Here is a 115,343-nt window from a genome sequence, read left to right as displayed (position 1 = left end):
AAAGCAGAATAGCGGCATTGTCATCTCTAGAAGAACCGTTTCTAAATACAGGGAGCAGCTTGGAATTCCCTCCTCCGCTAAAAGACGGCGTTATTAATCCGATAACTTTGGGTATATAGAATAACTATTATTAACAATAGACAGGTGGTTTGTGATTTGAAAGTTCCTACCGTTCATTTTTATACAAAGAAAGATTGCCCCCTTTGTGAGGATGCGAAGGACCTGCTCAAGTTATTGCAGCGTGAAATGACCTTTACTCTGCTCGAATTAGACATCTACGCAGATGATCGGCTGCTTGAGCAATATGGCTTGATGATTCCGGTCGTTGAGGTTGACGGCAAAATAATTCAATATGGAAAAATCGATATTGATGATGTTCGTCATGTATTGGCATGATTCAATAAGTTCACAATTTAATCTATTGTGTTTCAAGAAAACTCCTGATAATATATAGGTACATCAGGAGTTATTTTTTTTACATAAACAGGGACACAAAATGTCTCGCTTGGACATAAAATGACCTAACGATAATAAAAGGAGTTTGAATTTATATGGATGGATCTCTCCATTTACAAAAAAAGTTAATTCCGGATATTTTCGAGGTCATGGAAAAACGATACAATATCCTGCGATCGATTCGCACCATGCAGCCAGTCGGCAGACGTAGTCTTTCCTTAACGCTGAACATTACGGAAAGAACTTTACGAAGTGAAGTGGAGTTCTTAAAGGAGCAGAAATTGATTGATATCGCAAGCTCTGGCATGACGGTTACGAATGAAGGGCAGGAGGTATTGGATAACCTTGGTGGTGTAATCAGGCAACTTTCGGGTATAGACGAAATGGAGCGCCTTTTACAGGAAAAGTTGAATATCGACAAGGTCGTTATCGTCAATGGAGACAGTGATACATCTCCATGGGTAATTGATGAATTGGGACGGGCTGGAGCAGCGCGTATGAAAAGTCTGCTTACGGGGAAAAATATCATTGCCGTAACAGGTGGAACAACGATGGCCGCTATCGGTAAGATGCTGCCGAATGTTTCGGAACTTCCAAATGTCGAGGATATTCTTTTTGTTCCTGCAAGAGGAGGACTCGGTAAAGGGGCCAGTTATCAAGCCAATACGGTTTGTGAGCAAATGGCTGAGAAAATGAATGCCCGTTATCGTGTACTGTATGTTCCAGATAATCTAGGTGAAGCGGCCTACAACACATTGACGAGTGAACCCGCAATTGGTGAGGTACTGGATTTGTTGAAATCCTCCAATATCGTCCTCCATGGGGTTGGTGAAGCCAAGGCCATGGCTGAGAGAAGGAAAGTATCTTTTAGTGAGCTTACTGAGCTGGAAGAAAATCAGGCAATAGGCGAAGCTTTTGGATATTATTACGACGAAGATGGAAACATAATTCAGAAGGTCCGCACCATCGGTCTGCAATTGGATGATCTGCCGAATGTTGAGCATGTCATTACGGTTGCCGGGGGAGCCTCAAAAGCAAAGGCAATTAAGGCCTATATTAAGATGGCACCGAAGAAACCGACCTTAATCACGGATGAAGGTGCAGCAATTCAGTTACTTAAGGGCTAACACCCTTTTGAATAAAATAATTTTTTTCAGATTCCAAAAGGAGGAACCTTCTAATGGCAGTAAAATTAGGTATTAATGGTTTTGGTAGAATTGGACGTATCGTATTCCGCGCAGCGTTGAAAAACCCTGAAGTGGAAGTTGTAGCAGTTAACGACTTAACTGATGCAAAAATGCTAGCTCACTTACTACAATATGATTCCGTACACGGAACTTTAGAAGAAAAAGTAACAGTTGACGGAGACTACCTAGTAGTTGACGGACACCGTGTTAAAGTTCTAGCTGAAAGAGATCCAGCACAACTTGGCTGGGGCGAGCTTGGCGTAGATATCGTTGTTGAATCTACTGGCCGTTTCACAAAACGTGCTGACGCAGCGAAACACCTTGAAGCTGGCGCGAAAAAAGTTATCATCTCTGCACCTGCATCTGACGAAGATATCACAATCGTTATGGGTGTTAACGAAGACAAATACGATGCAGCTAACCACGATGTTATCTCTAACGCATCTTGCACAACTAACTGCTTGGCTCCATTCGCGAAAGTATTGAATGATAAATTCGGTATCAAACGCGGTATGATGACAACAGTTCACTCTTACACAAATGACCAACAAATCCTTGACTTGCCGCACAAAGACTTCCGTCGTGCTCGTGCTGCAGCTGAAAGCATGATCCCAACAACAACTGGTGCTGCTAAAGCTGTTGCGCTTGTATTGCCAGAACTTAAAGGCAAATTGAACGGTATGGCTATGCGTGTACCAACTCCAAACGTATCTGTAGTTGACCTTGTTGCAGAACTCGAAAAAGAAGTAACAGCTGAAGAAGTAAACGCTGCTTTAAAAGCTGCTGCTGAAGGTGACTTGAAAGGTATCCTTGAGTACAGCGAGCTTCCGCTTGTATCCCGTGACTACAACGGAACTACTCAATCTTCTACTATCGATGGCCTTTCTACTATGGTTATGGATGGCAACATGGTTAAAGTACTTTCTTGGTACGATAACGAAACAGGCTACTCTAACCGCGTAGTTGACCTTGCAGCTTACATCGCTAAAAAAGGTCTTTAATTCGAATCCTTTTGGATACTGAACAATTAATATAATTGTCAACTTTAGGGGGAAGGGGAAGATTCCCCTTTCCCTTTGTTTTTATTTTGCTTGAATCTGGGGCAGAGATTCAGCGTTAGTTTGTCTTGATCAGTTTGGGGCAGAAGCTGGTTATGGGCATATTTGTTTTGATTTTTAAGGAGGTTCATACAGATGAACAAAAAATCAATTAAAGACATTGATGTAAAAGGCAAAAAGGTATTTTGCCGTGTAGATTTTAATGTTCCGATGCAAAACGGGACAATTACGGATGATACACGTATCCGCGCGGCACTTCCAACAATTCAATACCTAGTGGAACAAGGTGCGAAAGTAATCCTTGCGAGCCATATGGGCCGTCCGAAAGGTGAAGTTAAGGAAGAGCTTCGCTTAACTCCTGTTGCGGTTAAATTGAGCGAGCTTCTTGGCAAAGAAGTAGCAAAAGCAGATGAAGCCTACGGCGAAGCTGTGAAAGCTCAAATCGAGAAAATGAATGATGGCGATGTATTATTGCTTGAAAACGTTCGTTTCTATCCAGGCGAAGAGAAAAATGATCCTGAGCTTGCAAAAGAATTTGCAGCATTGGCTGATATTTTCGTTAACGACGCATTCGGTGCCGCTCACCGTGCGCATGCTTCCACAGAGGGAATCGCGAAGCATATTCCGGCTGTTTCCGGCTTCCTTATGCAAAAGGAATTGGATGTACTTGGAAAAGCGATGTCTAATCCAGAACGTCCATTCACTGCTATCATCGGCGGAGCAAAAGTTAAGGACAAGATCGGTGTAATTGAAAACCTTCTTGATAAAGTGGATAACTTGATTATCGGCGGCGGATTAGCTTACACATTCATCAAGGCTAAAGGCTACGAGATCGGTACATCCCTATTAGAGGAAGACAAAATTGACTTGGCTAAATCCTTCATGCAAAAAGCAGAAGAAAAAGGCGTTAAATTCTACATGCCAATTGATGCGGTTATCGCTCCTGAATTTGGTGAAAACGTAGAATCTAAAGTAGTCGACATCGATGCTATTCCAGCTGATTGGATGTCACTTGATATCGGACCGAAAACAGTTGAACTATATGCGGATGTTATTAAAAACTCTAAATTAGTTATCTGGAACGGACCAATGGGCGTATTTGAATTCGATAAATTCGCTAACGGCACAAAAGGCGTAGCGCAAGCACTTGCTGATTCTGATGCGTTTAGCGTTGTCGGCGGAGGAGACTCTGCAGCGGCGGCTGAGAAATTCCACCTTGCTGAGAAGATGTCCCACATCTCTACAGGCGGCGGAGCTTCCTTAGAATTCATCGAAGGAAAAGAACTTCCTGGCGTTGTAGCTTTAAACGATAAATAAGAATATTTAAGTAAATTAGCCTGGTAAGGATGTATTTTGACAAGGGCCCTGTTAAAATACAGACGAACAGGAATTTCTTAAAATGGGAAAGGATGTTTTAAATGCGTAAACCAATTATCGCTGGTAACTGGAAGATGAATAAAACCCTTTCTGAAGCCAAAAGCTTTGTGGAAGAAGTGAAAAATGTTGTTCCCTCTAATGAGGCAGTAGATACCGTTGTGTGCTCACCGGCTCCATTCCTTGGACAGCTTGTTGAAGCAGCAAAGGGAACGAATGTCGCCATTGGGGCGCAAAACATGCACTTTGAAGAGAACGGTGCTTTCACTGGGGAAGTAAGCCCTGTCGCACTTGAAGACCTAGGCGTGCAATATGTCATCCTAGGACACTCTGAGCGCAGAGAAATGTTTAATGAGACAAATGATTCTGTGAACAAAAAGACTTTGGCTGCGTTTAAGCACAACTTAACGCCAATCGTTTGCTGCGGTGAAACGCTTGAAGAGCGTGAAGCGGGCAAAACGAAAGATTTGGTCGCTGACCAAATTCAAAAAGCCTTCGCTGGTCTTACAGATGAGCAAGCGAAGCAAGCTGTCATCGCATATGAGCCAATCTGGGCTATCGGAACAGGCAAATCTTCAACTGCACAAGATGCGGATGAGGTTTGCGGACATATCCGTAAAATAGTTGCAGAAAGCTTTAATGCTGATGTTGCGGCTGCCGTACGCATACAATACGGCGGAAGTGTAAAACCTGAGAACATTAAAGAATATCTTGCAGAAGAAAACATTGATGGTGCATTAGTTGGAGGTGCAAGCCTGCAGCCAGCATCCTTCTTAGGCTTATTGGAGGCTATATCTGAATGAGCAAGAAACCTGTTGCATTAATTATCCTTGATGGTTTTGGCGCCCGTGACACGGTTCAAGGAAACGCTGTTGCGCAAGCTAAAAAACCAAATTTTGACCGCTTTTGGGCAGAATACCCGCACAATTACTTAACGGCAAGCGGAGAAGCTGTAGGTCTTCCTGAAGGCCAAATGGGCAACTCTGAAGTCGGCCATTTAAATATTGGTGCCGGCCGTATTGTGTACCAAAGCTTAACGCGGGTGAACTTGGCGATCCGTGAAGGTGAATTCGAAAAGAATGAAACCTTCCTTGGAGCGATCAACCATGCGAAAGAGAACAATACAGCCCTTCACTTAATGGGCTTATTATCTGATGGAGGCGTTCATAGCCACATCGATCATCTTTTCGCATTGCTTCGCCTTTGCGCGAAAGAAAACTTCAAAAACGTTTATGTACACGGCATCTTAGACGGCCGAGACGTCGGTCCGAAGACAGCTGAGAAATACATTAGACAAACAGAAGAAGTATTCCAGGAGACAGGCGTTGGTCAATTCGCGACCATCTCTGGCCGTTACTATTCCATGGACCGCGATAAGCGCTGGGATCGTGTAGAAAAAACCTACCGTTCCATGACCTATGGCGATGGACCTGTATACTCTTCTGCAATGGAAGTCGTAGAAGATTCCTATAAAAATGGAATCTTTGACGAATTCGTCCTTCCTTCTGTAATTACGAAGGAAGATGGACAGCCTGTGGCGAAGGTTCAAGATAACGATTCCGTTATTTTCTTCAATTTCCGCCCAGACCGTGCCATCCAAATCTCAAACGTATTTACAAACGAGGACTTCCGCTCCTTTGATCGCGGAGAAGGATTCCCGAAACACTTGTACTTCGTTTGCTTGACTCACTTTAGTGAAACCGTTCAAGGCTATGTTGCATTTAAACCAACAAACCTTGACAATACGCTTGGTGAAGTTCTATCTCAGAACCATTTGAAGCAATTGCGTATTGCTGAGACAGAGAAATACCCTCACGTAACGTTCTTCATGAGCGGAGGCCGTGAAGCGGAATTCCCTGGCGAAAAACGTATCTTGATTAATTCTCCAAAGGTTGCGACTTATGACCTTAAGCCTGAAATGAGTGCTTATGAAGTAACAGATGCACTTATGAAGGAATTGGAAGAAGACAATCACCATGCGATTATCCTGAACTTTGCCAACCCAGACATGGTAGGACACTCTGGTATGCTTGAGCCGACAATCAAAGCAGTTGAAACCGTTGATGAGTGCCTAGGCAAAATCGTGGATAAAATCTTATCCATGGGCGGAAAAGCAATCATTATAGCTGACCACGGTAATGCGGATGAAGTCATCACTCCTGATGGCCACCCAATGACCGCTCATACAACAAACCCGGTTCCTGTCATTGTTACAGACAAAGAAGTTGAACTTCGTGATGGCGGTATCCTTGGCGATTTAGCTCCAACGATGCTTGATTTACTTCACCTAGAACAGCCAAAAGAGATGACTGGAAAATCATTAATTAAGAAATAATCATTAGTGCACACTAATGAAAAAACATTCTTTGATTTAAAGGAGATTAAACAAATGCCAATTATTATTGACGTATATGCACGTGAAGTCCTTGACTCTCGCGGTAATCCAACAGTTGAAGTAGAAATCGAAACAGAATCTGGCGCATTTGGACGCGCATTAGTACCATCTGGTGCTTCTACTGGTGAATACGAAGCAGTTGAGCTTCGTGATGGCGACAAAAGCCGCTACCTTGGAAAAGGTGTTCAAAAAGCAGTTGATAATGTAAACAACATCATTGCTGAAGAAATCATCGGTATGCACGTTCTTGACCAAGCTGGCATCGACAAAGCGATGATCGACCTTGACGGAACTGAAAACAAAGGTAAATTAGGTGCGAACGCAATCCTAGGCGTTTCCATGGCTGCTGCAATCGCTGCTGCTGACTACCTAAACATTCCTTTATACCGTTACCTTGGCGGATTCAACACAAAACAGCTTCCAACTCCAATGATGAACATCATCAACGGCGGATCTCATGCTGACAACAATGTTGACTTCCAAGAATTCATGATCATGCCTGTTGGAGCTCCTACTTTCAAAGAAGCTATCCGCATGGGTGCTGAAGTATTCCACAGCTTGAAAAACGTTCTTCACAGCAAAGGCTTGAACACAGCTGTAGGTGACGAAGGCGGATTCGCTCCAAACCTTGGTTCTAACCGTGAAGCTCTTGAAGTAATCATCGAAGCAATTACAAAAGCTGGCTACGAAGCTGGTAAAGACGTATACCTTGCAATGGACGTTGCATCTTCTGAGTTCTTCAACAAAGAAACGAAGAAATATGATCTAGCAGGCGAAGGCCGCACTGGTCTTTCTTCTGAAGACATGGTTAACTTCTATGAAGAATTAATCAACGAATTCCCAATCATCTCTATCGAAGATGGTTTAGATGAAAACGACTGGGAAGGTCACAAATTGCTTACTGAGCGCATCGGCGATCGCGTACAATTAGTAGGTGATGACTTGTTCGTAACAAACACTAAAAAGCTTGCTGAAGGTATCGAGAAAGGCATTGCTAACTCTATCCTTATCAAAGTTAACCAAATCGGTACATTGACTGAAACATTCGATGCAATCGAAATGGCTAAACGTGCTGGCTACACAGCTGTTGTATCTCACCGTTCTGGTGAAACAGAAGATTCCACAATTGCGGACATCGCTGTTGCAACAAACGCTGGTCAAATCAAGACTGGTTCTATGAGCCGTACAGACCGTATCGCTAAATACAACCAACTTCTTCGCATCGAAGACGAGCTTGGCGATTTAGCTGAATACAAAGGTCTACAATCTTTCTACAACATCAAACGCTAATTAGCGGTTGAATGTAAAACGCCTCCTCCCTTATTAGAGGGAGGAGGCGTTTTTTTGGTCTTCTGCTTACTGGTAGGGGATTTTTCTACATTTCAATGATTAATGATTAATTGCCAAGTTTAACGCCCTATAGATTAAGTTTATTTATGCTAAATTGTTACGTACATAATGATGTCGAAGCTGTGGGAACATGTGTAGGTTGTGGTAAATTCATATGTGAAAATTGTAACACAGAGCTGAAAGGAAACAATTATTGTAAAAAATGTATTGATGAATTATTTGAAGAGAATCAAAGAAAAATGGAGAAACTAGAGGATAAGGGTAGTAATCAACCGATGGTGTTTATGAACGCTGGTGGAGGAGAGGAGCTGCGAGCTCTTCATCAGCAGGAAGCAATGCCTATGGTGCACCTTTAGGAGCCAGATATACAAAGAGTAAAGTAGTCGCAGGACTGCTTGGAATATTATTTAGGGGGTATTGGAGCGCATAAGTTTTACCTGGGAAGATGGGGAATGGGGCTCATTTACCTATTGTTTTTGTTGACTTATATCCCAGCCATCATAGGGTTTATTGAGGGAATTATTTATTTGTTTAGCAATGAAGAGAATTTCGCCAGAAAACATGATAAGGGATATAGAAGTTATCTCGCCTAAATTTAAGATTTTGAATCCTTTACAAATGCATCTAATATATTTGCAACGCCTCCTCCCCAATTAAAAGGGAGGAGGTTCTCTTTACTTATTTAGCATAAATTTCTCAGAAGCGGTAAACGGCAGGAGTGTATATATGAAACGAACAAAAGTATTGTATCGTATTTTATTTGTATTGGGTTTATTGTTAGCAGGCTATCTTATTTTCGGTTTCTTTCAAGATATTAAGGAAGAAAGAAAAGAAGAAGCAAAAACAAACGAATTAAAAGTAGCATCCTCTAAATATCCAGGAGTGGATCTAATAACAGAAATAACGGATAAAGAAAAATATCAAATGGCGGTGCATTATCCCAAATTTAAAAGCAAGGGATTAAATAAGGAGATAGATAATTACGTTTCTTCTGTTGAGAAGGATTTCTTAACAGCTGTCAATGAGAACGAGGAGTACCTAAAAAATCAGGTGGCTAATTTGTACTTACTGGTTGAGATTTACCACAACGCTGAAAATACCTATTCAATTGTATTTTCTGAAGAAAGTTATGTAGCAGGGGCAAATGGCGAGCAAAAATCGAGAATTTATTTGGTAGACGTAGAGGAAGGGAAATTTATTCAGCCAACAAAAATCTTAAAGGATACTGAACAAAGCAGAGAAGAGCTATATGTGCTCATTAGTGAAAAATTCAAGAATTCAAAGGAATACAGCCCATATTTTTTTGAGGAGGAATTGAAGGATTGGGCTATGAATGAGAAGAATCATTTTTCTAATTTATATTTCAAGGATAAGTCGGCTGTATTTAAATTCAATAAGTATGAAGTAACAGCTGGGGCGGCAGGTATGCCGGAAATTATCGTCCCATTAGAAGAAATACAGGATTTATTGACAGATGAATGGAAGGATAGATTACTCATTGAGTATCAAGGTCAAGAGAATCAAGAACCTGATAAACAAATCGAGAAAGAAGAGCCAAAGGATGAAGAGCCTTCAATAAGCAGTAAACGAGTGGCACTTACGTTTGATGATGGTCCTCATCCAAAAAACACCTTGAAGATTATTGAGCTCTTGAATAAGTATGAGGCGAAAGCGACATTTTTTATGCTGGGAAACAGGGTTGATTTCTATCCGGAAGTTGCTAAGATGGTTGCAGATGAAGGACATGAATTAGGGAATCACACATGGAATCATAAAGATCTTTCTACCTTAAGCAAGGAAGAAGGAATTCAAGAAATCGAAAGAACAAATGATGCTATAAAGAGTGCGACAGGTAGAGAATCTACTGTATTTCGCCCGCCATATGGGGCCATTAATAAACAAGTTCAAAGCTCTATCACCAGCCCGACAGTATTGTGGACAATCGATACATTAGACTGGAAATCACACGACCCGGCTCAAATACTAAAAATCGTTGAGGAAAATGTAAAAGACGGCTCCATCATCCTCATGCATGATATCCATGAAACAAGCGTGGAGGCAATAGAGCCGATTCTAAAATATTTAAAATCTGAAGGCTATGAATGTGTGCGGGTATCTGAGCTGAAGGATCCATCCTAAAATCTTTCGTTATATTCAGTACTCTGTACGTCAAAATCATTATTATGACGGTCATGGAAAAGAAGGCTAGAGAACTAGTCTTCTTTTTATTTTTGTGCAAATGTCTCGTCAGTTAGCTGTGTTGTTTTTCTATATGCATAGAATATGCGTTAAGATAAAATGAAGAATGAAGAAAGACAGACAGATGGGAGATGCAGGGGGATATGTATGGCACGCTCTTTAATGTAGCAATGATTATTGCAGGCAGCTTGATTGGCAGTATTTTTAAGAAAGGAATTAAGGACGAATATCATACCATTCTTATGCATGCCATGGGTTTGGCTGCGATGGGACTGGGCATAAATGCGGTTGTGCAGCATTTGCCTCTGAGTGAATATCCAGTCCTGTTTATCGTCAGCTTGGCCGTTGGAGGGGTGCTTGGACAGAAATTGGATTTAGATGGAAGATTCAATACTTTAGTTAATTGTTATTCGAACGGAAATTTAGCAGAGGGGTTATCAACTGCCATTCTGTTATTTTGTATCGGAACATTATCCATTCTCGGTCCAATCGAAGCGGCCTTGAACAATAATTATACATATTTAATGGCCAATGGGATGCTCGATGGCATTACCTCAATTGTGCTCGCATCCACCTTTGGGATCGGTATTATGATGGCGGCAATCGTTTTGTTCTTCTGGCAAGGGTCGATTTATTTGTTGACCAGTTTCATGGAGGCATCTTTAAGCACAGACTTATTGAATGAAGTGTCAATTGTAGGCGGACTGTTGATATTAGCATCAGGTTTGAGCATTTTGGGGATTAAGAAATTTAAAACTCTCAATCTTTTACCAGCGTTGGCTGTCCCGCCGGTGGTCTTTTTGATTCAGCATTTGATATAAGTAGAGGTTATGTAAAACCCCATTCCTTCAGGCAAATGTCAGTTATGGGGCAATTTTATTTTTGATTGAGTTTCTTCATAGTCTTTTTCGTTCGCCATTCTGTAAGCAGGTTGGAGATACCAATGCGGATGGCGGGCATCGGGTCATTCCATTTAAAAAGGGCGAATTCCTTTGGCCCGAAAAGCGTGTGAACCAATCTGGACCAGGTCAACTTCTTAGATTGACGTTTTTCGCGTGCGGAAAGAAAATGAGGGATAAGATGAAGCCATTGGATGCCTTCTTTTTGATCCAGGGCTGGTTCAAAGGGCTTGTTAAGCAATGTTAAGCAGTACAGATAGGGAAGATTGATACGACATCTTGTTGCCAAGGAGTGCCATAGCCATGATCTTGCCTTAATGTCGAGGATTTTCAGTTTTCCATCAGTGCAATCTCTTTTTAATTCGACTGCTGCGATGCCGGTTACTTTGAGCAACTCGAGGATACGGAGACCTTCTTTTAGGACCTCTTCTTCGACAATGCTCTCAACTAGCGTACATGAACCATACTTGGTTGGATATTGATCGAGCGTTCGCCCCATGAAGGCAGCTCGGAGCTGTCTTCCTTCATCATAAAGAGCACCGACCTGGTAGATAGCCTCATCTGGTCCTGGCACTATTTCCTGAATGAGTAATTCTCCGAATAGACTGTAATGGGCTAGGTCTTTTCGCAGCTGATTGAGATCCTCAATGACGATAACTTTCCGGTTCAGATGCCTGCGAAATTCATATCCGAAGACAGGTTTTATGACGCAGGGGAACGGAATGTCTCGCAGGATCGTCCGATAGCGTAATGGATTATTGACAACTAATGTTTTGGGTGCTGGAAGATGATGTTCCTCCATCATCTTGATGAGAAGCCGCTTATCAATAATGGAGTCAATGAATAAGGAATCAGGAAATAAAAAGCGATAATGCATAGCCAGCCTTGTCCGATATTTAGACATGAATAGCAGAAATTCATCTGAACCGGCCAATAAGATGGGATCCTCTTCAAAGAGCTGTCGTTCCTTTAGGAGGAATTGAAGGAGAAACTCATCGTGGGTAAGGGGGTCGGGACATGGCTTGCAGGTAGCAAAGCGAGTTCGACCCTTTTTGTATTTTTCCAGACAATCATAGGCGTGAACATGAACGCCCATGGAGGCAAGACTTCTGATGATGCCAATGCCGCATGGGCTTAAGTCGAGCACGATAGCACTTACAGGCATAATCGATTCCTCCTCTATTTATGTATAAGGCAAGGTTGTCCAAATAGAATGTTAAAAGAAAGGCGAGAAAAATAACGCTTCTAAGCGCAATGGCTTCCTTGCCGGATGAATGTTCTCGTTTTCTGTCACTTGCAAACATTATATACAAGCTTTTATGCAAGCGTGAAAGGTCAAAAGTGGATTTTTCCATACAGTTTCTCAATGTGGTGCCATCTGTCATGTATTGCAGGCGAATGGCTTGTTTAGACTGTCTATTTAAGGCGGTCTAGTTTTCCTGTTAAGGTGAAATATATGTCTTCGAATCTCCAAAAACTAAAGTTTGGTGTATTTTCCTATTATTTAAATATGTTAGAATGTTTATATCTTAATAGGCTAGGAGAATATAAAAAGTGAAATCATTTTTTGTGAGGATTGGGCTACTGGTTATGTTGGCCGTGGGAATGGGTTGGAGTAATGTATCGGCAGCGGAAAATGAGAATCCTAGTTTTCAGTATATCAATCGATTGCTGACTGAAGAAGCAATTAAACAAGGGATTCCTCCAGAAGTATTGAAATCCGTTGCTTGGGTGGAATCTGGATGGAAACAGTTTGTGAATGGCAAGCCTAATATCTCGAGTGATGGAGGTATTGGGATTATGCAAATCACGAATAAGGCAGACTATGACCAGACAAGTTTGAAGAATGATATTGCCTATAATATTCGAGCTGGTGCAGAGATTTTAAATGAAATGTACAATAGAGGAGATTTGCCTAAGCTTAGCGGAGGAACAGAATACGTGATTGAAAGCTGGTATTTTCCGGTGATGGCGTATAATGGAACGAAACCGATAAATAGTCCAATCTATAAGGATAGGGATCCTATTCAGACTAATTCGAATGCCTATCAGGAAAAGGTCATGGCTGCATTGAATAGATATCATCTCGAGGGTAGGACATTAGCCAGGTATCCTTTTGTAAAGAGTGACTTTGAATATGATTCAAATAGCACAAATAATATTATATTTAAAAAGAAGTTATATACGATACCAAATGTTATTACGACATCGCACGCTGCACTTGTTATGAATAGCAAGGTCATCACGACTACGGATGGCGTTAAGCTACGAAAAACTCCTGGTACATCTCAGAAAGAACTAAGGAGTCTCGTGAAGGGGACACCTTTGACGATTGCAGGAAATTTCGTTTATGACGAGACAAAAGCAAAGAATAATCAATTCGTATGGTATCCAGTTAAGACAAGCAGTGGAGAAAATGGATACGTCTCATCTGCTTATTTAGCGAAATCTATATTTACAGTTAATAAGGTTACTGACCAATCAACCAAAGTTACAGGAAATGTGGCAAAGGGCTACTCCATTACTGTTTCTGGGTCGGATAAAGTGAAAAATAGAGACATTTCCTCTGCCGATCAGACTTATTCTCTTGCTATTAGCAGTAAATTAAAACAAGGGACCAAGCTCACCTTTACGTTAAAGGATGCGAAAGGGCTTGTCCATGAGAAGAAGACCATTGCTGTAACAGATGGGACACCGCCAGGCAAACCGAAAGTCAGCGCTATCGATGACAACGACATCGTCATAAAAGGCAATGCAGAGAAGGGCTCAATGGTTTATGCGCATGTGAAAGGCAAATCCATCGGCAGTGCTAAGGCTGATAGCAAAACAGGCAACTATATTATCAAAATCAGCAAGCAAAAAGCCGGGACGAAGGTTCTTGTGAAGGTGAAGGATGCAGCAGGTAATTTTAGCTCAGGCAATACAATAACTGTAATTGATAAAACACCTCCAGGCATGCCGAAAGTCAATACTATCGATGACAATGACACTACCATCAAAGGAACCGCTGAAAAAGGATCTAGGGTTTATGCTTATGTGAGCGGTAAATCAATTGCAAATGCAAAAGCAAGCAGTTCTGGTACGTATTCAATCAAAATAACGAAGAAGAAAGCTGGAACGAAGATTATCCTAAAAGCCAAGGATGCAGCAGGCAATTTCAGTTCAGGCAGAACGATGACTGTAATCGACAAAACACCTCCAGCTGCGCCAAAGGTTAATAAAGTGACAAGCAAAACGACTAAGATGACAGGAACGGCTGAAAAGAATGGAACGGTAAAAATTTACCGTGGCAGTACTTACCTGAAGACAGCAACAGTTAATGCAAAGGGAAGCTATTCCTTAGCAATTAAAGCACAGAAAAAAGGAACGGTCTTGAGCGTTTATGCTTACGATAAAGCGAAAAATAAGAGTAAGGCAACAAAGGTCACAGTTAAATGACATAAGAACAGCCGAGAGCGACAGGTACTCTCGGCTGTTCCTATTCTAGAAAGGTGTATGGAAAATAAGGTTTAATGGTTTATAAGGGAGGGATCAACTCACGTATAATCATGACTTCATTAATTCCTTAAACTCATCAAATTGACCTTCGATATCTTCCCTTGGTTTAGCCGTCAGCAGGCTGACGAGAATAATGGCCAAAAGACTGACCACGAATCCTGGTATGATTTCATACAAGATATCGGATAAACCGAAGAATGACCAGGCAATAACAGTCACGGCCCCTCCAATGATACCGGCCAAGGCTCCCCATCTGTTCATTCGTTTCCAGAAAAGGCTTAACAGGATGAGCGGTCCGAAAGATGCACCAAAGCCTGCCCATGCATAACCGACAAGATTAAGGATGGTAGAATTCTTCTCCCAGGATAAGAATAAGGCAATGATTGCGACTATCAGAACGGATAACCGTCCGAAGAAAACGAGTTCCTTATCCGTGGCTGTTCGTTTAACGAATGATTTATATATATCTTCCGTCAATGAGCTGGAGGTGACGAGAAGCTGCGAGGAAATGGTGCTCATGATGGCGGCTAGAATGGCTGAGATCAAAAACCCGGTAATGATTGGATGGAATAAGATTTCACCTAATACAATAAAGACGGTTTCTGGATTTTTGAGCTCGGGTCCGTTTTTGGCAAAATAGGCAATCCCGGCAAATCCGGTCAGCATAGCGCCAATCAGGGAGAAAATCATCCAGCCCATCCCGATTCTGCGCGCCTTCTTAATTTCCTTCACCGACTGAATAGCCATAAAGCGGACAATAATGTGAGGCTGACCAAAATAACCAAGTCCCCACGCGACAGATGATACTATGCCGAGCACGGATGCACCTTTAAAAATATCCATGAATGCTGGGTTGATCGAGTTAACGGTATCAATGGTCTCTCCCATGCCGCCAACTTCTATTAAGGTTACGATTGGAACAAGAATGAGCGCGATAAACATGATTAGTCCTTGTACGAAGTCCGTCCAGCTGACGGCAAGGAATCCGCCAAAAAGGGTGTAGGCAATGACGACAAGGCTGACGATAATTAAGCCAGAATGATAGTCAAGGCCAAAGGTGCTTTGGAATAACACGCCGCCTGATACCATCCCTGAGGAGACATAAAAGGTAAAGAAAATCATAATAACCAAGCCTGAAATAAGACGAAGCATTTTTGAGGAGTCGCCAAAGCGATTTTCTAAATATCCTGGAATAGTGATTGAATCCTTCGCCAATTGTGTATACACACGAAGTCTCGGTGCCACATAAAGCCAGTTTGCCCAGGCTCCGATTGTCAGTCCGATTGCAATCCATGATGCACTTAAGCCAGATACATACATGGCACCCGGCAGCCCCATTAAAAGCCAGCCGCTCATGTCTGAAGCCCCAGCGCTAAGAGCCGTTACGGCAGGTCCAAGATTTCGGCCTCCGAGCATGTAATCCGTTAAATTAGAAGTCCGTCGAAATGCAAAATACCCAATGCCGAGCATTAAGGCCATGTATAGAATGACGGAAGTTAATAAAGCATAGTCCATTCAAATACCCCCCTCTTTCTTCTTACAGACTATAATAATAGGAAGGAGGATATATTACCATAATTAAAACTGAATATTCAGTAAATATATCTATTTTACCGGGAATTTATCCTTAAAGCTTGTGAGTGGAATTGACTTATTATTCGCCATTCATACAAATTTTACGTATAATTACACTAAAATAACGAAAACGGGTGAACAGGTATGAATTATCATCAAAAGCCATGTGTATATGTTGAAAATCTCGAATTAAAGATAAATGATATGGAAAAATCATTGGATTTCTATGAATCTGTTATCGGCTTCCAAGTATTAAAGCGAGAAGGAAAAAGAGCGGTTTTGACAGCGGATGGACAGACTCCGCTCCTTACCCTGGTAGAGCCAGAAGGGGTGTCTCCAAAGGAGCCCAATCGAACAGGCTTGTACCATTTTGCCTTGCTCCTCCCTCAGCGTTCAGACTTGGCTGATTTCCTAAAGTCCTTAATAGAAAACAATATTCGGATTGGCGCTTCAGACCATCATGTCAGTGAAGCCATCTATTTGCAGGACCCGGATGATAATGGTATTGAGGTATACACAGACCGCGAGGATTCAGACTGGGTGTGGAAAGATCAAGAGATTCATATGACGACAGAGCGATTAAATGCCCGTGATCTACTGCAGGCTGGAACAGAAAAAGGCTGGAGCGGCCTTCCGGCGGACACGATTATGGGACATATCCATCTTCATGTGGCTGATTTGGAAAGGGCAGAGAGGTTTTATTGTGAGGGGTTAGGCTTTGACGTCGTAACCAGTTATGGCGAGCAAGCCTTGTTCATCTCCTCGGGAGGATATCATCATCATATTGGCCTGAATGTATGGAACGGGCGGGGTATCCCTGCTGCATCTCCAACTAGCATTGGTCTCGCGCATTATACTATCGTCTATCCAGGTGATCAGGAAAGAGAAGAGGCAGTTTTGCGATTGAAGGGGCTAGGTTTTGATGTTAAGAAGTTTGATGATATATATGCAGTAAACGATCCATCGGGGTTGAACATCCGCCTCTCATCAAAATGAAAAGAGCTGCATCCGCAAGAGCGGATAGCAGCTTCTTTAATTCCTATTTACTGTTGTACTCTCGCTTAAGCTCAGTTTGAAAACGGTCAAAAAATACACCTATTAAGAAAGAGGCAATCAGCAATGGATAGAAAGAGTAAAAAGCCTGCTGGATGGAAGGGATGCTCCAATAAGTAGACAGGAAGAGTCCTTGGCCGATGACTGCCTGTATAATAATCAAGATATGTAAGCTTAACCAAAATAAGCTGAGCGCTCCTGTGCTTGTTCGCACTAAGACAGCCATGACCGCAATGGCCAAGGCTATAATCGCAATGAGGCCATATTCACTCCACAGTTGTTCAGCAGGAACAATCAACCCATAAAGAATGATGCCAATCAAAAATAAATGAACGAAATACGTTACAAGATGCATCATTAAGGTTCCGTTCATTTTAGACGTGATTAAGAGAGCACCAGCTGCCAGCAGGAGAATTCCGATGAAATATTCGGCTCTGATAAAGAGCAAAATCAGGCTTCCTGCGATGAATCCAACAAGGTTGACATAATCAATCCGTTTCATGATGTAATTAAACATTGCCGTTTCCCCCTTCTAAGGGTAATCTAAACCATTCTTTATTTTATACCCGACTATGAGTAAAATAACTCCTCTGCTGGCAGGTTTGTTATTGTGAAAAAAAGGCCGGTATGGTAAAGTGGTAATATTGAGTAGACCGTAATTAGGAGGTATTTGTTCGTGCTGCATACTGTACTGATTATTTTATTGGTTATTACGTGCATTAGTTTAATTGCCGTTGTCTTGCTTCAATCCGGCAAAAGCGCTGGATTATCAGGTGCTATCTCCGGCGGTGCTGAACAGCTTTTCGGGAAACAAAAGGCTCGCGGGCTGGATTTGATTTTACACCGTGCAACAATCGTTCTATCTGTTTTATTCTTTGTTCTTACGGTACTTGTATCCTTATTCGGCAAGTAATATCATATTGAGCAAGCAAACGTAGCCTGGCGAACTGCCGGGCTTTTTTGATGTCTAGGGGCGAATTAATAGCCTTTGCCCATTGTACATCGTAAACTTAAAGTACATACATTGTAAAAAGGGGATAGTTAGATGAAATTGACACAGCCAAAGCCATTTACTTTCGAGGGAGGAAGCAGAGCTGTCTTGCTATTGCACGGATTTACAGGCAGCAGCGCTGATGTCCGTATGCTTGGCCGTTTCCTTGAGAAGAATGGATATACAAGTCATGCACCGCAATACAAAGGCCACGGAGTTCCGCCTGAGGAGCTGGTAGATTACGGACCGATGGATTGGTGGAAGGATGTCATGAGAGGCTATGATAAACTGCGCGCAATGGGGCATAAAGAAATTGCTGTTGCAGGTCTATCATTGGGTGGGGTATTTTCCTTGAAATTAGGTTACACTGTACCTGTGAAGGGTATCGTACCCATGTGTGCACCGATGTATATAAAAAGTGAAGAAACAATGTATAAAGGGGTTCTCGAATATGCCCGTGAATACAAAAAGCGTGAGGGCAAGAGTGAAGACGTCATAACGGCCGAGATGCAGGAATTTCAGAAGCGTCCAATGGAGACATTGAAGGCTCTGCAAGGACTGATTGGGGACGTGCGTGACCATGTGAGCCAAGTGGACGTGCCCCTCTTTGTCGTACAAGGGCGCCATGACCATATGATTAATGTTGATTCCGCAAACATCATCCATGATTCTGCCCGTAGTGAGAATAAGAGCTTGAAATGGTATGAGGAATCAGGACATGTCATTACGACGGATGTCGAGCGTGATCAGCTTCATAAAGATATAATCAAATTTTTAGAAGGATTAGATTGGACTGATTGATCCTTCAATCTAAGAAGTGAAGGAAGGAGGGGTTTGAATGGATGACAATATACGTCAGCTCGTAGACAAGCTTTATTCTTATATGAAAGAAGAAGCTTACAAACCCATGACAGTACAAGAATTAGAGGAAGCGATGGGCATTGATGATTCCGAGGATTTCAAGGATTTCGTGAAGGCGCTCGTCTATATGGAGGAACGCGGAAAGGTTGTGCGCACTCGCTCCAATCGCTATGGTTTGCCACAGCGTATGAATCTCGTTAAGGGTAAGGTTTCCGGCCATGCAAAAGGGTTTGCTTTCGTAATCCCTGAAGAGAGAGACATGATGGATGACATCTTTATTCCGCCGCATGAGCTTAATAATGCGATGCATGGAGACATCGTCATGGTTCGCGTTTCTTCCGAATCCTCTGGTGCACGCCGTGAAGGCTCAATTGTTAAGATTATCGAGCGCGGCATCAAGAATGTGGTAGGAACATATACGGAAACGAGAGGAATCGGCTTCGTTATTCCGGATGACAAGAAAATGGCAAATGATATCTTCATTCCGAATGAAGCGAAGCATGGAGCCATCGAAGGCCATAAGGTGGTCGTTAAAATCACGACTTATCCAGAGGGCAGAATGTCTGCTGAAGGGGAAGTTGTGGAAATCTTAGGTCATAAGAATGATCCTGGTGTGGATATCCTGTCCATTATCCACAAATTTGAGCTACCGCAGGAATTTCCTGAGGACGTGCTTGAACAAGCGAACCGTACACCAGATATCATTGATGAGAAAGACTTGAAGGACCGCCGGGATTTACGCGATCAGACAATCGTAACGATTGATGGAGCGGATGCGAAGGACCTCGATGATGCAGTAACGGTCACAAGGCTTGAGAACGGAAACTATAAACTTGGCGTTCATATTGCAGATGTGTCCCATTACGTAACAGAAGGCTCACCAATTGATAAGGAAGCGGCAGATAGGGCGACAAGCATTTATCTCGTTGACCGCGTTATTCCGATGATTCCGCATCGATTATCAAATGGGATTTGTTCCTTGAATCCACGGGTAGACCGTCTCACCTTATCATGCGAAATGGAGATTGATTCAGAAGGCACTGTTGTGTCTCACGAAATCTTTCAAAGCGTAATCAAGACAACAGAGCGGATGACTTATTCAGATGTGAACGAAATCCTTGTGGATAAGAATGAGGAATTAATTCAGAGGTATGAGCCATTGGTGCCAATGTTTGAGGATATGGAACAGCTAGCGGCTATCCTGCGTGAAAAGCGGATGAAACGCGGCGCCATCGATTTTGATTTCAAGGAAGCGAAGATTCTTGTCGGTGAAAACGGTGAACCGACTGATGTTGTGATTCGGACGCGCTCTGTCGCAGAGAAGCTGATTGAGGAATTCATGCTTGCGGCCAACGAAACGGTTGCCGAGCATTTCCACTGGATGGATGTTCCATTCATCTACCGAATTCATGAAGAGCCAAATGAGGCGAAATTGCAGAAATTCTTTGAGTTCATCGTCAACTTCGGCTACATCGTCAGAGGCACAGCTAATTCCGTGCATCCGCGCGCGCTTCAGGAAATCATTGAAGCAGTCGAAGGGAAACCGGAAGAAATGGTTGTCTCAACCGTGATGCTTCGTTCCATGCAACAGGCGAAGTATGATCCGGAGAGCCTAGGGCATTTTGGTTTATCAACAGATTATTATACACATTTCACTTCTCCAATTCGTCGTTATCCTGACTTAATTGTCCACAGATTAATCAGAACTTACTTAATTAACGGGGATTTAAGCAGCCAGACACAGGAGAAATGGAATGAAAAGCTTGGCGAGATTGCCCAGCACAGCTCAGCCATGGAACGCCGTGCCGTTGACGCTGAACGTGAAACAGATGATTTGAAGAAAGCTGAATTCATGGAAGATAAGATTGGCGAGGAATTCGACGGCATCATCAGCTCGGTTACGAACTTCGGCATGTTCGTTGAATTGTCGAACACCATTGAGGGTCTGGTCCATGTCAGCTATATGACAGATGACTATTATCACTTCGATGACCGTCAATATGCCATGATTGGTGAACGCACGGCGAAGGTATTCCGTATCGGGGATGAGATTACGGTGCGCGTGATTAACGTCAATAAAGATGAACGCGCCATCGATTTTGAAATCGTCGGCATGAAGGATAACCGCCAGCGCGAAGGCGGCGAGAAACGCATATTCAGGACTGAGCCAGGCAAGAACAGACGCAAGGATTCAGGTCGCTCACAAAAAGGCGGAGGCAGCCGAAATGAACGCGGAGGCAAAGGTTCTGGCCAAGGTTCTGATAAAAAAGGACCAAGGAAGAAGAAAAAGTTTTATGAAAATGCGCCGACTGCGAAGCGTAAAACAGGACGGAAGAAGAAAAGATAATCAAGGAAAGGGTACCTCGCGTATAGAGTGAGGTGCTCTTTTTTATGGACTTCTCCATGCTGATGGAGCAGATTTAACGCCTAATATAAGCCAGCTGACTGTTTCTGATATATTTAACGTCTTAACGATTATTCATTTAAAAAACATATCGAGCTTTACCTCCTGTTTCTTTTAGCGGGCCATTTGAGGGGGAGGTTTTATTTAATTTTTAAGGAAAATACAGGAGATAAGAGCATATAATTTACAAAAGATGAAATAATGTATATAATTCTTATCATAATACTATGGATTTAAAGAATAGGGGGAAACGAACAAGGTGGATACTTTGTTATTGCTAGTAAATATTATTCTGTTACTTGCCTTAATTGGTCTTTTATATTTTATGCAAAAGAAGCATATCTCTTTTTCTAAGCGCGTATTCACGGCGCTTGGCCTCGGAATTATCCTCGGCTTTTATTTACAGTTTGGGTATGAGGCTGATTCAGAGGTACTGACTGGCACGAAGGATTGGTACAGCATCATCGGTACCGGGTATGTCAGTTTCCTAAAGATGATTGTGATGCCGTTGATTGTGGTGTCAATTATTTCAGCAATCATAAAAATAAAAGGGGATAATGGAGTCGGAAAGATTAGCTTCTCCATAATTGGTGTGCTTGTTGCTACGACAGCTATCGCAGCTGTGATTGGGATTGTCAGTGCCCTTGGCTTTGATTTAACCGCTGATAACCTGGAAAATGGGGAGGCTGAACAAGCCCGCTCAGCTCAATTGGAAGAGACGATGGTTCAGGTGGAAGGGCAGAGCTTCCCGCAAAGAATCCTGCAGGTCATTCCAACTAATCCCTTCTTGGACTTAACTGGTCAGCGCCCGACATCTACGATTGCAACAGTCATTTTTGCTGCTTTCGTCGGGATTGCGGCTATTGGAGTGCGCAGGAAGGCGCCGGAGGAATTTGCGACATTTGAGAAAATCGTTGATGCTCTTTATAAAATCGTCATGCGCGTCGTTACCTTAATTCTTCGGCTCACTCCATACGGCATCCTTGCCTTGATGGCGAATACAATCGCAAACACAAACATGGATGGAATCATTGAGCTTTCAAGGTTTGTTATTGCGTCCTATGTTGCCTTAATTGCGATGTTCCTTGTTCATTTAGTTATTTTGAGCCTATCAGGATTAAGCCCGCTTCAATATTTGAAGAAGATGGGACCGCTAATGACATTTGCGTTTACATCCCGCTCTAGTGCAGCTGCCATTCCAATCAATGTGGAAACGCAAACAACTCAATTCGGAAATTCAAGAGGGATTGCCAATTTCGCCGCATCACTTGGCGCATCCATTGGACAGAACGGCTGTGCCGGAATTTATCCAGCGATGCTTGCTGTGATGATTGCACCCGATCCGCTTGATCCAGTCTTCTTGATTCAGCTAGTCATCATTGTGGCCATTAGTTCATTCGGTGTAGCCGGTGTTGGCGGCGGTGCGACATTTGCGGCCTTAATCGTGTTATCAAGCATGAATTTGCCAATCGGGATTGCGGCGCTCTTGATTTCGGTTGAACCGCTCATTGATATGGGGCGGACTGCGCTGAATGTCAGCGGTTCAGTTACAGCTGGTCTTGTGACAGGACGTGTGACTGGCGAGCTTGATAAAGAAGTCTATGCAAGTGAGAAAACAAAAATGGAATCATTTGAAGCATAAGGATGTGCATCTGCACATCCTTTCTTCTTCCCAGGAGGAAAAAGATGATTCAAGTCGAATACTATATGGGTATGGAATAGTGTGAAGTGGAGGTATACTACTATGGAAAAGAAAATCATTCAAACAGCGAAGGCTCCAAGTGCGATTGGTCCTTATTCACAAGCGATTGAGGCAAACGGGTTTATCTACACATCAGGCCAGCTTGGATTAGACCCGGAAACCGGGGAATTGAGAAGCGGGATTCGTGAGCAAACCCAGCAGGCATTAAAGAATGTTCAAGCCATCTTGAGTGAGGCAGGGATAAGCCTTGATAATGTAGTAAAAACAACTGTGTACCTGCAAGACATGAACGATTTTGCCACCGTTAATGAGATTTATGCGATTTATTTTAATAGCTCTCTCCCGGCAAGGAGCGCGATTGAAGTCGCACGTCTGCCGAAAGACGGGCTTGTAGAAATAGAAGCAATTGCGGTAGTATGATAATATAAAGGGCCAATAGGGCTCTTTTTTATGACCCGTAAACAGAGAGAGGGGGTATAAATATGCCAAAAGGAACAGGAAAAGTCATCGGACAAAACAAAAAGGCCTATCATGATTATTTTATTGAAGAAACCTATGAGGCAGGAATTGTCCTTCAAGGAACAGAAATCAAGTCCATCCGAAATGGCCGAGTGAACCTGAAGGATTCATACGCGAGAATTATTAATGGCGAGGTCTTTCTAATGGGAATGCACATCAGCCCCTATGAGCAAGGAAACCGCTACAATCATGATCCGCTGCGTGTGAGAAAGCTTTTGCTCCACAACAAGGAAATTTCCAAGCTGATCGGTCAAACGAAGGAACAGGGCTATGCTCTTGTGCCATTGAAGCTATACTTAAAAAATGGCTTTGCGAAGGTATTAATTGGTCTTGGTAAGGGTAAAAAGAATTATGACAAGCGCGAGGATCTGAAGAAGAAGGAAGCAAAACGCGAAATCGAGCGTGCTTTCAAGGAACGTCAGCGTTAACCATCAAATTGGTGTTAAGCCCAAGTTCTTACAATTGAATTTCACGCTCGTTGTGATATAATAATTCATGTACCGTAATTGAATAGAAGCTAAGCAAACAAGCTTAGAGCTTCTTCATTTTCGTACGCTCCACATTCTTAATGAGGGGACGTTACGGATTCGACAGGGGTAGTTCGAGCTTATGTTGCGAGTCGAGGGGATCGGCCTCGTTAAAACGTCACAGCCTATAACTGGCAAACAAAACAACAACCTAGCTTTCGCTGCCTAATAACAGTCGATAGCTGTTCCTCCCTCCATCGTCCATGTGGTAGGGTCAGGGACTCACTTTAAGTGGACTACGCCGGATCTCGCCGTCTGAGGGAGAAGGAAGAGAACAACCAGACTAGCTGCCCGGAAGCCTGTCGATAGGCCGAAGGAACAGCGAATTGCCAATATATCGACTACACTCGTAGAAGCATAAGTGCCGTTATCTTTGGACGTGGGTTCGACTCCCACCGTCTCCACCAATACATAGTTTTGGTGGTTTTTTATTTTTGTGCAGCTATAAATGTTTTTATCGATTGGATAGTATATTTAAAGGCAGAAATGTTAGCTTAACCCTAACATTTCTGCCTTTTTCATTTCATGCAAAGTTCGTAGGACAGGGACTGAAGAGATAGCAAGTCCCTGTCCTGTTTTTTATGCCGAAAACAACACATAAATCTTATTTATAATATTTCCAACATGTTCACTTGTCTGGATTAAGAATGTGAATCCTTAAAAATCCTTATTCTATCCCTTTAATAAGCCCTTCCATCATCCCCTCATCCATCGGACCAACAATCTTCTTGGCAATAACGCCTTCTGTATCAATAACATAGCTTGTGGGAATGGTGATTGCTTGATATTGCTTGCCGATTTGACCATCTTCATCGAGCGGGACGGTGAATGTTAGCTCGTAATCTTTGATGAATTCATGGATGCCGTCTATTCCATGATCCATATTCGTAAGATTGACGGCTATGATTTCAACGCCTTCTTCTTTGTTCTCTGCATAGAATTTTTGCATATGAGGCATTTCAGCTTTGCAGGGCGGGCACCATGTTGCCCAGAAATTGAGGATAACCTTTTTCCCTTTGTAATCTGACAAATTCATCTTTTTACCATCAAGTGTGGATAGTCTAAAATCAGGTGCAGGCTTTCCTTCCTTGGCAAGAGCGGAAGTTGAATCCTCGGTTTTACTTGTTTTTACTCCGTTTGTACGATCATTGTTGTCCTTTAATGGGTTCCATAAATTGACGACTACGATGGCGACAGCCAATAGAAAGATTGCGACCGATAATCTATTTTTGTTCAAATCTTTTCACCGCCTTTGGAATTTAGGCTGCTGTGATCCCGAATAGCCAGGATAGATAGGATGATCGCATGCGCTTAATCGTTCTCAATACCCCATCTTCTTCATTCAAGCGTGTGATGTAATACCATATTCCTGCAAAGGGCCGGTGCCTCTATTAAACATAACGTTATATTTTCTGTCTAATCTCTTAAGAACATCATATCAAGTTCAGGTTTTTTCTGAGTAGAATAAATACTCATCAATCCCTTTTAAGTGTCTTAAAGGCGGTCATAATACAAAATCAAAACTCATAAAAATACTTTATGACTGTACAGGTGAATGGGGAGAGTAGATGAATCAATTGGCCTTGATTCTTAAAGAACTAAGTCAAACAGAACTGGAAAGTGTTTTGGTTACGATTATTCATGTGGAGGGTTCTGCTTATTTAGGAGAAGGCACCAATATGTTGATTAAAGAAGATGATACAGTTGTAGGAATGATTAGCCCTGGATGTTTAGAAGAAGATGTTATCCTGCAGGCAAGAACGGTATTTAAGGATAAAAATTCAGAAACTCTTGTATATGATATGGCTGATTCAGAGGGATGGGGTGTTGGGAATGGATGTAATGGCACGCTTCATCTCATTCTTCAATATATTGATGAAGAGTTGAAGCGGAATCTATTAAGTATCTTGACCAACATGAATAGAGGATTATATACAATACACCGGATGTTTTTAAATGAACGATATGAAGTGGACTATTCTACCTTCCGAAGTTCGGCTCATCAGCCTAAAATAGCTGATAATCATAAACTCCAATTTGATGGGTCTGGATACATATTTACCAATATCATTGAACCAAAAACTCGACTGATTATCTTTGGAGCAGGTGTAGATGTTAAACCATTGGTTTCGATGGCTTCCGCTTGTGGTTTTCATGTCATATTGGTTGATTCAAGACCATTATTATGTAATGAACGAAATATCCCAGGGGCGCATCAATATGTCACCATAAACCTCAAGGATGCTATTCAAGATTTGGATATCAAAAGGAATGATTTCGTTGTTCTTATGACCCATCATTTCTTAAATGACAAGAAAATCGTTCAAGAGCTACTGAGAAAAGAAATCGATTATATAGGGATAATGGGCACGAAGGAACGGTCAAAAAAGCTTTTTGGCACATCTATTCCTGACAATGTTTATACGCCAATTGGTTTATCCATCGGTGCTGAAGGTCCGAATGAAATAGCGGTTAGTATTATGGGAGAATTGATAAAAATCCGGTATGAAAAGAGACTGCCAAATTGAAAATGACTGGTATATATTTAGCTGCCGGCAATAGCTTGCGTATGGGAAGAGAAAAATTATCTTTGCCGCTTGGCAAAAAAAGATTGGGCATGTGGGCATTAGAAAAAGCCGTCCAGTCGAATCTTGATGAGATTATCGTGATTTCGAATCAAGCAAATTACCAGCATTATAAAAATATCGATAATAAGAAGCTGAAGGTAGTAGAGCTTTCAGGGAACAACAAATCGGAATCTATAAAAGCAGGATTGGATTTGGCTATTACACTACATTCGGATGCTGTGATGATTATACTCGCTGATCAGCCTTTTATTTCCTCTAAGATGCTAAATCGATTAATGGCCATCTATAAACAAGATATAACGAAGGCTTTTGTTGCTCCAACCTTTAAAGGGAATATAGGTCCGCCTATACTGATATCCAAAATACTATTTCCTGATTTATATAAACTAGAGGGAGACCAAGGTGCTAAACAAACCCTGATTGATAAAAGGCAAGGGGGAATATTAGTGCCTTTTGATGATGAAACAATATTTATGGATATCGACAGAAGAGATGAATATTTATCTTGGGAGAGAAATATAGAATCAATGAATCCTGATGAATTATACGAATAAAGGAGTGGGATATGAACATCATTGGCCAAAGCGTCATCCGTAAAGATGCTTGGAATAAGGTGACAGGGAAAGCGATGTATACCGGAGATTTAGAGACAGGGAATGTCTTATATGTTCAAAAGCTGATCAGTCCCTATGCACATGCATTAATCGTAGACATAGATATCAGCAAGGCAATGCTTATGCCGGGAGTTCACAACATTGTAACCGGAGGGAACCTGCCTCTTACTGGGGAGGAAATTAGAGATCGTTATCCTATTGCCTTTCAGAAAGTTCGTTACCATGGTGAAGTGATTGCCTTAGTTGTCGCAGATACACAGAAAATGGCCAAGGCTGCGGCTGATTTAATCAAGGTTATCTATGAACCCTTAGAAGTTGTGAACTCTCCAACCGAGGCACTTGAAGAAAATGCGCCAATCCTGCATGAACAATTAGGAGAGTATGAGAAAATCCCAGATGTTATACCAAAACCAGGGACAAATATTGCTAACCATTCAAAAATCAGAAAAGGCAAAAAGGAGAAGGGTTGGAGGGATAGTGAAGTCACTGTCGAACAGGTTTTTTCCTTCAACCCATCTGACCATGCTGCTATGGAAACAAGATGTTCCTTAGCGGAGATTACGGGGGAAGGCGAAGTAATCATTCACTCATCTTCACAGGCGCCTTTCATGATTAAACGATTGATCAGTGAGTACTTCCATGTAGATGTAGGCAAAGTGATTGTCCATACTCCATTAGTCGGAGGAGCATATGGAGGGAAGGCATCCATTCAGCTGGAATTGTTAGCGTATATTGCTTCAAAGGCAGTCGGCGGCAGAAAAGTCAAGATCATAAATAGTCGTGAAGAAGATATGCTGACCTCTCCGGGACATATAGGCCTTGAGGCCAAGGTGAAATTAGGAGCGACACGAAATGGATTGCTTAAAGTAGCTGAGATTACCTATTTATGGGACGGAGGGGCCTATTCCGACAAAGCGACAGATTTAAGCCGGGCTGGTGCAGTTGATTGTACGGGTCCGTATCATATCGAAAATATTTATTGTGACTCACTATGTATGTACACAAACCATCCATATGCAGCTCCCTTCCGAGGGTTTGCTCACTCGGAGGTTTTATTTGCATTTGAGCGAACCATGGATGCCTTAGCTCTCAAATTAGGAGCAGATCCGCTTGAGCTTCGCCAAATAAATGCCATCAAACCCGGCGATAAAACCCCTACCCAAGTTCAGCTTAACAGGAGTACAGTCGGTAATCTTCCCGGATGTATAAAAGAACTGAAGAAAATAATGAATTGGGAGGAAGGGAGCTATAAGCGAATAAGCAAAAGCCGAATAATAGCCAAGGGAATATGCTGCATATGGAAAAACTCAACCATTGATCCGAATGCAAGTTCTGGGGCGATACTGACCTTCAATCCTGATGGGAGTGTCAATGTAAATTCTGGTGTGGTGGAGATTGGTACTGGTACAAAAACGATCCTGGCACAAATGGTTTCCGATCAATTAAAAATAGATATAAACCGGGTGTACGTTCAAATGGATGTCTTAACCAACAGCACACCGGAGCATTGGAAGACCGTGGCGAGCAGGGGAACGCTTATGGCGGGCAGAGCGGTAAGCATGGCCTGTCAGGATGCAATTAACCAGCTGAAAAGGCTTGCTTCCATAGTATTAAAGGCTCCGGCAGAGGATATGGAAATCCGAAATGAAACGGTTTATTGGAGGGAAGATCCTGCTCACAGCCTATCCTATAAAGAGCTTTCCTATGGATATTCCTATGCAAATGGGAGTGCAATAGGGGGTCAAATCATTGGCCGCGGCCATTATATTATTCCGGGCATTACAACGTTGGATAAGGAAACAGGGGCTGGGAAACCAGGTCCTGAATGGACGGTTGGAGCCCAGGGAGTAGAAATAGAGTACAATCCAATCAATCATCGATATAAGATTCTTAAGGCCTTTTCGGTGATTGATGCCGGAAAAGTACTGAATCAAAGAATGGCAGAAGGACAAGTGATGGGTGCCATGAGTATGGGAATTGCATTCGCAGGCAGGGAAACTTTTCATTTTGATGTAATGGGCAGAGTACTGAATCCACAGTTAAGAACGTATAGGCCTTTGCGCTATGGAGAAAATCCGCAGTATATATGCCGCTTTTTAGAAACCCCTCATGAAGAAGCCTCCTATGGGGCCAGAGGATTGGGGGAACATGGCTTGCTTGGTATGCCAGCTGCACTTGGGAATGGTTTGTCCCTAGCTGCCAGCACCTCTTTAAACGAATTGCCTTTACTTCCTGAATTGATTTGGCGGAAAGTGACCGAGGAGGCAATGCCATGATTGCCTTTAATTTTGATTACTACGAACCGGTAAAGATAGAAGACGCCACCGGATTATATAGAAACATAAAAAAAGACGGAAAGACTCCGATATATCTTAGTGGTGGTACGGAGATTATTACTTTAGGCAGATTAAATTTAATCAAGCCAGATGCCGTCATTGATATTAAGAAGATTCCAGAATGTCATCAATTCAGGATGGATCAGCATCATTTGATAGTAGGTGCAGCAACTAGGTTAAATGAATTTGAAAATAACAACTCATTTCCGCTATTATCAAGCGTCACAAAAGAAATAGCGGATCATACCTCGAATAATTCCATTACCCTTGGCGGTAATATATGCGGACAAATCTTTTATAGGGAAGCTGTTCTTCCCTTTTTACTCGCTGATAGTATATGCATAACGGCCCGGATCTCTGGTTTGAGAAAAAGGAATATCAATGAAATGTTCAATCAGCATTTACTGCTAGAGGAGGGTGAGCTTTTAGTTAGTTTAGCCACTAAAAAAGAATATGTTGAATCCAATTCAATCAGCATCAAAATCCGACAGCAATGGAACACGGGATATCCATTAATTACAGTAGCAGCTCTAAATAAAGATGGATATATCCGGTTCGCCTTTAGCGGGCTCTGTCCGTTTCCGTTTCGTTCAGAGCCTATGGAGGAAGTCCTAAACAATCATAATCTTTCGATGCGGGAGAGAATAGGAGCGGCACTGCCATTAATCCCCGGTCCCATTTTAAATGATGTTGAGGGCTCAAGTGAATATAGATTATTTGTCCTGGAAAATACATTGACTACAATCCTAAAAAAGCTTGGTGGTGAGTAGATTGAATCCTAAACCGAAAAAGCAGAAATATCCTATAGAATTATTAGTCAATAATCAACGATATGATAGAGAAGTTGAAGCAACTGAACTATTACTGGATGTTTTGCGTCATAAAATTGGCTTAACCGGTGCTAAGCCAGGCTGCCTCAATGGAGACTGTGGCGCTTGCACCGTGATGGTTGACAAGCGGCCGATAAAGTCATGCTTAATGCTGGCTATAGAAGCAAAGGAGAAGGTCATTACAACGATAGAAGGGCTTCATCATAAGCCGATTCAAGAAGCATTTGTCACTCATTTTGCTTTCCAGTGCGGATATTGTACACCCGGTTTTATTATGAATTGTCAAGCTCTATTAGAGGACGATCCAAACCCTTCTGATGATAAAATCAAATCATGGCTCTCCTCCAATATATGCCGATGTACAGGATACGCTGAAATTGAAAAAGCGATTAAATCGGTCATCCATCCCGATTAGGTGAGTGACAATATAGCAACGGATGAATATGATGTATTCACAGGGTGTGATCATCATGCAAAATAATATGGATGATTCAAATAATGCAAACAAAAGGGGGATATATGCGTTTCAGCGCAGTATCGATATAATCACCGCCATATTATTATTGACTAATCAAATAACCATTGAAGGCATATTTATAAGACCCAGAAAGTTTTCTATATCTGTTGGAGGACCATTATTTGGCGGAACCAGGGTTGTCCCAAAAGACAATTGGGCAATAGAACAGGATATTCTAGATTTGATCCATATTTTTTTAGCCATTCTATTACTTTCCGATAAAATAACGATAACAGGTATATTTATTACATCAGCTGAATTTACCGTCACTGTATCTGGTCCCATCTTTGGCTATACTAGAACAGTGCCATCCACTCTTATGCTTGAAAATTATCAGTCATTTTATTCGGCTGTAAAAGAGCATTATATTGTACCGCCAGAATTATTATCCAATTTAATGAGGAATGATGGAAATGGACAATGTTAATAAGGAAGCCGAAAAAAGTATCATATCTGGAAGGTTTTTAATCGCTTTGCCAATTATTCTTTTTATATACTTTTTCACAAGGCAAGAATCAGAAGGTGTATAAGGGAATGGATTATTATCAGCGCATGTTAATGTGTGAAATTATATTGAATTAAGAAAATGCAGTTTGGTATATAGAAGTCAATTAATGTTAATGAGGTATTAAGCTATTCCATTATGGGGGCAATAATCCTAGAGGATTATCGCCCCTTTTTTGTGTTAAGTTTTTTTATGGAAGACAGAGGCGGTTTTAAAGAAGGAGGGACCTCGCAAAATAAAGTTAGATTCGCGCTCTTGAAATCTCATATTAGCCTATTTCTATCATCAGAATCATCATATTGACAAAATAGATAGCAAGCTATATTGTTAGTAAAGTTGACTATATAAGTGAGGGATTAACATGGCGAATTCTGGTCAAGAACCTGTTGTGCTAACACATTTAAAGATGGTGGAGCACCTTGCTAAACGGATTGGTGATGAACATTTGAAGCAAATCGGTTTAACGCAAAGTCAGGCAGATGTGATTATATTGCTTGCGCATGAATCAGATAAAGTCTTTCATCAACGTGATATTGAACGTGCATTAAATTATACAAATCCGACCGTTACGGGATTGTTAAACAGGCTGGAGCAAAAGGATTTTATCGTTCGTCAGGTAGACCCCGATGATTCAAGAGCTCGAATTATTAAGTTAACGGATGCTGCTTTAGATGTTTTGGAAGAAATTTATCGAAGTATTCGTCAAACAGAGCAAATGATACTAGAAGGGTTTTCGAAAGAAGAGATGGACATACTAATGCCATTCATGTCTCGAATGGCCAAGAATGCTTTGCGTCATGTGTAATCATGCATTTTTTCGCACTTATATAGCACGAGCTATATGATTTAGAAGGAGTTAAGTTATGCAACAAAAATATTTAAAAAATGCTGGGTTAATCGCATTGATTACCATTCTATCGATGATTCCGCCATTATCGACTGACTTATATATGCCAGCATTACCAGAGATGACGGCTTATTTTCATACAACGTCTACATTAATGAGCTTTACGATGACAGTCTTCTTTATATTCATGGCAATCGGTATTTTAATTTTAGGGCCGATGAGTGATAAATATGGCCGTAAACCTGTGTTGATTGCAAGCATCTCTATTTCGTTAATTTTCTCTGCCGCTTGTGCCTTCGCTCCAAATATTCTACTGCTAATTCTTGCCCGTGGTGCTTCTGCATTTGGTGCTGGCGGTATGGTAGCCATTTCTACTGCTCTGATCAGAGACAGTTATGAGGGCAAAGCCATGTCAAAGGTACTGTCTGTTACACAGGCATTTATGTTAATTGCCCCTATGCTGGCACCTGTATTAGGAGCCCTTATTTTAGAGGTGGCTGATTGGAAGATGACGTTTATTGTATTGGCTGCTTTAACAGGCGTTTCGCTTGCAGGAGCCTTCTTATTAGAAGAAACGTTACCAGTGAAGGAACGTACGCAAAGCAGCACGCTTCAATCAATTTTAGGATTAAGAAAAGTAGCGAAAAATCCTAATTTCACAAGCTTATTACTAGTAGGTGCAATCATTGCTGCACCATTCATGGCGTACTTAGCCCTTGCGTCTTATATCTATATAGATGGTTTTGGCGTTTCGGAAACAACATTCAGTATGTATTTCGCGCTTAACGCCGCAGCCTCAATTTTAGGTCCGGTCATGTACATGAGATTTGGCGCCGGCTCAGTGAAGAAAGCAATCAATGCTGGTATTATCGTATCCATTATTTCTGCGGTATTAATTTTAACTGTAGGAGATGTCGCTCCAATCATTTTCTTATTGTCCTACATCCTTTACTCTGTTGTAACGTCCTATTTCCGACCGTTGATTTCAGATTTATTATTATCCGCAACGAAGACAGATGTCGGAGCAGCATCTTCTGTCATGAACTTCGGATTTACAGTTATCGGAAGTATCGGTATGGTTGTCGGTTCCTTAGGATGGAGCAGTTATACAGGCGGATTAGGGATTACCATGCTAATCTTTATTTCTATAACCATCCTCGTTTGGCTCTTTGTTTTAAAAGCGAAATCTATCAAATTTGATTGGAAATAAAATCGTTCGGCATAACCTGTTATAAGGACTACTTTATTTAAAAAGCAATGGATTGTTCAGGTGCCTGAATCTTAGTAAAACGTTGTTGAGGACAAGCTCGTAAGCTTATCTTCAACAACGTTTTTTGTTTTATCGCTAAAATCCAATTCCCTTACGCCTGCAGCGATAGCATATGCTTAATCGTTCTCAATACCCCGTCTTCCTCATTAGAGCGTGTGATGTAATTCGCTGCATCTTTAACTTCTTGCACAGCATTTCTGACGGCGAAGCTGTATTCGGCACAGGCCATTAGCTCGATATCGTTGTATGTATCACCAAAGACCATTGTTTCTTCAGGTTTGACATTCAACAACTCCTGTAAATGTGTCACGGTTGTCCCTTTGTGGACATTGACATTCGTGATATCAATCCAGGAAACCTCGGAAGCAACAATATAAGCTGAATGGAAAAATGGAGATAGTTGCTCCCTTGTTTCCATACATCGTTTTTGCGGATCGTGGATGGTTATCTTGATAAAATCTTCTTTTAGCTCTCTGAAATCTGATACTTGCCTTACATGTGTATACGATTTGCGGATGATTGCGGCTTCTTCAGCTGATAATGTATTCTTGATGACAGCGCCTGTTTGTGTGCAAGCGATAATCGAGTGGTCTGGGCTTAATTCCTCTAGCTTTTGGATGATTTTCTGCCCTAATTCATTACTTAGGAGTGATTCGTAGATAAATTCCCCGTTATGCTTGATTCTAGTCGCACTATCACCAATAATCCACAGGTCCGCTGCATCCTCGCCAAATAGCTCCTCCACTCGTTCACATTGCTTACCGGTGACGGGTGCGAAGAACACATTTTTCTCTTTCATGAGCTGCTTGACTTCCTTAAATAGCTCCCGGTTGAAGTCACCGCTGTTATTTAAGAAAGTTCCGTCCATATCAGTTAACACTAATTTAATCATTTGAACCCCTCCGCTGATGATATTCTGCTTCTAAATTTTACGATAGCACGAGAAAGCAATAGGGGATAAGCATTGTTGTTATTTCCCGCCCTTTATATTATATATCATCTTAACGTGTGTATTTCTCCAAGAGTCTATTAATATCACAACTATTCTACCTCTGTATTCCCTTCTTGTTACCTGCTGTTGGTAAGTGATTCCCTTAAAGAAATTCGTGATGAATTAAGGGGGAATAATAGGTCAATTAGTTTATTTATTGTTTCACTAGCAATTTGATGCCGATCCAGTAGCTACCGTCAATGGCGGTATTTTTTGTTTATGTAATGTAAGCAGCTCTGTGATTTTCATTCTCCATATTCTTATGTGCCAAATAAATTTTAGTCATTTCTTACCCATAAGGATTATAAATTAGAAAGACAAGTTTATGGCGTACTCTACAATAGCCTATGAATTTAATTTAGGAAGATAGGAGGAATGGAAATGAAGAAGGGATTCCTATATCTAGTGATGCTTACGGTCATTGTGGTCACTGCAGCGTGCGGACTGAATAATAATAGTGATGGTGAAAAGAATGCGCTTCAAAAAATTAAAGAGCAGGGAGTTATAAATGTAGGAATTGAGGGGGCTTATCCGCCTTTCAACTTTTATAATAGCTCAAATGAACTGGAAGGTTTCGATGTAGACATCACGAATGAAATTGCAAAACGCATGGATGTTAAGGTGAATTTCGTTGCAACCCCTTGGGATTCCATTATTGGAGGTCTGCTATCCAATAAGTATGAAATCATTATTTCCAGCATGGCCATCACGGAAGAGCGGAAGGAGAAGGTAGATTTCACTGAGCCTTATTATAGAACGGGAGCTCAGCTATTTGCGCCAGCTGACACGGGGATGAAGGATGCCAAAACAGATTTAAAAGGCAAGAAAATAGGCGTGGTAACGGGGACAACCTTTACCCAAGAGGTGGAGAAGCTTGGCGGTGAACCGGTCCTTTATAAGTCAGACTTATTATCCTTTCAGGATATGGCTAATGGCCGGATTGACGGAGCCATCACCGATAAGGCGGTAGGAGGAAACATCATCGTCGAAAACGATTATGATGCAGTGGCTGTGGGCGATATTTTATACGATGAAGTCGCTGGTATTACGGTGAATAAGGATGAAAAGGAATTAGTGAAAGAGATTGATCGCCATATTAAAGAGATGGTGAAGGATGGAACGTATGCGGACATCAGCAAGAAATGGTTCGGGACAAGTATTTATGAATAGAGGGAGAGATCAATATGCTGGACTTTAGCTTAGTCGTCGATTATCTCCCCTTCATGATTGAAGCCACATGGGTCACGTTGAAAATTTCCATCCTTTCAACGGCCGTGGGACTGGTTTTGGGACTGGTTATCGCTTTGCTTAAGATATCAACGATTTCAGTCTTCGTTCATATCGCTAATTTTTATTTATGGATTATTAGAGGGACGCCAATGCTTGTGCAGCTATTTTTAATCTATTATGGTTTGCCTCAAATCGGGATTGAGCTGACACCAATGGCAGCAGCGGTAGTAGCTTTAGGAATCAATTCTGCCGCCTATATCGCTGAGATTTATCGAGGGGGCATAATGTCGATCTCTAAAGGGCAAATAGAGGCTGCAGAATCATTGGGGATGGGCTATTTGTTGAGAATGAGAAAGATTATCCTGCCGCAGGCACTGCGTGTATCCGTGCCGTCATTAGGAAACCAGGCTATTATGATGCTGAAAGATTCTTCTTTAGCCTCTTTAGTGACGGTCTCAGAATTATTGATGGTATCACAGCGTTACGCCGCGTCAAACTATGCATTTATCGAGTTTTACGTAGTGGCAGCAGCTTTTTATCTTCTATTAACAACCGTTTTCACGTTTATTTTGAACAGGGTAGAGAAGAGGATGTCAGTGGGGGAAGTGTAGAAAAGAATTATACCTTGGGGGATAAGTGGGGATGGATATTACTAATCTAAGTTCCGATGTGATGATTGAAATGGTTGACGTTCATAAGCAGTTTGGCGATTTAGAGGTGATTAAAGGAATTGATCTAACGATTCAAGCAGGAGAGGTGGTTTCCGTTATCGGTTCTAGCGGATCAGGGAAAAGTACCTTGCTGAGATGCATAAATAACCTCGAAAAAATCACGAGCGGGAAAATCATCGTGGATAAGATTCCCTTGAATGATCATAAAGCGAATATTGCCCATATAAAAAGAGAGGTTGGAATGGTCTTTCAGCAGTTTAATCTGTTTCCCCATATGACTGTATTAGAGAACATTACTGTGGCACCCATTCATGTATTAAAGCGGCCAAAAAAAGAGGTTGAAGAGGAAGCGGTGAAGCTGCTCAAAAAGGTCGGATTAGAAGAGAAGAAAAATGACTATCCGAAAAAATTATCTGGCGGCCAGCAGCAAAGGGTAGCGATTGCACGGGCACTAGCTATGCGCCCAAAAGTGATGTTATTTGATGAACCGACATCTGCTCTAGATCCTGAACTTGTAGGGGAGGTTCTGCAGGTCATAAGAAAAGTGGCAGAGGAAGGAATGACCATGGTGGTTGTCACACATGAAATGAATTTTGCCAAAGAAGTGGCTGATCGGGTTGTCTTTATGGCTAATGGACGTGTTGAAGAGCAAGGTATTGCTAAAGAAGTTTTGGTGAATCCCAAAAGTGAGAAACTAAGAGCATTTCTAGGATATAGCTCATAAGGAAAATGAATCTTCGCCGATATCCTTCCCTCTCCTTATACAATGAGGCTCTGAATAACCGCTGTTCAGAGCTCAGCTTTTTGAAAAGATTTTCCGCAGGTTTAACCCATACGCCCCTAGGAGAGCTAACCCAATTGCTATATGCGCGTCCTCGATTGCCTTCATTGAAAAGAACCAATTGCTCTCTTTCCTTCTATCTGAAAACTATATTAAAATTATTAATAGCCTAATATTCATTCGTATTTAGTAGATTGCATCGGAAAGGAACCTATATATGAAGCGTTTAAATGAAATCTATAATCATCAAAAATTTTCGTTGAGCAAGGTGTCTTATTTGGAACCTGTTTTCAACAGTCAACCAGTCCTCCTAACGGAAGCAACATTTCTTGAGAGAAAGGACAAGCTTCTCCAAGCGATGAAGGATAGGGGTATTAGTCTTGTGTTTGTTTATGCAGACCGGGAGCATGGCGGAAACTTTGAGTATTTGACAGGGTTTATACCGCGCTTTGAGGAGGCGTTATTAGCGGTGGAGTCGAATGGGGAGGCAACGTTATTCCTTGGGAATGAAAACTTGAAGATGGCTCCCTATTCTCGTATGGAGGCTAGGCTGGTACATGTTCCGTATTTTTCTTTGCCGAATCAGCCGATGGAGAATGATCGTGGATTGAAAGATATTATCGGTGATGCAATTGATTTTAGAGGGAAAACAATAGGGGTCGTCGGATGGAAGGTATTCACAAGCCGCTTTGAGGATAACCGACACTTATTTGACATCCCTTCATTTATCGTGGATGTTTTTAGAAATCTGGCGAGTGAGCAAGGTAGTGAAGTTGTGAATGCGAGTGAGTTGTTCATGGGAGAGAACGGCGGAATCAGAACAATCAATAATGCCAATGAGATTGAGCATTATGAGTATGGTTCAAGCCTTGCATCTGATTGTGTATTGGATGTCCTGGATCAAGTCGAAGTTGGCAAGACAGAGATGGAGCTGGCCTCATCCTTATCAAGATTCGGGCAGCCGCATAATGTGACAGCCATTTGCGCAACGGGAGACCGGTTTACGGATGCGGTCATTTATCCGCGGAATAAGGCAGTCGAGCTTGGGGATAAGTTCTCAGCAACAACTGGCTATAAGGGAGGATTGGCCAGCAGGTCTGGATATGTAGTGAATAATACAGCGGAGCTTCCGAAGGAGGTTCAAGATTATCTTGAAAGAGTCGCGATTCCATATTATGCGGCCATCGTAGCCTGGCTGGAGCAAATTAAAATAGGGATGACGGGCGGAGAGTTATATGAGGTGGTCGAAGAGGTGCTTCCAAAGGAAATGTATCACTGGCACTTGAACCCGGGTCATTTGACTGCTGATGAGGAATGGCTATCTTCTCCAATTTATCCGCAATCGAATACCGAATTAAAGAGCGGAATGCTCCTGCAAATCGATATCATCCCCTCTGTCCAAGGGTATTCAGGAGCGAGCGCTGAGACGGGAATTGCCTTGGCAGATGAGAGCCTGCGGACGAAAATTAAGGAAAGCTGCCCGGGATTATGGCGACGAATCTTGAAAAGAAGAGCCTATATTGAACAAGAGCTTCATATTAGTCTTCATCCGGAGGTACTGCCACTCTCCGATACGGTTGGATACTGCCGTCCATATTTGCTGAATAAGGAAAAAGCGCTATTATTTATGCCTCGTTAATGTGGAGTGGCTGAATATGTTCCCCAATCCGGATGATTGTCCAGCCCCCTATACGACCGTGCATGACTTAAGGAGGGGGCTTTGGGTCCAAATTAAAATGACGGTGCTATTATGACAGCTTCATGTTTAGTATAAATGCTTAGGATGGATAAGTCCTAGGCATTATCATTATTCTTTAACGTGAAGCTAGATTTCTAATCATAAAACCTGCTCTTCTTATTCCCTCGACTCCGACAACGCTTCCGATCATTCCTATTAGGATACTTGAAGAGCAAAATTTACATAAGTAGTACAGACCAGTCCCTGTGAGCATATCCAATAGGAAGAATTGCTTGATGGCGGAACTTTCAATTAGATAAAAAACGAATTGGCTTTGTTCGGTTTTTATTTTCACGTTGAGCACGCACCTGTCTTTTATTGTTAAGGTACGCTTGATAAGGATTGTATGATGCCATTTTTCATTTCTTTTTTGTTTTCAGTTGGAGACCATTACATCTCTGCTGGTTACATTTAACGGCTGTCCGGATTCTTTCCGTACTTTATGATAGAGAGGGAGGTAGATGTGGCGTGGAAAGAATGCAGAGAGAACGGGAAACGATTGTCGCCATGATTGAGATGTATTGCAAGCATGAGCATAAGCAGATGGAACTATGCGAGAGTTGTGCAGAATTAAAGGATTATGCGCTATTCCGGTTGAGTAAATGTCCTTTCCAGGAGAAGAAGCCGGCTTGCCAGAATTGCAAGATTCATTGCTATAAGCCAGATATGAAGGCGCAGGTAAAGGATGTCATGCGAAAAAGTGGTCCTAGAATGATTTGGTCACATCCGTATTTTGCTATTATGCATATAGTCGATACATTCCGAAAGGCACCGGATTTGCCGAAAAGGACCAAAAAGAATTCGTGATTTCGACTTGCAAATATAGTATTTAATATGCAGGAATCCTGATTAGGGCCTATTCGAATAGGTCTTTTTTCTTGTCTGAAATGCATAAAAAAACAGAAGCAAAAAGCTTCTGTTCTCCTCATTAGGCATTCAACCATTAAACCGAAAAGCTGACATTCCTTTTACCTCTGTCTTGATGCGGAAAAGTCCGCCGGCATGCGGAAATTCATTCATATCCGTGTCATCGGCCCTGGCTGTTGTGATATAAAGTTCATCCAGATCAGGGCCTCCGAAGGTGCAGGAGGTAACATGCTTGGCCGGCACGGATATGGAAGATAGCTGGCGGCCGCTGTTTGGGTCCCATCGTGATACCTTTGATCCGCTATAATGGGCAATCCAGAGCATGCCTTCCTCATCAATGGTCATTCCGTCCGGGAATCCTTCATTCTCGGGAAACTGGATAATATCACGCGGGTTCGTGATAGTTCCTGTTTCAGCGTCATAATCATAGGCACAGACTTTCAAGGTTGGGGTATCGATATAATAAAAGGTGGTTTCATCTGGTGACCAAGCGAGCCCGTTCGAGTTTGTCACCTCGCTGATTTTCTTTTCTACCTCGAGGTTCGTATCCAGGCAGTAAAGGGCACATGTATGTTCCTTCCCCTCCAGATGGATAGAGCCTGCCCAGAAGCGGCCCTTTGGATCACATTTCCCATCATTGAAGCGATTACCCGGCAAATGGCTTTCCGGGTCAGCGATTGGTTCTAGCTGCTCTGTTTCAGGATCAAGGAAGAAAAAGCCGTCCTGCAGGGCAATAACCGTGCCGCCAGATGTCCTTGGGACAATGGTTCCAGGCATTTGATCGAGTTTAATCGTTCGATTGGTTTCTTTTCTATAATCATATATATGTAATTTCTTTCCCATGATATCTAGCCAATAAAGGACCTGTCTTCTATCGTCCCATGTAGGTCCTTCCCCTAGTATGGCCTTCTCATCAACTAGCAGTTCCAATTTACCTAACAAGCCTATCCCTCCAATAATTCGTATTCCGATATTTCTCTTTACCCTAATATTGTTCTCTTTAGTATCAGAATTGTCCTTCTTATCTATTTTGCTTGATAATTGGCATTTTTTAAGGATTGATAATGCAGAATTGCGAAAAATATAATAAGTGTATAACCATCAAGAAAGCAGGGATCTGTAATGTCAAACAAAGAAAAAACTTTAGGTTATGTTCGTGTAGTCGTAGGCGAAAGCGGAAAGGTTGCACATATTTGCCCGAATACGCTTCATCATCCAGATCCGGCTGAACAAGAGCGCCTGAATAAGGTCGTGACAGTTGAAATGCTGGATAAGCTTTTAGAAAATAATAGCTATGAAGATTGCCAGGTTTTAGTGATTTTCAGTGAAGATAAAGATGGTCTTGAAATTGCTCATTCTATGATGATTCAACCAGGATTCAAGAATTTCTGGCGTGAGAGAATCACCAAGAAAATGGAGAAACACTATACAAGCTTACGTGATGAAATTCATGTTCAGAGCCGTATTGATTTATGGGAAGAGACATATAAAGAATCTTTCGTTCCTACAAGGAACATAGGCTGATGAATAAGCAGCAGGCGAGAGCCTGCTGTTTTTCTTTATTCAAGAAAAGGCAGGAGAATATTCTCCTGCCTTTAGGGTTTATCAAATGTCCTCTTTTTCTTCCCCAAGCTCTTCCTCGATTTCCTCTATGACTTCAGCTTGAGCATCAATCAATGTTTGCTTGAGAGCATTGATGTTCTCGCAGATTAAAGAGTATTGTTCAGCCACTTTTTCAGAGATTTCTGCAGTCGCCGCTTTGTATTGTTCTGTAAGCTCTTCACTTTTTTGAGCAACGCTTTGCTTTAGCTCATTGGCTTTATGGCATATGTATTGGCCGCCTTCAGTAGATGCAAGGTCGCTGCGGAGCTCTTTCCCGCTCTTTGGTGCCAATAGAAGTGCGGCAGCTGCGCCAATCATGCCGCCGATCAATCCGCCAATAAGAAAATCTTTAGAATGAGAAGAGCGTGGTTCTGCGTATTTTTCTTTGTTGTTATATGTTGATTTTCCGGTAGTCTTAGCCATCTGTTATGCCTCCTTGATAATTGCGATTAGGCTTATCACTATAATTATTTGCGACAGAATTATGGCTGTAAATAGATAGATTCTTCCTTTTTCTCTATTAATCGTTATGGAAGATGATTAGAGCGGTTTCGACTTATTTCTTGGGAAATAGAAAGCTGCCGCCTGCTAAGGTGAGTTTTGCAATCTTCTATTTATTGTCACTGCCAGTTGTGAGAGAATATTCGTAATAGAAAGAATGGAGAGGGGGAAGGGAATGTATTTACAAATTAAAGAACCAACTAAAAGGATATCTGCTGACAGTGTACGAGTATGGCGCATTAGCAATCTGCTTGGCTATGGAATTACTTTGGTTCTTGCAGGAGCAGTCCTATATGCAGCGTACTATTATGATTGGAAAACATGGATTGCAGCCATTCTTACAATTGGCTTCATGCTGCTATTGGCAGCGGCCATTTGGGCTGTAGGCATTAAACCGTATTATTTGCAGAAGACATGGCGGTATGAAATTGATGAGCAATTTGCACAGCTGAAGTATGGCCGCTTTAAAGTGAGACATATCGTGATTCCGATGGCAAAGGTAGAATACGTTTCAACAAGCCAAGGACCATTCCTGCGAAAATATGGACTTTTCAATGTCGAAATTGGCACAACTACCTCAGATCATACAATTCCAGCCATACATCGTGATGAAGCCTATGCATTAAGAGAACAGATTTCGACTTATGCAAAGGTTAAGCTTGATGGGGAGAATGGGGTTGAAGAGGCCTGATGGAAGAGAAGAAACGGTATCATCCAGCTATTATTCTTTTTGAAATTGCTTCCTTTATAAAAAATAATTTCTTTTTGATCATTATCCTGTTTGTCATCAATATTGGTTCGACCTCCAAGTGGGTTGTTTGGGGACGATATGCGCTGATTGCGTATTTCTTTGGATATATAATCTATAGCCTATTGAAATGGTATATAGAAACATATGAGATTACGGGGGAGGCCTTCATTTTTAGAGAGGGGGTCTTTATCAAAAGTCAGCGTAATATCCCATTTGAACGCATTCAGGACCACCATTCAAAAGCGAATTTCCTGCATCAGCTTTTGGGGATTACTTCTTTGAAACTTGAGACGGGAACGAGTGATAAGGATGCTAATATATCTTTTCCAGCGATTTCCTTGCAGGAAGAGGCACGTATTCTTGAGTGTCTGCTAAAGAAGGAGAGAATGATAGAAGTCGACACGAAGCATGAGGAGGAGCGGGTTGTCTATTTTGAATCGACAAATAAGGATACGATAAAGGCGGCGTTCACTTCCTTTAGCTTTCTGGCGCTTTTTCCGCTCTTGCTCACCGGCTATTTCCAGCTTGATGAATGGCTGAATATTGAAGAAACCTCTAAACAGGTGTTGAATTATTTCGAACGAAATATCTGGATTTGGATTCCTTTGGTTTTGGTGACAGTAGCTGCTGCCTTTGCCGTGGGGTACTTGCAAACCCTGTTTAAATACGGGAACTTTGTCATTTCAGCTGATTCAGATCGTATTTATATTACAAGGGGCGTTTTCACGACAAATGCCTATTCCATCCAAAAGCCGCGAGTACAGGCTATCAAAATCCAGCAGTCATTGCTGAAAAGGATTTTTGGCATGGTGGAAATCAAACTTGTTAGTGCTGGACAGGAAATAATCGGAAATGAAACAGAGGTCAATTCTCTTTATCCATTCATGGATAAAAAGAAAGCCTATCAGCTAGTGAATCAATTATTGCCTGACTATCATATCGTCGAAAATATGCATCGCTTGCCGAAGAAGGTCCTTTGGCTGAGGCTGGTTAGGCCATATTATTTTACAGTGGCTGCCGCCATTATCCTGCTCTTTGTAAAGCGAGAATGGCTCTATGCGGCAGCGATTGTTCTTTTAGTTGAGGTCATCTTTCGTGTGATTGACTATTCGTTCACGAGCTATTTGAGGGAAGAGGAATATATACAAGTTCGAGAGGGAGGATTATACACACGGACAATCCATACGAAGTGGCGGAATCTGCAACAGATTGAAGTCAGCCATTCCTGGCTGCAGAGAAAGTTCGGAGTCACAACTATTCAATTTTATAATCGGGCAAAGCCTTTTCAGCTGACGCTTTTGATGGACCTATCAAAAGAAGAGGCGGAGGCATTTTATGAGCGCTTTTGCCGCCGTTCGGCTAAGCCGCGGCTCATAAGGCAGGAGGCAGTTTCCGAGGAATAACGATTGATATCTATTAAATGCAGGACAAGGCAGAAATTTCGTATGCCTTGTCTTTTTTTGTTTCTGGGCTTATTCGAAGTTCATGAGAATGAACTTTCCATTCCCGCATAGCATTACAGTGAAGAGTTAACTTCATTCATTCAGGAGGTGATGGTGGGAGAATGGTTTGCTCTCGAGCTCTACGGGACTATAGTATGCCTGGTTTGCCGAGGGTCCCTCTAAGAGTGGGGCGGCAAGTACATGTCTAATAGCATTTATTCCATTTTATTTATTGATTGTCGACACTTACCTTCCATGGGAACAGGCATTTAGAAAAATTAGGGGGGATAATGATGCGAAAGTTTTTTCAAAGGCTAGGCAGCTCGTTGATGCTTCCGGTCGCTGTCTTGCCAGCTGCCGCCGTTTTGCTCGGGATAGGGTATTGGATTGACCCAAATGGCTGGGGTGCTGGGAGCTCTGTTGCCGCTTTTCTAATCATGGCGGGTAAATCAATCATTGACCATATTCCCATTCTTTTTGCCCTTGGTGTAGCACTCGGGATGTCAAAGGACCGGGATGGATCAGCTGCACTTAGCGGGCTTGTGGCTTACTTGGTCGTAACGACTTTACTGGGCAGTAGCTCCGTGGCCATGCTCCAAGGAGTGGATGCGGATAGTGTAAATGCTGCTTTCGGTAAAATTGAGAATGCCTTTGTCGGTATCCTATGCGGACTTGTGGCAGCCATGATGTATAACAAATTCAGTCATGTGAGGCTACCGGATGCACTTGCATTCTTTAGCGGGAAGCGTTTAGTCCCAATCATGACTTCCTTGATTATGCTGATTCTCTCACTTATTCTTTTGTTAATCTGGCCGCCGGTATACTCCGTGTTGATTCAATTCGGCGAATGGATTAGCGGGCTTGGAGCTTTAGGGGCAGGGCTTTATGGGTTCTTTAACCGCTTATTAATTCCAACAGGACTGCACCATGCCTTAAATGCGGTATTCTGGTTTGATGTGGCTGGAATCAATGATATCTCGAACTTTTGGGCAGGGACAGGGGAGAAGGGGGTTACGGGTATGTATCAAGCCGGCTTCTTTCCAATCATGATGTTCGGCCTTCCTGCTGCTGGTCTTGCGATGTACCATACAGCAAAGACAAAATACAAGAAGCAGGTCGGCTCTCTTATGCTGGCAGCTGGCTTTGCGGCGATTCTGACTGGGGTGACAGAGCCAATTGAGTTTGCCTTCATGTTCCTTGCGCCAATGCTTTATTTGGTCCATGCCGTATTGACGGGCTTATCCTTAGCTATCGCCGCTGCCTTCAACTGGACAGCCGGATTTACCTTTAGTGCAGGGTTCATTGATTATTTCTTGAGCTATAATCTTGCTCTTGCCAATAAGCCATACATGCTGCTTGTGCAAGGTCTTATATTTGCGGTCATATATTACTTCCTCTTCCGTTTTATCATTGTAAAATTTGATTTGAAAACACCGGGACGCGGAGAGGAGATTGAAGAAGGCGCAGCAATCTCTGGAAATGGATCTGCAGGGAACTCGAAGTATGCTGCACAAGCGGAGGAGATTTACGCTGCTCTAGGCGGAGATAGTAATGTGACCTCCATTGATAATTGTGCAACAAGGCTGCGGCTTGAAGTCAAGAATATGGATGCTGTCAATCAGCAAAAAATTAAGGAGACAGGGGTTGTTGGTGTTCATGTGACTGGTGCGGAAAGTATTCAAGTCATTATTGGCCCGAATGTTCAATTTGTCGCTGATGAAATGAAGAAGCTTCGTCGTAAATAATCCACAGTTTTAAAAGAAGCAACCATTTGGATGGGATAAATGGCTTGCTTCTTTTTTGATTTCTGCCTGTTCAAGGACATGTTTACGAGGTCCGCGCAAAGGGGTACCCTAATCGTAAATAGCGGGTACGGACAGATGGGAGTTGGTAGGGGTGTTAAAGGGAAAGAATATCCCGAAAGAGAGGACTATTGATCAAACATTCGCTTTGCTGGCAGAAGGGTATAATTACTTGCCTAACCGGACATATCGGGAGAATTCAAATATTGTTCAGACAAGATTGCTTGGTCAGAAGATCATCTGCATAAGCGGGGAGGAAGCCGCACGGGCCTTTTATGATGAAGGACGCTTCATACGTAAAACAGCTATTCCAAAGCGGATTCAAAAAGCGCTGTTTGGCGAGCACGGTGTTCAGGTGCTGGACGATGAGGAGCATAAGCATCGGAAGGGCATGTTCATGTCAATCATGACCCATGAGAGCTTGGAAAGGCTAGAGAAGATAACTAAAAGGGAGTGGCGTGCTGCTGCCGGAAATTGGACAAAGGAAGAGGAGATTGTCCTGCTTGAGGAGGCAAAGGTGACACTTTGCCGGATTGCCTGTGAATGGGCGGGTGTACCTCTCTATGAGGATGAGACAAGAGAGCGGGCACGGCAATTGTTTGACCTGGTGGATTCCATCGGAGGAGTAGGACCGCGATATCAACGTGGTAGAAAAGCACGGAAGCAAACCGAGAAATGGGTGGCTGACTTAATTCGCCAGGTCCGTGATGGACGTCTTTCTCCAGCTGAAGATACTGCTTTGTCCATAATAGCTAATCATGTTCAGTTAGACGGCGAGCTATTGGAACCTGATGTGGCTGCTGTTGAGGTCATCAATATTATTCGTCCGACGGTGGCCATTGCCTACTTCATCGTATTTGGCGCACTGGCCTTGCATGAGCATCCTTCTGTCAGAGAGCGGCTGAGGGAGGAAGATGGAACCTATAGTAAGATGGTTGTTCAGGAAATAAGACGGTATTACCCGTTCGCCCCCATGCTTGGAGCGAGGGTGCGAGCTGATTTCCTTTGGGAAGGGTATGCCTTCAAGAAAGGGACCCTCGTCTTGCTCGATTTGTATGGAACGAATCACCACCCAGATTTGTGGGAGAAGCCGGATGAGTTTAATCCTGACCGCTTTAAGAATTGGAAGAAGAGTCCGTTCGATTTTATCCCTCAAGGTGGCGGTGACTATGATAAAGGCCATCGCTGTGCAGGAGAATGGGCAACTGTGAAGGTAATGCAAGTCTTCATGGAGTTATTGGCCAAGGAGCTAGAATATGAGGTTTGTGATCAAGACCTCTCCTATAGCATGGTCAGAATACCGACATATCCAGAGAGCGGCTTTCGTATGAGGGTTCTAAACCTGAAGCCAAAGGCGATCAGTCAATTCGCAGAAGATATACAGAAATAACGAAAGAAGAGGTACCGACATGGAGCGGTGCCTCTTCTTTCGTTATTAACGTTAAGTATCCATTGTAATCTCTTCCCATTCCTCTCCATCAAGATTCAATAGCCACGTCAATCCATATCGTCGTTCGTAAACGACACCAGGATTAATGCTTACGGCAAGCTCTTGGTTGTGGAGGCGTGTTTCAACAAGTGCCCAATGAAGGCGGTAATATAAGTCCAATTCATCCATTAATACATGATAATCCCTAAATTGTGCTTGTTGGAGGAGCTCTTCCCGTTCGGATTGGAGGATAAGATCGTAGAGCATCTGTACATCTGATAAATCATTTGGAAATGGCAAGTCGCGGACTAAGCTGACAGCCCATAACAGGGCAGAATTGCATTCAATTCTCCAAGAATAGGTGTTTAGTTCATCCTGCTCAGGGTCTTCATTCTCGAGAAACTCTAACTCATATGGAGTGAAAAGCCCTTCTCTATAGTAGCGGTCAATTAGCTCATCAATGACTTCATCAGGCGCCCCGCTGCCTTTGGCGGAAACAATGGTATTGGCAATAGCCCGATCAATGATTGCTTCAATTGTTCTTATCTCATGTTCCTTATCTTTATGTAGTGGCGGTAAATTCTTATTCACGGGTATGCCTAGCGCCCTTACGACTTTTTCTGTCCGTATTTTCCTGCCTACTGGACTGTTCACTTTTTGTCCCCCCTTTGTGTAGATGAATCATTCCCATCGCCCCGTTTTTAAATGGATATTGATGTTAGTATCCTGATTTTAACATATGAGGTAAATTTAATGTATTTATATACCTTTGCCCTTGTTGCTATTGGGGCATCTAGGGTGTGTAGTGATAGGGCATATCCGGGAAGTTTAATATTCTATGATAAGGACGGAAGGTTTATTGCAAAATAGTCTATTCAAGTTTTGCAGCTCCAATTCTGTTTCTTTTCCATAATCTCATCCCTGCAATTTATCAGCTAACCCCACTGTTAAACTTAAGGGAAATAAGATTCCTTAGATACGGCCCTATTATGAAAGTAATGTAAGTGATAAGTAACTTAGTAAAGCGCTTACATAAATGGTTTTTATACTAAGATAAAGATATAAAAGGGAGGGATTGAACATGCAAAAGAAAAAAATAATCTCTATGATTGCAGCAATAGTTGTCTTTCTTATCATTATTCTACTACCAACTCCTGAAGGACTTCCGGTGGCAGGGCAAAGAGCTTTGGCTATCTTGGCCTTTGCAGTCATTTTATGGATCACGGAAGCTGTCACTTATCCAGTTAGCGCCGCCGCTATCATTGGATTAATTACGATCTTTATCGGACTTGCTCCAACGGTGGAGGATCCATCTGTTACCTATTCAACAAAGGGAGCTCTCCAGCTGGCTTTAGGAGGCTTTAGCAACACGGCGGTTGGTCTAGTTGCCGGTGCATCATTTCTCGCGGTTGCGATGGAGATTACCGGACTTCATAAACGGATTGCTTTATATATCATGTCAAAGGTTGGAACGAAAGCGAGCAGCCTTGTCATAGGAACCATCCTCGTCAGCATAGTGCTTGCCTTCTTTGTACCAAGCGCAACAGCACGGGCAGGAACCTTGGTGCCGATTCTGCTTGGGATTGTGGCTGCTTTGTCATTAGCGAAAAGCAGTAAGCTATCAGCCTTATTAATGATAACGGCCGTACAGTCTATTTCCATCTGGAATATCGGGATCAAAACGGCAGCTGCCCAAAACATGGTGGCTTTAGGATTTATGGGCGAGGCTTTTGGTTTTGATATTACATGGGGGAAATGGTTTATCTATGCAGCACCATGGTCCATCCTCATGTCGGTTGTATTGTACTTTGTCATGACCCGGCTGATCAAGCCTGAAATGGATGATTTGAAGGACAGTAAAGGATTGATTAAGGCGCAGTTAAACGAGCTTGGCAAAATGTCAAAAAAAGAAATGAAATTGGTCACCATCTCTGTGTTGTTATTGATTGCCTGGGCAACAGAGGGAATCCTTCATCCGTTTGATTCAACGAGCGTAACATTTATCGCAGTCGCCATCATGCTGCTGCCTGGTGTGGGTGTATACACGTGGAAAGAGGTTGAAGGTAAGATTCCTTGGGGCACGCTGATCGTGTTCGCGGTCGGGGTTTCTATGGGGTCAGTCCTCCTAAGTACGAAAGGGGCTGAGTGGTTATCCTTGAATACGCTAGAGGCGATGGGCTTATCAGATATGCCTCTTATCGGTATCATCATGGTTTTATCACTCTTTAATATCTTGATTCACTTAGGCTTTGCGAGTGCGACAAGTCTATCATCCGCATTTATACCAATCGTCATCGCGCTAGTCATTAGCATGGGTGCGACCGATTTCAGCGGGCCAGGGCTCGTGCTGATCCAGCAGTTCGTCATCAGCTTCGGATTCCTTCTTCCGGTAAGTGCGCCGCAAAACATGCTTGCTTATGGAACAGGTGCCTTCACTTCTAAAGATTTGTTGAAATCAGGGATACCGATCACGCTGATTGGATACCTGCTTATTATCTTGTTCAGTATGACATATTGGCAATGGGTCGGATTGCTGTAAGTGATGGATTAGCCATATATGGATAAACATGGGGAGGAGAAATATACATGAAATCAAGGTCAACTCAAACGCCATGGGAGGAGTTCCATGGCCCGAATCTCGGTTATTTATATGAACAATATGAACGATATCTCTCAGATAAAAACTTGGTGGATGAAAGTTTTCGAGGTTTGTTTGACCAATGGGGCTCCCCTCATCTGACTTCTGCTGAAGCGGGAAGCCCTGGCTTATCTCCTAATGAGTGGATGAAGAGGGTGAGCAAGCTTCTTGCTGTTTTAGGCATGGCGGCAAATATCCGAAAGAAAGGTCATCTTGAAGCTGATATCAATCCAATTGAACGAAGAAAACACGTAGGCATTGGAGATATGAAAACTTATGGGGTGACGGAAGAGGATGTTCGAGGCGTACCAGCAGAGTTTATTTCACCCGTATTAAAGGAGACGTGCACAGATGGGTTATCAGCCATCTCCTATCTCAAAGAATTGTACATGAATAAGATTGGTTATGAGATTGAGCATATTAATGATGAGGAGCGAAAATGGTTTGAACGGCAAATCGAACAAGGCTATGTGGATGGAGCCATCCGTTTGATCGATAAGAAGCGGCTGCTTGAGCAGTTGGCGGCTGCCGAAGGCTTTGAGCGGTTTATCCATAAAACCTATGTTGGACAAAAGCGATTCTCAGTAGAGGGGCTAGAGACATTAGTGCCGGCCGTCGAAGAGCTTGTGAGGCTATCAGCTAAAGGGGAAATTGACCATGTGGCCATCGCTATGGCTCACCGTGGTCGCTTGAATATGCTGGCCCATGTACTGGATAAACCATATGAATCCATTTTCTCTCAATTCCAGCATTCCGCCTATCCGGGTAACAAGCCGGCATTAAGCACAACGGGTGATGTGAAATACCATATGGGGTCAGTTACGGAAAAAAACTATGATGGGAAGAGGATTACCGTGACTCTGGGGAATAACCCAAGTCATCTGGAGATCGCCAACTCTGTCGTTGAAGGCTATGCTAGGGCCGCGCAGGAAGACCGGTCGAAAAACGGATTTCCTGAACAAGATTTTAACAAAGCCTTATGTATTCTCGTGCATGGGGATGCGGCCTTCCCTGGTCAAGGATGTGTGGCGGAAACCTTTAACTTTTCTCAAACGGCCGCTTATCATACAGGCGGGACAATCCATATCATCGCCAATAATAATATTGGATTTACAGCGGAAACGTCTGAATCCCGTTCCACCGAATATGCAAGTGATTTGGCGAAAGGCTTTGATGTACCAATCATTCATGTGAATGCGGATGACCCGGAGGCATGCCTGGCTATCATGGGCTTAGCATTTAGGTACCGTCAAGAATTCAATCGTGATATTGTCATTGACCTTATTGGGTATCGCCGCCTTGGCCATAATGAGATGGATGAACCGATGGCAACGAACCCGGTTATGTATAAGAAGGTAAGAAATCATCCGACAATTACGGCCGTCTATCAAAAGCAAGCAGAAGAGTCGGGTGTCCTTTCAGCTGAAGAGGCTGCGAATATTGAGGAGAGAGTCGCTGCTAATTTCCAATTAGCCTATGATCGAGTCTCAAAAGAGCAAGAAGAGATTCCTTCCATTGAAGAGATGATGAATGCTGCTCCAGCCAACCGTTTAAAGGAAGATACAGCTGTTGATCGACTGACTTTATCGCAGCTGAATGGAGAGCTTCTTGATTGGCCTGAGGATTTCCAAGCCTTCAAGAAGGTTCAAAAGATTCTTGAGCGCAGAAGAGAGGTTTTTGAGAACAAAGGCAAGGTTGATTGGGGACATGCTGAAGCGCTGGCCTTTGCCTCTATCCTTCATGATGGGATGCCAATCCGCATTACGGGTGAGGATACGGAGCGAGGCACATTCTCCCACCGTAATCTCGTCCTCTCAGATGAACGAAATGGCACAAAGTATTGCCCGTTGCATGAGATGGAATCAGCCAAGGCATCCTTTGCCATCCATAACAGCGTTCTATCGGAAGAGGCGGTACTCGGATTTGAATACGGATATAGCGTGTTTTCGAAAGAAACCCTCGTATTCTGGGAAGCGCAATTTGGTGATTTCGCCAACGGCGCACAGGTGCTATTCGACCAATTCATCTCATCAGGAGAAGCAAAATGGGGGCAAAAATCAGGCCTTGTCGTCCTATTGCCGCATGGCTTTGAAGGGCAGGGGCCGGAGCATTCCAGTGCGAGGCTGGAACGATTCCTGCAACTATGTGCAGAAAGTAATATGACCGTGGCTAATCTCTCGACAGCGGCGCAATACTTCCATCTGTTAAGAAGGCAAGCCGTTATGCTGCAAAGGGATGAGGCGAGACCGCTTATTCTCATGACACCAAAGAGCTTACTGAGGAATCAGGCGGCTGCCTGTTATATCGAGGAGTTCACGAATGGAGAGTTCCAGCCGGTGATTGAGCAGCCTGGATTAGGAACAATACCTGAAAAGGTTGAACGCATCGTGTTTTGCACAGGCCGGATTGCCGTCGAGCTTGCTGATCATGTAAATGGACAATCACCAATGGATTGGCTTGATATCATCCGGGTGGAAGAATTATATCCGTTCCCTCAAAAGGATATCATGAAGCTTTTGAATCGTTACAAGAATCTGAAGGAGGTCATCTGGGTACAGGAGGAGCCGAAGAATATGGGGGCTTACCGGTATATGGAGCCGCATCTTGCGAAAATTATTCCGTTCCATCTGTCAGTCTCCTATATTGGAAGGCCTGAGATGGCAAGCCCTGCAGAGGGAGACTCGCTTGTTCATAAGAAAGAGCAGCAGCAGATTATCAATCAAGTATTCTCGCGAAAGCAAGCAGGCTCCATGGTTCAGTAACAGGTATTAACCCAATCAACATATGAAAGGATTGATTAGAGAGATGGCCGAGGTGAAAGTTCCAGAACTGGCAGAATCGATTACAGAAGGCACAATTAGTGAATGGCTCAAAAATCCAGGCGATTCCGTGGAAAAAGGCGATTATCTTCTCGAGCTGGAGACAGATAAGGTCAATGTGGAAATCATCGCTGAGCATAGCGGCATATTAGAGAGCATTGGGAAAGCAGCTGGAGAAATCGTACAGGTAGGGGAGACGATTGCCGTAATTTCAGAAGGCAAGCCTGGCGAGCAGACTCATAAGGAAGAAGTGAAGGCTGTACCGTCTCCTCCTAAACAGGAAGAAACGGTGAAGCAAGGTGATATGCGAAATCAGGAGTCTGTGCTAGCTACCCCGGCCGCACGGAAGCTGGCGCGCGAAAAAGGCATCAATCTCAATCAGGTCGAGGCGGTTGACCTGATGGGCCGTGTGAATAAACAGGATGTAGAGAAAACGTCCAAGCAGCCGGCGGAACAGCCTGTTCTGGTATCAAAGCAGCCATCCCAATCAGTTCATGATAAGCCGGCTGATGTCATCAAAATGTCGCGCAGGCGTCAGACCATCGCGAGACGGCTTGTCGAAGTACAGCGTACGGCTGCGATATTGACTACCTTCAATGAAATTGACATGAGTGCGGTAATGAATTTGAGGAAGAAACGAAAGGATCAATTCCAGCAGATTCATGAGGTCAAATTAGGATTCATGTCCTTTTTCACCAAAGCGGTCATTGGCGCATTAAAGACATACCCTTTATTAAATGCAGAGGTTCAAGGTGATGAACTTCTAATCAAAAAATATTACGATATTGGAATTGCCGTCTCGGCACCTGAAGGGCTGGTCGTTCCTGTCGTCAGGAATGCCGATCGCTTGAATTTTGCCGAGATTGAAAGAGAGATTGCCAATCTAGCCATGAAGGCACGCCAAGCGAAGCTCGGTCTTGCTGATTTGCAGGGAGGCACGTTTACCATCACGAATGGGGGAACATTCGGCTCCCTTCTGTCCACACCGATTTTAAACGCACCGCAGGTTGGGATTCTAGGAATGCACTCCATTCAATACCGCCCAGTGGCTGTGAATAATGAGCTGATAGAAATCAGACCAATGATGTATATCGCCCTCTCCTATGACCATCGAATTGTCGATGGTCGGGAAGCAGTCGGCTTCTTAGTGAAGGTCAAGGAACTACTGGAGGATCCGGAGAAGCTCCTATTAGAAGGGTAATAGAGGTAGAATAAGATAAGACGTTGTCATCAAAAGAATGTATTCTTTGTGGCAACGTCTTTTTTGTTTTGAAATGTTAAGAAAAATCGACAATGTGACCAATTCTCTAGGAGAAATTACCTGTTAAATATATACTGAAAGTTGAGAAAAGTGTCACATTGTGTCGATATTAAGCTGAAGGGCTGGATAACTATGAAACTACATCAGAAAGAATCAAGAGCTTGGAAGCTGCAAACACTCGTGATGTGTCTCGTCTTTATGGTCGTGCTCATATCTGCCCTAGCGACAGCCTTATTCATCAGCATCTATGTGACAAAAAATGAAGAAAAGCATCTTTCAGAAAAGATTCAGGCCATTGCAAGGGTGACGGCCAATTCCACTGTGGTGATTCAATCCTTGCAGGGGAAGAGTGAAGTGGATATTCAGAGATATGCCAATGAAATTAGAGCTTTGTCAGATGTCGGATTTGTGGTTGTTATGGATATGGACTTGATTCGAAAGTCACATCCCCTTTCTGAAGAAGTAGGGCAGTCCTTCTTCAATCGGGAAGATGCCAAGGAATCTCTAGAAGGCAAGGAGTACTTCTCCATTGAAGAAGGCCCGCTTGGTATGGGGATGCGGGTGTTCACTCCTGTTTATGATGAACGAGATGAGCAGATAGGCGTCGTCGTTGTCGGGGTTTCACTTGATACGGTAGAATCCCTTGCCCGCGACAGCAGGAAATATGTCTACATTGGGGCAATCCTGCAGCTATGTCTTGGCGCAATCGGAGCCTATTATTTGAGCTGTTACATGAAAAGGAAGCTCTATGGGCTTGAGCCGGTTGAGATTGCTAAGCTCTTACAGGAACGGAATGCGATGATTGAGTCAGCGAAGGAAGGAATCATTGGCGTTAATGAGGATGGGAAAATCGCTGTTGTCAGTGGAGAGGCCTTGAAGCTCATGGGATTTGAACGGAAAGAGGAGCTTGTGGGACAGCCCATTGATGACCATATGCCGAGTCTGGCGAAAGCGATGCGAAATGGACGGTCTGAAGAGAATGTAGAGCAGGTATTCAACCATCGAACAGTTCTTGCGAATAATGTGCCTATCATGCATAAAGGGAAGGTTATTGGCGGATTATCCGTTTTTAAGGATAAGACCGACCTGCAGGATATGGCAGATCAGTTGACTGGGATAAAGCTTTACACTGAATCATTAAGGGCACAATCCCATGAATTCATGAACAAGTTCCATGTCATCCTGGGGCTTGCTCATCTGAAGAAATATAAGGAAATGAGCCGCTATATTGAGAATTTAGTAGAAGATTATGAAGCAGAAAAGGGCTTTATCGTTAAACGGATAAAGAATCCACTCTTTGCCGGCTTTCTATTAGGGAAGCTCAGTAAAGCGCGAGAGCTCGGAATCCAGCTTGTCATCAATGAGGATAGCTATATGCCTAGTGACATTAAGGAGGAGTTAATCCACGACCTCATTCGTATTGCCGGAAACTTGATTGAAAATGCCTTTGATGCCCTTGATGGCGTGAAAGGAAAGAGGGTATTCTTTTCAATCGGTGTGATGGATGGAGAAATGGTGTTAGAAGTCAGCGACAACGGGAGGGGGATACCGGAGGAAATTGCGGAGGTGATTTTTCAAAAGGGCTATTCAACAAAAGGAGTGGACAGAGGCTATGGTCTATTTTTGACGAAGCAGTCAATCGATAAACTGAATGGCACAATCGAGCTTAAGACAAAGCCTGGAGCGGGGACCTTATTTACAGTCATCCTGCCGCTCTGGCATGCAGAAGGGGTAATGGACAAATGATTGAAGTGCTGATTGTAGAAGATGATCCGATGGTTTCAGAGATTAATAAGAGCTATTTAAGTGAAATACCAGGCTACCAAGTAGTCGGGGCTGTTTCCTCCGTTGGAGAGGCCCTTCATTTCTTGAAAAGTCATCAACCCAATTTAATATTATTAGATATCTTCATGCCAGAGCAAAATGGCCTTTCGCTTCTTACGGCGATTAGGCAGCAGCAGATGGATATTGATGTTATATTAATCACGGCAGCCACCGATATTGAAAGCATCCATAAGGCCATTCAGAACGGAGCCTTTGATTATATCATTAAGCCCTTTAAGTTTGAGCGCTTCAAGCAAGCCATGCTCAAGTACAAGGAACAATCGCGGGTAATGAAGGAAGAGGATAAGCTGAGTCAGGAGGAGCTTGACCATTTACTCTTAGAGAAAAGAGGGATTGTCGGAGATGTTATCCTGCCAAAGGGCTTGGCCAAAAATACGTTAAGGGAAATCTGGAGTTACATCAATAGCAAGAATGGAGAGGAATTCACGACAGAGGAACTTGTTGATGCTGTCGGCATTTCGAGGATTTCCATTCGGAAATATTTAACGTTCCTTGAACAAATTGATGTACTTGCCTCTTCTTGCAGCTATGGCCATATTGGAAGGCCAGTGACCATATTTCAATGCAAGGATGCCTGTGACCGAAATGTGAAGCCATATATCCTCAATTAATCGTCGATGTAAAAGACCATACAGAAATCTTGCTTACATTAGTTTCTAAAAATTGATATTATTCGGCATTATTTATAGAGTAATAGTATAGGGGAATTCATCTTCTATTCTGCAGGATATTATTGCAAGCGTTATCATCTGTGGGGACTTTACATATTGGAGGGGTTGGATATGGAGAAAAAGCAAACAGATACAGTGGTGATTGGAGCGGGTCCTGGCGGCTATGTCGCAGCAATAAGGGCATCGCAGCTTGGTCAAAAGGTGATTGTGATTGAGAAAGAATATATTGGCGGGGTATGCCTGAATGTAGGCTGCATCCCTTCGAAAGCCTTGATAACTGCGTCCCATCATTACCATCAAGCACAGCATTTTGATGTGTTTGGGCTGAGTATTCCGCAAGTTGATGTGGACTTTTCTAAGGTGCAGGAATATAAGGAAGGCGTTGTGAACAGGCTCACTTCCGGTGTCGGCACATTGCTTAAGGGCAATAAGGTGGAGGTTGTAAAAGGAACAGCGACTTTCCAAGATGGGAATACAATAAAGGTAGAGACAGCAGAAGGAGAGCAGGTCATTCAATTCAAGGATGCGATTATTGCCACAGGCTCACGGCCGGTCGAGCTTCCGACGATGAAGTTCAGTACGAGAATCATTGATTCGACAGGGGCTTTGAATCTGTCGGAAATTCCAGAAAGCCTGGTCGTTGTGGGCGGCGGAGTCATTGGTATTGAATTAGCCGGTGTGTATGCGAACTTTGGCACGAAGGTGACCATTCTTGAAGGCGGTAAGGACATTCTTGGCGGGATAGATGGGAAGATGACATCCATTGTGAAGCGAGGGCTCAAGAAAAAAGGTGCAAATGTCACAATTGGCGTTTTCGTGAAATCCGCGGAGGAAAAGGATGGCCGCGCCGAAGTCATCTATGAAGAAAAAGGGGAAGAAAAGACCATCACCGCTGATTATGTACTTGTTTCAGTCGGCCGCAAGCCAAATACGGACAAGCTAGGCTTAGAAAATACAGGTGTTCAGCTGACAGATAGAGGACTGGTCCAGGTGGATTCCCAATGCCGCACAAATGTAGCGAACCTGTATGCGATTGGCGATATTATTGCCGGCCCACAGCTTGCGCACAAGGCTTCCTATGAAGCAAAAGTGGCAGCAGAAGCGATCGCAGGTATGCCGTCTGTCATTGACCATGTCTGCATACCGGCAGTTGTTTTCTCAGAACCGGAGATTGCTATTGTTGGACATACGGCAGCTTCAGCCAAAGAAGCTGGAATAGATGCGACAGAAACGAAGTTCCCATTTGCGGCAAATGGCCGGGCAATTGCCTTAAATGAGACAGATGGTTTCGTTCAATTAGTAACGAATAAAGATAGCGGCGTCCTCATTGGTGCCCAAATCATTGGACCAAGCGCCTCTGATTTAATCGGGGAACTGACGGTTGCCATTGAATCATCTCTAACGGCAGATGATTTGGCTTTGACCATTCATGCCCATCCAACACTGGGAGAAATGATTATGGAGACAGCAGAGGTTGCCATCGGGCATCCGATTCATATCGTGAAATAAGGAAATGAAAACGGGGATCCAGTAGTATGCTGGAATCCCCGTTTTTTGATGGGAGAGCAGCGGTCTGCTTTTCTCGCCCGGCAGAAATATCATTCTCTTTTTTATCAAAATTCGAATAATTTGGTCCTTCATATTTGAATAGCAATTGTGCTATTTAGCTCAGGATACTGATCCCGTTCTATTAACTCTTTAATAACAATCGATACAGCTGCTGCGGCTAAGAGGCATCCTGTAATAATCAAGGCCTTCTTCATGAAATTCACCGTTTTATCTCCGCCTTTGATTTTGTCTTTGTTTTTCTTTCTCCTTCTTAGCTAGATATTCGAGTTCTTTCTGCAATTTATAGTAGCTTTTGAGGCGGTTTTTATCCAGAGTTCCTGCTTGAATGGCGGCTTGGACCTGGCAGCCAGGTTCTGTTTCATGGCAGCAATCGTTGAATTTGCAATTGCGCGCCAGATTCTCTATATCGTTGAAGCTTATATGGATTCCTTCGTCTCCATCCCATAGCTGAAGTTCTCTCATACCCGGGGTGTCTATAATAATTCCGCCTTCCTTAAGAACGATTAATTCGCGGTGCGTGGTTGTATGGCGTCCTTTATCATCTTCCTCGCGTATGGCATGAACATGCAGAAGCTCCTCTCCATATAGGGCATTGGCAAGCGTTGATTTTCCTACACCTGAGGATCCAAGCAATGCGACGGTTTTTCCCTCTCCTAAATAGGGGGTTAATTGCTCAAGCCCTATTTTTTTGTCTGCACTTATAGCAATAACAGGAACTCCAGCGGCAATGCTTTCAGCTTGTTGGATGTAATGTACGATATTGGAGCATAAGTCAGCCTTGCTCAAGAGAATGACCGGATTGGCGCCGCTTTCCCATGCGAGCAATAGGTATCGCTCAAGTCTTCGCAGATTGAAATCCGCATTGACCGCATTGACAAGAAAGACGGTGTCCACATTGCTTGCGACAATTTGTTCCTCTGTCGTCACTCCTGCTTTTTTGCGAGAGAACTTGCTTTTCCTCGGCAGAATGGCATAGATGATTGCTTTCTCATCACCTGCTTTATACTTTATGGCAACCCAATCGCCTACTGCCGGTAAATCTTCGCGGTATTCTGCTTGAAATCGCATCTTCCCGCTAATTGCCGAAAGAAAGCTGCCTTCCGCACATTGAACCCTATACATTCCTTTATGCTCACTGACTATCCGGCCAGGGGCAAGCTGATCATCCGCATATTGTTTAAAAGTCTGCTCAAAATATGAATTCCATCCTAATTTTTCTAATTTCAAATAATTTTCCTCCATTTATAGTGAATGAGTGTAAATAAGACAAGAGGCCTAAATAGGCCTCTTGTCTTTTGCTATTTTTCATGAAAATAGGCATACAAAAACCAAGGACCGCGCAACAGCCCTTGGCATCATAATCACTTATAAAAGTAGAGAAAAATTATTTCGCAACAATTTCACCAGAGGGCTGTGCTATGAAATTAATGACATAATACGCATAGACTGTTTTCATAAGACATTCCTCCTTTAGCACTTCTGAATGTAATAAGTATAGGGCTATTTAAGGGAAATTGCAATAAATCTTTTCTGAAAATTCAATAGAATCACAATTTTACAAAATGACTACTCTTCTGTTAAAATAAGAAAATAATTGTTACATCTACCCATTTAGTGGTGAAATATGTATTTTCTGTATACTGACCTAGTTTTCCCTTCATCCATATAGGAGGGAGACATATAGGAATCTTGGAGGACATACATATTACTTACTTGATCGTTTAAATCATGTTTTCAAGCAGTCCGGCATTCATGACATCATGGCTCTGCCGCTTCTTTGAAATATAAAGAGAAAATGAATAGTCAAGGGGGAAGAAGATTGATTGTTTTTGATCATGTTGATAAATATTACGGTGATTTCCATGTTTTAAAGGACATTAATCTTGAGATCGAAAAAGGTGAGGTTGTGGTTGTCATCGGTCCATCCGGATCAGGAAAAAGCACCATGCTGCGCTGCATTAACCATCTTGAGACGATTAATAAGGGTGTACTTAAAGTTAATCAGACACCCGTCAATGATAAGAAAACGAATATCAACCATTTAAGGCGCGATATAGGGATGGTTTTTCAGCATTTTCACCTGTATCCGCATAAGACGGTTTTGCAAAATATTACCCTTGCCCCAATAAAGGTACTTGGGAAATCAAAGGCGGAAGCTGAAAAGACCGCCCGTTTTTACCTCGAGAAGGTTGGGATTCCTGATAAAGCGGATGCCTACCCATCGCAGCTATCCGGCGGACAGCAGCAGCGTGTCGCCATAGCGAGGGGACTAGCAATGAACCCTCAGGTTATGCTCTTTGATGAACCGACATCTGCCCTTGATCCGGAAATGATCGGTGAGGTACTCGATGTTATGAAGACACTCGCTAAAGAGGGAATGACGATGGTCGTCGTTACCCATGAGATGGGATTTGCCAAGGAAGTGGCGAACAGAATTGTCTTTATGGATGAAGGAAGAATTCTGGAACAATCGACACCGGCTGAATTTTTTACGAACCCGCGTGAAGAACGGGCGCGTACATTCTTGAGCCGTATATTAAATCATTAAAAACAAGGGGGAAAAAGAATGTTGTCGAAAAAGTTTTTTAAATTTTCTGTTTTGTGTCTGATTGCTGTATTCATGCTTGCTGCTTGCGGAAGCAATGATGATGCTGAAACTGAAGGAAAAGGTTCTGCCGAAAATTCACTTGAGGCTATTAAGGATAAAGACAAGATGGTCTTTGGCGTTAAAAATGACACTCGCTTGTTTGGTCTTAAGAATCCGAGTACTGGCAAGGTAGAAGGCTTCGATATTGATATCGCGAAGGCATTGACGAAGGAAATCTTAGGAGACGAAAGCAAAGCGGAGTTCGTCGAGGTAACATCCAAGACGCGCGTTCAGCTTTTGCAAAACGGAAAGATTGACGCGGTTGTTGCGACGATGACGATTACGGAAGAACGGAAAAAAGAAGTTGATTTCACTGATGTTTACTTCGAGGCTGGTCAATCCTTGCTTGTGAAAAAAGGAAGCAAGATTAAAAGTGTTGAAGATTTGAAGAAGGGCACGAAAGTCATTGCGGTTAAAGGCTCTACATCTGCCGTAAATATTGCGGAGAAGGCACCGGATGCAGAAGTGCTTCAATATGAAAACTACTCTGAAGCCTTTACAGCCTTGAAATCAGGCCAAGGGGATGCTTTGACAACGGATGATTCTATTCTCTACGGAATGGCAGATGAAGATCCAAACTTTGAATTAACAGGTGGACAATTCACTGAAGAGCCATATGGCATCGCGGTGAAGAAAGACAGCCCTGAATTGGTAGAAGCATTAAATGAAGCTCTCAAAACGATTAAAGACAACGGAACGTATGATGAAATCTATAATAATTGGATTAAGAACTAAGGAGTTTCTTTCATCAGGATGGGTTAAGCCCCATCCTGATTGTACATTAGGAGTGATTGAATGCTAGCGCTTGATTTTTCTATTCTTGCCGATCATCTGGATATGTATCTTGAGGGTTTTGTGGGAACGATTCGAATCAGTTTGCTGACGCTCGTTGGAAGCTTCCTGTTAGGAACGTTTCTGGCTGTTTTACGAATTGCCCCATTGAAGCCATTAAATTGGATTGGCACGGCATATGTGGAGTTTGTCCGTAATATCCCGCTATTAATTATTGCTTTTATGTTTTACTTTGGGGCAGGGCTTCCAGGCTTTATTGCCGGTTCTCTTGCTTTAACCGTTTATACGGCTGCCTTTATTGCTGAAGCCATTCGAGCGGGTATTCTATCCATTGATAAAGGCCAAATGGAGGCGGCACGTTCATCAGGTTTAACCTATGGACAGGCGATGCGGCTTATTGTTCTTCCGCAGGCGATTAAAATTGTCATTCCGCCTCTAGGCAATCAGTTTATCAATCTAGTGAAAAATACATCTATCCTAGCTGTCATTGCAGGTGGAGAGCTCATGTATCAAGCAGATTTGATCTCGCTTGCGACCTATGTGGTGTTTGATGTATATATCTTCGTTGCTGTGTTTTATTTAATACTTACAATCCCGCTCAGCCTTGGTGTTGGTTATTTGGAAAAACGCCTGGCAAAGAGTTATTAAGGAGGGCATGAAGAATGGATTTTGCAGGTGCCTACTCGCCCGATAACCTTGCCTTTTTAATGGAGGGCTTCCTTGTAACCTTGAAGATTGCCGCTATATCAATTGTTTTGAGCTTCCTCATTGGGGGGCTAATCGGTATTCTTCGATACGCGAAGATTCCGGTTGTATCTGGTGTGCTTGCTGTAGTCGTCGAAACAATCCGGAACCTACCGCTCATATTAATCATCTTTTTTGTGTACTTTGGATTGCAGGACCCAAAAATCGGGCTTGAGATGAGTATTTCCACAGCCGCGATTACAGCGTTAACGATATTTGAATCAGCCATGCTGTCAGAGGTCATTCGCGGCGGACTAAATTCCATTCCAAAGGGGCAGATTGAAGCGTCTCGCTCATCTGGCATGAGTTATATACAAACCCTATGGCATATTATCCTGCCGCAAGCCTTACGAAACATGGTTCCGCCAATCGTGAGCCAGTTTATCTCACTGCTTAAGGATACATCGCTGGCAGTCATTATCGCCTTGCCGGAATTGACGCATCATGGCCAGGTCATTTATGCGCAAAACATTAATTATGTATGGCCGGTTCTGATTCTGATTGCCCTTATGTATTTCGTTGTTAATTATGGGTTATCCCTTGTTGCGAGAAGACTAGAGGTTAGAAAACAATAGCATCCCTGCTCTTTAGAGCCGGGATGTTTTTTTGTTTTTCTGAGGCAAATTGCATGCGCTAGGCTGGAGTGCTAAAATAAACAAAGGGTTTCCAACCATTTTGCAGTGATTTTATAGCTTAGTTCATGTATATAATAAATAGACAAAAATAATTTAGAAGGTTGAGAGTATGGATAAGCAAAAAATATACGAAGAATTGCAGCGTCTGATTCCAAAAGAGCATATTAAGCAAGATGAGCCGTTAAATCAATATACATTTACTAAAACAGGAGGGAAAGCAGATTTTCTTGTCCTGCCTTCTACGTTTGAGGAAGTGCAGAATTGTATATTGTTTGCGCGTGAGAATTCTATTCCATTGACGATTCTAGGTAATGGATCGAACCTTATTATCCGCGACGGCGGAATTAGAGGAATTGTCCTCATCTTAAGTCATATGGACCGTATTTATATGAAGGATGGCCTCATTATTGCAGAAAGCGGGGCGACCATCATTAATGTGTCGCGATATGCACTTGATCAAAGTGTGACTGGACTTGAATTTGCATGCGGCATCCCAGGTTCTGTGGGAGGAGCTGTCTATATGAATGCAGGTGCCTACGACGGGGATATTTCTCAAGTGATTGACTCTGCTGTTGTTCTGACGGATGAAGGAGAATTATTGACATTAACGAATGAAGAAATGGAATTAACGTATCGCAGCAGCTTGATTGCCAAGAGGGGGTATATCGTTTTAGAAGCAAGATTTGCTGCTAAGAAAGGCGATCCTGCAGCTATTAAGGCACGAATGGATGAATTGACCTTCCTGCGGGAGTCTAAGCAGCCTCTTGAATATCCATCCTGTGGAAGTGTATTCAAGCGTCCGCCTGGGTATTTCGCCGGGAAGCTCATTCAAGATAGCAATCTGCAGGGAGTATCGATTGGCGGAGCACAGGTATCAACGAAGCATGCTGGGTTTATTATTAATACGGGTAATGCAACCGCAACTGATTATTTGAACTTGATCAAGCATGTTCAAAAGACGGTCAAAGAGAATTTTGGCGTTGATTTAGAAACAGAAGTAAAAATTATCGGTGAAGAATAATAACAGACAGGACCATGCAAAGTGGAACAATCCATTTTACATGGTCCTTTTATTATGAAAATTCCTCTGTTATCGAAGGGAACCTGCATATACATAGAGACATACAATGATTTTATTTTTTGAAGAGCGGTTTAGGCGGTCGATGAATTCTTGGAACCATTCATTATTACCATCCGCACGAATAATTCAAGCAAGCGCGAATCACCAGTCAGCTCAGGATGAAAGGAGCTCACAAGTATATTGCGCTGTTTTGCTGCCACTATATGTCCGTCATGGGTAGCGAGAATCTCAACTTCCTCACTGGCTTGAAGACAATAGGGGGCTCGAATGAAAATCGCGTTAAAGGGCTTATCCAATCCCTTTATAGTGAGTGATGTTTCAAAACTCGACCGCTGACGTCCGGAAGCATTCCGCTGAACCGCTAAATCAATCAGACCGAGGGGGAGGTCAGGATTGCCGGTAACATCTCGCGCGAGCAGGACCATGCCAGCACAGGTACCGAAGATGGGTTTATTAAATGATTGAATTGCTTCTGTTAAACCATATATGTCCATGAGCCTTTTGATAGCCGTGCTTTCTCCGCCAGGGATGATGAGTCCATCTAATGATGAAAGCTCTGAAGGCTTTTTGATGATGGCTGTTGTACAGCCAATGGATTCAAGTTGTTTGATATGCTCCGATACTGCCCCTTGCAGGCCGAGCACACCAACGTGTGGCATCCTCATTACCAGCCTCGCTCTTGCATTCGGCTTTCGGCAGGAATGGCTGCTATCTCAATTCCCTTCATGGGGCTGCCTAGTTCAGCTGATAGTTTGCCGATTAGCTCGTAATCTTTGTAGTGAGTTGTTGCTTGTACAATCGCTTGTGCAAATTTCTCTGGTGAGTCTGATTTGAAAATGCCTGATCCGACGAAGACGCCATCAGCCCCAAGCTCCATCATCAGGGCAGCATCTGCCGGTGTCGCAATTCCCCCTGCCGCGAAGTTGACAACAGGCAAGCTGCCCTCTTCCTTGATTTGAAGCAGAATATCGTACGGAGCTCCTAAGTTTTTCGCCTCAGTCATGAGCTCATCCTCATTCATATGGATGACCTTTCGAACCTGCGCCTGGACCTTTCGCATATGGCGGACAGCTTCAACAATATTACCTGTACCTGGTTCTCCCTTCGTGCGCAGCATGGAGGCACCTTCCCCGATCCTTCTTGCTGCTTCTCCGAGGTCGCGGCATCCGCAGACGAATGGGACAGTAAAAGCCCTCTTTTGAAGGTGATACTCTTCATCTGCAGGCGTTAAAACTTCACTTTCATCAATGTAATCGACACCCATGGCCTCGAGTACGCGTGCTTCCACGATATGGCCAATCCGTGCTTTCGCCATCACAGGGATAGACACGGCCTTCATGACCTCTTCTACGATACGCGGGTCTGCCATTCTTGCAACCCCGCCAGCCTTGCGAATGTCAGAAGGAACACGTTCAAGAGCCATGACGGCAACAGCTCCCGCTGCTTCAGCAATTTTGGCTTGCTCCGCATTGACAACATCCATGATAACCCCGCCCTTTTGCATTTGGGCCATACCTCGTTTGACTGCTTCAGTGCCTACAGCCTCTCTCATAAAATTAGCACCATCCTTTTTCAATTTTAAAAATAGTGTGATTGTTGTATGGTATAAGTATAGAGGAAACAGACCCCATTAAAAGATTCAGTTTTAATCATTTTAATGGTGTCAGTGAGGGAGAAAAGATGAATAGATTAGCGTGTGAACTAAACCGTGATAGCCGAATTCCAATCTATGAGCAGCTGTATGTTTTTATCAAAAATGAAATCATGTCCGGCAGATTACCGTATCAAACGAAGCTACCTTCGAAACGGAATCTCTCTGATTACCTGCAAATCAGTCAAAATACAGTAGATGCAGCTTATCAGCAATTGGTTGCAGAGGGATATATTGAGGTGCTTCCTCGGAAAGGATACTATTGTTTGGCCTCAAAGGATTTGGAATACATACAGCCTGGGGAAAGCTGCTCAGAAAAGAGGGATGAGCCGGGTGAGCAGATTATTCAATCCTTTCATCCGAGTCATATTGATGTCAGCGTGTTCCCCTTCAAGACGTGGAGGAGATTGGCAAAGGATTTGATTGATTTCAATAACCAAGATTTATTATTGCTTGGCGACCCCTTTGGTGAAATGGAACTAAGAAGAGAGATTGCGACCTATTTGTACCATGCAAGAGGTGTCATTTGTGAGCCTCGGCAAATTATCATTGGAGCAGGCCTTGAAATCCTGCTGCAGCAATTGGTCCTCTTATTTGGCAGCCAGGCAAAATATGGCGTTGAAAACCCTGGTTATCAGGTCATGAACCGTATCATGCGCCATTTCCCGAATAAGGTTCGGGCTGTAGGAGTGGATGAGGATGGGTTAAAGATTGATGAGGTCTTGCAAGGGAATATGGATATTCTCTATACAACACCATCCCATCATTTCCCGTTTGGGACCGTCCTGTCCTATAATCGGCGTGTTCAATTGCTTTCATGGGCAGCTGAATCGAAGGAGAGGTTCATTATCGAGGATGATTATGACAGTGAATTCCGCTATAGCGGCAAATCTATTCCCTCACTTGCAAGCATGGACAGCTTTGGGAAGGTGATTTATTTCGGTTCCTTCTCCAAATCCTTAATGCCGTCCATTCGTATTAGCTTCATGGTTCTGCCAGATGAATTACTTTCCCGCTATCAAGAAGCAGGATTCGGGCATTCCTCCGTATCGAGGATGGATCAGCATCTTCTAGCTCGTTTTATGCGTGATGGGGAATTTGAGCGTCATCTGAACCGGATGCGGAAGGTGTATCGTAGGAAATTAGAAATAGTACTAGAACATTTGAAGCCTCATAGGGAAATTCTTTCCGTAATCGGCGAGAAATCAGGCCTTCATATTGCACTTGTTGTCCATAATGGGATGAATGAGGAGCAAATAAAGGAACGGGCAAGGGAGAAAGGGATTCTCCTGCACACTCTTTCTGATTATTCTATCGTGAAGGAGGATTTTCCTCCAACCATCGTGCTTGGTTTTGCCGGGATAGCAGAGGCTGAGCTTGGACAGTCCATTGACCGACTATTAGGGTGTCTTAATAGTTGAAAATATAGAAAATAAGCAATTCTCATTGCTCCTTATTATGTGTTATAGTAGGTTAAATTTATTTCATTATTACATCTTAAGAGATTACTAACATAGAAAAAGGGTGATTAGGATGGATTACAGCTTAATGAAAAGACGAATCAATGTAGCTTCAGGAAAGGAGCCGGCAGATCTTGTTGTTAAAGACGGCAAAATTTTGAATGTATTTACCGGTGAGATTCAGCATGGAGATATTGCGATTGTCGACGGGGTGATTGCTGGTATTGGTCAATACGAAGGCAAAAGAGAAGTAAATGCCGCAGGGCGATACATCAGCCCCTCTTTTATTGACGGCCATGTGCACATTGAATCCACAATGGTTAGCCCGTTGGAATTTGCAAAGGTTCAGGTGAAGAATGGTGTGACCGCTGTCATTGCTGACCCTCATGAAATTGCCAATGTATGTGGAGCAGATGGAATTCAATACATGATTGAACATACGGAGGGCCTCCCTTTTGATGCGTATTTCATGCTTCCATCCTGTGTTCCTGCTACGGAATTTGAAGAAGCGGGAGCGATTTTGAACAGTAAGGATCTAGCTCCATTTTATGAACAGCCGCGTGTACTTGGACTTGCGGAGGTCATGAATTATCAAGCCGTGCTTGAGAGCGAGCCTTCCATGGTTGAGAAACTGCTGGATGCAAGGAAACAGCATAAATTGATTGATGGTCATGCTGCTGGTTTGTCTGGGAAAGCCATTAATGTATATATGGCTGCCGGTATTCATACGGATCATGAGTGTACGACTGCGGAAGAGGCAAAGGCCCGTCTTGAGAAGGGGATGTATCTCATGATTCGGGAAGGGACTGTCGCAAAGGATTTGAAGCAGATCATCGGGGCCGTTAATGAGCGGAACGCGAGAAGATGCCTGTTTGTAACAGATGACCGCCATTTGGATGACGTCATGATGGAGGGCAGCATTAATAATTGTATCAAATTAGCCATTGCAGAAGGTATTCCTGTCATGACGGCCTATCAAATGGCAACCTTGAATGCGGCTGAATGCTTCCGTCTGAACAATCAAGGAGCGCTTGCTCCAGGCTATAAAGCAGACTTTTTAATGCTTGATAGTCTTGAAGAGGTTGCCATCCATTCTGTCTATAAGAACGGGAAATGTATCGTAAGCGAAGGTTCTGTCCAGGGATTCCCAGAGGACTATCCGTATGCTATAGCGGATAATCTGGCGAATACCGTTTCCCTCGGTAAGATTGAGTTGAAGGATTTGACAATCAAGTTGAAGGGGGAAGAAGCAAATATCATTGGCATCATTCCGAACAGCCTAATCACCAAACGTCTCATCGAGAAGACGAATCGGACAAAGGAGGGCTTCTTCAAATCGGATACCCATCTTGATCATCTAAAGATTGCTCTTATTGAACGGCATAACGCGACAGGCAAGATTGGCCTCGGAATTGTTAAGGGGCTAGGGCTGAAATCAGGAGCTTTGGCCACGACGGTTGCACATGATTCTCATAATTTAATTGTCACTGGCACGAATGATGAAGACATGCTGGCAGCCATTCAGGAGCTTGAAAAAAGCCGAGGAGGGCTGGTCATTGTCAGTGAAGGAAAAGTGCGGGCCAAGCTTGCTTTGCCAATAGCAGGCTTGATGTCAATGGAAAGCGCAAATGCTGTCTACGGACAATTGAGCGAAATGAATCAAGTATTAGCTGACTTAGGGGTTTCACAGGACTTCAATCCATTCCTGACCCTGTCATTCCTGGCACTTCCGGTTATTCCGGCATGTAAGATTACGATTGATGGACTCTTCGATGTCACGGAGTTCAAACATATCTCGATTGATGCCTAAAATGAAAAGCTGGCCTCCATAAAAAATCCTCATGATTTTTTTGAGGCCAGTTTTTTTATATTTTCCATTCATTTATGGTTTCGATTTCTTAATTATACATAGTCTATTGAACATGATAAAAAAACAGGCGGATCTTTCCGCCTGTACGAAGAGTAAGTCTTATTGTTTAATGACTTGATGCAATTCATCTGAAAGACGGCGCATGCCTTCCGGGCTTAATATGATTTTGCCGTTGGCGAGTGTAATATTGTTGTTGCTCACCTCGCCTGTAATGATGCACGCTTTACCGGGCATGTATTTCTGAAGGATAATTTGATCTTCATCCGTGAAGATTTCAATGGAGTCCTTTATGTTAATATCCAAGGTACGTCTCAATTCAATCGGAAGAACAATGCGTCCAAGTTCGTCGACCTTTCTGACTATACCAGTAGATTTCATTGAGTATCACATTCTTTCCCTTTTTATAGAATAATAGTATTAATTTGACAAATAGTAAATAGAAATGACAGTTATTAATAATACTGTAATATTTCGAAATCAAAATGTTTTGCTAAGTGAATATTCTCCTCCTTTCCTGTACATCCTAGCCTTGGAGGAGGTGTAATCAATGGCTAAAATAGGGGTAGAAGAATCTTTATCTGATGTTCAGCAGGCACTTCGTGATAAAGGTCATGAGGTAGTGCAGCTAAATCATGAACATGATGCTGCGAACTGTGACTGTTGTGTCATCTCTGGAATAGACCAGAACGTGATGGGCATGCAGGATGTTACAATTGAGGGTCCTGTCATTAATGCAGATGGATTAACGGCAGATCAAGTGTGCTCTGAAGTGGAAAGCAGACTTCAATAAGAGGATTGCACTAAATAGCGGCAATGAATGGAGAAATCTATTCATTGCCGCTATTTTTTGTGTAAAATGGAATAAAAAGGGGTTGTGCGATGGTGAGGGTTTTAATCATTGGGGCAGGCGGTATCGGCGGTTATTTTGGCGGCAGATTGACAGAGGCGGGGGCAGATGTGACTTTCCTGGTTCGGGAGAGAAGGAAACAAGAGCTAATGGAGCGAGGACTTGTCATCCAAAGTGTACATGGGGATTATACATGCAGGCCGAAGGTGCTAGTAAACGGGGAGGATGCTGCTCCTTTTGATTATGTCCTTTTAGCAGTGAAATCGTATCATTTGGAGAGTGCGATTAAGGATATGGCCTCCTATGTCTCAGATAGAACAGCTGTCATTCCACTCCTTAATGGGGTGACTCATTTGGGAGAATTGCAGAAGGCATTTGGCACAGAGCGTGTTCTCGGGGGACTTTGCTTCATTGAGACAACTCTAACAAATGATGGAGTTATTCGTCAGACGAGTAAATTCCATGATATCGTATTCGGTGAGCTGGATGGAAAGCCGACAGAGCGGGCACAGAGATTTGCTGATTTATGCAGCGGAGCATATATGAGTGCTAACCACAGCATTATGATTAAGAAGGATATGTGGGAGAAGTATCTCTTTATCACGCTCTTCTCCGGCATTACGACGATGATGAGAGCGGCGATTGGCATAATTAAAGAGACTGATTCCGGGATGCGTGTGATCGAAGGCTTGCTTGATGAGATTTTACTCATTTTCCAAGAACATCATGCACCCTTGGAAGATGGTGCGAGAGAACGGCAGATAGAGAAAATAAAGGCATTAGGATATGAAATGAAGTCTTCGATGCTTCGTGATATGGAAAAAGGATATAGGACTGAAGCGGACCATCTGCAAGGATATCTTCTTGAACTGGCTGAGCAGTACAATCTGGAGACACCCCTTCTTCATGCGTCATATGCACATTTGAAAATTTATGAGAAATCACTAGCAGAATAATAGTCTGAATGGTAAAGGAATCTTCTTTGATAGAAGGTTCCTTTTTTTATTTATTTTCACGTATGTTTATTTTTTATGACATTTGATTGACATATTTCCGATTTAAAGTAGTAGCTAGAAAGTTAGTTACATAACTGGCAACAACATGAGGAAGGACGGAAAAAGTAGATGAACTTTATCAAGAGAGCATTCTTGAGCGTAAAAGCAAAGAAGTGCAAAAGTCTATTACAGTTATTTGTCTTTACGGTTATCTGCGTTTTGGTATTGAGTGGATTATCAATCCAGAGTGCGGCTACGACGTCAGCAGAGCTTGCGAAGCAGCAGCTTGGCGGAACCGTGACACTGAGCTTTGATCAAGAAAAAATGATGCAGGAGCAGCGAGAGGCAAGAGAAAGTGCTGGGTCAGAGGAAGGCCGTGAGCCATTTCGTTTCTCACAAACGCCTGTTGAGGTAGAGGATGCCGAGGCACTAACAACTTTATCACAATTGAGCGGCTATAATTTCACTTCTAGCACACAGGCTGTGGCCAGCAATTTCGATCCGATTGAAGCTTCATCAAATGATACAGCGAGTGATTCAAATCCAATGGGTGTAAGAATGCCTGATATGGGAATGGCTGATGCAGATGTGACCCTTCAAGGAGTGGTTTTCACTGATGCAACCACTGATTTTATGGATGGAAATGCAGAAATGATTGAGGGGACACATATTTCGGATGAACATATTGGTGAAAATGTCGCCATTATGGAAGAAACATTAGCAGAGGAAAATGATTTATCTGTCGGTGATAAGATTACAGTTGCCTCTTCTAGCGATGAGGATAAAACAGTAAAAGCAGAGATTATCGGAATCTACAAAACGACCTCCGCATCAACTGATCCTATGGGAATGAGTTTTACTTCCATGAACCCGTATAATCAAATTTATGTTCCTTATACATTAGCTAATGAAATTAAAGGCGAAGATTATGAGGGTACCATCGACAGTGCAACTTATTATATGGCAGATCCTGCCGATACAGATGCATTCATTGAGGATGCAGTAGCAATGGATGTCATTGATTTAGATACATATAAATTGGACGCAAATGACAGTCTTTATCAGCAAATGGTAGAGCCAATCAATAATGTCGCCTCTTTCTCTAAAAACATCGTTTATTTAGTGACCATTGCAGGTGCGATTATTTTAGGATTAATTGTGATGCTCGGAATTCGCGAGCGAAAGTATGAAATGGGTGTCCTTCTAGCGATAGGTGAGAAAAAAGGGAAATTAATCGGGCAGTTTATTGTTGAAATTCTTATTATAGCTGTCTTTGCGATTGGAATCGCTTCGCTGACAGGTAATTTAGTAGCTGATAAGATTGGTGACCAGCTCCTCTCGCAACAAGAAGAGTCTTCTGCAAATTCACGTGCAGATATAACTGAATTTGGCGGAAGAGGCATGCAAATGGGCCCTCCAAGAGGATTCGTCGGTCCAGGTCAACCAAATAATCAAGCGGATGCAGATGTTCAAGCAGTTGATCTTGATGTTCAAGTAACGGGGGCTGATCTTGGCAAGCTTGCTGGAATTGGCTTATTGATTGCTGTCATCGCGACATTAATCCCTTCATTATCGGTACTTCGATTGCAGCCTAAAGCGATTCTTTCAAGACAGGACTAAGGAGGAGAAATGAATGACTAATTTACTGGAATTCAAGGATGTAAGTTATTGGTATAAGTTTGGGAATAAAAATCAAGACATACTAAAGAACATTAATGTATCCTTTAATAAAGGGCTTTTCTATACCATTGTAGGTCCTTCAGGGTCCGGGAAGACAACCTTCCTTGCGTTAGCAAGTGCGCTCGATATGCCTAAGGGTGGAGAAGTGCTGTATGAGGGGAAGGATATTAAGAAAATTGGCTACTCCAAATTTCGGAACAAATATGTCTCGATTGTATTCCAGTCCTATAATCTGCTTCCTTATATGACAGCCTTGCAAAATATCACGACGGCCATGGAAATCACGGGAGCGAAGGTGGATAATCGTCGTGCCTATGCGATTGAGATGCTGAAGAAGGTCGGTATTAATGAGAAACAGGCCAATCAGAAGGTACTTACCTTGAGCGGCGGCCAGCAGCAGCGTGTATCGATTGCGCGTGCCCTATGCTGTCAATCTGATTTGATTGTGGCCGATGAGCCAACAGGAAATTTAGATGAGGATACAGCGAGTGAGATTATTGAATTATTCCTTGATCTCGCCCATAAGGAAGATAAATGCGTCATTGTTGTTACGCATGACCATAATTTATCTAAGATATCTGACGTGAACATTCGCTTATCCAAAGGCGAAATCACCGTTTCAAATACAGAAAAGCCAGTATTGGTGTAAGATAAGAGTAAACAAAAGATCTCCGAAAAACTTCGGGGATTTTTGTCCTATTCGTTTTTATTAGGGAGTGTTGCAGGATGCATAAGATATTGATTGTTGAAGATGAAATAGCCATCAGCCAAGTATTGAAGGCATATTTGAAAAAAGCCGGCTATGAGACAAAACAAGTGTATACAGGCGAAGAAGCACTCGATGCGTTCCGTGGGTATAATCCAGATTTGGTGCTGCTCGATGTGATGCTCCCGGGAAAAAACGGATGGGATATTCTAAAGGGCATCCGTTCAGAAAGCACGTGCCCTGTTATAATGCTGACTGCCCTTGGCGATGTGAACTACCGGCTTACAGGCTTGAATGACGGAGCGGATGATTATATCACGAAGCCATTTGTTGGTGATGAGGTAGTGGCAAGGGTACAGGCTGTATTAAGAAGGTCCATTAAGGTTATTGATGATAAAGAACGGAAGCAATATGGCTCCTTATCAATCAACATGAAGTCCCATACGGTTTCATTGCATGGCATTGAGCTTGACTTAACTCCACGTGATCTCGCTTTGCTCATTTTTTTTGGCCAGCATCCGAACCAGCTGTTTACACGCGACCAGCTGATTGAACATGTATGGGGACTGGATTATGATGGCAGTGACCGCGCAGTCGATTTATCCATTAAGAGGCTTCGGAAGGCTTTGAAGAATTGGCCAAGCACTGAGGGAGAAATCAAAACTCTGCGGGGATTGGGGTATCAGTTGAGTGTCTACGATAAAAAATAAGCGTAAGTTAACGAACATATTTGGCCTCTTGAAAGGCAAGTTTACTGACGAGCAGGACGAGGAGAAAAGAATTAGTCTTCTGCGCTATTGGACGATTCGATACCTCGTTACCCTTGTTATTGGCTTGACTATCATCGGTTTTGTTACCGGAATCATCATCCGGCAATCGACGTTGAATAAGAATCTCGCCATTGACCGCTATTTGGCGGAGGAAGTAGCCGCACGCATGCTCGATCAAATAGTTGGGACAGATATTCCGACAGACGGCGATGCAGAGTTGTTTTATAATCGGCAGAAGCTGCTTGAGCTCAGCGGAAGTCCATCGATTTACGTTGTGGATACGAATGGATCGATACTGATGGAGAACCGCTCAAAAGATCATTTGAATATCTCTTCCTTTTCACAGAAATTAATTTCAAGTAATAAAGAAGTACGGAAGTTAAAGAATATTGACGGAAAAGATTATTATTTGGTCAAGCGTCCAATAGCCTTGAATGATTCTGTACTTGGCTGGATTGTGGTCATCCAGTCAGAGGAGGAATTGACAGCAGTCGACCAGGAGTACAAGCTCTTGTTCCTGATGGTCATTAGTGCAGCTCTTCTTGGCTGGGCGGCAATCTATATTCTCTCTAGACGCTTGCTTAAGCCAATTGAAAATGTGGCTAAAGCTGCGAAGCAAGTTGAGGCAGGCAATTATGATATCGAATTAAATGAAAAGGTGAAGGAGCAAGAGGTGTATGATCTTGTTCACTCATTTAAAGAAATGGCTTATAAGCTTGAACAATTAGAATCAATCAGGGCGGAGCTGCTTGCTGGTGTTACGCATGAATTGAAGACCCCTGTCACCTCCATCAGCGGACTTTTACAGGCGGTTAATGATGAGGTTGTAACAGGGGAGGAGGCAAAGGAGTTTCTAGCTATCTCCTTACAGGAAACGAATCGATTGCAGAAGATGGTTAGTGATTTGCTTGATTTCAACTCATTCGCAGCCAATGCGATTCCCGTAAACAAGAAGCCAATTTATATTGGAGAAAGCCTTAAGGAGATGGTCTATCAATGGAGCCTTATTCAGGATAATGTGCCTATTGAGGTAACCATCGATAAACCGGATGAAGATATCGAGATATATACGGATGTGCTTCGCCTACAGCAAATTCTCTTGAATTTGCTCAATAATGCAAGGCAGGCTATTCAAGGGAAAGGCAAGATAACAATTACCATCTGTTTAGCAGATGCCCACTGGGTGGCAATAGATTTTCAGGATAACGGACCTGGTATCCCGGCTGCGGAGCAAGATTTGATATTTGAGCGATTCTATCGCGGTGAAGAAAAGAAATATAAGGTTAGAGGACTAGGGCTTGGGCTTCCTTTCAGTAAAATGTTAGCAAGAGCCATGGGGGGCGATTTGAAGCTGAAAGAAAGCAGCCAGGATGGAACTATTTTTACCATTACGCTTCCCTTTGATGATTAAGAATATGGTAAATGGAGGCTTTCGGACATAAGCTTCCATTTGCTTTATTAAGATCCAAGGTGCATGCATTTTGTTTTAAATGAATCATAAAAAATTATTAGTTTGACATTTTTCTGACACAATGCTCGGATATAGTAGTATTAGAAGGAAATGACTAGTCTGCGGTAATTATATATATAAAGAAGCAAAACAGGTAAGGAGAGGAATAGAATGGATTTCACTAATCGGAATGAACATGATGATTTGGAGGAAAAAAAGCCAAATGAACATGGGCCAATTAATGAAACAAGCAGTGATGAAGCAAACGGTGAGTACCGAAGCCATAAAATTAACCCAACCTATCTATCCTATCAAGGATATCATGAACTGAACTCTGCTCAAAAGGACAAGGAGACTTATGAACAATCTGCCCAGGAATCCGTTGACTCCATTATACTAGAAAAGCCAACGGAAAGGGAACCCGCAGAAAGCAGAACATCAAAAGAGAAGAGCAGATGGGTCACCCCTCTCGTTACAGCGCTGCTAAGTGCAGTGATTGTTCTTGGTTCCGGCTCGTATTTCGGCTTTGTTGATTTGACTGGAATCCTGCCCGGCGGTGAGGATGGAACGGTGAAATCGGTTGAAACAGCCGTTGCCAAGGTTGATGACAAGGATGGACTGCAAATAGACGAGACTTCTGTCTCCACAAGCGACACAATTAAGATGATTAATAAGGTATCTCCGGCAGTCGTTGGTGTGGTCAACATTCAGAAGATGAGCCCGGAAAATTATTATAATTATGGATTGCCAACTTCAGAGGAAGAGGGCTCACAAAATAAAGAATCGGGAACTGGTTCTGGCGTTATCTTTAAAAAGGATGGCGATCATGCCTATATCGTGACGAATAACCATGTCATTGAAGGTGCCGATTCGATAGAAGTATATTTAGCGAATGAGACAAAGGTAGAAGCAAAGCTGATCGGCGCAGATGCATTAACAGACCTTGCTGTCCTGGAAATAAGCAGCGAAAATGTCAAAGAGGTCGCGGAATTTGGCGATTCTGATAAATTGAGTGTCGGCCAGGAGGTGCTAGCAATCGGAAACCCGCTAGGTCTCGATTTCTCCGGTTCAGTCACACAAGGAATCATAAGCGGTTTACAGCGCACGGTGACTGTATCCACATCCGCTGGTGAATGGGACATGGATGTCATCCAGACAGATGCTGCTATCAATCCTGGAAACAGCGGAGGGGCACTCGTGAATCTAAGCGGTCAGGTCATTGGGATCAATAGCATGAAAATCTCTTCAGATGGTGTGGAAGGTATTGGGTTTGCAATTCCGTCCCAAGAAGCGAAAACCATTGTTAATGATCTCCTGGCAGATGGTTCAGTGCAGCGCGCATATGTAGGTGTTGGCTTGCAATCGATTGCGGAGATTCCGCAATATGTGCTTGAACGTCAGCTTAAGCTTCCAGCTGATGTAACAAACGGCTTGGTCGTCACACAGGTCGAGGCTGAATCACCTGCTGCACAAGCTGGAATCGAAGCCTACGATGTGATTGTGTCCATTGATGATACCGAGGTATCTAGTCTTAGCGAATTTAGAAAATATTTGTACAGCCAAACAAAGAATGGTGATACCGTCAAAATCAAGCTTTATCGTGATGGTGTTGTTAAAACCGTCACAGTAACGCTAACAGAGAAATAAAACTTAGTGAATAACGGTTGCTATCTTCCCTCCTAGGATAGCTGACTTTATTTGAATAGAGAAGATTTCGCTAAAGGAACTTGATTCGTTCAAGTTCCTTTAGGTTTAAGGCAGATTCAGTCGAATCTGTCTTTTTTATGGTTTGTTTTTTGGCTGTTCGTATGGAATGTTAATTAATTTATGCTCAATGAGCCGAATCTATTTACACAACAACTCTACCTGTTTATCAAACTCGGCGTTACGTTTATAGTACACGCCATTAAATTTCGATAATTTAAAGTCACCAATTTCTTCGTTTTGATGAAATGCTTTAACTGAACAACCATCATAAATTAAAAGAAAATCTCGTTCTTCCTGGTTTTCGTCACGTATAAATCTTAGCTCATCAACATTTGCTGTCCATTTGTTAATCCTTTCAATATCAGTTATTTCTCTAAAATTAATATTTTTATCTTTGATGACAATTTTATCTATGCCTTTATTTAAATAGATTGATTTGAAGGATTCCTCATCATCTTTTTGGCAGGATATTAGGCATGCTGTTAATACTAGTAGGGTAATATATAAAAGCAGTGATTTCATCACTTTGCACCTCCAATTTATTTAAAACTTTCCTATTCTTATTTCTATCTGTAACTATTAGATTCCTTTTGCACTTGAATGGGAGGCAATCATTAGCTTGAAGATAGAAAGAGTAATGAGTAGTCAAATTCAAGCATCTAAGAGTGTTGGTTAAATGGAAGATAAAGGATTTTTTGTGATTAAGGAAATGGGAATGCCAATTAGATGAACAGCCAAAAACCTATGCCGGAAATTATATTGAAAGCTTGTTGTATGATGACGGATCAGTTCAGGAAGGCAAGTGAGGATATGACAAAGAGGGTAAAGGAGCTAAAGATGGCTATTTAGCAGAGATAGAAAAAGGGACAGTTATGTCAATAAAATATTATGGAATATATTATAAAATGTAGAAGAAAGGAAAAGGGACTCGAATATAGGAAAACAAAATATATTACTGTAAGAATTTTTAGAAAAAAATGTCATTTTACATTTACATTGCATAAATTTTCCACTAAACTTCATTATATGCCAACCTATTTCAAGAGGGAGAAAAATATGATCAATGACCTTGTTGAAAGTTGTATCATCAACTTGTTTATCATCTTGATCTGCGTACAAATTAACCATTTCTGGCACGTTAAAAGAGAAGCGGTGGAAAACAACAATTATTTGGCCGTATTTATCACGCTTGCATGCAGCCTAAGCATCAATAGGCTATTTTTTGTCTCTGAAATTAATTCATCCCTTTCATTACATGCTGGGGATTTAGTTATCATTATCGGAATACTATATGGACGTGCATGGATAGGGACCATGCTGTTTATTCTTTTAGTGGCTGTATCGGCAGTTATTCATCCGCTTCAAGGTCTTTATGCATTTTTGGCCAGTTTGCCGGCGCTGTTAATGACCCTTTATTTACGGAAAATCTATGTGAAAATCCCAATTAAAAAGAAATATACACAGGCAGTCCTGATTTCGCTGATTTCTTCTATTAGTAGTTTGTCTTTAGCGAATATTTTTTTCTCAGATGAATGGATTTGGTTTGATAGCCTGCTGTACATGCTTGTTTATGTGGGAGGATTGCTTGTACTTGTATATTATATTGAAAGTCTAAAAAGGAGCAGGATGCTGAAACGGGAAATTATTAATACCGAAAAGCTCCAGGCCGTCAGTCATCTGGCTGCCTCCATTTCCCATGAAGTACGCAACCCTTTAACCGCTACAAAGGGATTTTTGCAATTATTGAAGAGTGATGATAATTTGTCGAAAGAGAAGAAGCAGCAATTCATTGATATTGCCATTTCTGAATTAAATCGGGCAGAGAATATAATTAACGACTATCTAGCCTTTGCAAAGCCCTCCATGGAGTTACAAGAAACCATTGAAATACAATCTGAGGTTCTTAAGGTGATAGAGATTGTGAAACCGCTTGCGAATATGAATGCTGTGTTTATTCAATGTCATGTCCCCATTTTTTACGTGAACGGTGAAAAACACTTATTCCAGCAATGCTTTGTCAATCTTGTGAAGAACGCGATTGAATCGATGCACAATGGCGGTGTTTTACTTGTGAAGGCGCAGCTAGCCAAGAATGGAAAAGGTGTTAATATCACTATATCTGATACAGGCATAGGTATGGATGATGAACAGCTTGGCAGACTGGGGGAACCATATTTTTCTACAAAAGGTGTGAAAGGGACAGGCTTAGGGATGGTTGCTGTCTATCGGATTGTTAAATCTATGCACGGTTCCATTCGCGTCAAAAGTAAGCCTCTAGAAGGTACGACGTTTACCATATACTTGCCAGGACATCCAGAACATCCAGAACAATAGAAATCCCCTGCGTGAAAACTACGTGAGGGGATTTCTTTGTAAGTCAGCTCACTTAATCTCATATAAATCTGTTGGAATCGCTTTAAGAAACGGGCTTGCTTCTCCGCAGGTGAGAATATGGAGCTCATGCATGGCTCGGGTGCAGGCAGTATATAACAGATTCCGTTCATGCTCATGGCCGTATTTTTCCTTTGATGCATCAAAGAGTATGACTGCATCGAATTCAATTCCTTTTGCTAAGTATGCAGGAAGGATAAGGATCCCTTTCGTGAAACGATAGATGGATTTATCCATCAGCTGTACATCATCTTTAACCTTCAGTTGTTCATATGCTGCATCAGCTTCATTTTGTGTTTTGCAAATAATAGCGATGGTTTGGTGTCCGCCATTCTGCAAGTGTTCAAGCAGCTGGTTAATCAATCTAAAGGAAGCATACTCGTCTTCTTGCTTATACAGAACAGGGAGTGCTCCGTTTCTGTTAAAAGGTTCAATCTGAACTTGGCTTAAGATCTTGCTGCTGAAGTCGATTATTTGACGAGTGGAACGATAGCTCTTTAATAAGATGATCTTTTCCGTCTCATCCGCTGGATAAAGCTCCGGAGAGAGCAGGGTTGGCGCTCCGTAAGAATGGGTGTAGATTGCTTGATTCATATCTCCCAGTATCGTCATCCGGCAGTTTGGGAAGAGGCGCTGGATTACTTCTAGATGAAAGGCTGAGTAATCCTGTGCCTCATCGATGAATAAATGGCGGATCGTTCGATTTGATCGCGTGCCCTCAAGCTCTTCCTTGAAATACAGATACGGGGCTGCATCTTCATATGGAAGGCGATTTTGGCTGATTTCCCTCCTGGTCAGTTTTCCTATCTCCTCCCATCGTTTTGGGAGAGTGGTGTCACCTTCTATTCTTAATCGGTCAGTGATATTGTTCTGAAATAAGTCTTTGTACATCTTTTTGACATGGAGGAAACGGTGTTGCTTGATGGCAATCCGAATTGGCTTGAAATATTTATGAGTGACTTTTTTGGCAAGCTCATTTTTTTCCCGGTCAAAATCATCAAATGTATCTTCTGTGTAGGATTTTCTTTTACGCATGGATCGATATGTGCCAATATAGTCCTTTGTATCAAGTAGCTCTATTTCTTCCTCTACCCATTCGGCTTTGCGCTCTATTTTCTCTATTCTATATAGCTCCTTTAGCAGCCATTCCTTCACCGATTGAAGGCGGCTTTGAATGGATAGGGATGGGTCAAGTGAATAAAAATAGTTAGCCATTTCAGCAGATGAAATTAAGGTCTTTTGACGAAGGACAATATTTTTGAATTGAAGTCCTTCCTTGCTGAGAGATTGGATATAGCGGTCAATTAATCCCTTATATTCCAATGAATTTTTAAAACGAATGGCCTCTATTCTGGCCTCGTATAGTTCATCCTCTTTTCCTCTTAGAACATACTCCATCTGTTCAAATGGATCGCTCACCTTATAGTCCTCTCCAATAAGTTTAGCCATGTAGTCAAAGAAGGTGACTTGCTGCATATTGTCTTCCCCAAGTGAGGGGAGAACCGTAGCTGTATAGCTGCTAAATAACGGATTGGGAGAAAAGAGCAGGATATTATCTGCCTTAATTTCATGAACATGCCGGTATAGGAGATAGGCAACGCGCTGCAGGGCGGCGGAGGTCTTGCCGCTTCCGGCTGCTCCTTGAACGACTAAATATCGATTCTTGTCATTGCGGATAAGGGTGTTCTGTTCCTTTTGTATAGTGGCGACGATATTCTTCATTTGGTTGTCTGCGTTTTGGCCAAGCACTTCCTTTAGGATTTCATCGCCAATCGTGATTCCTGTATCGAACATGCTTTTCAATTGTCCGCTCTTAATAATGTACTGTCTTTTTCTTTCCATCTCGCCTGTGATGACGCCGCCTGGCGTTTCATATTGAGCTGGACCCGGTGAATAGTCATAATAGATGCTTGAGATGGGTGCCCGCCAATCATAGATGAGAAAATTCTCTTGGGCATCGTCCATAAGGGAAGAGATACCGAGATAGATGATATCTGAAGTTGGTTCTCCGTCTTCATGGAAGTCTACGCGGCCGAAGTAGGGGGAATCCTTCAGCAGACTTAACGTTTTTAGCTGCCTGTTCATATGTCCATGTGCCCGCTCACGTTCAGATAATAGCTCAGCCTGCTGGCGTATGCTTGCTAATGTCTCTACCGCATCCTCTGTGTTATCGATATTCACCGTTACATCATCCCAGAAGGTTTGTCGTATCTCGGTGACATCCTGTCTGACCCCGCCTTGCGATTCTTTTACGCTGGCAAACCGTTTCTCAATTAAGGAGATGATTTCTGCTAATCTGTCTTTTTCTGCCCGTAGTTCAATGGATTCAGATTTATTCATATGCGAACCCTCCAGGATTTTATAATTAGACTTTGTTAAACATAGATATGATTTTTTTGCAGGTGCGGCAAGCGGAAATCCGCCACCTTCTCCTGTACTTCACATTTTTAATGTTGGCCGGATATACTCCGGATAATGGCTGTTATTTGATACTCAAATGATAGTTTGTTACATTAAATATTGTTATCCTAATTATACCATTGGGTTAGAGTTATTTAGCCAGCCATGACTGGCATCTGGATTTCTAGAAAGAAGGTAAGATGATATGGAAACAAAAACATGCAATGAATCCAGGGTTGTAAAAACAAGCCGAATATTCCCAAGTGATGTGAATGACCATAACACATTGTTTGGAGGGAAGCTTATGAGTGATATTGACATGACGGCTTCCATCTCAGCGACACGCCACTGCCGAAAAGCAGTTGTAACAGCCTCTACAGATTCAGTTGATTTCTTAGCTCCTATTTCTCCGGAGGATTCTGTCTGCTTGGAGTCGTATGTAAGCTGGACAGGGAATAGTTCGATGGAAGTATTCGTTAAGGTGACGGCAGAGAATTTGATGACCGGGGAACGCAAGATAGCGGCAACTGCTTTCTTAACATTCGTTGCTATGGATGAGAGCGGCAAGCCGACGCGTGTACCTAAAGTCATTCCAGAAACAGCAGAGGAAAAGAAATTAAACGAGACGGCAGTCTTTAGAGCAGATAAGCGCAAAGAAAATCGCAAGCAAAGTAAAGAGCTGGCGGAATTCTTCACTACTAATCGTCCGTGGGAACGCTAAAAAGCAAGTACACTCTTTCAATTGGACAATATGTTTATAAAGAGAGCCTGATTCTGATATAGCTCAAAGAAAAGGAACCATCCAATTTTTTTGAATTAGCGGGTGGCTCCTTTTTGTATTCACTTCTATCTATTATTATGTTCATCAGGCTTTGCGATTTCATCGAAATGAACAGCTAGCTCATCCAGTTTGTGCGTTAAGTAGTCTTCAAGCAGTGGAAGACCGTGGCCAGTGACGGCAAATTGCGGCTTTAAGGTGTTCAGTATTCTGACAGATTCACGAGCAGCATTCCAATCAGTCGTGAAGTAGGCTGGCGGTCCGCTGATCTCCTGCTTCTGGGTGAGTACTTTGTATAATGACTCTTGTTTAACTCCGACGAAGGCATCTCCTGCAATCAGGAAGCTGTCTTCTTTGCGGAAAAGGGAGATATGGCCTGGCGTATGGCCTGGTGTATGAATCCATTCCCAGCCCGGCATATCTGGAACGGTTCCATCTGCGGGTAAAGGGTGAACCTTGTTGCCAATATCAATGCCATGATTGGGGAAGAATCGGGCGATATCCGGGACTAAACCGCCTGCAGCTTTTGTGTTGGGTTCTGGATAGTTTCTTTGTCCAGTTAAATAGGGTAGTTCAAGTTCATGTGCATAGACCGGAATATCCCATTTTTCTAACAGGGCTTCGAGAGCCCCGACATGGTCGAAATGCCCATGTGTCAGAATAATGGCTTTTGGCTTGCTTCCCTCCCCGAATCGCTTCTCAACTGCTTCGATGATTTCATCATCGGCCTTAGGCATCCCTGCATCAACTAAAACGAAATCGTCATGATTTGGCAGTCCGACCAACGTAACATTCACAATTTGGGTGTTTAATACATAAATATCTTCCTTGACCTCTATCCCCATTCCGCTCGTCAACGAGGTTAAAGGAATATATGTATGCTGGAATGTTTGCTTTGATTTTTCATCCATGGCATGCTCCTCCTTCTATTATTACTTATTTTTATTTACCCTCTTTATTTTCTTACTAACTGGAATTTCAAATCAGGTATAAAATGGTTTTAGTCCAAATAGACTGAAATGATTTTTAAAAGGTATAATAATAATTTCAGGTTATAAAATTGCCTATTCTTTAAGTTGTGATTTTAGCATGTTCAAGTATAATAAAGGGTATGGCTTTACCTTTAATTTAGGAAGAATATGGTGAGTTTACATGTCTAACAATAATCGGAATTTCACATCCAAGATCGATTACGGTCTGCTGTTCATTATTTTCCTTCTATTTGTTATGAGCTGCTTGGCTATATATAGCGCTCAGACAACGGGACAATATGGGGAGAATTTTGTCGTTAAACAAATTATGTGGTATGTGGTTGGATTGACAATCGCCTTTTTAATCATGACATTGGATGCCGACCAGCTAAAGAAAATGTCATGGTATTTATATGGCCTCGGTCTTCTTCTCTTGCTTGGTTTGATTGTTGCCCCAGAAGGCTTGGCTCCAGTTATAAATGGTGCGAAAAGCTGGTATAAACTGCCAGGGTTAGGTTCTATACAGCCTTCAGAGATGATGAAGGTCTTCTTGATTATGGCCTTATCTGCCCTTATCCAAAATCACCATGCGAAGCATCGAATCAGAACCATGCAAACAGATTTCATCCTGTTGATGAAAATAGGCTTAACAACGGGTGCGCCATTAATGCTTGTTATGCAGCAGCCTGACCTTGGGACTTCACTCGTCATGATTGCCATCATGATTGGCATGATTTTTGTTTCCGGGATAACATGGAGAATCTTGCTTCCGATGTTCGGCGGCGGATTGCTGCTGGTGGGAACGATATTCTATTTAGTCGTCTGGCATCCAGATATTATGGAAAAATACTTCCACGTGAAACAATACCAATTTGGGCGAATATATGCCTGGCTTGATCCGTATAATTACACCTCATCAGAGGGATACCAATTAATCAAATCCTTGCTGGCTATCGGTTCTGGAACAACCTCAGGGAAAGGATTTGGAAACAAAGAAGTATATTTGCCTGAGGGACATACTGACTTTATTTTTGCGGTCATTGGCGAGGAATATGGCTTCTTTGGTGCAAGCGCCGTGATCATTCTCTTTTTCATGCTCATCTATAATATGACAAAGATCGGGCTTGAGACAAAAAATGAATATAACACGTATATTTGTGTTGGTGTCATTTGCATGCTGACTTTCCATGTGTTCGAAAATATAGGGATGACGATTGGCCTCTTGCCAATCACGGGCATTCCGCTGCCATTCCTGAGTTATGGGGGGAGTTCACTCCTCGGCAATATGATGGCAATCGGGCTGATTTTCAGCATACGATATCACCATAGGAAATACATGTTTTCGACGTAATGTAAAAGGAGGGAAATATCCCTTCTTTTTTTATGGACAAAAAAGCAAAAGCTCTAAATAAGGAACTGAACAGATTAGGAGGACTTGCTGAAAGGACATATAGATGATGGATATCAGGTGACCATTGACGCTTTAGTGGAATAGGTTCAGGTCATGCGGTATATGTATAAAAGTGAATAGTATCATGTTGAAATCAGTATTTAGTAAATTTTCTATATACTCTTTTTTTATTTTGATATAATAATATGGAGTGGTGAATAGATTGTCTATGCAGAATGCAATAAGACAAAAAAGCAGTACTAATCCGTCTGTCGGCAATTGATGGGCATTGCAGAAATGTTAGATATATAAATTAAAACAAGTAAGCAGGCACAAATAGGATGAAGCGGGTGTACAAGTATGAGTACTATAATTGATGTTTTAAAGAAGAAGGAGTTGTTCTCCTGCTTGACTAAACAAGAATTAAGCGTATTGGAGCCATTTCTATATGAAAGAAAGCTCAAAAAAGGACAGTATCTTTTTTGGCAGGGGGATCCTAAGCAGCGAATGTATTATTTGTTGGAGGGGTATGTCACCCTTGAAAAATCCAATAAGCAGGGCAGTCTGCAGTACCACCAATACATAAAGAAAGATTCGCTATTTCCGTATAATGGACTGTTTGCTGATACAGACGAGTATTGCCATTCGGCTATTGCAGAAACAGATGTCCATGTTGTGTACTTATCGATAGATGTGTTTGAGGGGTTTGTGGCTAAGCATAGCCGGCTGCTTCAAAGATTGATTAAAGAGTACGGCAAAATACTTGAAGGCCAAGAGAGGCGAATTCAGCACGGTATTATTCCGAATGCGCAGGAAAGAGTGATGAATTCTATTTCATATTTAATGATGGACTTGGGTGTGGAGTATCCGAATTACATTCGAATTGATATTCCTCTTACTACAGCAAAAATATCTTCTATTTCAGGAACATCCAGAGAAACAGCTAGCATGGTCATAAATAAATTAAAACGGGAGAAGAAATTAACAATCAAAGGGAAAGTGATGTACATTCATGAACCTCAATACTTTGAAAAATTAGTTATATAGGTCTTTAAATGCAATATATTTGAAAATAGACATATTGAACCAGTATTATAGGACTAATAATATTTGGATGGAATGGAAGTGCTACAATGATTAAAGTGTCCTATAATGTATTGGGATCTGCGGTGTATCTGGTTGGATTGGCCTTAGTGCTTAAATTTCCAGGTCAGGAATCAATGGTCGGGAATCAGTTGTTCGAAGAGTTTTCGTGGACGCAAGAGGGTCTTTTCGGTCTTTCTACTGTATGGCTTGTGGCAGCTAGCATCCAATTTATTGGCGTATTGCTGCTGATCAAATGGTTCACAGATGAATATCCAACCCACAGAAGGAAATTCCGATATTTGGAGCCGTTATTCCTGATTGCAGCTGTCGTTATTCCATCTATTGCTGTAAACAATCTGTTTAAAATGGGTGAGGATGTGTACGCCTACTCTGGTCAGTCCGGTGCCGATGCGGTGCTATATCTACATGAAGAAAGCTCTTGTGCACAAAGGACCGATGGGGAAACAGTGGAGTGCTCGATTGTTCTCAGGAACTTTCAGCATCACTCACAGCAAATTAAGCTAGTATTCCCAGAGATAGAAGGCTTGCATAAAGAAAAGGTGACAACAGCCTATTTGCAACAGCGCGAAAAGAGAGCTATAAAAGTATCCTTCTCACCTGAAGAGCTGAAGCATCATGATGATATACCAAATTTTCAAATAGAAAGCTAATCAAGTGGCCTATGCCCAGTTAAATGGGGATAGGCCTTTTATGTGGTCTGAACGATGATTGGAGGAGAATGATGAAGATTATGAATAAGAAAGAGAGACATGCTTTAATTAAGAAGGTAATCACGCAAAATGAAATTAAAACACAGGAACAGCTTGTGGAAGAATTGGCAAAGAATGGGCTTGAAATAACACAGGCAACAATTTCACGTGATATTCGCGAGTTAAACCTGGCGAAATACCCTGCTAAATCAGGAGGGACAAGATATGGGTTCGTGGCAGAATATAAGTATTTAGATACGATCAAGCTGCGCAAAAAGCTGGAAGATGCACTGATTAGCATGGAGAGAATTGAATATTTCATTCTCTTAAAAACATTGCCTGGTCATGCCCAAACCATTGGAGCTGTCTTGGATGAGCTGGATTGGGAAGAAAAAGCAGGAACAATTTGCGGAAATGATACTTCCTTAATCATCTGTAAAACGAAGGAACAGGCAAAAGTGATTGAACAGCGGCTGAAAGCATTAAGCAGCTAATAAAATATGATTAATTAAAAAATTTTTTGAATAGATATTGTGTATTATACAGTTTTTTATGCAATTTCCCGATTTCAGAAAGCGTTTTCCTTAAAAAGATGATAATAAACATACGAATACCTCACTAAATATGAAGAATTTTGCGTAAAATTTCACATTTTCTATGTGAATAATTTCACGATGTATAAATAAACGGTTTCCTATAATGAACCTGTAAGATAAATCAGATGCAGGAGGTAAGTAATTTGAGTAAGCCTATTCACGTAACTTCTGAAATTGGAAAGTTGAAAACTGTAATGCTGAAACGTCCAGGATATGAAGTTGAAAACCTAACTCCGGAATATCTAGAAAGATTGCTTTTCGATGATATCCCGTATTTACCGATAATCCAAGAAGAGCATGATTATTTTGCAAAAACTTTGCAGGATGAGGGAGTAGAGGTTTTATATCTTGAAAACCTAGTAGCTGAATCATTAACCAATCCGGAAGTCAAAGATGAATTTGTCAGCCGGATGCTGCAAGAAAGTAATATGACGAGCCCTCGTACATATGAAAATCTAAAAGAATACTTATTATCATTCTCTAACCTAGACATGGTTAACAAAATCATGGCGGGTATTCGCAAGAATGAGCTTGATATTGAAAAAAGAAAACATCTGTATGAATTGATGGAAGACCACTATCCATTCTACACAGATCCAATGCCGAACCTGTACTTCACTCGTGACCCGGCAGCTGCGATTGGAAATGGTCTATCAATCAATAATATGAGAGAGCCGGCACGTCGCCGTGAATCCATGTTCATGGAGTATGTCATTAAACATCACCCTCGCTTTGCAGGACATGATATTCCTGTTTGGCTTGACCGTAATTATAATAACCCAATCGAGGGCGGCGATGAGCTTGTCTTGAGTGAAGAAGTCGTTGCAATTGGTGTATCAGCACGTACATCTGCGAAAGCCATTGAGAAATTGGCTATCAATCTATTCAAGAAACAAGACAAGGTGAAAAAAGTCGTTGCTATTGAAATTCCAAGCTGCCGTGCATTCATGCACTTAGACACGGTCTTCACAATGGTAGATCGCAATAGCTTTACGATTCACCCGATGATTCAAGGCCCTGGCGGTAAAATGAACATTTACATTCTTGAAAAAGGACAAGATGAAGAGCATGTAACAATCTCTTACCGTACAGATATTCAAGAAGCATTGAAAGAAGTATTGAATCTAACTGAATTAGATTTAATCCTTTGCGGTAATGGAGATGAAATTGCAGCTGCACGTGAACAATGGAATGATGGTTCAAACACGCTGGCAATCGCTCCTGGTGTTGTTGTTACTTATGATCGAAACTATGTATCTAACCAATGCTTGCGCGAGCATGGCATTAAGGTTATTGAAATTAAAAGCTCGGAATTATCCCGCGGTCGTGGGGGCCCACGCTGCATGAGCATGCCGCTTGTTCGTGAAGATATCTAAATATAAAAATATATCGTTCTATTATGGAAGGGGAATTAACTAAATGCTTGTTACTAAACCAGATTTCAGAGGAAAAAGTTTCTTGTGCGAAAAGGATTTCTCAAAAGAAGAGTTTGTGTATATGATAGAATTTGCTGCTAAATTGAAAGATATGAAAAAACAAGGCATTCCACACCGTTATATGGCTGGCAAAAACATTGCGCTTCTTTTTGAAAAACCATCAACAAGAACTCGCTGTGCCTTCACAGTGGCTTGCACAGATTTAGGTGCACACCCTGAATACTTGGGTAAAGATGATATCCAGCTTGGCAAGAAAGAGTCTATTGAAGATACTGCTAAGGTACTAGGCAGAATGTTTGATGGAATTGAGTTCCGCGGCTTTGAGCATTCTAAGGTAGAAATGCTTGCTGAACACTCTGGTGTTCCAGTATGGAACGGATTAACAGATATGTGGCATCCTACACAAACATTAGCAGACTTCTTGACTGTTCAAGAAAACTTCGGACACTTAGAAGGCGTGAAATTCGTTTATGTTGGCGATGGCCGTAATAATGTTGCAAACAGCTTGCTCATTGGCGGAGCTCTTGTCGGTATGGATGTGAGAATTTGCTCACCTGAATCCTTATTCCCAGAAAGCTCTATCGTTGAAATGGCTAAGGAAATGGCTCAGAAATCTGGCGGACGTGTAACTATTACATCTGATGTCGATGAAGCGGTAAATGGCGCAGATGTTATTTATACAGATGTTTGGGTATCCATGGGTGAAGAAGATAAATTCGCAGAGCGTATTGCCTTGCTTTCTCCATACCAAGTTAACATGGACATGATCAGCAAAACAGGCAATGAGAATGTAATCTTCTTGCACTGCTTGCCAGCATTCCATGATCTTGAAACTTCCTATGGCCGCAGTGTGTTTGAAAAACACGGATTGAGCGAAATGGAAGTGACAGATGAAGTATTCCGCAGCAAACACTCCAAAGTGTTTGACCAAGCAGAAAACCGCATGCACACAATCAAAGCGGTAATGGCTTTAACACTAGGAAATATTGAAGAATAACTAAAATGGGGCAGGGGCTTCCCTGCCTCCACATTTACTTTAAGAGGTGATTTTAGATGGAAGGAAATAAAAAGCTTGGACTGGTTTCGCTAATCGCGATTGTTGTAGGGTCCATGATTGGCGGAGGAGCATTTAACTTAGCCTCCGATATGGCTGGTGCTGCTTCTCCGGGTGCAAGCATTATCGGTTGGGTTATCACAGGTATCGGTATGATTGCCCTAGCTTTCTCATTCCAAAACTTAAATGAAAAGAGACCAGATCTTGAAGGCGGCGTATTCAGTTATGCCACTGCCGGATTCGGTAAATTCTTAGGATTCAACAGTGCTTGGGGATATTGGATTTCTGCTTGGCTCGGAAACGTAGCTTATGCGACACTCGTATTCTCATCCATTGGTTACTTTTTCCCAGTCTTTGAGGGCGGACAAAATATCGCAGCCATCATTGGTGCCAGTGTTTTGTTATGGGTTGTTCATGGTCTCGTATTAAGAGGCGTACATTCAGCTGCACTCGTTAATATCGTGACAACTATCGCTAAGCTCGTTCCGATTTTCTTATTCATTATTATCGGGATTTTTGCGTTCAATGCTGATATCTTCATTGATGACTTCTGGGGTACAGGAGCAGGCTTCCAATTCTCTGATGTCATGGCTCAAACGAAAAGCACAATGCTTGTAACTCTTTGGGTATTCATTGGTATTGAGGGTGCGGTTGTTCTATCTTCTCGTGCTAAAGACAAAAAAGACGTTGGTAAAGCGACTGTCATTGGTTTGATCGGGACGCTTGCTATCTATGTGTTAATTTCCTTCATGTCTATGGGGGTTATGCATAGAGCAGATGTGGCTGGATTAGCTAACCCGTCAATGGCGTATATTTTTGAGGAGATTGTCGGACCTTGGGGAGCAACGTTCATTAACCTTGGCTTAATCATCTCTGTACTTGGTGCATGGCTTGGCTGGACTTTGCTAGCCTCTGAGATTCCATATCTAGCTGGTAAAGAAAAGCTATTCCCTTCTTGGTTTGCTAAAGTAAATAAAAATGGAGCACCAGCAAACTCACTATGGTTAACAAATGGATTAATCCAAGTGTTCTTATTAACATTCCTTGTTTCTGAACAAGCGTACAATTTTGCATTCTCTTTAGCGTCATCTGCTATTTTAATTCCATATGCCTTTACAGCATTCTATCAATTGAAATATTCCATTCAAGACAAAGCAGCCGATCGCGCAAAAAATCTCTTTGTCGGAATCGTGGCAAGCGTATATGCTATCTGGATGGTTTATGCCGCGGGTGTAGGTTACTTATTATTAACTATGCTGCTGTATGCACCAGGCATCGCTATTTACTATCTCGTTCAAAAAGAGGCGAATGTGAAACAAGTATTCACGAAAACAGACTTGGCGATTTCTGCCGCACTTATCGTCTTTGCGGTTGCAGCCATCTATGGATTGGTCACTGGAGCCATCACTATTTAATCTCATTCGCTTGAAACATTAGACATGGTAGGAGGAATACTTTGATGAAAAGGCAAAAGATTGTTATTGCTCTTGGGGGAAACGCCATCCAATCAGGAGATGCGAGTGCCAAAGCTCAGCAAATGGCGCTTGAGAAAACAGCTGAGCAGCTTGTCGGTCTAGTTGAAGCCGGAAATGATATTATCATTTCACACGGAAATGGTCCGCAAGTCGGTAATATTCTTCTTCAGCAAAAGGCTGCTGACTGCGAGAAAAATCCAGCAATGCCTCTTGATACATGCGGAGCAATGTCTCAAGGAATGATTGGTTATTGGCTTGAAAATGCAATGGATAAAGCATTGGCCAAAAGAAAGATTGAGAAAGAGGTTGTTGGCATTGTGACACGCGTAGTCGTGGATGAAAATGACCCAGCCTTCATCAATCCGACAAAACCGATTGGACCTTTCTATACAAAAGAAGAAGCTGAAAAAATGATTTCTGAGACAGGCGCTTCTGTTAAAGAGGACGCAGGACGCGGATGGAGAAAAGTAGTTCCTTCACCAAAACCAATCAGCATTCAAGAACATAGAAGCATCAATACACTTGTTGAAGATGGCAAAATCGTCATTTCAACAGGCGGCGGCGGAATCCCAGTTGTCGTAAAGGATGGAGAGTTAGTAGGTGTAGAGGCTGTAATCGATAAGGATTTTGCCTCAGAGAAGCTTGCTGAACTTGTTGATGCGGATATCCTTCTTATCCTTACAGCTGTTGATAATATCTACATCAATTACAATAAGCCGAACCAGCAATTGCTTGATAAGGTTGGCACAAGTGATTTGAAAGGATATGCGGAGGAAGGGCAATTTGCACCTGGAAGCATGCTTCCTAAGGTTGAAGCGGCCATTCAATTCGCTGAATCAAGGGAAGGCAGAACTACAATCATCACCTCTCTTGATCAAGTGGTAGCAGCCCTTGAAGGAAAAGCAGGCACAAGGGTATCTATGGAATATAATAAAATGTACTCTGCCTGATTAGGCAAAAAACATTACATGACGGGGCTGTCCCATGAGTCATTGAAGAATGACTTTGAGGGACAGCCTCATCTTTATTTTTTGAATTGATTATTTTGGCTGTTTACCTTCCCGTGGTGCTTTTCGGCATGCGGTCCGGCATTGCCCTTCACGCTTGCTGCGCTCACTCCTGCCTTTGATGGATCTTTCTTTAATCTGGCCATTGATGAATCACCTCCGTTTATAGCTTTCACCAAATGCATAAAACAAAAATGCCCTATTTATGGTTTTTTCGTTGCAGAATTTACAGAAATCTCTTATATTTATAAATATAGGATATTTGTTTCAAATTTTTTTGAGTCAAAAATGAATGAGCATTCATTCAAATAAAAGGGGGATTAATGTTGGACCTTCAAATTAAAAAAGTAGCCGTTTTAGGCTCCGGAGTAATGGGCTCTGGCATCGCGGCACATTTAGCAAACATCGGTATTCCGGTTAAGCTATTAGATATCGTTCCTAGAGAACTTACCGGAGACGAACAAAAGAAAGGGCTGACTATTGAAGACAAGCAAGTCCGTAATCGATTGGCCCAAACCGCGATTCAAAAATTATTAAAGCAAAAACCTGCACCACTGACATCCAAGAAAAATTTATCGTTAATTGAAGCGGGAAATTTTGAAGATGATTTGCCGAAAATCGGCGACTGTGACTGGATCATCGAGGTTGTTGTCGAAAGACTCGATATTAAGCAAAGCGTATTTGCGCAAATTGATAAATATAGAAAGCCCGGCACTATCGTCAGCTCCAATACATCAGGTATCTCTATTGAAGCAATGGCTGAAGGACGCTCAGAGGATTTCCGAAAACACTTCCTTGGAACTCACTTCTTCAATCCTCCGCGCTATCTGAAATTATTGGAGATCATCCCAACCAAGGATACAGACTCAGAGGTTCTCCAAGCGATGAAATTATTTGGGGAAGATGTTCTCGGCAAGGGTGTTGTTGAGGCGAAAGACACTCCTAACTTCATCGGTAACCGGGTTGGAACATACGGTTTACTCGTAACCGTTCGTGAAATGATTGAAAGGGGTTACAGTGTTGGCGAAGTTGATTCTGTAACAGGCCCATTGATTGGCCGTCCTAAGAGTGCTACCTTCCGGACTCTTGATGTGGTTGGATTAGACACATTTGCGCACGTAGCAAAAAATGTCTATGACAATGTCAGTAATGAGGAAGAGAAAAAAGTATTTGAAGTACCTGAATTTATGACGAAAATGCTTGAAAATGGCTGGCTCGGAAGCAAATCAGGCCAAGGCTTCTACTTAAAGAAGGGCAAGGAAATCCTTGAGCTGGACCCATCTACGCTTGAGTATACAGAGCGTAAGAAATTGAAAGCGCCATCACTTGAAAGGGCTAAGCAAGAAAAAGGGGCTGCCCGTAAGTTGAAAGCACTGATTTACGCGGATGATCGGGTTGGCGAATTGCTGTGGAATGTCATCAGTCCGACGCTCGTCTATTCGGCTGAATTACTTGGCGAGATTGCGGATACAATCGTGGCGATTGACCAGGCCATGAAATGGGGCTTCGGCTGGCAGCTAGGACCTTTTGAAATCTGGGATGCCATCGGTGTGGAGAAGTCCGTTGCGAAAATGGAGGAAGAGGGAGTCTCAGTTCCTGTTTGGGTGAAGGAAATGATTGAGAATGGCCATACATCCTTCTATAAAGAAGGAGAAAATGGCACGCTCTTTTATACGGATGGGGACTACAAGGAAGTAGCTGTAAATGAGAAAGTCATTAATTTGAAACAGCTGAAAAAGCAAAAAGGCGTCATCAAGAAAAATAGCGGCGCAAGCTTAATTGATCTTGGAGATGGAGTCGCCCTGCTTGAATTCCATTCACCAAATAACGCAATTGGCTTTGATATTATCCAAATGATCAATTACGCGATTGATGAAGTTGAGAAAAATTACAAAGGCTTGGTAATCGGAAACCAAGGCAAGAATTTCTGCGTTGGCGCGAACTTGGCTATGATTTTGATGGAAGTGCAGGATGACAATATTTTCGACGTGGATATGATTATCCGTCAATTCCAGCAGGCTATGATGAAAATCAAATACAGCCGCAAGCCGGTAGTTGCTGCACCGCACAATATGACACTTGGAGGAGGGGCAGAGATTTGTTTGCCTGCTGCGAGAATCCAAGCTTCCACAGAAACATATATGGGACTTGTAGAAACAGGAGTCGGCCTGCTTCCGGGAGGCGGCGGTAATAAGGAATTGTATATCAAACATTTAGATAATCTGCCAAATGGCGTTGATTTTGATTTGACGCAAATCGCGATTAAAGTCTTTGAAACAATTGCCACTGCTAAGGTATCTACTTCTGGGGAGGAAGCACGAGACAATAACTTCCTAAGCGCGGCAGATGGAATAAGCGTTAACCCAGATCATCAATTATATGATGCGAAACAGGCTGTCCTTGCGTTAGCTAACACAGGCTATAAGGCGCCAGCTCGTAAGAAAATCCCTGTTTCCGGTGAACCTGGATATGCAGCCTTGCTGCTGGGAGCACAAACGATGCTTTACTCGGGCTATATTTCTGAGCATGATTTAAAGATTGCTCAAAAGATTGCCTATGTTCTTGCAGGAGGAAAGGTTCCTTACGGGACTGAGGTCGATGAGCAGTATTTGCTTGATCTTGAGCGCGAAGCCTTCATCAGCCTTGTACAGGAAGCAAAATCACAAGCCCGTATGCAGCACATGCTCGTTAAAGGAAAACCATTACGTAACTAAGCGTAAATCAATAAATGAGGGGGATTGGCATGAGAGAAGCAGTAATAGTAGCCGGAGCAAGAACGCCAGTCGGCAGAGCTAAAAAAGGGACTCTGGCAAGTGTTAGACCAGATGATTTAGGTGCTCTGGTTGTAAAAGAAACGTTAAAGCGCGCCAATAATTATGACGGACCAATTGATGATATGGTATTTGGCTGTGCGATGCCTGAGGCAGAACAAGGCTTGAATGTCGCCCGTAATATCGGCGCATTAGCCGGTCTGCCATACAATGTCCCAGCAATTACAATCAATCGCTATTGTTCCTCTGGACTTCAATCGATTGCCTATGGAGCAGAACGTATTATGCTCGGCCATTCAGATACCGTACTGGCTGGAGGCGTGGAATCAATGAGTATGGTTCCTATGATGGGGCATGTCGTCCGTCCTAATGCTACATTAGCTGAAACAGCTCCAGAATATTACATGGGAATGGGGCATACAGCTGAAGAGGTAGCGAAGAAATTCAATATTTCCCGTGAGGATCAGGATGCATTTGCAGTGCGAAGCCATGAGAAGGCTGCAAATGCGATTGCTGAAGGGAAGTTCAAGGATGAAATCGTACCGGTTGATGTAACCCTCCGTCAGGTTGGTGCTGATAATAAATTGGTTGAAAAGCAGGTTCGGTTTGATACAGATGAAGGTGTTCGTCCGGGAACGACTATTGAAGTGCTTGGCAAGCTTCGCCCGGCATTCTCAATTACAGGCACGGTCACAGCAGGGAATGCCTCGCAAACAAGTGACGGCGCTGCTGCTGTCCTGCTAATGGATAAGGAGAAGGCTGAGGCAGAAGGGCTAAAACCGCTTTTGAAATTCCATTCCTTCGCGGTTGCAGGTGTGCCTCCTGAGATTATGGGAATCGGTCCTGTTGAAGCTATACCAAAGGCATTAAAGCTCGCTGGATTAAGCTTGTCTGACATCGGTTTGTTCGAATTGAATGAAGCTTTCGCTTCCCAGTCCATCCAAGTTATTCGTCATTTGGGCTTAGATGAAGAGAAGGTTAACGTAAATGGTGGAGCAATCGCCTTAGGGCATCCGTTAGGCTGCTCTGGAACAAAATTGACGCTCAGTCTTCTGCATGAAATGAAACGACGCAATGAGCAGTTCGGTGTGGTTACAATGTGCATCGGCGGCGGGATGGGTGCTGCAGGTGTATTCGAATTACTTGCTTAATAGATAAAAAGCAACTTAACTGCCGGCAATAGGAGATAGTCTCTTCATTGCCGGGGCTTAAAACATAAGGAGGAACGAAAAATGGCAAATCATACAGAAGAAGTGTTAAAAGGCGGAGCGTTCTTAATCGAAGATATCGATGCGGAGAGAATGTTCACACCAGAAGATTACTCAGATGAGCACAAAATGATTGCGAAAACAACAGATGAATATGTGGCCAATGAAGTGCTTCCGCAAGTGGAATATTTGGAGGAGCATGAATTCGATCGCTCTGTCAAACTATTAAAACAGGCTGGAGAGCTGGGACTGCTCGGCGCTGATGTGCCAGAAGAGTATGGCGGACTTGGTTTAGATAAAGTCAGCTCTGCGCTCATTTCAGAGAAAATGTCCCGTGCTGGCGGCTTCTCCATTACACATGGTGCCCATGTTGGAATCGGTTCCCTTCCAATCGTGCTATTCGGTAATGAGGAGCAAAAGCAAAAGTATCTGCCGCTTCTTGCTACTGGCGAGAAATTGGCTGCCTACGCATTGACAGAGCCAAGCTCTGGTTCTGATGCCCTTGGCGCAAAAACAACAGCCAAATTAAATGAAGCTGGTACTCATTACATCCTTAATGGGGAAAAACAATGGATCACGAATGCTGGATTTGCTGATGTATTCGTTGTCTATGCAAAAATCGATGGCGATAAATTCTCCGCCTTCATCGTAGAAAGAGAATACCCAGGTGTTTCTACAGGGGCAGAAGAAAAGAAAATGGGAATCAAAAGCTCTTCAACTCGTACACTCATTCTAGAAGATGCAGAGGTGCCTGTTGAGAACTTATTGGGTGAAGCAGGGCGCGGTCATGTCATCGCCTTTAACATTTTGAATATTGGTCGCTATAAATTAGGAGTAGGTGCAGTCGGAGCGGCAAAACGCGGACTTGAGCTTGCATCAAGCTATGCGAATCAGCGCCAGCAGTTCAAAACGCCTATCTCATCCTTTAATTTAACAAGGGAGAAGCTTGCGACAATGGCTTCCAAAATCTATGCTTCAGAAAGCTCCGTTTACAGAACGGTTGGTTTATTTGAAGAAAGAATGAGCCGCTTGAGCGATGAAGAAGTAAAAGACGGAAAAGCAGTGGCGCAATCCATTGCGGAGTATGCCATTGAATGCTCTCTCAATAAATTCTTTGCTTCGGAAGTATTAGACTATGTTGTCGATGAAGGTGTTCAAATTCATGGCGGATATGGTTTCATGGCTGAATATGAGATTGAAAGAATGTACCGTGACTCCCGTATCAACCGTATTTTCGAAGGAACAAATGAAATTAACCGTTTGCTTGTGCCAGGCACTTTCTTGAAAAAGGCGCTTAAGGGTGAGCTTCCGCTGCTTCAAAAGGCACAAGAGTTATCAGAAGGCCTTATGATGATGATGCCAGAAGAAGCTGGTGAGGAGCCGCTCGATCAAGAAAAACTACTAGTGAAAAATGCGAAGAAAATTGGTATCATGATTGCTGGTCTTGCTGCCCAAAAATTCGGCACAGAGCTTGAAAAAGAACAAGAGATTCTTGTGAATATCGCTGATATCGCATCACTCGTCTATGCAATGGAATCCGCTGTCCTTCGTACTGAAAAAGCGGTTCGCGCAACTGGCCTTGAGAAAAACAAGCAAAAACTTCTGTATACGCAAATCTTCTGCCAAGAAGCCTTTGGTGAAATTGAGAAGCATGCGAAAGAAACGCTTGTTGCCACTGAAACAGGAGATACACTCCGCATGATGACTTCTGCTCTTCGTAAATTCACGCGATTCACACCAGTAAACGTGATTGCGCTGAAGCGAGAAGCTGCTGTGAAAATCGTTGATGCAGAGCGCTTTGTCCTATAATTGTAAGTCGTTTTGAAGCCTGGCATCTGCTGGGCTTTTTTCTTCTGGATATGGTATGCTTCAAGTGAGGTGAAAAGAGATGATGACGTTTTATTGGTACCCAAAATGCGGAACTTGCAGGAAAGCAAAAAAGTGGTTAGATGACCATGGCATTTCCTATGAAGCGGTTCATATCGCTGAAGCTCCGCCAACTCAGGAAGAGTTAAAAGCTATCTATGAAAAAAGCGGACTCCCTTTAACAAAGTTCTTTAACACAAGCGGAATGAAATATCGTGAGCTCGGACTGAAGGATAAGCTGAAGGACATGTCTGAGAATGAAATGCTATCCTTGCTGTCCTCTGACGGAATGTTAATTAAGCGTCCCATTGCTTATGAGGGGGAAAAAGTGACGGTCGGCTTTAAGGAAGATCTTTATCAATCAATATGGGCTTGAATGAATTGTCAAAAATTCCGTTTGATGTCATGATAGTGAAGAAGGAACTACATTAACATGGGGGTAGAGCAAAAATGAGTATACTAAAGGATTTAAAATACACAAAAGAGCATGAGTGGGTAAAGCAAGAGGATGGCACAGTTCGTATCGGCATCACTGATTTCGCCCAAGCAGAGCTAGGCGATATCGTGTTTGTTGAGCTTCCTGAAGTGGATGACGAGATTAAGAAAGATGAACCGTTTGGAAGCGTAGAATCCGTTAAGACAGTCTCTGAGCTTTATGCGCCAATCAGCGGGAAAGTTGTGGCTATTAATGAAAGCTTAAGTGACAGCCCTGAATTCGTAAATGAATCTCCGTATGAAAAAGCTTGGATGATTATCGTTGAGCCATCTGACAGCAGCGAACTGGATGAATTGCTAAATGCGGATCAATATGAAAGGGTTATAAACGAAGATTGATAATCGAATAATACGAGAAAGGGAAGTATATGTCGATTATGTATCTCCCTTTAAGGCTGCCGATCAAATTCTCTTATTTGGCCGGCAGTTTTTTTATGTTTATACATTCTGGCTGAAAGTGAAATGTATTTTCAGCAGTCGGGTTCTAAGTATGCACTTATCCTAAAATCTCACCAATTATGCCGAAAAACATGATTCATCCAGTATAAAATTACTAACGAACAGACATAGAAACGGATACAAGCAGATTTGTTACTTTTTCACTTCATAGGGTATGATACGTATAATAGAAATAGGGATCAATTATGAGAAAAGGTGATGAAATGTCAGACAAAGTCATCATTGTAGAAGGCAATCGCGATCGCAGAAAGGTACTTTCCGTTTTGGATGAAGATGCAGAAATTATTTGCACGAACGGAACAATTGGATTGGAAAAGCTGGATGAATTAGTTGATCGGCTAGAGGGCTTGGACGTATATATTCTTGTTGATGCTGATGATAGCGGCGAGAAATTAAGAAAGCAATTACGAAGAGAGATGCCAAATGCCAAGCATTTGTATATAGAACCTGTATATAGGGAAGTCGAGGATGCTCCACGCACCCATGTGGCCGACGTTTTACAAAGAGCGAACATCCTCGTGAAAACGATTCTTTAAGAGATTAAATGGAGGGAAGAAGAAGCTTCATGAAGAAGGCTATTTATGCATACACCCCGTTATGCGGAACTTGCCAAGTGGCAGGAAAAATATTAGATGTTGCAGAAGAGATTGTTCGCGATGTAGAAATTGATAGGGTTGACTTGAATTATGCGAAGGAGCTCTCTGAAAGATACCAAATTGAGAGTGTACCATGTCTGATCCTATTACATAAAGAAGAGGAAGTCGACAAAATATACGCCTTTCAATCCGTACCATACATTGTTGAACGGCTGCGAGATTTATAGGGTAATGGACTTAGCCTGTATCCTCATAGGGATAGAGGCTTTCTTTATCAGTATAATTATTTAAAGATTCATAATTATTTATTGACTCCTTTTTTTTCTGTGATATTGTTTTAAACAACCCGTATTCTTTAAAAGAAGGTTGTTAGCTGTTCACAAAAGCAGAATTTGCGATATAGAGATGTTTGCTATCGAGCCTATTAAACAGGTTATATCGTTTATGTCCGCAAAAACCCTGATTTGCTGAAAGGAGAGAACGATGAGCACAGTTGAATTGAAGCCATGTCCGTTTTGCGGTGGAGACAAGAGAGGAATAAATATCCGTCCTTATAATCCGTTTGACGGGTATAATGGAAATGTACCAATGCAGCGTGTCTGTTGCTTGGCTTGTGGAGCAAACATAATGCGTCAGGATGTTATGGAAGCAATTGAAGCGTGGAACAAGAGGACAGAAAATGAGCGAAGCACAAAAGAGAGCGAAGAAAAAAGGCCAAAAGAACATAAGATGGCTGACTATTGATGTTTACCAAACGGAAAAAGAGCTTGTCGAGCAAATTGAGAAGCAACCGAAACAGTAAACATATATAAAAAATCTCATTTGTAGAAATTTAAGATAAAAAGACTGAATATTCTTGATATGGTAAAAATGACATGTTATGATATGCGTACAAAAGGGCGGTGCAGACCGCTCTTTCCTATTCCTGTATTTTTTCTTGATGTCCTCTTCTTTTCAAAGTCTTTGGGAAGTAATACGGCTATGAATTAATTCATATGGAGGGATATTTTGCGGCTTGCCCGCTGAAGCCCGGCAACAGGTATCACAGTGGTTTATGAAGCATGGTGATAATTCCTGCGGGATTGAATTCCAGAAGGTAAGGATAGGAGAATTGAACCTGCCTTCTTCTTCCGAGGGGTTTTATATTTTCCGGGAAATCAAATAATGTGTAAAGGGGTGTCGACAAATGGGAGATAAGAAGAAGTACCGTTTTGAAACCGTGGGAATTCATGGTGGCTTGCAAGAGGATGCCTTATCAGGGGCGAGGTCTGTGCCAATTTATCAGTCTAATGCCTACTTATTTAAGGATACCGATCATGCGGCAAATTTATTTGGCTTAGCAGAACCCGGCTATATTTATACGAGGATTCACAACCCTACATCTAGTGTTTTTGAGGAGAGAGTGGCTGAGCTTGAAGGCGGAATCGGAGCGTTGGCTGTGGCGAGCGGACAAGCGGCTATCACACTCTCCATTCTTAATATCGCCGGTGCTGGTGATGAAATTGTAGCGGCGTCGACTCTGTATGGCGGGACCTATAATTTATTCGCAACAACTCTTCCTAAATACGGCATAGCAGTGAAGTTTGTTGACTCATCCGACCCGGAGAATTTCAAACGAGCGATTACATCAAAGACAAAAGCTGTGTTTGCAGAAACAATCGGCAATCCAAGCTTAAGTGTGCTTGATATCAAGAGAGTGGCTGAGATTGCCCATGCAGAAGGAATCCCGCTGATTATTGATAATACATTTGCCACCCCGTATCTATGCCGTCCAATTGAGCACGGTGCTGATATTGTTGTTCATTCCGCAACAAAATGGCTTTTAGGGAATGGAACGACCTTGGGCGGAATTATCATTGATTCTGGGAAGTTTGACTGGAATTCTCCGAAGTTCCCAGGATTTACAGAGCCTGATCCTAGTTATCATGATATCGTCTATAGCGAGGCGGTAGGGGAAGCTGCCTATATCACCAAGGCCAGAGTCCAGCTTCTAAGAGATTTGGGTCCAGCCTTAAGTCCGTATAATGCCTTCCAATTCATTCTTGGTCTTGAAACCCTGCATGTAAGAATGAAGGAGCATATCGCAAATACCGAGGAGATCATTGAATATCTAAAGCAGCATCCAGCCGTCAGCTGGCTTCTATACCCAGGAGATGTAGATCATCCTGATTATGAGCTGGCGAATCAATATCTGCCGAAGGGAGCAGGGGCCGTCGTTGTCTTTGGTATCAAGGGCGGAAGAGATGCCGGGAAAAAATTAATCGATTCGATTGAGCTTTGGTCACATGTTGCCAATGTTGGCGATGCGAAGAGCTTAATTATCCATCCGGCAAGCACAACCCACCAGCAGCTGAGCAGTGAAGATTTGAAGGCCTCTGGTGTCACCGAGGATCTTATTCGTCTTTCAATCGGGATTGAGAATGTAGAAGATTTAATTGAAGAGCTGGAAATCGCTATTGAGAAGGCGACTGGCATTAGCTCTCAATCTATTACTTCTAAATGATAGAATTTTGCGCCAAATAGTAAGTCCTTGTTGACACCCTGTTCTTCTCCATGATAGGATAACATTCAGTAAGCTAATTGAATGAATCGACGACTCTTATCCAGAGAGGTGGAGGGAATGTGCCCTATGAAGCCCGGCAACCGGCAATCATGATAACATGATTGAAAAGGTGCCAATTCACACAGGAACGTAGTAGTCCTGGAAGATGAGAGAAAGGAACATGCATAATTTAATTATCCATGCCTTTCTGCTCATAGCAGAAAGGCATTTTTTATTGAGTGAAATCCCTTGTGGAGCATTTGAAGAAAGAGCAGGTGAAGATTTGAATGATCACGTTGAACGATGTATCCAAGACATTTACGAAAACTTTTAAAAAAGGTACATCCATTAAAGCTGTTGATCATGTATCCTTATCAATCGAGCAAGGTGAGATTTTTGGGATCATTGGATATAGCGGTGCCGGAAAGAGTACGCTCATCCGCATGTTGAACGGTTTGGAAAAACCGACAAAAGGAACAGTAAAGGTCGCTGGCCGGGATATGGGCGCCATTAAAGGAAGGGAATTAAGAGAAGCGCGCAAAGAAGTGAGCATGATATTCCAGCACTTTAATCTCCTATGGTCTAGAACCGTTAGTGAAAATATTGAGTTTCCTCTAGAAATAGCAAAGGTACCGAAAAAGAAACGAAAAGCTAGGGTACAGGAGCTTATCAAGCTAGTAGGTCTTGAGGGCAGAGAGGATGCCTATCCGTCCCAATTGAGCGGGGGCCAAAAACAGCGTGTCGGAATTGCGAGGGCGCTGGCAAATAATCCTAAGGTGCTCTTATGTGATGAAGCAACCTCTGCACTCGACCCGCAAACAACGGATGATATTCTTGATTTATTGGTCGACATCAATAAACGTCTAGGATTGACCATTGTCCTGATTACGCATGAAATGCATGTCATTCGTAAGATTTGTCATCGTGTTGCAGTTATGGAATTGGGCAAGGTCGTGGAAACTGGACAGGTGCTCGATGTGTTCAAGAAACCAGCGGCACCAATCACAAAGCGTTTTGTTCAGCAAGTGACGGAGCCTGAGGAAACGAAGGAAACCATTGAACACTTGCTTGAGGCCTACCCGACTGGGCAAGTGGTCCAGTTATCCTTTATCGGTGAATCAGCGGAAACACCGGTGCTTTCAGATGTCATTCGCTCATACAAAATAAATGTGAATATCCTGCAAGGGAAAATATCTCAAACGCAGAATGGTTCATATGGCACATTATTCATCCATGTGGATGGGGAACAAGCAGAAGTTTCAAGAGCGATTGACTATCTTCATAAGCAAGATATCGGTGTGGAGGTGATTTCAGAATGATAGAGACATATTTTCCGAATGTCGTATGGGAACGCATTTCTGAGGCAACCCAAGAGACTATATACATGACAATCATAGCGCTAGTGGCAACCTTTTTTCTTGGTATCATCCTTGGCCTCTTATTATTTCTGACATCTAAGGGGAATCTTTGGGAAAACAAATTAATCTATGGGATTGTTGCGGCGTTTGTTAACATATTCCGCTCCATCCCGTTCATCATATTAATTGTTTTGCTGATTCCATTCACAAAAGCTCTTGTTGGGAAAATCACTGGTGCGAATGCCGCGTTGCCAGCGTTAATTATTGGGGCAGCGCCATTTTATGCACGGATGGTCGAAATCGGCTTGCGGGAAATTGATAAAGGGGTTATTGAAGCCGCTAAGTCAATGGGAGCAACAACCTTCACGATTATAAGGAAGGTATTAATTCCGGAATCACTGCCGGCACTCGTATCAGGTATTACCGTGACGGCGATTGCGCTAGTTGGCTATACTGCGATGGCAGGCATGATAGGAGCAGGCGGATTAGGAAACCTTGCCTATTTAGAAGGCTTCAGCCGCGGCCAGTCTGATGTGACCTTGGTGGCGACCATCGTAGTATTGATTATTGTGTTTATCCTCCAATTTATTGGAGATAGCATAACCAGGAAACTGGATAAACGTTAAGGGAGGAAGATGGAGTTGAAAAAGAAGTTATCATTCATTTTAGTACTTTGCTTCACATTAATTTTGGCTGCTTGCGGCAGTTCAGAGGATTCAGGCTCAGGTGATGGGGACGAAAAGAAATTAACGATAGGGGCTTCAAATGTGCCGCATGCTGAGATTTTAGAGCAAGCGAAGCCATTGCTTAAAGAAAAGGGCATTGATTTGGAAATCGAAGTATTTACCGATTATGTAATGCCGAATAAAGCATTAGAGGATGGCTCGATTGATGCGAACTACTTCCAGCACATTCCGTATTTCGAACAACAGGTGGCAGATAATGAATATGATTTCGCTAATGCTGGCGGTATTCATATCGAACCAATCGGCGTTTATTCAAAAAAATATGATAGCTTAGAGGATTTGCCAAAAGGAGCAGAAATTATCATGAGCAGCTCTGTCGCTGATCATGGCCGTATCCTGTCCATGCTTGAAGCAGAAGGTCTTATCACATTGAAGGAAGACGTGGAGAAAGTTAAAGCAACGGTTGATGATATCGCTGAAAATCCAAAAAACCTTAAGTTTAAAACAGATATTGAAGCGCCAATGCTTACGCAAGTTTACAATAATGATGAAGGCGACGCTGTCTTGATCAACTCCAACTATGCCATTGATGCCGATCTTGTTCCTTCGGAAGATGCAATTGCGCTTGAAAGCCCAGAGGATAACCCGTATGTGAACATTATCGCTATTCGTACAGAAGACAAAGATAATGAAGCAGTCAAGACACTGGTGGAAGTCCTTCAATCCGAGGATATCCAAAACTTCATCAATGAAGAATATAAAGGTTCTGTCATCCCGGCAAAATAATAAAAAAGGTGCATCCCAAAATTTTTGGGATGCACCTTTTTCTACTATTATATATAGCGTTCGTATGAAATCATATGGCGGGCAATTTTCAGAAAGCTGGAGTAATTCAAAGAAGAAATTGGAAAAATCACTTTTAAGAAACGCTCATCGTGGTATATAGACATTGAGAGCTCTCACATAAAGTGATAATGTTATGTTAATAAATGGAAAGGAATGATTCATTATTTTTGACAATCAGCTGCATCTCAGAGTGACAAACGAAATGGAAAAAGCCATGAGGCAGGCGCATGGAATTGGGTATGAACAATATAACCAGAAACTGGATGTGCGCATGCGAGTAGAGAAACGAAGAGAGAACAGTTATTTAAAAAGTAATGAGATTGTAAATGATTTGAACCGACGAGTCTTTTAATGATGATCCTATAGACCTAGAAACAGAGCCAGCAAATAATTGCTGGTTCTTTTCTTTCTTATAAAATAACCTTATAATATTCCTTAAACAGGAATTGCTATGGCAGGAAAGTATGCTTTGGATTAAGGGCTTTAGAGGATTCAAAAAGTTGAATCTAAATGGTATTTGTTATAATATTGGAATGAGAATAAATTGAGAATAGAAATAATCTAAAACTTTAGATGACTATAATATTGGAGGTATAAGTATGGCTGGTTCAGTACTTACAATCAAAGATTTACATGTTGCAATCGATGGCAAAGAAATTCTTAAAGGCGTTAATCTTGAGGTTAAAGGTGGAGAAATCCACGCAATCATGGGTCCAAATGGTACAGGGAAATCTACATTATCCTCAGCAATCATGGGCCATCCTAAATATGAAGTAACAAGCGGATCTATCACAATGGACGGAGAAGATGTGCTTGAAATGGAAGTAGATGAGCGCGCTAAAGCTGGTCTATTCTTGGCAATGCAGTACCCAAGCGAAATTTCCGGCGTAACAAATGCTGATTTCATGCGTTCTGCAATCAACAGTAAACGCGAAGAAGGAAATGAAATTTCATTGATGAAATTCATCAAGGAAATGGATAAGAAAATGGAGCTATTGGAAATGGATCCGGATATGGCACAGCGTTACTTGAACGAAGGATTCTCAGGCGGAGAGAAGAAACGTAATGAAATCCTTCAATTGATGATGCTTCAGCCATCTATCGCTATCCTTGACGAAATTGACTCCGGTCTTGATATTGATGCACTTAAAGTCGTTTCTAAAGGCATTAACCAAATGAGAAGCGAAGATTTTGGCTGCTTAATGATCACTCACTACCAACGTCTATTGAACTACATTACTCCTGATTATGTACATGTTATGATGCAAGGGAAAATCGTAAAATCCGGCGGTGCAGAGCTTGCGCAGCGTCTAGAGGCTGAAGGCTATGAGTGGATTAAAGAAGAGCTAGGCATTGAAGACGAAACAGTAGAAATCGAAGCTTAAGCAATAGGAGGATCATTATGACAACAGAAACTACGTTACCAATTGAAAAAGATGCAATTACTTCTTTTTCAAAAGCACATAGTGAGCCTGCCTGGCTTGAAAGCCTTCGTCTAGAAGCCCTTTCCCAAGCCAGTGTGACTCCTATGCCCAAACCAGATAAAACTAAAATAGATAAATGGAATCTCGAGGATATGAAAGTGAGCAAGGTTGACAGCGAGACTTATGCATCCCTTGACAATCTTCCTGATGAAGTAAAGAGCTTGCTCAACCCTGCAGAGGACAGAAGCCTTTATATTCAAAGAAACCATACTGCTGCCCATTTGACGCTCTCTAAGGAGCTTCAAGACAAGGGTGTTATCCTCATGAACCTTCAAGACGCGGCAAAGGAACATCCTGAGCTTGTACAGAAGTATTTCATGACGAAGAGTGTCCCAGTGACAACAAATAAATTAACAGCCCTTCATGCAGCATTATTCAATGGCGGCGTATTCTTATACGTACCAAAGAATGTCGTAATTGAGGAGCCGATTCAAGCTGTCTTCGTTATTGACAATCATGAAGTGGATTTATATAACCATGTATTAATCGTAGCTGAGGATAACAGTGCTGTTACTTACGTGGAAAACTACATTTCCTTGGCAGAAGGCAAACCAGTACTCGGAAACTTGATTTCTGAAGTAATTGTCGGCAATAACGCACAAGTGAAATACGGTGCAGTTGATACATTATCTAAAGATATGCAAACCTATGTAAACCGTAATGCATATGTTAAGAATGACGGCCGCGTTGAGTGGGCGCTTGGCTTGATGAATGATGGCAATACAATCTCTGAAAACATCACAAATCTTCATGGTAAGGGAGCTTATGGTGATACTAAAACGGTTGTAGTCGGAACGGGGAACCAAATCCAGAACTTCACAACCAAGGTAATCCACTTCGGGAAGAACTCTAACGGGTATATTTTGAAGCATGGTGTAATGAAAGACTCGGCATCCTCTATCTTTAATGGTATTGGAAAAATCGAGCATGGGGCAACGAAATCAGACGCCGTTCAGGAATCACGCGTATTGATGTTAAGCCCACAGGCGCGCGGAGATGCAAACCCAATTCTTCTCATTGATGAAGATGATGTAACAGCAGGTCACGCAGCTTCCGTAGGCCGCGTTGATCCTACACAGCTTTACTATTTGATGAGCAGAGGAATTTCAAAAACCGAAGCTGAGCGCCTGATTATCCACGGCTTCTTGGCACCAGTTGTAAATCAATTACCTGTAGAAGCAGTCAAGAAGCAATTGACTGAGGTAATTGAAAGGAAAGTTAAGTAATGATCAGATCTGATATTAAAGAGCTTTTTCCTATCCTTGAGCAAGAAGTCAATGGTCATGAGCTTGTTTATCTAGATAGTGCGGCTACCTCACAGAAGCCGCTATCTGTCATTCAGACCATCGATGACTACTATAGTCGCTATAATTCAAATGTCCATCGTGGTGTCCATACTCTAGGCACGATCGCGACGGATGCTTATGAGAATGCGCGCGAAAAGGTAAGAAAGTTCATTAATGCCCATTCTATTGAGGAGGTTGTTTTCACGAGAGGGACAACAACCTCGATCAATACGGTTGCCGTAAGCTATGGACGAGCCAATCTGAGGCCTGGCGATGAGATTGTCATCAGTATGATGGAGCATCATAGCAATATCATCCCATGGCAGCAAACAGCTAAGGCTACAGGGGCAACCTTGAAGTACATTCCGCTGCAGGAGGATGGCACGATTTCTCTTGATGAGGTGAAGAAGGTTATTACGCCAAATACGAAAATCGTGTCCGTCATGCATGTAAGTAATGTACTTGGTGTCATCAACCCAGTGAAGGAAATCGCAAAGATTGCTCATGAAAACGGAGCAATCATGGTGGTGGACGGAGCACAGAGTGCCCCGCATATCAAAGTCGATGTCCAAGATCTTGATTGTGACTTTTTCGCCTTCTCAGCTCATAAAATGTGCGGTCCGACTGGTGTCGGTGTGCTTTATGGGAAGAAGAAGTATCTTGAAGAGATGGAGCCGGTTGAATTTGGCGGGGAGATGATTGACTTCGTCGGATTGCAGGAATCCACTTGGAAGGAGCTTCCATGGAAGTTTGAAGCAGGTACGCCAATCATTGCAGGCGCAATCGGACTGGGAGCCGCGATTGATTTTCTTAATGAAATCGGCCTTGAGAATATCGAGGCACATGAGCATAAGCTGGCAGCCTATGCACTCGAGAAATTAGGGGCAATTGAAGGACTCACGATTTATGGTCCGAAAAACCCACAAGCAAGAGCGGGCGTTATTACTTTCAATCTTGAGGATGTTCACCCACATGATGTTGCTACAGTCCTGGACTCTGAGGGAATTGCCATCCGTGCAGGTCATCACTGTGCACAGCCATTAATGAAATGGTTAAATGTATCATCAACGGCACGGGCAAGCTTCTATCTTTACAATACGGAAAAAGATATCGATCGCTTGGCCGAAGGACTCGTTAAAACAAAGGAGTATTTCAGTAATGGCTTCTAATAATTTAGATAACCTTTACAGACAGGTAATCATGGATCACTATAAGAATCCTCGCAATAAAGGATCTCTTGAGGGAGACAGTTTGGTTATTGACATGAATAACCCGACTTGCGGAGATCGAATCCACTTAACTCTTCAGGTGGAGGATGGCATTGTCAAAGATGCGAAGTTCGATGGTGAGGGATGTTCCATCTCCATGTCTTCGGCTTCGATGATGACACAAACAATCAAGGGGAAGAGCGTAGAAGAGGCGATGAAGCTTGCTTCCATCTTCTCTGACATGATGCAAGGCAAGGATTATGAGGAAGATGAATTAGATCTTGGTGACATAGAAGCCCTCCAAGGGGTTAATAAATTCCCGGCGCGAATCAAATGTGCCACACTAGCTTGGAAGGCGATGGAAAAAGGTCTTAAAGAATAATACAAAACACGGGTTTAAGCCAATCTGTTTAACCCGAATGAATGGAGGAAGCGATCAATGGCAAAAAAAATGCCTGAAATCGGTGATTATAAGTACGGCTTTCATGATAAGGACGTTTCCATCTTCCGTTCTAAACGCGGACTAACAAAAGAGATTGTTGAAGAAATCTCCCGCATGAAGAACGAGCCACAATGGATGCTGGACTTCCGTTTGAAGTCACTTGAACATTTCTACAAAATGCCTATGCCACAATGGGGCGGCAATTTAAGCGGTCTTAACTTTGACGAAATTACGTACTATGTTAAGCCATCTGAGAAATCAGAGAAATCTTGGGATGAAGTACCAGAAGAAATCAAGCGTACATTTGATAAACTAGGTATCCCTGAAGCAGAACAAAAATATTTGGCAGGTGTCTCTGCACAATACGAATCCGAAGTTGTTTACCACAACATGAAGGAAGACTTAGAAGAAATGGGTATCATCTTCAAAGATACTGACTCTGCCCTTCGTGAGAATGAAGATATCTTCCGTGAGCACTGGGCAAAGGTTATCCCGCCATCTGACAACAAGTTCGCTGCATTGAACTCGGCTGTATGGTCCGGCGGATCATTCATCTATGTTCCTCCAGGTGTGAAAGTGGATACGCCATTACAGGCTTACTTCCGTATTAACTCTGAGAACATGGGTCAATTTGAGCGTACATTGATCATTGTAGATAAAGATGCGTCCGTACACTATGTAGAAGGATGTACAGCACCGGTGTACACAACAAACTCCCTTCACAGTGCGGTTGTTGAAATCATTGTTAAAGAAAATGCTTACTGCCGTTACACAACCATTCAGAACTGGGCAAACAACGTGTACAACTTGGTAACAAAACGTACGGTTGTTGAAGCGAACGGAACAATGGAATGGGTTGACGGTAACATCGGTTCTAAGCTTACAATGAAATATCCTGCATGTATCCTTAAAGGCGAAGGCGCACGCGGCATGACATTGTCCATCGCGATTGCCGGTAAAGGCCAGCATCAGGATGCAGGTGCGAAAATGATGCACTTAGCGCCAAATACTTCTTCTACAATTGTTTCGAAATCCATTTCTAAGCAAGGCGGAAAGGTAACTTACCGCGGTATTGTCCACTTCGGCAAAAAAGCGGATGGCGCTCGTTCTAACATTGAATGTGACACACTCATTATGGATAATGAATCTACTTCAGATACCATTCCATACAATGAGATTCATAATGATAATATCTCCCTTGAGCATGAAGCGAAGGTATCCAAGGTTTCTGAAGAACAATTATTCTATCTGATGAGCCGCGGAATCTCCGAGCAAGAAGCAACAGAGATGATTGTCATGGGCTTCATTGAGCCATTCACAAAAGAATTGCCAATGGAATATGCCGTTGAAATGAACCGCCTGATCAGCTTTGAAATGGAAGGTTCTATCGGTTAATAAACAAAAGCTTTATTGACGATAAAGCATATTGTGCATACAAGGTTAATTAAAAGAGGCGAACTTTTTAAGTTCGTCTTTTTTATATGCTCCATACCCAAAAAAAAGCTATCACAAAATTAGGTATGGTCAGCGTATCCAAAAAAAGACATAATCCTGATAATCACTTCTCTCCATATTTCGATATACAAAAACCATCCCGAAATTTGATTTTACTCTGACTTTTGGTATGTTTTAATTTTGCTGATTTTGCTAACTTGTCCATAACGATTTTTTAAAAAAATTCATACTATATCATTGGGGGGATTGATATTGGTTAAAATTTTTATTGACCCAGGTCATGGGGGCCAAGATTCAGGAACTACAGGCAATGGACTGAAGGAAAAAGAGCTCACATTAGAAATTGCTACTCGTATAAAGAATCTATTATTGTCGGAATATAATAATGCTACGGTTAAAATGAGTCGAACAGATGACACCTACCTGACGTTAACTGAACGGACAAGCTCAGCTAATGCTTGGGGAGCAGATTACTTTCTATCCATTCATATTAATGCAGGTGGTGGAGAAGGGTATGAAGACTATATTTATCCAGGTATAGGCGGAGTAACCAAGGTCTATCAATCAAATATCCATTCAGAGATTATGAAATTAGTCAATTTCAAAGACAGAGGTGAAAAGACAGCCAATTTCCATGTGCTGCGTGAATCGAATATGCCAGCATTATTAACCGAAAATGGATTTATTGATAATAGCAGGGACGCGACGAAATTAAAGTCAGCTTCATTTATAGAAGCAATAGCCCGTGGACATGTAAATGGGATTGCTAAGAGTTTCGCTTTAACAAAGAAAAACACGGCAGTCTACCATATTGTTGTTTATGGAGATACCGTTTATTCATTGAGTAAAAAATATGGAAGTACAATCAGTCAGATCAAGAATTGGAATGGGCTAGACGATGATTATAAGATTATAGTCGGTGACAAGATTCGTGTAAAATAAGATGAAGTGTATGGTTGTATCCATTCTGCGAACAGGATGGATATTTTTATGATTTTTGCTTTAGAGGATTAATGCATGAGATGAATTTGGCAATTAAGGTCCAGAGGGACAAATTAACCTATATGGAATATATCTCAATTCTAAAAAAAGACGGAATTTCTCCGCCTGTATCACTTTTTAGCTGAAAGCCATTCGGCTACTTTTTCAGCTTCTTCACCTTTAATAATGCCAGCTGGCATGCCGTTAGCACCCTTATTGATGGTCTCCAGGATTTCATCCTTGCTCATTTTATTGCCAATGTTCACAAGTTCCGGACCAGCATAGCCTTCCAGTGTTTTTCCATGACATGAAGCACAATTATTTTGGTAAATTCTCTCTTCTTCAGTTACATTAGCTGTATCGTTAGTTTCTTCATCTGAGGAACATGCCGCTAGTGAGAATATAAGCGGAATGGAGAGTAATGCTTTTTTATACATAGTTATCTCCCTTCAGTACATAGTCTTAAGTGGAAATATGATATTCCACACTAATTTTAACATTTATGCCTGTTAATGAGAAAAGAAAGGGACGTCTTTTTGTTGAATTGTTACAAGTTTCACAAAATTGCCAAAGACAATATAAAATTTTTCAGATAAAATATAAGTATCAGATAAGTTATTATTTTTATCCTAATAGGGACAATAAATGACCATGAGGGACAATATAAGACCCTTATGAATATCCATAGGGAGGAAATATACATGTCTATCAAAGAAAAAGAGATTGAGGAAGTTCTATCCGTATCCGGAATGATTGATGGTTTAGTGGCTAAAGGAAAAGAAGCTTTACATGTCCTTGAAACCTTTGACCAAGAGACAATTGATGAAATTGTGCACCAAATGTCCATTGCAGGTCTTGATCAGCATATGCCGTTAGCGAAATTGGCAGTCGAGGAAACAGGCCGCGGAGTCTACGAAGATAAATGCACGAAAAACATATTTGCCACTGAATACATTTGGCATAGCATTAAATATAACAAAACAGCTGGAGTCATCGGTGAAGATGAGCAGGCAGGCATTGTGGAGATTGCGGAGCCGATTGGAATTGTAGCAGGTGTTACACCAGTGACAAATCCGACTTCTACGACTATGTTTAAGGCATTGATTTCCATCAAGACACGCAACCCGATTATTTTTGCCTTCCATCCTTCTGCACAAGAATCCTCTAAGCGGGCAGCAGAGGTCCTTTATGAGGCCGCAGTCAAAGCAGGAGCTCCAGAAGGCTGCATTCAATGGATTGAAAAGCCTTCTATTGAAGCCACCAAGCAATTGATGAACCATAAGGATGTTGCACTTGTATTAGCTACGGGGGGATCTGGCATGGTCAAATCTGCCTATTCCACTGGGAAACCTGCTCTTGGCGTTGGTCCTGGTAACGTCCCTTGCTACATTGAGAAAACAGCGAAGGTCAAGCGTGCTGTAAATGACGTCATCCTCTCCAAAACATTTGATAATGGCATGATCTGTGCCTCAGAGCAAGCCATCATCGTTGATACGGAAATCTATGATGAGGTGAGGAATGAATTCATCCTCAACAATTGCTACTTCGTTAATAAAGCTGAATTGAAAAAGCTTGAAAGTCTAGTTATCAATAAAGATACATGTGCCGTGAACCCTGATATTGTCGGTAAACCTGCAACTGAGATTGCCGCAATGGCAGGCTTTGAAGTACCTGCTGATACAAAAATCTTAATTGCTGAGCTCGAAGGAGCAGGTCCTGATTATCCGCTCTCAAGAGAAAAATTAAGCCCGGTTCTTGCCTGCATCCGAGTGAATACCACTGAAGAAGGCTACAAAGCATGTATGGATATGTTAAACCTAGGTGGTCTCGGACACTCTGCTGTCATTCACAGCACAGATAAAGATGTCCAATTGGAATTTGGAAAACGAATGAAGGCCTGCCGCATCATGGTCAATGCTCCATCTGCTCAAGGCGGTATCGGCGATATTTACAACGGATTTATTCCTTCTCTGACACTGGGCTGCGGATCTTATGGAAATAACTCTATATCAGAGAATGTATCTGCGGCTCACTTGATTAATGTGAAGAAAATGACGCAGCGCCGCAATAATATGCAATGGTTTAAATTGCCGCCTAAAGTGTATTTTGAGAAATATTCCACTCAATACCTGGCAAAAATGCCGCGCATTAAACGTGCATTTATCGTAACAGATGAAGGCATGGTCCGCCTTGGATATATTGATATCGTGAAAAGATACTTACAAGAAAACAAAGGCATTGAAGCAATAGACATGTTCGCTGATGTTGAGCCAGACCCAAGTGATGAAACGGTCTTCAAAGGCGCAAAATTAATGCATGCCTTCCAGCCTGATGTCATCATTGCAATCGGCGGAGGTTCTGCAATGGACGCTGCAAAAGGTATGTGGCTCTTCTATGAACAGCCGGAAACGACCTTCTTCGGTATCAAACAAAAATTCTTAGATATTCGCAAACGTACATTCAAATACCCTGAATTGGGCGGGAAGGCGCAATTTGTCGCTATTCCAACGACTTCAGGGACAGGGTCAGAGGTGACGCCGTTTGCGGTTATCACGGATAAAGCAACCAATGTAAAATATCCATTAGCCGATTATGCGCTGACACCAGATGTAGCCATTATTGACTCCCAGTTCGTTATGACCGTGCCAAAAAGCATTACGGCTGACACAGGGATGGACGTATTAACTCATGCGATTGAATCCTATGTATCCGTCATGGCAAATGACTACACAGATGGTCTCGCATTAAAAGCAATTAAATTAGTATTCCAGTATTTGAAAGCATCCTATGATAATAACATGGATGAAGAAGCACGCGAGAAGATGCACAATGCATCCTGCATGGCTGGTATGGCATTTTCCAATGCCTTCCTAGGTATTAACCATAGTCTTGCACATAAAATTGGAGCCGAATTCCATATTCCGCATGGACGCGCCAATGCTATACTAATGCCGCATGTCATCCGCTACAACGCGATTCGTCCAAGGAAGCATGCAATCTTCCCTAAATATGAAAGCTACTGTGCAGATGAACGCTATGCAGAAATTGCAAGAATGCTTGGATTGCCTGCCTCCACTACTGAAGAGGGCGTAGACTCCCTAGTGGATGCAGTAATAAAACTGGGCAAATCAATCGGCATTGATATGAGCATGAAAGGCCAAGGTGTTG

General features: G+C 42.5%; 106 protein-coding genes, 1 other RNA gene and 1 riboswitch (2 of these 108 only partly in view). Of the genes, 89 read left to right on the top strand and 18 right to left on the bottom strand.

What is annotated here, in order from left to right; translation table 11 throughout:
- The 12 genes from rpoN to CYL18_RS11000 all read left to right on the top strand — a co-directional run.
- Positions 1-97 carry the 3' portion of an RNA polymerase factor sigma-54 gene (gene rpoN, locus CYL18_RS11055; protein ID WP_236636407.1) on the top strand. It extends 1,187 nt beyond the left edge of the window, so the window shows 97 of its 1,284 coding nt (coding positions 1,188-1,284); its start codon lies off the left edge, out of view; the stop codon is at positions 95-97.
- Positions 98-156: 59 nt separating this feature from the next.
- Positions 157-396 (top strand): glutaredoxin family protein, encoded by a 240-nt coding sequence (locus tag CYL18_RS11050; RefSeq protein WP_104849562.1) that lies wholly within the window; start codon positions 157-159, stop codon positions 394-396.
- Between the two features lie 155 nt (positions 397-551).
- On the top strand, positions 552-1,583 hold the full coding sequence (locus tag CYL18_RS11045) for a sugar-binding transcriptional regulator (RefSeq protein WP_104849561.1): 1,032 nt from the start codon (positions 552-554) through the stop codon (positions 1,581-1,583).
- Between the two features lie 53 nt (positions 1,584-1,636).
- Entirely contained in the window at positions 1,637-2,644 is a 1,008-nt protein-coding gene (gap, locus tag CYL18_RS11040) for a type I glyceraldehyde-3-phosphate dehydrogenase (RefSeq protein WP_104849560.1), read from the top strand.
- Between the two features lie 192 nt (positions 2,645-2,836).
- Positions 2,837-4,018, top strand: coding sequence for a phosphoglycerate kinase (locus tag CYL18_RS11035; RefSeq protein ID WP_104849559.1), 1,182 nt, complete (start codon positions 2,837-2,839; stop codon positions 4,016-4,018).
- A gap of 101 nt (positions 4,019-4,119) precedes the next feature.
- The gene (gene tpiA, locus CYL18_RS11030; protein WP_104849558.1) at positions 4,120-4,878 is read left to right on the top strand and encodes a triose-phosphate isomerase; all 759 of its coding nucleotides are present in this window, start codon (positions 4,120-4,122) and stop codon (positions 4,876-4,878) included.
- Positions 4,875-6,410 carry a 2,3-bisphosphoglycerate-independent phosphoglycerate mutase gene (gene gpmI, locus CYL18_RS11025; RefSeq protein ID WP_104849557.1) on the top strand — a complete coding sequence of 512 codons (1,536 nt, stop codon included), beginning with the start codon at positions 4,875-4,877 and terminating at the stop codon, positions 6,408-6,410. The genes tpiA and gpmI overlap by 4 nt, the downstream gene beginning before the upstream one ends.
- A gap of 54 nt (positions 6,411-6,464) precedes the next feature.
- Positions 6,465-7,760: a phosphopyruvate hydratase gene (gene eno, locus CYL18_RS11020; RefSeq protein WP_104849556.1), complete on the top strand. Its 1,296-nt coding sequence runs from the start codon at positions 6,465-6,467 to the stop codon at positions 7,758-7,760.
- A gap of 182 nt (positions 7,761-7,942) precedes the next feature.
- A complete protein-coding gene (locus tag CYL18_RS19505; protein WP_236636390.1) occupies positions 7,943-8,176 on the top strand; it encodes a hypothetical protein in 234 nt (77 codons plus the stop codon).
- A 96-nt stretch (positions 8,177-8,272) separates the two neighbouring features.
- Positions 8,273-8,413, top strand: a complete 141-nt coding sequence (locus tag CYL18_RS11010) for a TM2 domain-containing protein (RefSeq protein ID WP_236636387.1) — start codon at positions 8,273-8,275, stop codon at positions 8,411-8,413.
- A 133-nt stretch (positions 8,414-8,546) separates the two neighbouring features.
- On the top strand, positions 8,547-9,959 hold the full coding sequence (locus CYL18_RS11005; RefSeq protein WP_104849553.1) for a polysaccharide deacetylase family protein: 1,413 nt from the start codon (positions 8,547-8,549) through the stop codon (positions 9,957-9,959).
- Between the two features lie 203 nt (positions 9,960-10,162).
- Complete coding sequence (locus tag CYL18_RS11000; protein ID WP_104849552.1) at positions 10,163-10,840, top strand: DUF554 domain-containing protein; 678 nt, start codon at positions 10,163-10,165, stop codon at positions 10,838-10,840.
- 55 nt (positions 10,841-10,895) lie between these two features.
- On the opposite strand, the gene CYL18_RS10995 is transcribed toward CYL18_RS11000, so the two are convergent.
- Positions 10,896-12,083: a carboxylate--amine ligase gene (locus CYL18_RS10995; protein ID WP_104849551.1), complete on the bottom strand. Its 1,188-nt coding sequence runs from the start codon at positions 12,081-12,083 to the stop codon at positions 10,896-10,898.
- Positions 12,084-12,472: 389 nt separating this feature from the next.
- Here CYL18_RS10995 and CYL18_RS10990 point away from each other — a divergent pair, with 389 nt between their 5' ends.
- Positions 12,473-14,356, top strand: coding sequence for an Ig-like domain-containing protein (locus tag CYL18_RS10990; protein ID WP_104849550.1), 1,884 nt, complete (start codon positions 12,473-12,475; stop codon positions 14,354-14,356).
- A gap of 108 nt (positions 14,357-14,464) precedes the next feature.
- Here CYL18_RS10990 and putP read toward each other — a convergent pair whose 3' ends face one another.
- A complete protein-coding gene (gene putP, locus CYL18_RS10985; RefSeq protein ID WP_104849549.1) occupies positions 14,465-15,931 on the bottom strand; it encodes a sodium/proline symporter PutP in 1,467 nt (488 codons plus the stop codon).
- Between the two features lie 204 nt (positions 15,932-16,135).
- Here putP and CYL18_RS10980 point away from each other — a divergent pair, with 204 nt between their 5' ends.
- Positions 16,136-16,987 carry a VOC family protein gene (locus CYL18_RS10980; protein WP_104849548.1) on the top strand — a complete coding sequence of 284 codons (852 nt, stop codon included), beginning with the start codon at positions 16,136-16,138 and terminating at the stop codon, positions 16,985-16,987.
- A gap of 43 nt (positions 16,988-17,030) precedes the next feature.
- On the opposite strand, the gene CYL18_RS10975 is transcribed toward CYL18_RS10980, so the two are convergent.
- Positions 17,031-17,561: a hypothetical protein gene (locus CYL18_RS10975; protein ID WP_104849547.1), complete on the bottom strand. Its 531-nt coding sequence runs from the start codon at positions 17,559-17,561 to the stop codon at positions 17,031-17,033.
- A gap of 162 nt (positions 17,562-17,723) precedes the next feature.
- Between CYL18_RS10975 and secG the strand changes: the two genes are divergently transcribed.
- The 7 genes from secG (at position 17,724) to ssrA (ending at position 24,455) form a co-directional block, all read left to right on the top strand.
- On the top strand, positions 17,724-17,957 hold the full coding sequence (gene secG / locus CYL18_RS10970) for a preprotein translocase subunit SecG (RefSeq protein WP_104849586.1): 234 nt from the start codon (positions 17,724-17,726) through the stop codon (positions 17,955-17,957).
- Between the two features lie 132 nt (positions 17,958-18,089).
- Complete coding sequence (locus CYL18_RS10965; protein ID WP_104849546.1) at positions 18,090-18,836, top strand: alpha/beta hydrolase; 747 nt, start codon at positions 18,090-18,092, stop codon at positions 18,834-18,836.
- A gap of 37 nt (positions 18,837-18,873) precedes the next feature.
- Positions 18,874-21,243 (top strand): ribonuclease R, encoded by a 2,370-nt coding sequence (gene rnr, locus CYL18_RS10960; RefSeq protein ID WP_104849545.1) that lies wholly within the window; start codon positions 18,874-18,876, stop codon positions 21,241-21,243.
- A 316-nt stretch (positions 21,244-21,559) separates the two neighbouring features.
- On the top strand, positions 21,560-22,942 hold the full coding sequence (locus CYL18_RS10955; RefSeq protein ID WP_104849544.1) for an L-cystine transporter: 1,383 nt from the start codon (positions 21,560-21,562) through the stop codon (positions 22,940-22,942).
- A gap of 102 nt (positions 22,943-23,044) precedes the next feature.
- Complete coding sequence (locus tag CYL18_RS10950) at positions 23,045-23,422, top strand: RidA family protein (protein ID WP_104849543.1); 378 nt, start codon at positions 23,045-23,047, stop codon at positions 23,420-23,422.
- A 62-nt stretch (positions 23,423-23,484) separates the two neighbouring features.
- Positions 23,485-23,949 carry an SsrA-binding protein SmpB gene (smpB, locus tag CYL18_RS10945; protein ID WP_104849542.1) on the top strand — a complete coding sequence of 155 codons (465 nt, stop codon included), beginning with the start codon at positions 23,485-23,487 and terminating at the stop codon, positions 23,947-23,949.
- Positions 23,950-24,093: 144 nt separating this feature from the next.
- Positions 24,094-24,455: a transfer-messenger RNA gene (gene ssrA, locus CYL18_RS10940) on the top strand.
- A 260-nt stretch (positions 24,456-24,715) separates the two neighbouring features.
- On the opposite strand, the gene CYL18_RS10935 is transcribed toward ssrA, so the two are convergent.
- Positions 24,716-25,285: a redoxin domain-containing protein gene (locus CYL18_RS10935; protein ID WP_104849541.1), complete on the bottom strand. Its 570-nt coding sequence runs from the start codon at positions 25,283-25,285 to the stop codon at positions 24,716-24,718.
- Between the two features lie 331 nt (positions 25,286-25,616).
- Between CYL18_RS10935 and CYL18_RS10930 the strand changes: the two genes are divergently transcribed.
- The 8 genes from CYL18_RS10930 to CYL18_RS10895 all read left to right on the top strand — a co-directional run bounded on the left by CYL18_RS10930 (position 25,617) and on the right by CYL18_RS10895 (position 33,495).
- Positions 25,617-26,576: an XdhC family protein gene (locus tag CYL18_RS10930; protein WP_104849540.1), complete on the top strand. Its 960-nt coding sequence runs from the start codon at positions 25,617-25,619 to the stop codon at positions 26,574-26,576.
- A 2-nt stretch (positions 26,577-26,578) separates the two neighbouring features.
- Complete coding sequence (locus tag CYL18_RS10925; RefSeq protein WP_236636405.1) at positions 26,579-27,190, top strand: nucleotidyltransferase family protein; 612 nt, start codon at positions 26,579-26,581, stop codon at positions 27,188-27,190.
- A gap of 11 nt (positions 27,191-27,201) precedes the next feature.
- Entirely contained in the window at positions 27,202-29,526 is a 2,325-nt protein-coding gene (locus CYL18_RS10920) for a xanthine dehydrogenase family protein molybdopterin-binding subunit (protein ID WP_104849538.1), read from the top strand.
- Positions 29,523-30,356 carry an FAD binding domain-containing protein gene (locus tag CYL18_RS10915; protein ID WP_104849537.1) on the top strand — a complete coding sequence of 278 codons (834 nt, stop codon included), beginning with the start codon at positions 29,523-29,525 and terminating at the stop codon, positions 30,354-30,356. The genes CYL18_RS10920 and CYL18_RS10915 overlap by 4 nt, the downstream gene beginning before the upstream one ends.
- A gap of 1 nt (position 30,357) precedes the next feature.
- Positions 30,358-30,831, top strand: a complete 474-nt coding sequence (locus tag CYL18_RS10910; RefSeq protein WP_104849536.1) for a (2Fe-2S)-binding protein — start codon at positions 30,358-30,360, stop codon at positions 30,829-30,831.
- 55 nt (positions 30,832-30,886) lie between these two features.
- Complete coding sequence (locus CYL18_RS10905) at positions 30,887-31,360, top strand: hypothetical protein (RefSeq protein ID WP_104849535.1); 474 nt, start codon at positions 30,887-30,889, stop codon at positions 31,358-31,360.
- Positions 31,361-31,799: 439 nt separating this feature from the next.
- Positions 31,800-32,243, top strand: a complete 444-nt coding sequence (locus CYL18_RS10900) for a MarR family winged helix-turn-helix transcriptional regulator (RefSeq protein WP_104849534.1) — start codon at positions 31,800-31,802, stop codon at positions 32,241-32,243.
- A gap of 58 nt (positions 32,244-32,301) precedes the next feature.
- Positions 32,302-33,495, top strand: a complete 1,194-nt coding sequence (locus CYL18_RS10895; protein WP_104849533.1) for an MFS transporter — start codon at positions 32,302-32,304, stop codon at positions 33,493-33,495.
- A gap of 151 nt (positions 33,496-33,646) precedes the next feature.
- Here the strand turns inward: CYL18_RS10895 and CYL18_RS10890 are convergent, their stop codons facing one another.
- Positions 33,647-34,447, bottom strand: a complete 801-nt coding sequence (locus CYL18_RS10890) for an HAD family hydrolase (protein ID WP_104849532.1) — start codon at positions 34,445-34,447, stop codon at positions 33,647-33,649.
- A 480-nt stretch (positions 34,448-34,927) separates the two neighbouring features.
- Between CYL18_RS10890 and CYL18_RS10885 the strand changes: the two genes are divergently transcribed.
- The 5 genes from CYL18_RS10885 to CYL18_RS10860 all read left to right on the top strand — a co-directional run bounded on the left by CYL18_RS10885 (position 34,928) and on the right by CYL18_RS10860 (position 39,773).
- Complete coding sequence (locus tag CYL18_RS10885) at positions 34,928-35,716, top strand: transporter substrate-binding domain-containing protein (protein WP_161497127.1); 789 nt, start codon at positions 34,928-34,930, stop codon at positions 35,714-35,716.
- 14 nt (positions 35,717-35,730) lie between these two features.
- Complete coding sequence (locus tag CYL18_RS10880; protein ID WP_104849530.1) at positions 35,731-36,387, top strand: amino acid ABC transporter permease; 657 nt, start codon at positions 35,731-35,733, stop codon at positions 36,385-36,387.
- Between the two features lie 61 nt (positions 36,388-36,448).
- Positions 36,449-37,171 carry an amino acid ABC transporter ATP-binding protein gene (locus tag CYL18_RS10875; RefSeq protein ID WP_104849585.1) on the top strand — a complete coding sequence of 241 codons (723 nt, stop codon included), beginning with the start codon at positions 36,449-36,451 and terminating at the stop codon, positions 37,169-37,171.
- 274 nt (positions 37,172-37,445) lie between these two features.
- Positions 37,446-38,867, top strand: a complete 1,422-nt coding sequence (locus CYL18_RS10870; RefSeq protein WP_201741270.1) for a M24 family metallopeptidase — start codon at positions 37,446-37,448, stop codon at positions 38,865-38,867.
- Between the two features lie 567 nt (positions 38,868-39,434).
- Positions 39,435-39,773, top strand: a complete 339-nt coding sequence (locus CYL18_RS10860; protein WP_104849529.1) for a nitrous oxide-stimulated promoter family protein — start codon at positions 39,435-39,437, stop codon at positions 39,771-39,773.
- A 129-nt stretch (positions 39,774-39,902) separates the two neighbouring features.
- Here the strand turns inward: CYL18_RS10860 and CYL18_RS10855 are convergent, their stop codons facing one another.
- Positions 39,903-40,775: an SMP-30/gluconolactonase/LRE family protein gene (locus CYL18_RS10855; protein ID WP_104849528.1), complete on the bottom strand. Its 873-nt coding sequence runs from the start codon at positions 40,773-40,775 to the stop codon at positions 39,903-39,905.
- Between the two features lie 180 nt (positions 40,776-40,955).
- Here CYL18_RS10855 and CYL18_RS10850 point away from each other — a divergent pair, with 180 nt between their 5' ends.
- Complete coding sequence (locus CYL18_RS10850) at positions 40,956-41,357, top strand: hypothetical protein (RefSeq protein ID WP_104849527.1); 402 nt, start codon at positions 40,956-40,958, stop codon at positions 41,355-41,357.
- Between the two features lie 81 nt (positions 41,358-41,438).
- On the opposite strand, the gene CYL18_RS10845 is transcribed toward CYL18_RS10850, so the two are convergent.
- Entirely contained in the window at positions 41,439-41,858 is a 420-nt protein-coding gene (locus CYL18_RS10845; protein WP_104849526.1) for a YtxH domain-containing protein, read from the bottom strand.
- Positions 41,859-42,111: 253 nt separating this feature from the next.
- Between CYL18_RS10845 and CYL18_RS10840 the strand changes: the two genes are divergently transcribed.
- The 4 genes from CYL18_RS10840 to CYL18_RS10825 all read left to right on the top strand — a co-directional run bounded on the left by CYL18_RS10840 (position 42,112) and on the right by CYL18_RS10825 (position 47,321).
- Positions 42,112-42,627 (top strand): PH domain-containing protein, encoded by a 516-nt coding sequence (locus tag CYL18_RS10840; protein WP_161497126.1) that lies wholly within the window; start codon positions 42,112-42,114, stop codon positions 42,625-42,627.
- Positions 42,627-44,090: a PH domain-containing protein gene (locus CYL18_RS10835; RefSeq protein ID WP_104849524.1), complete on the top strand. Its 1,464-nt coding sequence runs from the start codon at positions 42,627-42,629 to the stop codon at positions 44,088-44,090. Before CYL18_RS10840 ends, CYL18_RS10835 begins: the two co-directional genes overlap by 1 nt.
- 332 nt (positions 44,091-44,422) lie before the next feature.
- Entirely contained in the window at positions 44,423-45,874 is a 1,452-nt protein-coding gene (gene nagE, locus CYL18_RS10830; RefSeq protein WP_104849523.1) for an N-acetylglucosamine-specific PTS transporter subunit IIBC, read from the top strand.
- 151 nt (positions 45,875-46,025) lie between these two features.
- Complete coding sequence (locus CYL18_RS10825; protein WP_104849522.1) at positions 46,026-47,321, top strand: cytochrome P450; 1,296 nt, start codon at positions 46,026-46,028, stop codon at positions 47,319-47,321.
- A 51-nt stretch (positions 47,322-47,372) separates the two neighbouring features.
- On the opposite strand, the gene CYL18_RS10820 is transcribed toward CYL18_RS10825, so the two are convergent.
- Positions 47,373-48,014, bottom strand: a complete 642-nt coding sequence (locus CYL18_RS10820; protein ID WP_161497125.1) for a DUF4272 domain-containing protein — start codon at positions 48,012-48,014, stop codon at positions 47,373-47,375.
- A gap of 427 nt (positions 48,015-48,441) precedes the next feature.
- Here CYL18_RS10820 and CYL18_RS10815 point away from each other — a divergent pair, with 427 nt between their 5' ends.
- The 6 genes from CYL18_RS10815 to lpdA all read left to right on the top strand — a co-directional run bounded on the left by CYL18_RS10815 (position 48,442) and on the right by lpdA (position 58,103).
- Positions 48,442-49,899, top strand: coding sequence for a DASS family sodium-coupled anion symporter (locus tag CYL18_RS10815; protein WP_201741269.1), 1,458 nt, complete (start codon positions 48,442-48,444; stop codon positions 49,897-49,899).
- Positions 49,900-49,946: 47 nt separating this feature from the next.
- Complete coding sequence (locus CYL18_RS10810; protein WP_104849519.1) at positions 49,947-52,760, top strand: 2-oxoglutarate dehydrogenase E1 component; 2,814 nt, start codon at positions 49,947-49,949, stop codon at positions 52,758-52,760.
- A gap of 43 nt (positions 52,761-52,803) precedes the next feature.
- Positions 52,804-54,018 (top strand): 2-oxoglutarate dehydrogenase complex dihydrolipoyllysine-residue succinyltransferase, encoded by a 1,215-nt coding sequence (odhB, locus tag CYL18_RS10805; protein ID WP_104849518.1) that lies wholly within the window; start codon positions 52,804-52,806, stop codon positions 54,016-54,018.
- A gap of 192 nt (positions 54,019-54,210) precedes the next feature.
- The gene (gene dcuS / locus CYL18_RS10800) at positions 54,211-55,824 is read left to right on the top strand and encodes a DcuS/MalK family sensor histidine kinase (protein WP_104849517.1); all 1,614 of its coding nucleotides are present in this window, start codon (positions 54,211-54,213) and stop codon (positions 55,822-55,824) included.
- Positions 55,821-56,534 carry a response regulator gene (locus CYL18_RS10795; RefSeq protein WP_104849516.1) on the top strand — a complete coding sequence of 238 codons (714 nt, stop codon included), beginning with the start codon at positions 55,821-55,823 and terminating at the stop codon, positions 56,532-56,534. Before dcuS ends, CYL18_RS10795 begins: the two co-directional genes overlap by 4 nt.
- Positions 56,535-56,705: 171 nt before the next feature.
- Positions 56,706-58,103 (top strand): dihydrolipoyl dehydrogenase, encoded by a 1,398-nt coding sequence (lpdA, locus tag CYL18_RS10790; RefSeq protein WP_104849515.1) that lies wholly within the window; start codon positions 56,706-56,708, stop codon positions 58,101-58,103.
- Between the two features lie 128 nt (positions 58,104-58,231).
- Here lpdA and CYL18_RS19605 read toward each other — a convergent pair whose 3' ends face one another.
- Both CYL18_RS19605 and rsgA read right to left on the bottom strand, forming a co-directional pair.
- The gene (locus CYL18_RS19605) at positions 58,232-58,366 is read right to left on the bottom strand and encodes a hypothetical protein (RefSeq protein WP_269089189.1); all 135 of its coding nucleotides are present in this window, start codon (positions 58,364-58,366) and stop codon (positions 58,232-58,234) included.
- Positions 58,367-58,370: 4 nt separating this feature from the next.
- Positions 58,371-59,405 (bottom strand): ribosome small subunit-dependent GTPase A, encoded by a 1,035-nt coding sequence (gene rsgA / locus CYL18_RS10785; protein ID WP_407984527.1) that lies wholly within the window; start codon positions 59,403-59,405, stop codon positions 58,371-58,373.
- 577 nt (positions 59,406-59,982) lie between these two features.
- Here rsgA and CYL18_RS10780 point away from each other — a divergent pair.
- From CYL18_RS10780 to murB, 5 genes are all read left to right on the top strand, one after another.
- On the top strand, positions 59,983-60,711 hold the full coding sequence (locus CYL18_RS10780; RefSeq protein ID WP_104849513.1) for an amino acid ABC transporter ATP-binding protein: 729 nt from the start codon (positions 59,983-59,985) through the stop codon (positions 60,709-60,711).
- Positions 60,712-60,729: 18 nt separating this feature from the next.
- Positions 60,730-61,545 carry a transporter substrate-binding domain-containing protein gene (locus tag CYL18_RS10775; RefSeq protein WP_104849512.1) on the top strand — a complete coding sequence of 272 codons (816 nt, stop codon included), beginning with the start codon at positions 60,730-60,732 and terminating at the stop codon, positions 61,543-61,545.
- A gap of 60 nt (positions 61,546-61,605) precedes the next feature.
- Positions 61,606-62,250 carry an amino acid ABC transporter permease gene (locus tag CYL18_RS10770; protein ID WP_104849511.1) on the top strand — a complete coding sequence of 215 codons (645 nt, stop codon included), beginning with the start codon at positions 61,606-61,608 and terminating at the stop codon, positions 62,248-62,250.
- A 14-nt stretch (positions 62,251-62,264) separates the two neighbouring features.
- Positions 62,265-62,921 (top strand): amino acid ABC transporter permease, encoded by a 657-nt coding sequence (locus tag CYL18_RS10765; protein ID WP_104849510.1) that lies wholly within the window; start codon positions 62,265-62,267, stop codon positions 62,919-62,921.
- Positions 62,922-63,090: 169 nt separating this feature from the next.
- Entirely contained in the window at positions 63,091-64,002 is a 912-nt protein-coding gene (murB, locus tag CYL18_RS10760) for a UDP-N-acetylmuramate dehydrogenase (RefSeq protein ID WP_104849509.1), read from the top strand.
- Between the two features lie 131 nt (positions 64,003-64,133).
- Here the strand turns inward: murB and pdxT are convergent, their stop codons facing one another.
- Both pdxT and pdxS read right to left on the bottom strand, forming a co-directional pair.
- Positions 64,134-64,721: a pyridoxal 5'-phosphate synthase glutaminase subunit PdxT gene (pdxT, locus tag CYL18_RS10755; protein ID WP_104849582.1), complete on the bottom strand. Its 588-nt coding sequence runs from the start codon at positions 64,719-64,721 to the stop codon at positions 64,134-64,136.
- 5 nt (positions 64,722-64,726) lie between these two features.
- Positions 64,727-65,614, bottom strand: a complete 888-nt coding sequence (gene pdxS, locus CYL18_RS10750) for a pyridoxal 5'-phosphate synthase lyase subunit PdxS (RefSeq protein ID WP_104849508.1) — start codon at positions 65,612-65,614, stop codon at positions 64,727-64,729.
- A 128-nt stretch (positions 65,615-65,742) separates the two neighbouring features.
- Between pdxS and pdxR the strand changes: the two genes are divergently transcribed.
- Positions 65,743-67,134, top strand: a complete 1,392-nt coding sequence (gene pdxR / locus CYL18_RS10745; RefSeq protein WP_104849507.1) for a MocR-like pyridoxine biosynthesis transcription factor PdxR — start codon at positions 65,743-65,745, stop codon at positions 67,132-67,134.
- A gap of 112 nt (positions 67,135-67,246) precedes the next feature.
- Complete coding sequence (gene ade, locus CYL18_RS10740) at positions 67,247-68,983, top strand: adenine deaminase (protein ID WP_104849506.1); 1,737 nt, start codon at positions 67,247-67,249, stop codon at positions 68,981-68,983.
- A 159-nt stretch (positions 68,984-69,142) separates the two neighbouring features.
- On the opposite strand, the gene CYL18_RS10735 is transcribed toward ade, so the two are convergent.
- Positions 69,143-69,421, bottom strand: coding sequence for an AbrB/MazE/SpoVT family DNA-binding domain-containing protein (locus tag CYL18_RS10735; protein ID WP_104849505.1), 279 nt, complete (start codon positions 69,419-69,421; stop codon positions 69,143-69,145).
- Between the two features lie 169 nt (positions 69,422-69,590).
- Here CYL18_RS10735 and CYL18_RS10730 point away from each other — a divergent pair, with 169 nt between their 5' ends.
- From CYL18_RS10730 to CYL18_RS10700, 7 genes are all read left to right on the top strand, one after another.
- Positions 69,591-69,833: a YkuS family protein gene (locus CYL18_RS10730; RefSeq protein WP_104849504.1), complete on the top strand. Its 243-nt coding sequence runs from the start codon at positions 69,591-69,593 to the stop codon at positions 69,831-69,833.
- A gap of 92 nt (positions 69,834-69,925) precedes the next feature.
- Positions 69,926-70,846, top strand: coding sequence for a ketopantoate reductase family protein (locus tag CYL18_RS10725; RefSeq protein ID WP_104849581.1), 921 nt, complete (start codon positions 69,926-69,928; stop codon positions 70,844-70,846).
- 168 nt (positions 70,847-71,014) lie between these two features.
- Positions 71,015-72,505: an ABC transporter permease gene (locus tag CYL18_RS10720; RefSeq protein ID WP_104849503.1), complete on the top strand. Its 1,491-nt coding sequence runs from the start codon at positions 71,015-71,017 to the stop codon at positions 72,503-72,505.
- A gap of 13 nt (positions 72,506-72,518) precedes the next feature.
- A complete protein-coding gene (locus CYL18_RS10715; protein WP_104849502.1) occupies positions 72,519-73,214 on the top strand; it encodes an ABC transporter ATP-binding protein in 696 nt (231 codons plus the stop codon).
- 77 nt (positions 73,215-73,291) lie between these two features.
- The gene (locus tag CYL18_RS10710) at positions 73,292-73,981 is read left to right on the top strand and encodes a response regulator transcription factor (RefSeq protein WP_104849501.1); all 690 of its coding nucleotides are present in this window, start codon (positions 73,292-73,294) and stop codon (positions 73,979-73,981) included.
- A complete protein-coding gene (locus CYL18_RS10705; RefSeq protein WP_236636383.1) occupies positions 73,962-75,452 on the top strand; it encodes a HAMP domain-containing sensor histidine kinase in 1,491 nt (496 codons plus the stop codon). The genes CYL18_RS10710 and CYL18_RS10705 overlap by 20 nt, the downstream gene beginning before the upstream one ends.
- Before the next feature lie 210 nt (positions 75,453-75,662).
- Positions 75,663-77,138 carry a S1C family serine protease gene (locus CYL18_RS10700; protein ID WP_104849500.1) on the top strand — a complete coding sequence of 492 codons (1,476 nt, stop codon included), beginning with the start codon at positions 75,663-75,665 and terminating at the stop codon, positions 77,136-77,138.
- A gap of 198 nt (positions 77,139-77,336) precedes the next feature.
- On the opposite strand, the gene CYL18_RS10695 is transcribed toward CYL18_RS10700, so the two are convergent.
- On the bottom strand, positions 77,337-77,723 hold the full coding sequence (locus tag CYL18_RS10695; RefSeq protein ID WP_146102843.1) for a hypothetical protein: 387 nt from the start codon (positions 77,721-77,723) through the stop codon (positions 77,337-77,339).
- Between the two features lie 531 nt (positions 77,724-78,254).
- Between CYL18_RS10695 and CYL18_RS10690 the strand changes: the two genes are divergently transcribed.
- Entirely contained in the window at positions 78,255-79,532 is a 1,278-nt protein-coding gene (locus tag CYL18_RS10690; protein ID WP_161497124.1) for an ATP-binding protein, read from the top strand.
- Between the two features lie 48 nt (positions 79,533-79,580).
- Here the strand turns inward: CYL18_RS10690 and helD are convergent, their stop codons facing one another.
- Positions 79,581-81,929, bottom strand: a complete 2,349-nt coding sequence (gene helD / locus CYL18_RS10685; protein WP_104849497.1) for an RNA polymerase recycling motor HelD — start codon at positions 81,927-81,929, stop codon at positions 79,581-79,583.
- 265 nt (positions 81,930-82,194) lie between these two features.
- Here helD and CYL18_RS10680 point away from each other — a divergent pair, with 265 nt between their 5' ends.
- The gene (locus CYL18_RS10680; protein WP_104849496.1) at positions 82,195-82,710 is read left to right on the top strand and encodes an acyl-CoA thioesterase; all 516 of its coding nucleotides are present in this window, start codon (positions 82,195-82,197) and stop codon (positions 82,708-82,710) included.
- A 125-nt stretch (positions 82,711-82,835) separates the two neighbouring features.
- Here CYL18_RS10680 and CYL18_RS10675 read toward each other — a convergent pair whose 3' ends face one another.
- Entirely contained in the window at positions 82,836-83,678 is an 843-nt protein-coding gene (locus CYL18_RS10675; RefSeq protein ID WP_104849495.1) for an MBL fold metallo-hydrolase, read from the bottom strand.
- A 241-nt stretch (positions 83,679-83,919) separates the two neighbouring features.
- Between CYL18_RS10675 and CYL18_RS10670 the strand changes: the two genes are divergently transcribed.
- From CYL18_RS10670 to arcC, 8 genes are all read left to right on the top strand, one after another.
- Complete coding sequence (locus tag CYL18_RS10670) at positions 83,920-85,089, top strand: FtsW/RodA/SpoVE family cell cycle protein (RefSeq protein WP_104849494.1); 1,170 nt, start codon at positions 83,920-83,922, stop codon at positions 85,087-85,089.
- A gap of 399 nt (positions 85,090-85,488) precedes the next feature.
- Positions 85,489-86,175, top strand: a complete 687-nt coding sequence (locus CYL18_RS10665; protein ID WP_104849493.1) for a Crp/Fnr family transcriptional regulator — start codon at positions 85,489-85,491, stop codon at positions 86,173-86,175.
- Positions 86,176-86,261: 86 nt separating this feature from the next.
- Positions 86,262-86,885 (top strand): hypothetical protein, encoded by a 624-nt coding sequence (locus tag CYL18_RS10660; RefSeq protein ID WP_104849492.1) that lies wholly within the window; start codon positions 86,262-86,264, stop codon positions 86,883-86,885.
- A gap of 68 nt (positions 86,886-86,953) precedes the next feature.
- Complete coding sequence (argR, locus tag CYL18_RS10655) at positions 86,954-87,418, top strand: arginine repressor (protein ID WP_236636381.1); 465 nt, start codon at positions 86,954-86,956, stop codon at positions 87,416-87,418.
- A gap of 245 nt (positions 87,419-87,663) precedes the next feature.
- Positions 87,664-88,896: an arginine deiminase gene (gene arcA, locus CYL18_RS10650; RefSeq protein WP_104849491.1), complete on the top strand. Its 1,233-nt coding sequence runs from the start codon at positions 87,664-87,666 to the stop codon at positions 88,894-88,896.
- A gap of 43 nt (positions 88,897-88,939) precedes the next feature.
- Positions 88,940-89,953, top strand: coding sequence for an ornithine carbamoyltransferase (gene argF, locus CYL18_RS10645; protein WP_104849490.1), 1,014 nt, complete (start codon positions 88,940-88,942; stop codon positions 89,951-89,953).
- A 56-nt stretch (positions 89,954-90,009) separates the two neighbouring features.
- Positions 90,010-91,425, top strand: coding sequence for an arginine-ornithine antiporter (arcD, locus tag CYL18_RS10640; RefSeq protein ID WP_104849489.1), 1,416 nt, complete (start codon positions 90,010-90,012; stop codon positions 91,423-91,425).
- Positions 91,426-91,469: 44 nt separating this feature from the next.
- Positions 91,470-92,435, top strand: coding sequence for a carbamate kinase (arcC, locus tag CYL18_RS10635; RefSeq protein WP_104849488.1), 966 nt, complete (start codon positions 91,470-91,472; stop codon positions 92,433-92,435).
- Positions 92,436-92,509: 74 nt separating this feature from the next.
- Here arcC and CYL18_RS10630 read toward each other — a convergent pair whose 3' ends face one another.
- Positions 92,510-92,638, bottom strand: a complete 129-nt coding sequence (locus CYL18_RS10630) for a YuzL family protein (RefSeq protein WP_104849487.1) — start codon at positions 92,636-92,638, stop codon at positions 92,510-92,512.
- Positions 92,639-92,815: 177 nt separating this feature from the next.
- Here CYL18_RS10630 and CYL18_RS10625 point away from each other — a divergent pair, with 177 nt between their 5' ends.
- The 19 genes from CYL18_RS10625 (at position 92,816) to CYL18_RS10540 (ending at position 112,136) form a co-directional block, all read left to right on the top strand.
- Complete coding sequence (locus tag CYL18_RS10625) at positions 92,816-95,206, top strand: 3-hydroxyacyl-CoA dehydrogenase/enoyl-CoA hydratase family protein (RefSeq protein ID WP_104849486.1); 2,391 nt, start codon at positions 92,816-92,818, stop codon at positions 95,204-95,206.
- A 29-nt stretch (positions 95,207-95,235) separates the two neighbouring features.
- The gene (locus CYL18_RS10620; RefSeq protein ID WP_104849485.1) at positions 95,236-96,414 is read left to right on the top strand and encodes an acetyl-CoA C-acetyltransferase; all 1,179 of its coding nucleotides are present in this window, start codon (positions 95,236-95,238) and stop codon (positions 96,412-96,414) included.
- An 81-nt stretch (positions 96,415-96,495) separates the two neighbouring features.
- Entirely contained in the window at positions 96,496-98,280 is a 1,785-nt protein-coding gene (locus CYL18_RS10615) for an acyl-CoA dehydrogenase family protein (protein ID WP_104849484.1), read from the top strand.
- Positions 98,281-98,359: 79 nt separating this feature from the next.
- The gene (locus tag CYL18_RS10610; protein WP_104849483.1) at positions 98,360-98,713 is read left to right on the top strand and encodes an arsenate reductase family protein; all 354 of its coding nucleotides are present in this window, start codon (positions 98,360-98,362) and stop codon (positions 98,711-98,713) included.
- A gap of 74 nt (positions 98,714-98,787) precedes the next feature.
- Positions 98,788-99,171, top strand: a complete 384-nt coding sequence (gene gcvH / locus CYL18_RS10605; protein WP_104849482.1) for a glycine cleavage system protein GcvH — start codon at positions 98,788-98,790, stop codon at positions 99,169-99,171.
- A gap of 323 nt (positions 99,172-99,494) precedes the next feature.
- Positions 99,495-99,827 carry a toprim domain-containing protein gene (locus CYL18_RS10600; RefSeq protein ID WP_104849578.1) on the top strand — a complete coding sequence of 111 codons (333 nt, stop codon included), beginning with the start codon at positions 99,495-99,497 and terminating at the stop codon, positions 99,825-99,827.
- 29 nt (positions 99,828-99,856) lie between these two features.
- Positions 99,857-100,114, top strand: coding sequence for a thioredoxin family protein (locus CYL18_RS10595; protein ID WP_236636380.1), 258 nt, complete (start codon positions 99,857-99,859; stop codon positions 100,112-100,114).
- A gap of 256 nt (positions 100,115-100,370) precedes the next feature.
- Positions 100,371-100,631 carry a Lar family restriction alleviation protein gene (locus tag CYL18_RS10590; protein WP_104849480.1) on the top strand — a complete coding sequence of 87 codons (261 nt, stop codon included), beginning with the start codon at positions 100,371-100,373 and terminating at the stop codon, positions 100,629-100,631.
- 442 nt (positions 100,632-101,073) lie between these two features.
- A complete protein-coding gene (locus CYL18_RS10585; RefSeq protein ID WP_104849479.1) occupies positions 101,074-102,390 on the top strand; it encodes an O-acetylhomoserine aminocarboxypropyltransferase/cysteine synthase family protein in 1,317 nt (438 codons plus the stop codon).
- A gap of 93 nt (positions 102,391-102,483) precedes the next feature.
- Positions 102,484-102,602: riboswitch (SAM riboswitch) on the top strand.
- Positions 102,603-102,716: 114 nt separating this feature from the next.
- Positions 102,717-103,748: a methionine ABC transporter ATP-binding protein gene (locus CYL18_RS10580; RefSeq protein ID WP_104849478.1), complete on the top strand. Its 1,032-nt coding sequence runs from the start codon at positions 102,717-102,719 to the stop codon at positions 103,746-103,748.
- The gene (locus CYL18_RS10575) at positions 103,745-104,413 is read left to right on the top strand and encodes a methionine ABC transporter permease (RefSeq protein ID WP_104849477.1); all 669 of its coding nucleotides are present in this window, start codon (positions 103,745-103,747) and stop codon (positions 104,411-104,413) included. Before CYL18_RS10580 ends, CYL18_RS10575 begins: the two co-directional genes overlap by 4 nt.
- Before the next feature lie 15 nt (positions 104,414-104,428).
- The gene (locus tag CYL18_RS10570; protein ID WP_330847584.1) at positions 104,429-105,259 is read left to right on the top strand and encodes a MetQ/NlpA family ABC transporter substrate-binding protein; all 831 of its coding nucleotides are present in this window, start codon (positions 104,429-104,431) and stop codon (positions 105,257-105,259) included.
- A gap of 262 nt (positions 105,260-105,521) precedes the next feature.
- On the top strand, positions 105,522-105,671 hold the full coding sequence (locus CYL18_RS19390; protein WP_201741268.1) for a hypothetical protein: 150 nt from the start codon (positions 105,522-105,524) through the stop codon (positions 105,669-105,671).
- 247 nt (positions 105,672-105,918) lie between these two features.
- Entirely contained in the window at positions 105,919-106,704 is a 786-nt protein-coding gene (sufC, locus tag CYL18_RS10565; protein ID WP_104849475.1) for a Fe-S cluster assembly ATPase SufC, read from the top strand.
- A gap of 17 nt (positions 106,705-106,721) precedes the next feature.
- On the top strand, positions 106,722-108,029 hold the full coding sequence (sufD, locus tag CYL18_RS10560; RefSeq protein WP_104849474.1) for a Fe-S cluster assembly protein SufD: 1,308 nt from the start codon (positions 106,722-106,724) through the stop codon (positions 108,027-108,029).
- Positions 108,029-109,258, top strand: a complete 1,230-nt coding sequence (locus CYL18_RS10555) for a cysteine desulfurase (protein ID WP_104849473.1) — start codon at positions 108,029-108,031, stop codon at positions 109,256-109,258. Before sufD ends, CYL18_RS10555 begins: the two co-directional genes overlap by 1 nt.
- Positions 109,248-109,679 (top strand): Fe-S cluster assembly sulfur transfer protein SufU, encoded by a 432-nt coding sequence (gene sufU / locus CYL18_RS10550; protein ID WP_104849472.1) that lies wholly within the window; start codon positions 109,248-109,250, stop codon positions 109,677-109,679. Before CYL18_RS10555 ends, sufU begins: the two co-directional genes overlap by 11 nt.
- Before the next feature lie 57 nt (positions 109,680-109,736).
- The gene (gene sufB, locus CYL18_RS10545; protein WP_104849471.1) at positions 109,737-111,134 is read left to right on the top strand and encodes a Fe-S cluster assembly protein SufB; all 1,398 of its coding nucleotides are present in this window, start codon (positions 109,737-109,739) and stop codon (positions 111,132-111,134) included.
- Between the two features lie 312 nt (positions 111,135-111,446).
- Positions 111,447-112,136: an N-acetylmuramoyl-L-alanine amidase gene (locus CYL18_RS10540; protein WP_104849470.1), complete on the top strand. Its 690-nt coding sequence runs from the start codon at positions 111,447-111,449 to the stop codon at positions 112,134-112,136.
- A 170-nt stretch (positions 112,137-112,306) separates the two neighbouring features.
- On the opposite strand, the gene CYL18_RS10535 is transcribed toward CYL18_RS10540, so the two are convergent.
- Entirely contained in the window at positions 112,307-112,612 is a 306-nt protein-coding gene (locus CYL18_RS10535; protein WP_104849469.1) for a c-type cytochrome, read from the bottom strand.
- Positions 112,613-112,876: 264 nt separating this feature from the next.
- Between CYL18_RS10535 and adhE the strand changes: the two genes are divergently transcribed.
- Positions 112,877-115,343: the 5' portion of a bifunctional acetaldehyde-CoA/alcohol dehydrogenase gene (gene adhE, locus CYL18_RS10530; RefSeq protein WP_104849468.1), read on the top strand. Its footprint extends 137 nt past the window's final position; 2,467 of the gene's 2,604 nt are visible here — the first part of the coding sequence; its start codon is at positions 112,877-112,879; its stop codon lies beyond the right edge, outside the window.

The organism is Pradoshia eiseniae (assembly GCF_002946355.1).
GTDB lineage: Bacteria > Bacillota > Bacilli > Bacillales > Pradoshiaceae > Pradoshia > Pradoshia eiseniae.
The sequence above is the reverse complement of the archived record's forward strand: the minus strand, read 5'-3'. Positions and strand labels throughout refer to the sequence as shown.

Excerpts from the sequence above, each read along its gene's own strand:
- CYL18_RS11045 (WP_104849561.1), top strand. The coding sequence starts at position 552 with ATGGATGGATCTCTCCATTTACAAAAAAAGTTAATTCCGGATATTTTC.
- gap (WP_104849560.1), top strand. The coding sequence starts at position 1,637 with ATGGCAGTAAAATTAGGTATTAATGGTTTTGGTAGAATTGGACGTATC.
- CYL18_RS11035 (WP_104849559.1), top strand. The coding sequence starts at position 2,837 with ATGAACAAAAAATCAATTAAAGACATTGATGTAAAAGGCAAAAAGGTA.
- tpiA (WP_104849558.1), top strand. The coding sequence starts at position 4,120 with ATGCGTAAACCAATTATCGCTGGTAACTGGAAGATGAATAAAACCCTT.
- gpmI (WP_104849557.1), top strand. The coding sequence starts at position 4,875 with ATGAGCAAGAAACCTGTTGCATTAATTATCCTTGATGGTTTTGGCGCC.
- eno (WP_104849556.1), top strand. The coding sequence starts at position 6,465 with ATGCCAATTATTATTGACGTATATGCACGTGAAGTCCTTGACTCTCGC.
- CYL18_RS11010 (WP_236636387.1), top strand. The coding sequence starts at position 8,273 with ATGGGGCTCATTTACCTATTGTTTTTGTTGACTTATATCCCAGCCATC.
- CYL18_RS11005 (WP_104849553.1), top strand. The coding sequence starts at position 8,547 with ATGAAACGAACAAAAGTATTGTATCGTATTTTATTTGTATTGGGTTTA.
- CYL18_RS11000 (WP_104849552.1), top strand. The coding sequence starts at position 10,163 with ATGTATGGCACGCTCTTTAATGTAGCAATGATTATTGCAGGCAGCTTG.
- CYL18_RS10995 (WP_104849551.1), bottom strand. The coding sequence starts at position 12,083 with ATGCCTGTAAGTGCTATCGTGCTCGACTTAAGCCCATGCGGCATTGGC.
- putP (WP_104849549.1), bottom strand. The coding sequence starts at position 15,931 with ATGGACTATGCTTTATTAACTTCCGTCATTCTATACATGGCCTTAATG.
- CYL18_RS10980 (WP_104849548.1), top strand. The coding sequence starts at position 16,136 with ATGAATTATCATCAAAAGCCATGTGTATATGTTGAAAATCTCGAATTA.
- CYL18_RS10975 (WP_104849547.1), bottom strand. The coding sequence starts at position 17,561 with ATGTTTAATTACATCATGAAACGGATTGATTATGTCAACCTTGTTGGA.
- CYL18_RS10965 (WP_104849546.1), top strand. The coding sequence starts at position 18,090 with ATGAAATTGACACAGCCAAAGCCATTTACTTTCGAGGGAGGAAGCAGA.
- rnr (WP_104849545.1), top strand. The coding sequence starts at position 18,874 with ATGGATGACAATATACGTCAGCTCGTAGACAAGCTTTATTCTTATATG.
- CYL18_RS10950 (WP_104849543.1), top strand. The coding sequence starts at position 23,045 with ATGGAAAAGAAAATCATTCAAACAGCGAAGGCTCCAAGTGCGATTGGT.
- smpB (WP_104849542.1), top strand. The coding sequence starts at position 23,485 with ATGCCAAAAGGAACAGGAAAAGTCATCGGACAAAACAAAAAGGCCTAT.
- CYL18_RS10930 (WP_104849540.1), top strand. The coding sequence starts at position 25,617 with ATGAATCAATTGGCCTTGATTCTTAAAGAACTAAGTCAAACAGAACTG.
- CYL18_RS10925 (WP_236636405.1), top strand. The coding sequence starts at position 26,579 with ATGACTGGTATATATTTAGCTGCCGGCAATAGCTTGCGTATGGGAAGA.
- CYL18_RS10920 (WP_104849538.1), top strand. The coding sequence starts at position 27,202 with ATGAACATCATTGGCCAAAGCGTCATCCGTAAAGATGCTTGGAATAAG.
- CYL18_RS10915 (WP_104849537.1), top strand. The coding sequence starts at position 29,523 with ATGATTGCCTTTAATTTTGATTACTACGAACCGGTAAAGATAGAAGAC.
- CYL18_RS10905 (WP_104849535.1), top strand. The coding sequence starts at position 30,887 with ATGCAAAATAATATGGATGATTCAAATAATGCAAACAAAAGGGGGATA.
- CYL18_RS10900 (WP_104849534.1), top strand. The coding sequence starts at position 31,800 with ATGGCGAATTCTGGTCAAGAACCTGTTGTGCTAACACATTTAAAGATG.
- CYL18_RS10895 (WP_104849533.1), top strand. The coding sequence starts at position 32,302 with ATGCAACAAAAATATTTAAAAAATGCTGGGTTAATCGCATTGATTACC.
- CYL18_RS10890 (WP_104849532.1), bottom strand. The coding sequence starts at position 34,447 with ATGATTAAATTAGTGTTAACTGATATGGACGGAACTTTCTTAAATAAC.
- CYL18_RS10885 (WP_161497127.1), top strand. The coding sequence starts at position 34,928 with ATGAAGAAGGGATTCCTATATCTAGTGATGCTTACGGTCATTGTGGTC.
- CYL18_RS10880 (WP_104849530.1), top strand. The coding sequence starts at position 35,731 with ATGCTGGACTTTAGCTTAGTCGTCGATTATCTCCCCTTCATGATTGAA.
- CYL18_RS10875 (WP_104849585.1), top strand. The coding sequence starts at position 36,449 with ATGATTGAAATGGTTGACGTTCATAAGCAGTTTGGCGATTTAGAGGTG.
- CYL18_RS10870 (WP_201741270.1), top strand. The coding sequence starts at position 37,446 with ATGAAGCGTTTAAATGAAATCTATAATCATCAAAAATTTTCGTTGAGC.
- CYL18_RS10850 (WP_104849527.1), top strand. The coding sequence starts at position 40,956 with ATGTCAAACAAAGAAAAAACTTTAGGTTATGTTCGTGTAGTCGTAGGC.
- CYL18_RS10845 (WP_104849526.1), bottom strand. The coding sequence starts at position 41,858 with ATGGCTAAGACTACCGGAAAATCAACATATAACAACAAAGAAAAATAC.
- CYL18_RS10840 (WP_161497126.1), top strand. The coding sequence starts at position 42,112 with ATGTATTTACAAATTAAAGAACCAACTAAAAGGATATCTGCTGACAGT.
- CYL18_RS10835 (WP_104849524.1), top strand. The coding sequence starts at position 42,627 with ATGGAAGAGAAGAAACGGTATCATCCAGCTATTATTCTTTTTGAAATT.
- nagE (WP_104849523.1), top strand. The coding sequence starts at position 44,423 with ATGCGAAAGTTTTTTCAAAGGCTAGGCAGCTCGTTGATGCTTCCGGTC.
- CYL18_RS10815 (WP_201741269.1), top strand. The coding sequence starts at position 48,442 with ATGCAAAAGAAAAAAATAATCTCTATGATTGCAGCAATAGTTGTCTTT.
- CYL18_RS10810 (WP_104849519.1), top strand. The coding sequence starts at position 49,947 with ATGAAATCAAGGTCAACTCAAACGCCATGGGAGGAGTTCCATGGCCCG.
- odhB (WP_104849518.1), top strand. The coding sequence starts at position 52,804 with ATGGCCGAGGTGAAAGTTCCAGAACTGGCAGAATCGATTACAGAAGGC.
- dcuS (WP_104849517.1), top strand. The coding sequence starts at position 54,211 with ATGAAACTACATCAGAAAGAATCAAGAGCTTGGAAGCTGCAAACACTC.
- CYL18_RS10795 (WP_104849516.1), top strand. The coding sequence starts at position 55,821 with ATGATTGAAGTGCTGATTGTAGAAGATGATCCGATGGTTTCAGAGATT.
- lpdA (WP_104849515.1), top strand. The coding sequence starts at position 56,706 with ATGGAGAAAAAGCAAACAGATACAGTGGTGATTGGAGCGGGTCCTGGC.
- rsgA (WP_407984527.1), bottom strand. The coding sequence starts at position 59,405 with ATGGAGGAAAATTATTTGAAATTAGAAAAATTAGGATGGAATTCATAT.
- CYL18_RS10775 (WP_104849512.1), top strand. The coding sequence starts at position 60,730 with ATGTTGTCGAAAAAGTTTTTTAAATTTTCTGTTTTGTGTCTGATTGCT.
- CYL18_RS10770 (WP_104849511.1), top strand. The coding sequence starts at position 61,606 with ATGCTAGCGCTTGATTTTTCTATTCTTGCCGATCATCTGGATATGTAT.
- CYL18_RS10765 (WP_104849510.1), top strand. The coding sequence starts at position 62,265 with ATGGATTTTGCAGGTGCCTACTCGCCCGATAACCTTGCCTTTTTAATG.
- murB (WP_104849509.1), top strand. The coding sequence starts at position 63,091 with ATGGATAAGCAAAAAATATACGAAGAATTGCAGCGTCTGATTCCAAAA.
- pdxT (WP_104849582.1), bottom strand. The coding sequence starts at position 64,721 with ATGCCACACGTTGGTGTGCTCGGCCTGCAAGGGGCAGTATCGGAGCAT.
- pdxS (WP_104849508.1), bottom strand. The coding sequence starts at position 65,614 with ATGAGAGAGGCTGTAGGCACTGAAGCAGTCAAACGAGGTATGGCCCAA.
- pdxR (WP_104849507.1), top strand. The coding sequence starts at position 65,743 with ATGAATAGATTAGCGTGTGAACTAAACCGTGATAGCCGAATTCCAATC.
- ade (WP_104849506.1), top strand. The coding sequence starts at position 67,247 with ATGGATTACAGCTTAATGAAAAGACGAATCAATGTAGCTTCAGGAAAG.
- CYL18_RS10735 (WP_104849505.1), bottom strand. The coding sequence starts at position 69,421 with ATGAAATCTACTGGTATAGTCAGAAAGGTCGACGAACTTGGACGCATT.
- CYL18_RS10730 (WP_104849504.1), top strand. The coding sequence starts at position 69,591 with ATGGCTAAAATAGGGGTAGAAGAATCTTTATCTGATGTTCAGCAGGCA.
- CYL18_RS10720 (WP_104849503.1), top strand. The coding sequence starts at position 71,015 with ATGAACTTTATCAAGAGAGCATTCTTGAGCGTAAAAGCAAAGAAGTGC.
- CYL18_RS10715 (WP_104849502.1), top strand. The coding sequence starts at position 72,519 with ATGACTAATTTACTGGAATTCAAGGATGTAAGTTATTGGTATAAGTTT.
- CYL18_RS10710 (WP_104849501.1), top strand. The coding sequence starts at position 73,292 with ATGCATAAGATATTGATTGTTGAAGATGAAATAGCCATCAGCCAAGTA.
- CYL18_RS10700 (WP_104849500.1), top strand. The coding sequence starts at position 75,663 with ATGGATTTCACTAATCGGAATGAACATGATGATTTGGAGGAAAAAAAG.
- CYL18_RS10690 (WP_161497124.1), top strand. The coding sequence starts at position 78,255 with ATGATCAATGACCTTGTTGAAAGTTGTATCATCAACTTGTTTATCATC.
- helD (WP_104849497.1), bottom strand. The coding sequence starts at position 81,929 with ATGAATAAATCTGAATCCATTGAACTACGGGCAGAAAAAGACAGATTA.
- CYL18_RS10680 (WP_104849496.1), top strand. The coding sequence starts at position 82,195 with ATGGAAACAAAAACATGCAATGAATCCAGGGTTGTAAAAACAAGCCGA.
- CYL18_RS10675 (WP_104849495.1), bottom strand. The coding sequence starts at position 83,678 with ATGGATGAAAAATCAAAGCAAACATTCCAGCATACATATATTCCTTTA.
- CYL18_RS10670 (WP_104849494.1), top strand. The coding sequence starts at position 83,920 with ATGTCTAACAATAATCGGAATTTCACATCCAAGATCGATTACGGTCTG.
- CYL18_RS10665 (WP_104849493.1), top strand. The coding sequence starts at position 85,489 with ATGAGTACTATAATTGATGTTTTAAAGAAGAAGGAGTTGTTCTCCTGC.
- CYL18_RS10660 (WP_104849492.1), top strand. The coding sequence starts at position 86,262 with ATGATTAAAGTGTCCTATAATGTATTGGGATCTGCGGTGTATCTGGTT.
- argR (WP_236636381.1), top strand. The coding sequence starts at position 86,954 with ATGATGAAGATTATGAATAAGAAAGAGAGACATGCTTTAATTAAGAAG.
- argF (WP_104849490.1), top strand. The coding sequence starts at position 88,940 with ATGCTTGTTACTAAACCAGATTTCAGAGGAAAAAGTTTCTTGTGCGAA.
- arcD (WP_104849489.1), top strand. The coding sequence starts at position 90,010 with ATGGAAGGAAATAAAAAGCTTGGACTGGTTTCGCTAATCGCGATTGTT.
- arcC (WP_104849488.1), top strand. The coding sequence starts at position 91,470 with ATGAAAAGGCAAAAGATTGTTATTGCTCTTGGGGGAAACGCCATCCAA.
- CYL18_RS10630 (WP_104849487.1), bottom strand. The coding sequence starts at position 92,638 with ATGGCCAGATTAAAGAAAGATCCATCAAAGGCAGGAGTGAGCGCAGCA.
- CYL18_RS10625 (WP_104849486.1), top strand. The coding sequence starts at position 92,816 with ATGTTGGACCTTCAAATTAAAAAAGTAGCCGTTTTAGGCTCCGGAGTA.
- CYL18_RS10620 (WP_104849485.1), top strand. The coding sequence starts at position 95,236 with ATGAGAGAAGCAGTAATAGTAGCCGGAGCAAGAACGCCAGTCGGCAGA.
- CYL18_RS10615 (WP_104849484.1), top strand. The coding sequence starts at position 96,496 with ATGGCAAATCATACAGAAGAAGTGTTAAAAGGCGGAGCGTTCTTAATC.
- CYL18_RS10610 (WP_104849483.1), top strand. The coding sequence starts at position 98,360 with ATGATGACGTTTTATTGGTACCCAAAATGCGGAACTTGCAGGAAAGCA.
- gcvH (WP_104849482.1), top strand. The coding sequence starts at position 98,788 with ATGAGTATACTAAAGGATTTAAAATACACAAAAGAGCATGAGTGGGTA.
- CYL18_RS10600 (WP_104849578.1), top strand. The coding sequence starts at position 99,495 with ATGTCAGACAAAGTCATCATTGTAGAAGGCAATCGCGATCGCAGAAAG.
- CYL18_RS10595 (WP_236636380.1), top strand. The coding sequence starts at position 99,857 with ATGAAGAAGGCTATTTATGCATACACCCCGTTATGCGGAACTTGCCAA.
- CYL18_RS10590 (WP_104849480.1), top strand. The coding sequence starts at position 100,371 with ATGAGCACAGTTGAATTGAAGCCATGTCCGTTTTGCGGTGGAGACAAG.
- CYL18_RS10585 (WP_104849479.1), top strand. The coding sequence starts at position 101,074 with ATGGGAGATAAGAAGAAGTACCGTTTTGAAACCGTGGGAATTCATGGT.
- CYL18_RS10580 (WP_104849478.1), top strand. The coding sequence starts at position 102,717 with ATGATCACGTTGAACGATGTATCCAAGACATTTACGAAAACTTTTAAA.
- CYL18_RS10575 (WP_104849477.1), top strand. The coding sequence starts at position 103,745 with ATGATAGAGACATATTTTCCGAATGTCGTATGGGAACGCATTTCTGAG.
- CYL18_RS19390 (WP_201741268.1), top strand. The coding sequence starts at position 105,522 with ATGGAAAAAGCCATGAGGCAGGCGCATGGAATTGGGTATGAACAATAT.
- sufC (WP_104849475.1), top strand. The coding sequence starts at position 105,919 with ATGGCTGGTTCAGTACTTACAATCAAAGATTTACATGTTGCAATCGAT.
- sufD (WP_104849474.1), top strand. The coding sequence starts at position 106,722 with ATGACAACAGAAACTACGTTACCAATTGAAAAAGATGCAATTACTTCT.
- CYL18_RS10555 (WP_104849473.1), top strand. The coding sequence starts at position 108,029 with ATGATCAGATCTGATATTAAAGAGCTTTTTCCTATCCTTGAGCAAGAA.
- sufU (WP_104849472.1), top strand. The coding sequence starts at position 109,248 with ATGGCTTCTAATAATTTAGATAACCTTTACAGACAGGTAATCATGGAT.
- sufB (WP_104849471.1), top strand. The coding sequence starts at position 109,737 with ATGGCAAAAAAAATGCCTGAAATCGGTGATTATAAGTACGGCTTTCAT.
- CYL18_RS10535 (WP_104849469.1), bottom strand. The coding sequence starts at position 112,612 with ATGTATAAAAAAGCATTACTCTCCATTCCGCTTATATTCTCACTAGCG.